This window comes from Actinomycetota bacterium (genome assembly GCA_004297305.1).
Lineage (GTDB): Bacteria > Actinomycetota > Actinomycetes > S36-B12 > FW305-bin1 > FW305-bin1.
Map to the genome: position 1 here is coordinate 399,601 of SCTR01000006.1, position 115,343 is coordinate 514,943.

Annotated in this window: 101 protein-coding genes, 2 tRNA genes and 1 pseudogene (2 of these 104 only partly in view); 59 read left to right on the plus strand and 45 right to left on the minus strand. The window is 71.5% G+C overall.

Annotation, left to right across the window (positions count from 1 at the left end):
• From EPO13_04750 to EPO13_04765, 4 genes are all read right to left on the minus strand, one after another.
• A protein-coding gene (locus EPO13_04750) for an ABC transporter ATP-binding protein (GenBank protein TAK70473.1) crosses the window boundary here: on the minus strand, nucleotides 1-735 show its 5' portion. The gene continues 324 nt to the left of window position 1, outside the view; only the first 735 of its 1,059 coding nucleotides appear in the window; the start codon lies at nucleotides 733-735; its stop codon lies beyond the left edge, outside the window.
• A gap of 66 nt (nucleotides 736-801) precedes the next feature.
• The gene (locus EPO13_04755) at nucleotides 802-1,719 is read right to left on the minus strand and encodes an ABC transporter permease (GenBank protein TAK70262.1); all 918 of its coding nucleotides are present in this window, start codon (nucleotides 1,717-1,719) and stop codon (nucleotides 802-804) included.
• A gap of 5 nt (nucleotides 1,720-1,724) precedes the next feature.
• The gene (locus EPO13_04760) at nucleotides 1,725-2,765 is read right to left on the minus strand and encodes an ABC transporter permease (protein ID TAK70263.1); all 1,041 of its coding nucleotides are present in this window, start codon (nucleotides 2,763-2,765) and stop codon (nucleotides 1,725-1,727) included.
• Between the two features lie 19 nt (nucleotides 2,766-2,784).
• Nucleotides 2,785-4,233: a hypothetical protein gene (locus EPO13_04765; protein ID TAK70264.1), complete on the minus strand. Its 1,449-nt coding sequence runs from the start codon at nucleotides 4,231-4,233 to the stop codon at nucleotides 2,785-2,787.
• A gap of 652 nt (nucleotides 4,234-4,885) precedes the next feature.
• Here EPO13_04765 and EPO13_04770 point away from each other — a divergent pair.
• The 4 genes from EPO13_04770 to EPO13_04785 are packed head-to-tail and all read left to right on the plus strand — an operon-like array spanning nucleotide 4,886 to nucleotide 11,436.
• Nucleotides 4,886-5,560, plus strand: coding sequence for a hypothetical protein (locus EPO13_04770; GenBank protein TAK70265.1), 675 nt, complete (start codon nucleotides 4,886-4,888; stop codon nucleotides 5,558-5,560).
• 37 nt (nucleotides 5,561-5,597) lie between these two features.
• Nucleotides 5,598-7,328: a DNA polymerase Y family protein gene (locus EPO13_04775; GenBank protein ID TAK70266.1), complete on the plus strand. Its 1,731-nt coding sequence runs from the start codon at nucleotides 5,598-5,600 to the stop codon at nucleotides 7,326-7,328.
• Complete coding sequence (locus EPO13_04780; GenBank protein TAK70474.1) at nucleotides 7,328-10,711, plus strand: error-prone DNA polymerase; 3,384 nt, start codon at nucleotides 7,328-7,330, stop codon at nucleotides 10,709-10,711. Before EPO13_04775 ends, EPO13_04780 begins: the two co-directional genes overlap by 1 nt.
• A complete protein-coding gene (locus tag EPO13_04785) occupies nucleotides 10,708-11,436 on the plus strand; it encodes a DUF1345 domain-containing protein (protein TAK70267.1) in 729 nt (242 codons plus the stop codon). Before EPO13_04780 ends, EPO13_04785 begins: the two co-directional genes overlap by 4 nt.
• Before the next feature lie 3 nt (nucleotides 11,437-11,439).
• Here EPO13_04785 and EPO13_04790 read toward each other — a convergent pair whose 3' ends face one another.
• Entirely contained in the window at nucleotides 11,440-12,813 is a 1,374-nt protein-coding gene (locus EPO13_04790; protein ID TAK70268.1) for an NADP-dependent succinic semialdehyde dehydrogenase, read from the minus strand.
• Nucleotides 12,814-13,197: 384 nt separating this feature from the next.
• Between EPO13_04790 and EPO13_04795 the strand changes: the two genes are divergently transcribed.
• Entirely contained in the window at nucleotides 13,198-14,100 is a 903-nt protein-coding gene (locus tag EPO13_04795) for an SDR family NAD(P)-dependent oxidoreductase (protein TAK70475.1), read from the plus strand.
• Nucleotides 14,101-14,981: 881 nt separating this feature from the next.
• Here EPO13_04795 and EPO13_04800 read toward each other — a convergent pair.
• From EPO13_04800 to EPO13_04810, 3 genes are all read right to left on the minus strand, one after another.
• A complete protein-coding gene (locus EPO13_04800) occupies nucleotides 14,982-16,142 on the minus strand; it encodes a Fic family protein (GenBank protein ID TAK70269.1) in 1,161 nt (386 codons plus the stop codon).
• A 178-nt stretch (nucleotides 16,143-16,320) separates the two neighbouring features.
• The gene (locus EPO13_04805; protein ID TAK70270.1) at nucleotides 16,321-16,887 is read right to left on the minus strand and encodes a plasmid pRiA4b ORF-3 family protein; all 567 of its coding nucleotides are present in this window, start codon (nucleotides 16,885-16,887) and stop codon (nucleotides 16,321-16,323) included.
• A gap of 97 nt (nucleotides 16,888-16,984) precedes the next feature.
• A complete protein-coding gene (locus EPO13_04810) occupies nucleotides 16,985-17,179 on the minus strand; it encodes a DNA-binding protein (protein ID TAK70476.1) in 195 nt (64 codons plus the stop codon).
• Between the two features lie 436 nt (nucleotides 17,180-17,615).
• Here EPO13_04810 and EPO13_04815 point away from each other — a divergent pair, with 436 nt between their 5' ends.
• Entirely contained in the window at nucleotides 17,616-20,462 is a 2,847-nt protein-coding gene (locus tag EPO13_04815; protein TAK70271.1) for a conjugative relaxase, read from the plus strand.
• A 92-nt stretch (nucleotides 20,463-20,554) separates the two neighbouring features.
• Nucleotides 20,555-21,814, plus strand: a complete 1,260-nt coding sequence (locus EPO13_04820; GenBank protein TAK70272.1) for a site-specific integrase — start codon at nucleotides 20,555-20,557, stop codon at nucleotides 21,812-21,814.
• A gap of 36 nt (nucleotides 21,815-21,850) precedes the next feature.
• On the opposite strand, the gene EPO13_04825 is transcribed toward EPO13_04820, so the two are convergent.
• From EPO13_04825 to EPO13_04840, 4 genes are all read right to left on the minus strand, one after another.
• A complete protein-coding gene (locus tag EPO13_04825; GenBank protein TAK70273.1) occupies nucleotides 21,851-22,978 on the minus strand; it encodes a HAMP domain-containing histidine kinase in 1,128 nt (375 codons plus the stop codon).
• Nucleotides 22,975-23,667: a response regulator transcription factor gene (locus EPO13_04830; protein ID TAK70477.1), complete on the minus strand. Its 693-nt coding sequence runs from the start codon at nucleotides 23,665-23,667 to the stop codon at nucleotides 22,975-22,977. Before EPO13_04830 ends, EPO13_04825 begins: the two co-directional genes overlap by 4 nt.
• Before the next feature lie 63 nt (nucleotides 23,668-23,730).
• The gene (locus EPO13_04835; protein TAK70478.1) at nucleotides 23,731-24,507 is read right to left on the minus strand and encodes a M15 family peptidase; all 777 of its coding nucleotides are present in this window, start codon (nucleotides 24,505-24,507) and stop codon (nucleotides 23,731-23,733) included.
• 62 nt (nucleotides 24,508-24,569) lie between these two features.
• A complete protein-coding gene (locus tag EPO13_04840; protein ID TAK70274.1) occupies nucleotides 24,570-25,274 on the minus strand; it encodes a GNAT family N-acetyltransferase in 705 nt (234 codons plus the stop codon).
• 242 nt (nucleotides 25,275-25,516) lie between these two features.
• Between EPO13_04840 and EPO13_04845 the strand changes: the two genes are divergently transcribed.
• Both EPO13_04845 and EPO13_04850 read left to right on the plus strand, forming a co-directional pair.
• Nucleotides 25,517-25,831, plus strand: coding sequence for a hypothetical protein (locus EPO13_04845; protein TAK70275.1), 315 nt, complete (start codon nucleotides 25,517-25,519; stop codon nucleotides 25,829-25,831).
• A gap of 101 nt (nucleotides 25,832-25,932) precedes the next feature.
• Nucleotides 25,933-28,476: a heavy metal translocating P-type ATPase gene (locus tag EPO13_04850; GenBank protein ID TAK70276.1), complete on the plus strand. Its 2,544-nt coding sequence runs from the start codon at nucleotides 25,933-25,935 to the stop codon at nucleotides 28,474-28,476.
• A 180-nt stretch (nucleotides 28,477-28,656) separates the two neighbouring features.
• Here EPO13_04850 and EPO13_04855 read toward each other — a convergent pair whose 3' ends face one another.
• The 3 genes from EPO13_04855 to EPO13_04865 all read right to left on the minus strand — a co-directional run bounded on the left by EPO13_04855 (nucleotide 28,657) and on the right by EPO13_04865 (nucleotide 31,753).
• Nucleotides 28,657-29,415 (minus strand): exo-alpha-sialidase, encoded by a 759-nt coding sequence (locus EPO13_04855; protein TAK70277.1) that lies wholly within the window; start codon nucleotides 29,413-29,415, stop codon nucleotides 28,657-28,659.
• 155 nt (nucleotides 29,416-29,570) lie between these two features.
• Complete coding sequence (locus EPO13_04860; GenBank protein ID TAK70278.1) at nucleotides 29,571-30,188, minus strand: DUF305 domain-containing protein; 618 nt, start codon at nucleotides 30,186-30,188, stop codon at nucleotides 29,571-29,573.
• An 89-nt stretch (nucleotides 30,189-30,277) separates the two neighbouring features.
• Nucleotides 30,278-31,753 carry a multicopper oxidase family protein gene (locus EPO13_04865; protein ID TAK70279.1) on the minus strand — a complete coding sequence of 492 codons (1,476 nt, stop codon included), beginning with the start codon at nucleotides 31,751-31,753 and terminating at the stop codon, nucleotides 30,278-30,280.
• A gap of 199 nt (nucleotides 31,754-31,952) precedes the next feature.
• Here EPO13_04865 and EPO13_04870 point away from each other — a divergent pair, with 199 nt between their 5' ends.
• The 6 genes from EPO13_04870 (at nucleotide 31,953) to EPO13_04895 (ending at nucleotide 36,186) form a co-directional block, all read left to right on the plus strand.
• A complete protein-coding gene (locus EPO13_04870; protein ID TAK70479.1) occupies nucleotides 31,953-32,228 on the plus strand; it encodes an SHOCT domain-containing protein in 276 nt (91 codons plus the stop codon).
• 43 nt (nucleotides 32,229-32,271) lie between these two features.
• Complete coding sequence (locus EPO13_04875; GenBank protein ID TAK70280.1) at nucleotides 32,272-32,961, plus strand: response regulator transcription factor; 690 nt, start codon at nucleotides 32,272-32,274, stop codon at nucleotides 32,959-32,961.
• Nucleotides 32,958-34,079 carry a HAMP domain-containing histidine kinase gene (locus tag EPO13_04880; protein TAK70281.1) on the plus strand — a complete coding sequence of 374 codons (1,122 nt, stop codon included), beginning with the start codon at nucleotides 32,958-32,960 and terminating at the stop codon, nucleotides 34,077-34,079. Before EPO13_04875 ends, EPO13_04880 begins: the two co-directional genes overlap by 4 nt.
• A gap of 90 nt (nucleotides 34,080-34,169) precedes the next feature.
• Nucleotides 34,170-34,571 carry an ArsR family transcriptional regulator gene (locus EPO13_04885; GenBank protein ID TAK70282.1) on the plus strand — a complete coding sequence of 134 codons (402 nt, stop codon included), beginning with the start codon at nucleotides 34,170-34,172 and terminating at the stop codon, nucleotides 34,569-34,571.
• Nucleotides 34,568-35,266 carry a hypothetical protein gene (locus tag EPO13_04890; GenBank protein ID TAK70283.1) on the plus strand — a complete coding sequence of 233 codons (699 nt, stop codon included), beginning with the start codon at nucleotides 34,568-34,570 and terminating at the stop codon, nucleotides 35,264-35,266. The genes EPO13_04885 and EPO13_04890 overlap by 4 nt, the downstream gene beginning before the upstream one ends.
• Entirely contained in the window at nucleotides 35,263-36,186 is a 924-nt protein-coding gene (locus EPO13_04895) for a cation transporter (protein TAK70284.1), read from the plus strand. Before EPO13_04890 ends, EPO13_04895 begins: the two co-directional genes overlap by 4 nt.
• A 541-nt stretch (nucleotides 36,187-36,727) precedes the next feature.
• Here the strand turns inward: EPO13_04895 and EPO13_04900 are convergent.
• Together EPO13_04900 and EPO13_04905 are read right to left on the minus strand one after the other, a co-directional pair.
• A tRNA-Arg gene (locus EPO13_04900) sits at nucleotides 36,728-36,800 on the minus strand.
• A gap of 245 nt (nucleotides 36,801-37,045) precedes the next feature.
• Nucleotides 37,046-37,139: transfer RNA gene (locus tag EPO13_04905), tRNA-Ser, on the minus strand.
• A 133-nt stretch (nucleotides 37,140-37,272) separates the two neighbouring features.
• On the opposite strand from EPO13_04905, the gene EPO13_04910 reads away from it, so the two are divergent.
• A complete protein-coding gene (locus tag EPO13_04910; GenBank protein TAK70285.1) occupies nucleotides 37,273-38,073 on the plus strand; it encodes a hypothetical protein in 801 nt (266 codons plus the stop codon).
• A 520-nt stretch (nucleotides 38,074-38,593) separates the two neighbouring features.
• The gene (locus EPO13_04915) at nucleotides 38,594-38,839 is read left to right on the plus strand and encodes a hypothetical protein (protein TAK70286.1); all 246 of its coding nucleotides are present in this window, start codon (nucleotides 38,594-38,596) and stop codon (nucleotides 38,837-38,839) included.
• Here the strand turns inward: EPO13_04915 and EPO13_04920 are convergent.
• The gene (locus tag EPO13_04920; protein TAK70287.1) at nucleotides 38,836-39,378 is read right to left on the minus strand and encodes a hypothetical protein; all 543 of its coding nucleotides are present in this window, start codon (nucleotides 39,376-39,378) and stop codon (nucleotides 38,836-38,838) included. The two genes, EPO13_04915 and EPO13_04920, sit on opposite strands and share 4 nt — an antisense overlap.
• A 95-nt stretch (nucleotides 39,379-39,473) precedes the next feature.
• On the opposite strand from EPO13_04920, the gene EPO13_04925 reads away from it, so the two are divergent.
• Nucleotides 39,474-39,686, plus strand: a complete 213-nt coding sequence (locus EPO13_04925) for a dodecin domain-containing protein (GenBank protein TAK70288.1) — start codon at nucleotides 39,474-39,476, stop codon at nucleotides 39,684-39,686.
• Nucleotides 39,687-39,755: 69 nt separating this feature from the next.
• On the opposite strand, the gene EPO13_04930 is transcribed toward EPO13_04925, so the two are convergent.
• The 3 genes from EPO13_04930 to EPO13_04940 form a co-directional block, all read right to left on the minus strand.
• The gene (locus tag EPO13_04930) at nucleotides 39,756-42,191 is read right to left on the minus strand and encodes an EAL domain-containing protein (protein ID TAK70289.1); all 2,436 of its coding nucleotides are present in this window, start codon (nucleotides 42,189-42,191) and stop codon (nucleotides 39,756-39,758) included.
• 158 nt (nucleotides 42,192-42,349) lie between these two features.
• Nucleotides 42,350-43,033 carry a hypothetical protein gene (locus EPO13_04935; GenBank protein ID TAK70290.1) on the minus strand — a complete coding sequence of 228 codons (684 nt, stop codon included), beginning with the start codon at nucleotides 43,031-43,033 and terminating at the stop codon, nucleotides 42,350-42,352.
• Between the two features lie 210 nt (nucleotides 43,034-43,243).
• Nucleotides 43,244-43,735 (minus strand): hypothetical protein, encoded by a 492-nt coding sequence (locus EPO13_04940; protein ID TAK70291.1) that lies wholly within the window; start codon nucleotides 43,733-43,735, stop codon nucleotides 43,244-43,246.
• A gap of 244 nt (nucleotides 43,736-43,979) precedes the next feature.
• Here EPO13_04940 and EPO13_04945 point away from each other — a divergent pair, with 244 nt between their 5' ends.
• Nucleotides 43,980-46,343: a hypothetical protein gene (locus EPO13_04945; GenBank protein ID TAK70292.1), complete on the plus strand. Its 2,364-nt coding sequence runs from the start codon at nucleotides 43,980-43,982 to the stop codon at nucleotides 46,341-46,343.
• On the opposite strand, the gene EPO13_04950 is transcribed toward EPO13_04945, so the two are convergent.
• On the minus strand, nucleotides 46,258-46,731 hold the full coding sequence (locus tag EPO13_04950; protein TAK70293.1) for a hypothetical protein: 474 nt from the start codon (nucleotides 46,729-46,731) through the stop codon (nucleotides 46,258-46,260). The two genes, EPO13_04945 and EPO13_04950, sit on opposite strands and share 86 nt — an antisense overlap.
• Before the next feature lie 114 nt (nucleotides 46,732-46,845).
• Here EPO13_04950 and EPO13_04955 point away from each other — a divergent pair, with 114 nt between their 5' ends.
• Nucleotides 46,846-48,669 carry an acyl-CoA dehydrogenase gene (locus EPO13_04955; GenBank protein TAK70294.1) on the plus strand — a complete coding sequence of 608 codons (1,824 nt, stop codon included), beginning with the start codon at nucleotides 46,846-46,848 and terminating at the stop codon, nucleotides 48,667-48,669.
• 847 nt (nucleotides 48,670-49,516) lie between these two features.
• Nucleotides 49,517-50,428, plus strand: coding sequence for a cell wall-binding protein (locus EPO13_04960; GenBank protein ID TAK70295.1), 912 nt, complete (start codon nucleotides 49,517-49,519; stop codon nucleotides 50,426-50,428).
• A gap of 72 nt (nucleotides 50,429-50,500) precedes the next feature.
• On the opposite strand, the gene EPO13_04965 is transcribed toward EPO13_04960, so the two are convergent.
• The 3 genes and pseudogenes from EPO13_04965 to hisC form a co-directional block, all read right to left on the minus strand.
• The gene (locus tag EPO13_04965; GenBank protein ID TAK70480.1) at nucleotides 50,501-51,277 is read right to left on the minus strand and encodes a carbon-nitrogen family hydrolase; all 777 of its coding nucleotides are present in this window, start codon (nucleotides 51,275-51,277) and stop codon (nucleotides 50,501-50,503) included.
• 109 nt (nucleotides 51,278-51,386) lie between these two features.
• Nucleotides 51,387-54,847: pseudogene (cydD, locus tag EPO13_04970) on the minus strand (thiol reductant ABC exporter subunit CydD).
• Between the two features lie 72 nt (nucleotides 54,848-54,919).
• Nucleotides 54,920-56,017, minus strand: a complete 1,098-nt coding sequence (gene hisC, locus EPO13_04975) for a histidinol-phosphate transaminase (GenBank protein TAK70481.1) — start codon at nucleotides 56,015-56,017, stop codon at nucleotides 54,920-54,922.
• Nucleotides 56,018-56,261: 244 nt separating this feature from the next.
• Between hisC and EPO13_04980 the strand changes: the two genes are divergently transcribed.
• Nucleotides 56,262-57,020, plus strand: a complete 759-nt coding sequence (locus EPO13_04980) for an SDR family oxidoreductase (GenBank protein ID TAK70296.1) — start codon at nucleotides 56,262-56,264, stop codon at nucleotides 57,018-57,020.
• A 42-nt stretch (nucleotides 57,021-57,062) separates the two neighbouring features.
• Here EPO13_04980 and EPO13_04985 read toward each other — a convergent pair whose 3' ends face one another.
• Together EPO13_04985 and EPO13_04990 are read right to left on the minus strand one after the other, a co-directional pair.
• Nucleotides 57,063-57,590, minus strand: a complete 528-nt coding sequence (locus tag EPO13_04985) for a flavodoxin (GenBank protein TAK70297.1) — start codon at nucleotides 57,588-57,590, stop codon at nucleotides 57,063-57,065.
• Between the two features lie 73 nt (nucleotides 57,591-57,663).
• Entirely contained in the window at nucleotides 57,664-58,614 is a 951-nt protein-coding gene (locus EPO13_04990) for a universal stress protein (protein ID TAK70298.1), read from the minus strand.
• Between the two features lie 81 nt (nucleotides 58,615-58,695).
• On the opposite strand from EPO13_04990, the gene EPO13_04995 reads away from it, so the two are divergent.
• Genes EPO13_04995 through EPO13_05015 form a run of 5 tightly spaced genes read left to right on the plus strand, consistent with a single transcriptional unit; the run spans nucleotide 58,696 to nucleotide 63,336 of the window.
• The gene (locus EPO13_04995; GenBank protein ID TAK70299.1) at nucleotides 58,696-59,682 is read left to right on the plus strand and encodes a nitroreductase; all 987 of its coding nucleotides are present in this window, start codon (nucleotides 58,696-58,698) and stop codon (nucleotides 59,680-59,682) included.
• A 39-nt stretch (nucleotides 59,683-59,721) separates the two neighbouring features.
• Nucleotides 59,722-61,449, plus strand: coding sequence for a GAF domain-containing protein (locus EPO13_05000; GenBank protein TAK70300.1), 1,728 nt, complete (start codon nucleotides 59,722-59,724; stop codon nucleotides 61,447-61,449).
• A complete protein-coding gene (locus EPO13_05005) occupies nucleotides 61,428-62,162 on the plus strand; it encodes a response regulator transcription factor (protein TAK70301.1) in 735 nt (244 codons plus the stop codon). The genes EPO13_05000 and EPO13_05005 overlap by 22 nt, the downstream gene beginning before the upstream one ends.
• A 9-nt stretch (nucleotides 62,163-62,171) precedes the next feature.
• Nucleotides 62,172-62,600, plus strand: a complete 429-nt coding sequence (locus tag EPO13_05010; protein TAK70302.1) for a pyridoxamine 5'-phosphate oxidase family protein — start codon at nucleotides 62,172-62,174, stop codon at nucleotides 62,598-62,600.
• Between the two features lie 52 nt (nucleotides 62,601-62,652).
• Nucleotides 62,653-63,336, plus strand: coding sequence for a BON domain-containing protein (locus EPO13_05015; GenBank protein TAK70303.1), 684 nt, complete (start codon nucleotides 62,653-62,655; stop codon nucleotides 63,334-63,336).
• Nucleotides 63,337-63,367: 31 nt separating this feature from the next.
• Here EPO13_05015 and aroQ read toward each other — a convergent pair whose 3' ends face one another.
• Together aroQ and EPO13_05025 are read right to left on the minus strand one after the other, a co-directional pair.
• Nucleotides 63,368-63,820 (minus strand): type II 3-dehydroquinate dehydratase, encoded by a 453-nt coding sequence (aroQ, locus tag EPO13_05020; protein ID TAK70304.1) that lies wholly within the window; start codon nucleotides 63,818-63,820, stop codon nucleotides 63,368-63,370.
• Nucleotides 63,821-63,831: 11 nt separating this feature from the next.
• Nucleotides 63,832-64,596: an SDR family oxidoreductase gene (locus EPO13_05025; protein TAK70305.1), complete on the minus strand. Its 765-nt coding sequence runs from the start codon at nucleotides 64,594-64,596 to the stop codon at nucleotides 63,832-63,834.
• Nucleotides 64,597-64,796: 200 nt separating this feature from the next.
• Between EPO13_05025 and EPO13_05030 the strand changes: the two genes are divergently transcribed.
• Nucleotides 64,797-65,408, plus strand: a complete 612-nt coding sequence (locus EPO13_05030) for an alpha-ketoglutarate-dependent dioxygenase AlkB (protein TAK70306.1) — start codon at nucleotides 64,797-64,799, stop codon at nucleotides 65,406-65,408.
• Here the strand turns inward: EPO13_05030 and dnaB are convergent.
• The 8 genes from dnaB to EPO13_05070 all read right to left on the minus strand — a co-directional run bounded on the left by dnaB (nucleotide 65,405) and on the right by EPO13_05070 (nucleotide 72,001).
• Entirely contained in the window at nucleotides 65,405-66,757 is a 1,353-nt protein-coding gene (gene dnaB, locus EPO13_05035; protein TAK70307.1) for a replicative DNA helicase, read from the minus strand. The genes EPO13_05030 and dnaB overlap by 4 nt on opposite strands.
• Nucleotides 66,758-67,093: 336 nt before the next feature.
• Nucleotides 67,094-67,843: a hypothetical protein gene (locus tag EPO13_05040; GenBank protein ID TAK70308.1), complete on the minus strand. Its 750-nt coding sequence runs from the start codon at nucleotides 67,841-67,843 to the stop codon at nucleotides 67,094-67,096.
• A 1-nt stretch (nucleotide 67,844) separates the two neighbouring features.
• The gene (locus EPO13_05045; GenBank protein ID TAK70309.1) at nucleotides 67,845-69,083 is read right to left on the minus strand and encodes a hypothetical protein; all 1,239 of its coding nucleotides are present in this window, start codon (nucleotides 69,081-69,083) and stop codon (nucleotides 67,845-67,847) included.
• Between the two features lie 415 nt (nucleotides 69,084-69,498).
• Complete coding sequence (locus EPO13_05050) at nucleotides 69,499-70,425, minus strand: DUF2817 domain-containing protein (protein ID TAK70310.1); 927 nt, start codon at nucleotides 70,423-70,425, stop codon at nucleotides 69,499-69,501.
• Between the two features lie 8 nt (nucleotides 70,426-70,433).
• Nucleotides 70,434-70,880: a 50S ribosomal protein L9 gene (locus EPO13_05055; protein ID TAK70311.1), complete on the minus strand. Its 447-nt coding sequence runs from the start codon at nucleotides 70,878-70,880 to the stop codon at nucleotides 70,434-70,436.
• Between the two features lie 14 nt (nucleotides 70,881-70,894).
• Nucleotides 70,895-71,134: a 30S ribosomal protein S18 gene (rpsR, locus tag EPO13_05060; protein ID TAK70312.1), complete on the minus strand. Its 240-nt coding sequence runs from the start codon at nucleotides 71,132-71,134 to the stop codon at nucleotides 70,895-70,897.
• A gap of 61 nt (nucleotides 71,135-71,195) precedes the next feature.
• A complete protein-coding gene (locus EPO13_05065) occupies nucleotides 71,196-71,687 on the minus strand; it encodes a single-stranded DNA-binding protein (GenBank protein ID TAK70313.1) in 492 nt (163 codons plus the stop codon).
• Between the two features lie 23 nt (nucleotides 71,688-71,710).
• Entirely contained in the window at nucleotides 71,711-72,001 is a 291-nt protein-coding gene (locus EPO13_05070; protein ID TAK70482.1) for a 30S ribosomal protein S6, read from the minus strand.
• A gap of 364 nt (nucleotides 72,002-72,365) precedes the next feature.
• Here EPO13_05070 and EPO13_05075 point away from each other — a divergent pair, with 364 nt between their 5' ends.
• The 6 genes from EPO13_05075 (at nucleotide 72,366) to EPO13_05100 (ending at nucleotide 77,933) form a co-directional block, all read left to right on the plus strand.
• The gene (locus tag EPO13_05075; GenBank protein TAK70314.1) at nucleotides 72,366-73,157 is read left to right on the plus strand and encodes an exodeoxyribonuclease III; all 792 of its coding nucleotides are present in this window, start codon (nucleotides 72,366-72,368) and stop codon (nucleotides 73,155-73,157) included.
• 2 nt (nucleotides 73,158-73,159) lie between these two features.
• A complete protein-coding gene (locus tag EPO13_05080; GenBank protein ID TAK70315.1) occupies nucleotides 73,160-74,296 on the plus strand; it encodes a peptidoglycan bridge formation glycyltransferase FemA/FemB family protein in 1,137 nt (378 codons plus the stop codon).
• Nucleotides 74,227-75,465, plus strand: coding sequence for an alanine racemase (locus tag EPO13_05085; GenBank protein ID TAK70316.1), 1,239 nt, complete (start codon nucleotides 74,227-74,229; stop codon nucleotides 75,463-75,465). The genes EPO13_05080 and EPO13_05085 overlap by 70 nt, the downstream gene beginning before the upstream one ends.
• A gap of 218 nt (nucleotides 75,466-75,683) precedes the next feature.
• Nucleotides 75,684-76,877 carry an acetyl-CoA C-acyltransferase gene (locus EPO13_05090; GenBank protein TAK70317.1) on the plus strand — a complete coding sequence of 398 codons (1,194 nt, stop codon included), beginning with the start codon at nucleotides 75,684-75,686 and terminating at the stop codon, nucleotides 76,875-76,877.
• A 478-nt stretch (nucleotides 76,878-77,355) separates the two neighbouring features.
• Nucleotides 77,356-77,595, plus strand: coding sequence for a hypothetical protein (locus EPO13_05095; protein ID TAK70318.1), 240 nt, complete (start codon nucleotides 77,356-77,358; stop codon nucleotides 77,593-77,595).
• Nucleotides 77,577-77,933 carry a type II toxin-antitoxin system RelE/ParE family toxin gene (locus EPO13_05100; GenBank protein TAK70319.1) on the plus strand — a complete coding sequence of 119 codons (357 nt, stop codon included), beginning with the start codon at nucleotides 77,577-77,579 and terminating at the stop codon, nucleotides 77,931-77,933. The genes EPO13_05095 and EPO13_05100 overlap by 19 nt, the downstream gene beginning before the upstream one ends.
• A 47-nt stretch (nucleotides 77,934-77,980) precedes the next feature.
• Here EPO13_05100 and EPO13_05105 read toward each other — a convergent pair whose 3' ends face one another.
• From EPO13_05105 to EPO13_05115, 3 genes are all read right to left on the minus strand, one after another.
• Entirely contained in the window at nucleotides 77,981-79,405 is a 1,425-nt protein-coding gene (locus tag EPO13_05105) for a DUF2029 domain-containing protein (protein TAK70320.1), read from the minus strand.
• A gap of 24 nt (nucleotides 79,406-79,429) precedes the next feature.
• Nucleotides 79,430-81,529 (minus strand): penicillin-binding protein, encoded by a 2,100-nt coding sequence (locus tag EPO13_05110; protein TAK70321.1) that lies wholly within the window; start codon nucleotides 81,527-81,529, stop codon nucleotides 79,430-79,432.
• A 62-nt stretch (nucleotides 81,530-81,591) separates the two neighbouring features.
• Nucleotides 81,592-81,975 carry a hypothetical protein gene (locus tag EPO13_05115; GenBank protein ID TAK70483.1) on the minus strand — a complete coding sequence of 128 codons (384 nt, stop codon included), beginning with the start codon at nucleotides 81,973-81,975 and terminating at the stop codon, nucleotides 81,592-81,594.
• 310 nt (nucleotides 81,976-82,285) lie between these two features.
• Between EPO13_05115 and EPO13_05120 the strand changes: the two genes are divergently transcribed.
• The 3 genes from EPO13_05120 (at nucleotide 82,286) to EPO13_05130 (ending at nucleotide 85,559) form a co-directional block, all read left to right on the plus strand.
• Nucleotides 82,286-82,849 (plus strand): PadR family transcriptional regulator, encoded by a 564-nt coding sequence (locus EPO13_05120; GenBank protein TAK70322.1) that lies wholly within the window; start codon nucleotides 82,286-82,288, stop codon nucleotides 82,847-82,849.
• 108 nt (nucleotides 82,850-82,957) lie between these two features.
• Nucleotides 82,958-84,037: an inositol-3-phosphate synthase gene (locus EPO13_05125; GenBank protein TAK70323.1), complete on the plus strand. Its 1,080-nt coding sequence runs from the start codon at nucleotides 82,958-82,960 to the stop codon at nucleotides 84,035-84,037.
• 127 nt (nucleotides 84,038-84,164) lie between these two features.
• Nucleotides 84,165-85,559 (plus strand): MFS transporter, encoded by a 1,395-nt coding sequence (locus tag EPO13_05130; GenBank protein ID TAK70324.1) that lies wholly within the window; start codon nucleotides 84,165-84,167, stop codon nucleotides 85,557-85,559.
• A gap of 143 nt (nucleotides 85,560-85,702) precedes the next feature.
• Here EPO13_05130 and EPO13_05135 read toward each other — a convergent pair whose 3' ends face one another.
• Entirely contained in the window at nucleotides 85,703-87,166 is a 1,464-nt protein-coding gene (locus EPO13_05135; protein TAK70325.1) for a CCA tRNA nucleotidyltransferase, read from the minus strand.
• 57 nt (nucleotides 87,167-87,223) lie between these two features.
• Between EPO13_05135 and EPO13_05140 the strand changes: the two genes are divergently transcribed.
• From EPO13_05140 to EPO13_05215, 16 genes are all read left to right on the plus strand, one after another.
• Nucleotides 87,224-87,706, plus strand: coding sequence for an NUDIX hydrolase (locus tag EPO13_05140; GenBank protein ID TAK70326.1), 483 nt, complete (start codon nucleotides 87,224-87,226; stop codon nucleotides 87,704-87,706).
• Nucleotides 87,707-87,795: 89 nt separating this feature from the next.
• Complete coding sequence (locus EPO13_05145) at nucleotides 87,796-89,916, plus strand: hypothetical protein (protein TAK70327.1); 2,121 nt, start codon at nucleotides 87,796-87,798, stop codon at nucleotides 89,914-89,916.
• A complete protein-coding gene (gene murJ, locus EPO13_05150; GenBank protein TAK70328.1) occupies nucleotides 89,913-91,550 on the plus strand; it encodes a murein biosynthesis integral membrane protein MurJ in 1,638 nt (545 codons plus the stop codon). The genes EPO13_05145 and murJ overlap by 4 nt, the downstream gene beginning before the upstream one ends.
• A 53-nt stretch (nucleotides 91,551-91,603) precedes the next feature.
• Nucleotides 91,604-92,038 (plus strand): hypothetical protein, encoded by a 435-nt coding sequence (locus EPO13_05155; GenBank protein TAK70329.1) that lies wholly within the window; start codon nucleotides 91,604-91,606, stop codon nucleotides 92,036-92,038.
• On the plus strand, nucleotides 92,035-93,327 hold the full coding sequence (locus EPO13_05160; protein TAK70330.1) for a hypothetical protein: 1,293 nt from the start codon (nucleotides 92,035-92,037) through the stop codon (nucleotides 93,325-93,327). Before EPO13_05155 ends, EPO13_05160 begins: the two co-directional genes overlap by 4 nt.
• A gap of 151 nt (nucleotides 93,328-93,478) precedes the next feature.
• Nucleotides 93,479-94,945 (plus strand): hypothetical protein, encoded by a 1,467-nt coding sequence (locus EPO13_05165; protein ID TAK70331.1) that lies wholly within the window; start codon nucleotides 93,479-93,481, stop codon nucleotides 94,943-94,945.
• Nucleotides 94,946-95,041: 96 nt separating this feature from the next.
• The gene (gene sigM, locus EPO13_05170; GenBank protein ID TAK70332.1) at nucleotides 95,042-95,671 is read left to right on the plus strand and encodes an RNA polymerase sigma factor SigM; all 630 of its coding nucleotides are present in this window, start codon (nucleotides 95,042-95,044) and stop codon (nucleotides 95,669-95,671) included.
• On the plus strand, nucleotides 95,668-96,768 hold the full coding sequence (locus EPO13_05175; protein ID TAK70333.1) for a hypothetical protein: 1,101 nt from the start codon (nucleotides 95,668-95,670) through the stop codon (nucleotides 96,766-96,768). The genes sigM and EPO13_05175 overlap by 4 nt, the downstream gene beginning before the upstream one ends.
• A 152-nt stretch (nucleotides 96,769-96,920) precedes the next feature.
• Complete coding sequence (gene trxB, locus EPO13_05180; GenBank protein TAK70334.1) at nucleotides 96,921-97,931, plus strand: thioredoxin-disulfide reductase; 1,011 nt, start codon at nucleotides 96,921-96,923, stop codon at nucleotides 97,929-97,931.
• 106 nt (nucleotides 97,932-98,037) lie between these two features.
• Nucleotides 98,038-98,361: a thioredoxin gene (trxA, locus tag EPO13_05185; protein ID TAK70335.1), complete on the plus strand. Its 324-nt coding sequence runs from the start codon at nucleotides 98,038-98,040 to the stop codon at nucleotides 98,359-98,361.
• Nucleotides 98,362-98,419: 58 nt separating this feature from the next.
• Nucleotides 98,420-99,526, plus strand: a complete 1,107-nt coding sequence (locus EPO13_05190) for an N-acetylmuramoyl-L-alanine amidase (GenBank protein ID TAK70484.1) — start codon at nucleotides 98,420-98,422, stop codon at nucleotides 99,524-99,526.
• Between the two features lie 275 nt (nucleotides 99,527-99,801).
• Nucleotides 99,802-101,139: a PLP-dependent aminotransferase family protein gene (locus tag EPO13_05195; GenBank protein ID TAK70336.1), complete on the plus strand. Its 1,338-nt coding sequence runs from the start codon at nucleotides 99,802-99,804 to the stop codon at nucleotides 101,137-101,139.
• A gap of 112 nt (nucleotides 101,140-101,251) precedes the next feature.
• Nucleotides 101,252-102,193 carry a D-alanine--D-alanine ligase gene (locus tag EPO13_05200; GenBank protein ID TAK70337.1) on the plus strand — a complete coding sequence of 314 codons (942 nt, stop codon included), beginning with the start codon at nucleotides 101,252-101,254 and terminating at the stop codon, nucleotides 102,191-102,193.
• Nucleotides 102,194-102,220: 27 nt separating this feature from the next.
• Nucleotides 102,221-103,525, plus strand: a complete 1,305-nt coding sequence (locus tag EPO13_05205) for a deoxyribodipyrimidine photo-lyase (protein TAK70338.1) — start codon at nucleotides 102,221-102,223, stop codon at nucleotides 103,523-103,525.
• The gene (locus tag EPO13_05210) at nucleotides 103,522-104,571 is read left to right on the plus strand and encodes a winged helix DNA-binding domain-containing protein (protein TAK70339.1); all 1,050 of its coding nucleotides are present in this window, start codon (nucleotides 103,522-103,524) and stop codon (nucleotides 104,569-104,571) included. Before EPO13_05205 ends, EPO13_05210 begins: the two co-directional genes overlap by 4 nt.
• Before the next feature lie 7 nt (nucleotides 104,572-104,578).
• Entirely contained in the window at nucleotides 104,579-105,214 is a 636-nt protein-coding gene (locus tag EPO13_05215) for a class I SAM-dependent methyltransferase (GenBank protein TAK70340.1), read from the plus strand.
• Between the two features lie 32 nt (nucleotides 105,215-105,246).
• Here EPO13_05215 and EPO13_05220 read toward each other — a convergent pair whose 3' ends face one another.
• Nucleotides 105,247-105,900 carry a dihydrofolate reductase gene (locus EPO13_05220; protein ID TAK70341.1) on the minus strand — a complete coding sequence of 218 codons (654 nt, stop codon included), beginning with the start codon at nucleotides 105,898-105,900 and terminating at the stop codon, nucleotides 105,247-105,249.
• Nucleotides 105,901-106,045: 145 nt separating this feature from the next.
• Between EPO13_05220 and EPO13_05225 the strand changes: the two genes are divergently transcribed.
• Together EPO13_05225 and EPO13_05230 are read left to right on the plus strand one after the other, a co-directional pair.
• Complete coding sequence (locus EPO13_05225; GenBank protein ID TAK70342.1) at nucleotides 106,046-106,429, plus strand: cupin domain-containing protein; 384 nt, start codon at nucleotides 106,046-106,048, stop codon at nucleotides 106,427-106,429.
• An 80-nt stretch (nucleotides 106,430-106,509) separates the two neighbouring features.
• Nucleotides 106,510-108,324: a hypothetical protein gene (locus EPO13_05230; GenBank protein TAK70343.1), complete on the plus strand. Its 1,815-nt coding sequence runs from the start codon at nucleotides 106,510-106,512 to the stop codon at nucleotides 108,322-108,324.
• Nucleotides 108,325-108,722: 398 nt separating this feature from the next.
• Here EPO13_05230 and EPO13_05235 read toward each other — a convergent pair whose 3' ends face one another.
• Complete coding sequence (locus EPO13_05235) at nucleotides 108,723-109,883, minus strand: Fic family protein (GenBank protein TAK70344.1); 1,161 nt, start codon at nucleotides 109,881-109,883, stop codon at nucleotides 108,723-108,725.
• A 195-nt stretch (nucleotides 109,884-110,078) separates the two neighbouring features.
• Between EPO13_05235 and EPO13_05240 the strand changes: the two genes are divergently transcribed.
• The 3 genes from EPO13_05240 (at nucleotide 110,079) to EPO13_05250 (ending at nucleotide 112,359) form a co-directional block, all read left to right on the plus strand.
• On the plus strand, nucleotides 110,079-110,498 hold the full coding sequence (locus EPO13_05240) for a transcription initiation protein (protein TAK70345.1): 420 nt from the start codon (nucleotides 110,079-110,081) through the stop codon (nucleotides 110,496-110,498).
• A gap of 49 nt (nucleotides 110,499-110,547) precedes the next feature.
• Nucleotides 110,548-111,753, plus strand: a complete 1,206-nt coding sequence (locus EPO13_05245; protein ID TAK70485.1) for an RNA polymerase subunit sigma-24 — start codon at nucleotides 110,548-110,550, stop codon at nucleotides 111,751-111,753.
• A 132-nt stretch (nucleotides 111,754-111,885) separates the two neighbouring features.
• Nucleotides 111,886-112,359, plus strand: coding sequence for a GNAT family N-acetyltransferase (locus EPO13_05250; protein TAK70346.1), 474 nt, complete (start codon nucleotides 111,886-111,888; stop codon nucleotides 112,357-112,359).
• A gap of 126 nt (nucleotides 112,360-112,485) precedes the next feature.
• On the opposite strand, the gene katG is transcribed toward EPO13_05250, so the two are convergent.
• On the minus strand, nucleotides 112,486-114,669 hold the full coding sequence (gene katG, locus EPO13_05255; protein TAK70347.1) for a catalase/peroxidase HPI: 2,184 nt from the start codon (nucleotides 114,667-114,669) through the stop codon (nucleotides 112,486-112,488).
• Complete coding sequence (locus tag EPO13_05260) at nucleotides 114,662-115,156, minus strand: transcriptional repressor (GenBank protein ID TAK70486.1); 495 nt, start codon at nucleotides 115,154-115,156, stop codon at nucleotides 114,662-114,664. Before EPO13_05260 ends, katG begins: the two co-directional genes overlap by 8 nt.
• 128 nt (nucleotides 115,157-115,284) lie before the next feature.
• On the opposite strand from EPO13_05260, the gene EPO13_05265 reads away from it, so the two are divergent.
• Nucleotides 115,285-115,343, plus strand: partial view of a pyridoxamine 5'-phosphate oxidase family protein gene (locus EPO13_05265; GenBank protein TAK70348.1) — the beginning only. 448 nt of this gene lie beyond the right edge of the window; only the first 59 of its 507 coding nucleotides appear in the window; the start codon lies at nucleotides 115,285-115,287; the stop codon falls past the right edge of the window.

A 115,343-nucleotide genomic window follows, 5' to 3' on the forward strand; every position in this document is an offset into this window, starting at 1 on the left:
CTCTCCGGCGTACATCACCGCAACCCGGTCGCACAGTTCCGAGACGACACCGAGGTCGTGGGTGATGAAGACCACCGACAGCCCCAGGTCCGCGCGCAACCGGTCCAGCAGCGCCAGGACGTTGCTCTGCACGGTGACGTCGAGCGCGGTCGTCGGTTCGTCGGCGAACAACAGCGCGGGCTCGCACACCAGGGCCATAGCCAGCATCACCCGCTGGCACATCCCGCCGCTGAGCATGTGCGGGTAGGCATCGATTCGCTCGGCGGCCCGGGGAATCTCGACGAGGTCGAGCATCTCCTTGGCGCGCGCCCGGGCAGCCGACCTGCTCAGTCCGAGGTGTTGCCGCGCCGGTTCGGCGATCTGGTCGCCGATGGTGAACGCCGGGTTCAGGCATCGCAACGCGTCCTGGAAGATCATCGCCAGCTGCCTGCCCCGCAGCGTCCTGAGTTCTTCGCCGGGCAACTGCAACAGGTCACGGCCGCGGAACTTGGCGCTGCCGGCGGCGACCCTGCCATTGGCCGGCAGCAGTCCCATGATCCCCAGGCTGGTCGTGGTCTTGCCCGAGCCGGATTCACCGACCAGGCCGAGCGCCTCACCACGGCCGACCTGGAAGCTCACGTTCTGGACGACCCGCGCGAGGCCCGCGGAAGTACGGAACTCGATGGACAGGCCCGAGACCTCCAGCAACGGGGCGTCCGGCTGGCCGGCAGGCCCCGCAGTTCCGTCGGCCGACAGCGTCCCGCCGGGCAACTCGGTCCCCCCCGGTGCCGCACTCCCGCCGGGCGTTCCTTCCACGCTCACCTAGATCCCTCCACCGGTGCGCAGCGAGTCCTGCATCTCGTCGCCGAGGGAGGCAACCAGGTAGATGACGATGCCGAGCAGGATGGACGGCGGGAAGATCGGCCACGCCGCCTGGCCGATACTGGTGAACGCGCTGGAGATCATGGTCCCCAGACTCGACGCGGGCGGTTGGGTCCCCAGGCCGAGGAAGCTGAGCCCCGCTTCGACCACGACGGCGAAGCCGAAGCCGAACGTCGCCTGGACCAGCAACGGCGGCATGCTGTTGGGAAGCGCGTGCCGGACCAGCATGCGCGGAGTCGAACACCCGGCGGCGCGGGCCGCCTCCATGTAGCTGCGTTCTCGCACACTCTGCGTCGTCGCGCGCGCGATCCGGAAGAAACGCGGCGACAGCAACAGGCCCACCGCGACCATGGCCTGCACCAGCCCCGGACCCAGGATGGCGATCACCGACAGCGCGAAGATGACTCCGGGGATGGACAGCAGGACGTCGGCGACGGTGTTGGCCACCGAGGCGAACCATCCCTTCCGCCAGCCGGCGAGCATCCCCGTCGGTACGCCGAGGACCACCGCGACACTGACGGCGACCGCGCCGGCGGCCAGGCTCAGCCGCAGCCCGTAGAGCAGCAGCGTCAGGATGTCCCGCCCGAAACGATCGGTACCGAGCAGGTGTTCGGCACTGGGTCCCTGCAGGCGGGCGAAGAGGTTCTGCTCGTTCTCGCCGTACGGCGCGATCCAGGGTGCCAGCAGAGCGAGGACGATCAGGACCACCAGCAGCAGGGCCAGGACCTTGCTGCGGCGCGAACGGAACAGCGCACGGAGGATGACGAAGCGTCGCGGCGCGCGTTGCCGGCTCTCGGCCGGCGACGTCGAGCCGCTCCCGCCCGCAGGCGCTGCCGGTTCGGCTGCGTAGGTAGCCATCGGTCTCACGCCCCTGCCGGCCGGCGAAGCCTGGGATCGAAGTACAGATACGACAGATCGACGATGAAATTGACCAACAGGACGACGAGCGCCGTCAGCAGGACGATCGCCTGGATCACCGGGAAGTCACTGCGAACAACGGCGTTGTACGCCAGATGCCCGAGACCGGGCAGGTTGAAGATCGACTCCACGATCACCGAGCCGCCGACGATCACCCCGAACTGCAGGCCGACCACCGTGATCACCGCGACGCCGGCGTTCTTCATCGCGTGCTTGCCGACGATCTTGCGCAGTTTCAGGCCTTTCGCCCGAGCCGTCCGGATATAGCTCTCCTGCAGTTCTCCCACGATCGCCGCTCGCACCTGGCGGGCGACCTCGGCCATGAGGTGGAACCCGAGCGCCAGGGCGGGTAGCAACAGGTGCGAGAGCCAGGGAACGAAACCGTCACTGAGCGGGACGAACCCCAGTGCCGGCAGCCAGCCGAGCCGCACCGCGAAGACGAGGACGAGGATCGGGCCCAGCACGAACGCCGGGACGGCCAGCGCGACCGTCGAGAATCCGGTCACGAACCGGTCGATCACGCTGCCCTGCCAGATCGCGGCGACCGCGCCAGCCGGAACTCCCACGAGGATGACGAGGAACATCGTCACCACCGCCAGCGAGAGCGTCACCGGCACCGCGTGCGCCACGATGCTGACGACCGACTCGCCCCGGAAGAGCGATACCGAACTTCCCAGATCGCCGTGCAAGAGCCCCTGCAGGTAGCCGACGTACCGGCTGGCGAAGGACTGGTCGAGTCCCATCGCCGTCCGGATCGCGTTCAACTGCTCGGCAGTGGCGTCCTCGCCCCCGGCGCGCTGGGCCGGGTCACCCGGCACCAGCGCGACCAGGACGAAGGCGACGAACGTCACCAACAGGGCGACGAACGCGATCCGGATGATCCGCCAGAGGATGTACTGCAGGAGAGGGTGCCGTCGCCGCCGGGTGACCTGAGCGGTCTCGACGGCCTCCTGCTCCTGTTCGGTGACAGCAGACGTCAGTGTCATCGGCTAGCCGAGATTGCCATCAACTGCCGACCTTGATCTGCAGATGGCTGGGGTCGGCGCCAGAGGTTTGGACGTTGGTGTAGCTCATGGAGGTGAGTCCGACGAGATTCTTGCTGCCGACGTAAGTGTGTTCAGGGGCACACACCGGAACCCAGACCGGCTTGTCCAGCAGGTACGTGGTCACCTTCCCGAACTCGGTGTCGCGAGCTGCACTGCCCAGGGGTTGGACACGGGCGGTGTTCACCAGGGCGAGCAGTTCGGGGTAGTTCTTGGTGCCCGGGTTCGCCGCGCCGAAGGCGAAGCCGTCCAGATACGCCGTCGGGTCCGGCGCGGTGGCCGTGGTCCCGATCAGGAAGGCGTGATATCCGCCCTCGGAGAAGGTACGGCGACCGAGGTTGGCCTCGATTTTGGTCTGGACGACGTTGAAACCGAGCGCGGTGAGCTGCGCCTGAAGGATGTCGGTGATCGTGGCATGCGGTTCGAGGTTGATCGACAGCAGCTTGATCGTCGCTCCGTTGGCCCCGGCTGTCGAGATCAGCCGCTTGGCCTCGGTCACGTTGTAGTTGATCGAGTCCTTGGTGTGCCCGGAGATTCCTTCAGGGAAGGGCTGCTGCAGCGGCTGGCAGTGACCGTTCAGGCCGGCGTTGACGGCATTCCGGTCGATACCGATGCTGATGGCCCGGCGTACGTCAGGGTTGTCCAGCGGCGCCAGCTTGTCGTTGAGCAGGAGCGCCAGCGGACTGATCGACTGAACCGTGGAGACCTGCAATCCGGAGTTCTTGGCCTGGTCGGCGGTGACCGCCGACAACGACGTCTGGTCGACCGCATTGGTCTGCAGCGCACTGAGCCTGGCCTGCTCGGACAGGATCAGCTGATTGCGAGCCTTGGCCGGGAACTGCTGCGAGGTGTCCCAGTATCCGGGATTGCGGGTGAAGTCGTAGGTCAACGCCGTGTCCGCACTGGTCAACGTGTACGGGCCGGTCCCGACCGGGGTCTTGGCCAGCTTCGCCGAATCGGCGAACGCGGCCGGGCTGATCATGAAGCCGGCGGTCGACGTGAGGGTGTAGATGAACGCCGGCTCCGCTTTGGTCAGCTTCAGGATCACCGTGGAATCGCCGGACGCCTCGATGCTGCTGAGCTTGGACAGCGCCGTCGCGGTGACCGTGCCGGTCTTCTGCGCCCGCTGGAGGTTGGCCACGACCGCGGCCGCGTTGAACGGCGTCCCGTCGGTGAACTTCACTCCGGTACGCAAGGTCAACGTCAACGTGGTCCCAGCCGCGTCGAACTTGTACTCCGTGGCGAGCATCGGTTGCACGGCATTCTTCACGTCCACCTGGAGCAACCGGTCATACACCATCGTGTGGAACTGGAAGTCGCCGTTGAATCCGGCGTCGTTCGGCGGATCGAAGTTCGCTGCGGCGTTATTCGAGTGGGCGATCCGCAGCGTGGCGTTCGTGTCGATCTGCACCGGTCCACTGGACTGGCTCGACCCGCTTCCCCCACCGCTGCAGGCACTCAGGACTATGGCGGACGCAGCAACGACACCGATCCACAACGGCTGACGCTTTGGCACAAGTCCTCCTGAGTACGCCCAGACAGTCAACGGCGCTTGATCCTCACAGCGGCCAAGAAGTCGTGTCAAGAGCACTTGATCACCGACTGGCCATCGCGACGGACGCGATGCTGAGAGGTTGTCGATTCGTTACCTATTTGCCTTTCGCCGGCAGCTGGTATGTGTGGCCTACTGCAGCGATCGTACGAATTCGTCACTTATGACGGCGACGGCATGAGCTGTTTCGGACATGACGTCGTCAGCCGTTACGGGCACGACGACAAATAGCCGGCAAACACTCAATGGACCCTCGGTCTGGCCCATGTCACGGCGGACCGAGGCGACTGAATGCCGGGTGAAGGTCGGCCGCTGGGGCAGCCGACTGTGGTGCGCTTGGGGTGCTCTGTCGGGATCTGGCTCCTGAGGCCGATCCTCAGGATCAGCAAAAGCTAGCCGCCCGCCGTCCCCGTGTCGATGGTCGAAGCCAAGATCTTTTCCGCCGCAGGTGCGCTTCGGAAGTCACCACCGCGCTTGCCTTGATTCGTACAAGTGTGCGAATGTCGGCACCATGGCCAGCTCCCCGGTGGCGGCTCCCGTCGAGCCTCCGGCACTCGCGACGCTCGCGACACGCCTCGGGGTCACCCGCGGCGATCCGCGAGGCGCCGCGTTGCTGCCGGTGCAGCCGCAATTAGCGGGGCTGCTGCCGGCCGGCGGACTGCGGCGCGGATCGATCGTGCGGGTGGAACGCTCCCTCGGGCTGGTGTTTGCGCTGCTCGACCGCGCATCGCAGACCGGTTCCTGGGTCGTGGCCGTGGGGATGGCGGACCTGGGAGTACTCGCCGCGATCGAGCAGGGAGTCGATCCAGCGCGGTTCGCGCTCGTCCCTTCACCGGGACCGCAGTGGCCGCTGGTCGTGGCCGCTCTGCTCGACGCCGCCGACATCGTCGTACTACGGCCGCCCGGGACCGTCAGCGCCGCAGACACGCGACGGCTGACCTCCCGAGTCCGGGACCGGGGCGCCGTCCTGCTCGTCCTCGGACCGTGGGCGGGTGCCGAGGTCGTGCTGCGCAGCGGTGAGTTCCATTGGTATGGCGTGGGTTCCGGCTACGGCCGACTGCGCGGTGCCCGGCTCGATGTCACGTCGACCGGCCGAGGGGCGGCGAGCCGCCCGCGGCACGCCGTGGTGCAGTTCGGCGACATCCCGGACCCGCCGGACCCTCGCGCCGAGGCAACGGCGGCGTAGTCGTGGGCCGCCATGCCACGGCAACGGCGGCGTAGCCATGGGCCGTCCGGACCCGGCACGCACCGTCGTCGTCGTCTGCCCCGACTGGCCGATCACCGCCGCCGGTATCAGCCCGGACACCCCCGCGGCGGTCCTACAGGCCAACCGGGTCGTCGCGGTGTCCGTGGCCGCCCGGGCTGACGGCGTACGCCACGGACACCGCCGCCGTGAGGCCCAGGCCCGCTGCCCGGAACTCCTCCTCCTTGCTCACGACCCGGACCGGGACGCGCGAGCGTTCGAGCCGGTCGTGACCGCGGTGGAGGAACTCGCTCCCGGCGTCGCCGTCGTCGGCCCGGGGATCCTCGCGGTCCGGGCCCAAGGCCCCGCCCGCTACTTCGGCGGCGAGGACCAGGTCGTCGAGCTCCTCGGCGCCGCGGTCGAGACCCAGCTCACCGGGACCACACCCGGGACCCGGGTCGGCGTGGCCGACGGGCTGTTCACCGCCCTGGTCGCCAGCACGGACTACCGCGTCGTCCCTCCGGGTGGCAGCGCGACCTTCCTCGCCCCGTACGACATCGCGACGTTGCGAGTCGCCGGCACCGCCGGCGCCGGTCCCGAACGGGACGACTTCGTCGCGGTGCTGCGGCGGCTGGGACTGCGGACCCTCGGCGCGTTCGCCGCACTGTCGGCAGCCGACGTCGCCTCCCGATTCGATACCGGTGCCGTCGTCGCCCATCGACTGGCCCGGGGACTCGATCCCTATCCCATCGTCGGCCGCGCGATCCCGATCGATCTGGCGGTCGGCGCGGAGTTCGACCCGCCCGCCGACCAGGTCGAGCCCGCCGCCTTCGCCGCCCGTGCCGTCGCCGGGCAACTGCAGGACAGGCTCGCCGCGCACGGCCTGGCGTGCACGCGCCTCCTGATCGAAATCGTCACGACCGCCGCAGAACACCACGCCCGGCACTGGCGTGGCGACGGCGCGCTCACCGCGACCGCGATCGCCGACCGGATCCGCTGGCAGCTCGACGGCTGGCTCAGCGGACGGGCCTCGGCCCGGCCGACCGGTGGGATCGCGCGGCTCCGCCTTATCGCCGAGGAAGTCGTGCAGTACAGCGGGTTCCAGCTTTCACTGTGGGGTGCCGAACGTGCCGAGGACGATGCCCGCGTCCATCGGGCACTGGCCCGCGTCCAGGGCATGGTCGGGGCGGAGGCGGTCGTAATCGCGGTGCCCGGTGGCGGTCGCGGACCGGCCGAGCGGATACGCCTGGTGGCCTGGCAGGACGAGCCGGCGCCGGCCTATCCGGCAGCCCCACCCTGGCCCGGGCGGCTACCCGGTCCGCATCCCACGACGCTGCCCGCCGTCGCCGAGCCGGTCGAGGTCCAGGACGCAGCGGGAAAACCGGTGACGGTGAGTTCCCGACAACAGCTCAGCGCTGCCCCGGCGATCGTCCGGCGCGGCGGGATCGACCGTGCGGTGCTCGCCTGGGCCGGGCCCTGGACGCTGGACGAACGCTGGTGGGACCCGGCGGCGGCCCGGCGAGTGGCCAGGCTGCAGGTCGTCCTCGGGCGCAGCGCTGCCGCCACCGATCCCGTTCCGACCGAGTCCGTTTCGGTTGATTCCGTTTCGGTTGATTCCGTGTCGGCCGATGCTGTTCCGACTGAGTCTGTTTCGGCCGATGCGTGCCACGGCGCGGCGGGATACGGCGCTGCGGGACATGGCGTCGAGGGCGCCGCGCTGCTGCTGGCGCGCGAATCCGGCCGATGGGTGATCGAGGGGTCGTACGACTGATGGGCTTCAACAATCCGGGAGTCTCGTGGGGGGAATTCGAACGGGTGTTGTCGGGACGACCTGCGCCCGGCGACGGCAACGATGCACCGGCGTGGACCCGGCACCGGCAGCCCTACGTCCCACCGTCGTTGCCGACCCGGCCGGCTGATCGCGTCCGGTACGCCGAACTGCACGTCCATTCCAATTTCAGTTTCCTCGACGGCGCGAGCCATCCGCACGAACTCGCCGAGGAAGCGGCACGGCTCGGCCTCGACGTGGTGGCCCTGACCGACCATGACGGGCTGTACGGCGTCGTCCAGTTCGCCGAGGCAGCCAAGACACTCGGAGTCGCGACCGCTTACGGCGCCGAGCTCAGTCTCGACCTGCCGGCGCCGCAGAACGGTGTCGCCGATCCGGTGGGCCGGCATCTGCTGGTCCTCGCGCGCGGGGCGCCCGGATACCACCGGCTCTCCCGGGCCATCAGCGACGGACATGCCCGAGGGGGACAGAAGGGACGCCCGACGTACGACCTGGATGAGCTGGGGGCGGCTGCCGGCGGCAGCTGGCTGATCCTCACCGGTTGCCGCAAAGGCGCTGTGCCGCAGGCACTAGTGACCGAGGGACGAGCGGCCGCGCGCCGCGAACTCGACCGCCTCGTCGGGCTCTTCGGGCGCGACAACGTCGCGGTGGAACTGAACCGCACCGGCGATCCGCTCGACGACGAACGCTGCGACGCCCTCGCGGCGCTGGCACACGACGCCCGGCTGCCCCTGGTGGCCAGCGGCAACGTCCACTACGCCACTCCGTCCCGAGCCAGACTCGCCGCGGCGTTGGCGGCTGTCCGGGCCCGGCGCAGTCTCGACGAACTCGACGGCTGGCTCCCGGGGGCGCCGGCGGCACACCTGCGCTCCGGGGAGGACATGGCCGCCCGTTTCGCCCGCTATCCGCAGGCAGTGCCCACGGCACTGCGGCTCGGGCTGGAGTGCGCCTTCGATCTCGCCCTCATCGCGCCGGGGCTGCCGCCGTTCCCGGTGCCGGCCGGGCACTCCGAGGCGACGTACCTGCGTGAACTGGTCGCGGCGGGCGAACAGGAGCGCTACGCAGCCAAGGATCCGGCGTTGCGTGCCCGGGCCCGTGCCCGGCTGGCCAAGGAACTCGACATGATCGAGGGACTGGGCTTCTGCGGGTACTTCCTCATCGTGTGGGAGATCGCACAGTTCTGCCACCGCAACGGCATCCTGGCCCAGGGCCGAGGTTCGGCGGTCACTTCCGCGGTCTGTTACACGTTGGGTATCACCACCGTCGACGCGGTCGACCACGATCTGCTCTTCGAGAGGTTCCTCTCCCCGGAGCGCGAAGAGGGCTATCCCGACATCGATCTCGACATCTCCTCGGCCCGGCGGGAGGAGGTGATCCAGTTCGTCTACGACCGCTACGGCCGGCAGTGCGCCGCCCAGGTGGCCAACGTCATCACCTACCGTCCACGCTCCGCGGTCCGGGACATGGCACGTGCGCTCGGGCATTCGCCGGGACAGCAGGACGCCTGGTCCAAGCAGATCGAACGCTGGGGATCGTTGTCCGATGCCTCGGACAACGACATCCCGCCCGCGGTGATGGAACTGGCAGAACAGGTCCGGAACTTCCCCCGGCATCTGGGTATCCATTCCGGCGGAATGGTGATCTGCGGTAGGCCGGTGGTCGAGGTCTGCCCGGTCGAATGGGGCCGCATGCCGGGCCGCAGCGTGCTGCAGTGGGACAAGGACGACTGCGCTGCGGTCGGCCTGGTCAAGTTCGATCTACTCGGCCTCGGCATGCTCACCGCGCTCCAGCACACTCGTGACCTCGTCGCCGACTACCACGGCGTCGCGGTGGAGCTGCATTCACTGCCGCACCATGATCCTCGGGTCTACGACATGCTCTGCCAGGGCGACTCGGTCGGTGTCTTCCAGGTGGAGAGCCGGGCCCAGATGGCCACCCTGCCCCGATTGCGGCCACGGACCTTCTACGATCTGGTCGTCGAGATCGCGCTCATCCGCCCGGGTCCCATCCAGGGTGGTTCGGTGCATCCCTACCTCCGGCGCCGCAGCGAAAAAGAGGCTCCCGACCCGCCTCATCCGTTGCTGCAGAAGACTTTGGAACGTACCCTCGGCGTACCGCTCTTCCAGGAACAACTGATGCAGATGGCCGTCGACCTCGCCGGCTTCTCCCCCGCGGAGGCAGACGGTCTGCGCCGTGCCATGAGTTCGAAACGTTCGGTCGAGCGGATGCGCAGCTTCGAGCAGCGGCTGTACGACGGGATGGCCGCCCGGGGTGTCACCGGTGAGGTGGCGCGCAGTCTGTTCGAGAAACTCATCGCCTTCGCCAGTTACGGCTTCCCGGAAAGTCATGCGATCAGCTTCGCCCAGCTCGTCTACTCCAGCTCGTGGTTCAAGCTGTACTACCCCGCGGCATTCTGCGCCGGCCTGCTGCGTTCCCAGCCGATGGGTTTCTACTCCCCGCAGTCGCTGGTCGCCGACGCCCGGCGACATCAGGTCACGGTACGCGGACCCGACGTCAACGCCTCGGGACCGACCGCCGGTCTGGAACCGGAAGAACTGACTGGGGAACGGGGCAATCGCGAACACGACAGTCGCGAGTCGGGCAATCGTGAACAACCCGGCCGCGAGCCGGGCGTGCCGGTACCGGCCGTGCGCCTCGGGTTGGACGCCGTACGCCACATCGGGAGCGATCTCGCCACGCAGCTCGCGGCCGAACGGGCGCGCGGGGGGCCGTACGCCGACCTCGCCGACCTCACCCACCGCGTCCCGCTCACCGTCGGGCAGGCCGAGGCGCTGGCGACCGCGGGGGCGTTCGACTGCTTCGGGCTGACCCGGCGCGAGGCGCTGTGGTCCGCCGGCGCGCTGGCCGGGACCCGGCCGTCGAACCTGCCCGGCACCGCCACCGGCGCGACCGCGCCGGTCCTCCCCGGGATGACCGAGGTCGAACAGACCATCGCGGATCTGTGGGCGACCGGCATCACCCCGGCGGGTCACCCGACCGAACTGCTGCGGTCACGGCTGACCGCGCTCGGCATCGCCTCGGCGCAGGGGCTGCGGCGGGCCGAAGCGGGTCGGCGGATCTGGGTGGGCGGCGTGGTGACCCACCGGCAGCGGCCGGCGACGGCCAGCGGCATCACCTTCGTCAACCTCGAGGACGAGACCGGGATGGCCAACATCATCTGCTCGCCGGGTGTCTGGGCCCGGTACCGCCGGGTGGCCCGTTCGGCCGCGGCGATGCTCGTCCGCGGCCGGGTGGAGCGCGGTCCCGCGGACGAAGGCGGAGTGACCAACCTGATCGCCGACCGCATCGAAGCGCTGCCGATGCCAGGGCCTGCCGGCCTCACCCGCTCCCGCGACTTCCGTTGATCGCCGACGGCCATCCGGCCGTGCCGTTCGGCGTACGGTTCGGACCGCGGCCCGCGGCCAGCGGCGGGGGCATCGAGGTGAACGAGATGGCGGTGGCGATGGCGGCCCGGCGGTTCCCGATGACCACGACCCTCTACGTCGTCATCGCCGTACTCCTGGGCCTGCTCGCCGGGGTGATCCTGCTCGTGGTCGACCTGCGTACCGCGATCCTCGGCGGCTGGACCACCACCTCGGTCGCCTTCCTCATCCTGACCTGGGCGACGCTGCTGCCCATGGGGCCGGCGGAGACGGCCGGGCACGCCCAGAACGAGGACCCGAGCCGGATCGTGCGCGACCTGGTCCTCATCACCGTCGCCATCGTCAGCATGATCACCGTCGCCTTGTTCATCGTGGCGCCGGAACCGAAGACCCCGCGCGTGCTGCTCGGCATCGCCAGCATCGCCGCGGCCTGGGCGGTGGTGCACACCGTCTTCACGCTGCGGTACGCCCGGCTGTACTTCTCCGAACCGATCGGCGGGATCGACTTCCCGGGCGATGAGGAACCGACGTTTCGCGATTTCGCCTACCTGTCGTTCACCGTCGGGATGACGTTCCAGGTCTCCGATACCGGGGTGTCGACCCGAACGCTGCGAGCCACGGTGCTGCGCCACGCGATGGTGTCGTTCCTCTTCGGCACGGTGATCATCGCCGTGACGATCAACCTGCTGGCCAGCCTGCGCTCCTGACGCTCAGCCGACCCATACCGCCTTGAGGTTGCAGAACTCGCGGATACCGTGGGCGGACAGTTCCCGGCCGTAGCCGGAACGCTTCGTGCCGCCGAAGGGCAGCTGCGGGTACGACGTCACCATGCCGTTGAGGAAGACCGCACCGGCGTCGAGTTCCGCCACGAACCGTTCCTGCTGCGCGGCATCGGTGGTCCAGGCGTTGGCGCCCAGGCCGAAGGACGTCGCATTCGCCAGGTCGACGGCCTCCGTCGCGGACGCGACGCGGTACAACGCCGCGACCGGGCCGAAGACCTCCTCGGCGTACATCGCCATCTGCGGTGTCACACCGGCGATCACCGTCGGCGGGTAGTACCAGCCGGGACCGGCGGGGACCACGCCGCCGCACAGCACCTCCGCCCCGCGCTCGCGTGCATCCGACACGAGACGTTCGACGTCCTGGCGACCGGTGGCCGTCGCCAGCGGCCCGACGTCGGTGGCCGGATCGGCCGGATCCCCGACGACCAGCGCCTGCATCCCGGCGACGAAGGCCGCGGTGAACTCGTCGTACACCTCGGCGTGGACGATGAACCGTTTCGCCGCGATACACGACTGGCCGTTGTTCTGGCAGCGCGCGGTGACCGCGACCGCGGCAGCCTTGGCCACGTCGGCTGACGGCATCACGAGGAAGGCGTCGGAACCGCCGAGTTCCAGCACGGTCTTCTTGACCTCGTCACCACACACCGCGGCGACGGCCCGGCCAGCCGATTCCGAACCGGTCACCGTGGCGGCTCGCACCCGCGGGTCGCGCAGTATCCGGTCCACCGCGCCGGAACCGACCAGCAGCGCGGTGAACGTCCCCGGCGGAAAGCCCGCGCGCCGGAAGAGGTCCTGCAGATACAGCGAGCACTGCGGCACGTTCGACGCATGCTTGAGCAAACCCACGTTGCCGGCCATCACGGCCGGGGCGGCGAAGCGAATCACCTGCCAGAGCGGGAAGTTCCACGGCATAACGGCGAGGACGACGCCCAGTGGCGCATAGCGGCCGAACGCCCGGGACGCCCCCACCTGTGCGCCGTCCACCGGCTCGTCGGCGAGGAAGGCTTCGGCGTGCTCGGCGTAGAACCGCATCGCCTGCGCGCACTTGGTCGCCTCGGCTCGGGCGGCCGTCACGGTCTTGCCCATCTCGAGGCTCATCAGTTCGGCGATGTCGCTGTTGTCGGCGTCGAGCAGATCGGCGGCGCGGGCCATCAGCGCGGCCCGGTCGGCGAAGGCCGTCGTACGCCACGACACGAACGCCGAGTGCGCGGCGGCGATCGCGGCGTCGATCTCGGTCGCCGACAGTGGATCGAACCGCCGCAGCGTCTCGCCCGTCGCCGGGTTCACCGTCGCGATCGCCATGAGTCCTCCCACTGTCGGCCGCCACCATCATCACCGGACAGCCGCGCCACAGCAGGGCGGCGACGGACGGACCGCCACGGCAGGGCGGGCCATCGGGGCGGATAGGCCGGGCCGAGCGGGGCGGGCGCGCCTACTGCGGCGGGACGGCCGGCCGGGCCGAGCGGGGCCGGGCGGATAGGCCGGGGCGAGCGGGGCCGGCGGACAGGCCGGGCCGAGCGGGGCCGGGCGGACAGGCCGGGGCGGACCGGGCCACGGAGGCGGCACTACGATCGCCGGGCGTCGCCGTCGAGTCCGGCCGTGACGCTGTCTGAGCGTGCCGCGCGACGTGACCGGCGATCTGCCGACGACGCGACCGCCCGACCACGAGGAGAGCGGATGGACCAGCTGCGGTTGGACGGCCAGGTTGCGGTGATAACCGGGGGCGCCCGGGGTCTGGGCAGGGCGTATGCGGTCCATCTCGCCAGTCGCGGCGCCGCCGTCGTCGTCAACGACCTCGGCACGGACCTGCAGGGCGAAGGCGCCACGTCCGGCCCGGCAGAGGAAGCCGCCGAACAGATCCGCAGCGAGGGCGGCAGGGCCGTCGCCAACGGCGACGACATCTCCGACCCCGCCGGCGCGCAGCGGCTGGTGGACCAGGCCATCGCCGAGTTCGGCCGGCTCGACATCGTGGTGAACAACGCCGGTATCGGCAACGAGCCACCGCTCGGCGAGATCCAGTTGAAGGATTTCGAACGGATCCTGCGCGTGCACGCCGGCGGGCACTTCAACGTCACCAACTCGGCCTGGCCGCATCTGGCGGAACAGAAGTACGGCCGGATCGTGATGACCACATCGGTGTCGCTGTTCGGCGCCGAGATCATCGCCTACCCCGCCGCCAAGGGTGCGATCCTCGGGATGACCAGGTCGTTCAGCCTGCTGGGTGCACCTCACGGCATCAAGGTCAACGCGATCAACCCCGGCGCGTTCACCCGCATGGCAGAAGCCGCCTTCCCGGTGGGGCACCCGAGGCGTGCAGCACAGGAAGCCTTCAGCGTCGAACTCGTCGCCCCGCTGGTCGGCTGGCTGTCACACGAGTCCTGCAGCGTCACCGGTGAAGCGTTCGACTGCCGCGGCGGCATCGTCGCCCGAATGTTCCTGGGTCTCAACGACGGTGTCCGCGACCCGCAGCTATCGATGGAATCGATCGACCGCAACATCGACCGGATCATGGACGTCACAAAGTTCCACATTCCGACGGACAATCTCGACGCCAAGGACTGGGTCGTCCAGGCGCCCGAGATCTCCTGACCGTCCAGTACCTCGGCGGGACGTCCCGGACCTGAGCCCCGCCACCGGACGTCCCGGACCTGAGCGCCGCCACCGGACGTCCCGGACCTGAGCCCCGCCTACCGCCGGACCCGGCCTCCGCCTACCGCCGGACCCGGCCTCTGCCTACCGCCGGACTTTCAGCGGCCGGCGGAGAGGTACCACGCCATGACGTCCCGATGTTGCGCGCCTTGTCGTCGTTAACGTGGCCACTATCGGCTGAGTTGGCGCCCACAAGGCGCGCAACGCTGTCCAACGGAGCGGCGCCGGGCCACGGGGACTACCTACCGAGGACGTACCAGCCGCTGACGTCCCGGCCACCCGTCCCGGTATTGCGCGCCTTGTCGTCGTTAACGTGGCCACTATCGGGTGACTTAGCACCCACAAGGCGCGCAACGCCGGCATGGACGTCGCCGGCAGGGATGTAGCTGTGCGCCCGAAGGGACTCGAACCCCTAACCTTCTGATCCGTAGAGGCATTTCGGGGGTTCGCTGCGGGCCGCGGGGGTGCGTTTCCGCAGGTCAGGGCGTTGCACGGAAGTCCATGAACAACGGCGAACGGACCGCACAGCTGACGCCATAGCTGACAAACGATCTTGGAACGTGGCCGACTCCTACCGAGCTGATCGGCTCGAGCGGGAGCGGGAGCATCATGCGGAGTCCTGAGTATGGTCGCGGAGAGCGAGGCGCTGAAGGTCGTACCAACTACCGGCCTGCTCAACAGCCAACGTCGCGAGCCACGTCCACGTGATCAACGAGTTCGACGTCGAGTAGAAGATCGTTCGGACTCCGCCGTACCCCCTTCCGCCAGCCATGCGTGTGGCGGCCTTGACCGCGGCTGGTGGGTGACGCCGACCCAGTTCGCTATGGCAGCAGGCTCGGCGCGGGTTGGGCGAGACGTGACTGCATCCACGGGTAAGGATCGACGAGGGCGGTCTTGGCGTCCTTCCGCGCCGCGACGACGGGGCCGAGTGCACCGCCGGCCACGTAATGACGTGCTCGGGTCTCCCCGATGGCAGCGAGTAGGTCGAGCTCGACCAGCGCCTTGAGGTCGCGGCTCGCCGTACGCTCCTCGACCTCGGCACGCTTGAGGTAGGTGGCCCGGCGGATGCGGTAGCCCAGGGCCGCCTCATAGAGGGCGAGCCCGGTCCGCTCGGGTAGGCCGTGAGCGGCGATCACCTCGTCGATCGCCGACCACATGTCGACCGCCTGACGGATGCGCCCGCGCAGGGTCTGAGCCTGCATGTGATGCGCGCGGAGGTTGAACGACACCCAGAGGCCGGCGTCGCGTTCGGGGTGCCACGCCCCGGCGCCAGTGTGAGCGAGCACTCGGTAGTAGTCGGGGGTGTTGGCGCCTAGCCATTCCTCGATGCTGGAGAAGGTCGGTTCGGCCAGGCCGCGACGGGCGAGGACGAGTGTCTGGAGCGCGCGGGCGAGGCGTCCGTTGCCGTCGCGGAACGGATGGATCATCACCAGGTTGAGGTGGGCCATCGCAGCCTGGACGAGCGCGTCGTCGCGGTCGTCGGCGAGGCTAGCGACGAGTTCGTCGACGAGTCCCGCCACGGTGCTGGCGTCGGGAGCGGCGTAGACCTGAGCGTCGGCTGCCTCGTCGTGGACGAAGATCGGCCCGGTGCGGTAGCTGCCCGGTGACTTGGTCAGGTCATGGCTCAGCAGCATGAAGTGCATGCCGCGAATCGCCGAGGCGTCGATAACGAAGTGCTCGTCGGCGGACATGGCCAGCACGTACCCCAGGGCCTGCCGGTAGCCGCGGATCTCGGCGAATGTCTGCTCGTCAGCGCTCAGCGGCTCCTCGCCGTCGACTGCCGCTGCGGCGTCGTCGACTTCGACGACGTACCCCTCGATGCTGTTGGACCCGCGGATCGCCGCCGCGAGGGCATGGCGTCGGAGCCCGCCGGTCCAGCGCTTGGGTGCGCGGAGGAAGTCGGCGAGTTCGGACCGGGTGGCGTGGATCTCGTCCAGCACCAGCCGGTCCTCGAGGGTGAGCTCGGAGGTCTGGAAGATCATGGGATGTCCTGATGTCTCAATTCTTAAGACACGGTACGCGTGTGCCGAGAATGTCGCAAGATTGAAGACATCGGGACAGGCTCACGAGCACTGGGAATGACGTCGGGGTTCGCCGCCGGGCGATCTACCTGTCCGCGGGCGGTCTGGCTGACCTCGGGCCAGCTCCGCCGCGGACGCCTCAGGTCGGGTCGGCCAGCGCAGCGAAGATGCCGTCGGTCTCGGCCGCGTCGAACGCCGACGCGTTGAAGCTGCCGCCGATCCATTCGAGCAACTCGTCGTGGCGGTCGTGCTGAGGGTCGCCGATAGCGTCGAGGAAGTCGCCGTAGCCCCACGGCCCGCCGACGTCCTCCGGCGGGCAGGCCCGGCGGCCGTCGAGGCAGACTGGGCGCTGCTTCCCCAGGGCGGGCACGACGTCCTCGACGACGACCTGATGCCGCCAGCCGTCGCCGAAGTCGTACTCGAAGGTGAACCGGTCGCCAGCGCCGACGAGGTCGCCGAGCCGGACGGTCGAGGGGTCGATCGCGTCATCGGGCCAGTCGTCGTCGTTGTCCATGTAGGTGGCGGAGCCGATGCGGAACAAGGCCAGGTGGTAGCCGGCCCACCCCATCGCCGTGAGCAGCGCCTCCTGCACCTGCGCGAGCGTGTAGTCGCTCGGCACGAGGACGCGCCGCCAGACCGGCGGCTTCACGTCCTTCAGGGTGATCTTGAGCTGGTGCGCCGTTGCCACCCGAACATCCTGGCGCAGTCGGGCGTCATCCGACTGCCACGTTCGGCGACGTATCGCAGATACCAGTGTGTGCCGAGATCCTGGAGGCCCGAGAAGGCGCTCGTGACAGTGACAGTCACGAGGCCGGTTCGTCGATCGCCAGCGTGGTGATGCGCTCGACGAATTCGACGAGGCTGGCGTAGGGGATGCGTCGCGATCGACCGAGGCGGACGGATCGGAGCTCGCCGTCGCGCATGAGGGCGTACACGGTTGTGCGACCGAGGCCGAGGACTCGGGCGGCCTGCTCCGGAGTGAGCAGGATCGGCGGCACGATGTCGGGTGATGGGCTGGGGTTCGCGGGCGTCCGCGCGGTGGCTGTCATGTACACAGATGCGCGATGTGAGCCCACGAGCGCTCACCGGCGTCTGCGGCGACGACGGATCCGCACAAGACTCGGGATGGCGTGTATGTGCAAGCAGGAACTGCAGCGAACGCACTGTCACCTGCGCTGACGCGCACGGCCGCTAGTGACGGACGCGGTGACGGACCCCGTGACGGTGCTGACGGACCCCGTGACGGTGGTGGCGGCTCCCGCGCAGGCGTCGTGACGGTGTCCATGACCGTGCTGACGGACTCCGTCACCGAAGTGACGGACTCAATGACCGTGACAGTCGCTGCAACGCGGCTGGCAGTTGCGGTGACGACGCAAGTGACGGACTCCGTGACGGAGTCCCTGAGGAAGGTGTCGGGCGTCGAAGGGATGTCTGATGCTGTCAATCGGTTTGGTCGCGTCCGCGAGTGCGGCGGCCACGTACTTCCTCGGGAACGCTGTCGGGTGCCAGGCGGACTACTACCTCCATCCGGACGGGCACTCGGGCCGTTGGATCGGCAGCGGCGCCGCAGCGCTGGGGTTGAGGGGCGGTCTGGCCGCCGCGGGTGAGTGGGCGTTCCGGCTCCTGCTCGACGGCCGTGACCCTCACGGCGAGCGACTGGTCGAGCCGGTGCTCCGAGCCGATCCGCGGTCGCTGCTGCCAGCGACTCCGTTGGTGAAAGCCGTTCGCTCCGCGGCGGCCGCTCTCGGCGTGCCCGTGCCGTTCCTTCTCGATGACCGGCGGCTCGCGGACCGCTTCACGGCTCTCGCCAGGCACGTGGGCGGTCGACGGGGCGTCAGGGTTGACCTGGCGGGGCGCCTGGCCGAGCCCACGGGTCGGGACCTGCACAGCATCTACGCGCGACCGGGCAGCACCAGGTCGGGCCTCGTCGACCGGGCGCTCCGGCACCTGGGCAAGCGCGTCGACACCCGCCGCGCCGGGTATGACCTCACCTTCTCGGCGCCAAAGTCCGTGTCGCTCCTTGCCGCATTCGGCGGACGCACCGTCACAGGTGCGGTGGTCGCCGCCCACGCTGCTGCAGTCGAGGAGGCTGTGGGGTGGCTCGAGCGCACGACGGCCACAGCGGCCCGCGGCCACCACGGCGACGGCCGGCGCGCCGACAGGGTGGAGACGTCAGGATTCGTCGCTGCCGCGTTCGAGCACGGCACGAGCCGCGCCGGCGACCCACAGGTGCACACCCATGTAGTCGTCGTCAATGTCCTTCGCGGCGTGGACGGCCGCTGGTCCGCGGTCGACAGCCGTGCCCTGTTCCGTCACGGCAAGACCGCCGGCTACCTCTACCAGGCAACGCTGCGCGCCCAACTCACCGAGCGGCTCGGCGTCGAATGGGAGCCGGTCCGCCGGGGAGTCGCGGAGATCCTCGGGGTTCCGAGCGTCGTACGTCGCGCCTTCGCGAAGCGGTCCGAGCAGGTCCGCACCGCGCTCCGCGCGGCGGGGGCGACAGGCTCGAAGGCCGCTCAGGCGGCGTGCCTCGACACCCGTCCCGACAAGGAGCGAGTCCCGTCCGAGGAGCTCGAGCTCCGCTGGGCTGCCGAGCTCCGGGAACTGGGCTTCATGCCGCACGAGATGGTCGACGCGTGCGTCGGCCGCGCCGGGGAGCCGCCCGATTTCGACGACCTTGTCCCCCGGCTGGTGGGGGCCGACGGTCTGACGCGCCATGACACGTCCTTCGACCTCGACGACGTACTGCAGGCGATCTCGGCCGGGCTCCCGTCCGGCGCAGACATCGCGATGATCGAGCGCCTGGCCGCAGACGTGGTCTCCCACCCGGAAGTGGTGGCGCTCGAATCCCCCGTCGAGGCCTCGACCTGGTCTCCTCGATGGACCACGACCGACCTGCTGCTCACCGAGCAGCGAGCCGTGGCCACCGCCGACCTGTTGCGCAGCCGGATTGATCCCGCAGCGCCGCCGCAGGTCGTCGACGGCGCGGTCCTGGCCCACACCCTGGGACCGGACCAGTTCGAGATGGTCCGCAGATTGACGTCGGGCCACGGCCGCCTGCACGTGGTGGTCGGGCCAGCCGGCTCCGGGAAGACGGCAGCGCTGGCGGCGGCATACGAGGTCTGGTCGCGGGAAGGCCGCCAGGTGGTCGGGGCTGCCCTGTCAGCGATGGCCGCTCGCCAGCTCGGGCAGGGGTCAGGCATCCCCAGCGGCACGATCGCGCAGGCCCTCAACGGCATCGACCGCGCCTACACGGTGCCCCGCGACTTCCGGCTCTCTCGTGGGAGCGTGCTCGTGATCGACGAGGCGGGCATGGTCGGCACCCGGGACCTCGATCGGCTGCTCAGTCACGTCGCAGATGTGGGAGCGACCGTCGTGCTCGTGGGGGACCCCGCCCAGCTGCCGGAGATCGAGGCTGGCGGCCTGTTCGCCGAACTGGCTTCGCGCGGCGCAATCGAGCTGGGAACCAACCGTCGCCAGGAAGCAGCTTGGGAGCGAGAGGCGCTTGCCCAGCTGCGTGACGGCGATCCCGGGCGCGCGCTGGACGCGTACGTCGCCCACGGTCGCGTTCACATCGACGCCGACCGGGACTCCCTGCACGCACGGGTGGTCGCCGACTACCTCGAGGCACGACGCAGCGGCGCCGACGTCGCGATACTCGCCGCGACGAGGGCCCAGGTTCGGTCGCTGAACGATCAGGCGCGTCAGGAGTTGGCAGCCGTCGGAGAGCTGGCGGGCCCAGAGCTCGTCATCGCGGCCGAGTATGGCGACCTCTCCCTGCGCGCGGGCGACCGGGTGATCGTCACGGCCAACGACTACTCGCGCAGCCTGCTCAACGGCACCCAGGCGACGGTCACAGCCGTCGACCTTGAGCACGCCGCCGCAACGATCGTGACAGCCGACGGTGGCGTGCACTCGTTCGACCACGAGCAACTGCGCCAGGGCCGACTCGACCACGCCTACGCCCTCACCTGCCACAAGGCACAGGGGCAGACGCTCGATCGCACGCTCGTCCTCGGCTCGGCAGCGCTGGGGCGCGAGACGGCGTACGCCGCTCTCTCCCGGGGGCGCGAGGAGAACCACCTCTACCTCGCACCGCAATCGTCGGCCACCGACCCCGGACCTGAGTGGCTGCTCGACGCCGTCATGGCGACGACGGACAGGCAATTCCGCCGCTCCGCACGGCACCTGCTCGCCACGTGCCAGTCGCCCGAGCCGGCCAAACGGCATGACCGAACCCGGGCGAGGTCGCCCGAGCCTGACCACGGTCTCAGCCGCTGACTTCGGCGCGTCGTCCACAGGCCAAAGGGTGCGGCACTCGACGGGTGGGTGCCGGCGCCCGGAGGCTGATCCGTTCGATCAAGGAGGTAGGGATGGGCAAGCGAGGCCACGGTGAAGGCACCGTCTACCGGAACCGGGGCAAGTGGGCCGGCGCTCTTACGGTCGGCTTCAACGCGGCCGGCGAGCAGCAGCGTCGGTACGTCTCCGGTGCGACCCGCAGAGACGTGCTGGACAAGCTCGACGAGCTACGTCGCCAGCGCGACGCCGGTCACCTGATCACCAGCACCCGCGGCATGACGGTGGAGGAGTACTTCGCGGACTGGGCGGTCGGGACGATTGCGCACCAGGTGGCGATCGGCGACCTGCGCGAGTCGACGGCAGACAACTACCTCGACATCGCGGACCGGCTGATCGTGCCCTACCTCGGTCGGCACAGGCTCGAGGAGTTGAAGCCCGTGCACCTACGCGAGTGGCTCGCCACCCTGCGCGGCACCACGAACAGCCGAGGCAGGCCGTTCGCGTCGCGCACCGTGCAGCTCGCGCACGCCATTCTTCGGCGGGCGTTGAACGACGCGCTGCGCGACGAGCTCGTGACGCGGAACGTCGCCCTCCTGGTGAAGTCGGGCCGCGTCACCTCGCCCACGATCGCGCCGCTCCGCCCCGAGGAGCTCAAGGCACTGCTCGCCGAAGCGCCCAACGACCGACTGCACGCGCTGTGGCTGCTGCTCGTCTCGCTCGGCCTACGGCGCGGAGAAGCGCTGGGCCTGCATTGGGACGACATCGATTTCGAGGCACGGACCCTGTCGGTCCGTCGATCGCTCCAGCGTCGCCGCACCCAGGAGCGCACCCCGAGCGGACGCCGGCGGGGGCACCTGGTCGAGGTCGAGACCAAGACGGCTGCGAGCGTGCGCAAGGTCGCGCTTCCGGACGTCCTCGTCGAGGTGCTCCTTCGTCACCGGGAGCAGCAGTCGGTGGAACGCGCGTCGGCGGACGTCTGGGTCGAGCCGCAGCTGGTGTTCACCACGCACCTCGGCACGTGGCTCGACCCACAGAACGTGTACGGCTTCTGGCACGACCTTTGCGACCGCGCCGGCGTCCGCAGGTGTCGTCCCCACGACCTGCGCCACACCGCAGCATCCGTCCTCCTCATGCAGGGCGCGGACATGCGCACCGTCATGGAAGTGCTCGGCCATTCGCGAATGGCTACGACGTCCGACCTCTACACCCACGTCCTCGACGAAGTGAAGGTCGACGCGGCGCACCGGATGGACGCATTCATCCGCGGACTGGCTGGAGAGCGGCGAACGGATGGTGGAGGGAGCAGGCCAGCCGGCCAGCGCTGGAGCCTTTGACGCCGCGGTGCAAGGCAGGGGAAGGCTCTCGTCCGCTTAGGTAGAAGGCGACCCTGCCGCCGTCGAGTGTCCGGGCAGGGTGAGGCTAAAGCTGGCGCCGGCACCTGCCCCGTGTGATCGTGCGTCGAGCGTTCCGCCGTGCGCCTCCGCGAGGGCACGAGCGATCGTGAGTCCGAGGCCAGTGCCGCCGGTGCCCGTGGTGCGGGAGGCGTCCGCGCGGTAGAACCGGTCGAAGATGAGCGGCAGGTGCTCGGCGCCGATGCCGGCGCCGTTGTCGGTCACCTCGACGATGACGTCGGCGCTCGCGCGGCCGAAGGAGACCACCACCTCGCCGCCGGCGGGCGTGTGGTGCAGCGCGTTGTCGAGCAGGTTCCCCAGGATCTGGGAGAGCCGGACTGCGTCCGCGTCGATGACGATGGGCCCGGCCTCGGTGCGCGGGGTGAGCGTGACGCCGGCCGCCGCGTAGGCGGGGGCGAAGGCGAGGCAGGACTCTGCGACCACGTCGGCCACATCGACGGGCGTCCGGTGCAGGGTGAGCGCGTGCTCCTGGACGAGGGTCAGGTCACGGAGGTCCTCCGCGAGGCGCTGCAGCCGCCCGATCTGCGCCTGGATCGTCGCCACGCTCTCCTGCCGGGGGACGACGTCGTCGGCGAGGGCCTCGGTGTAGAGCTCCAGCGTCGCCAACGGGGTGCGCATCTCGTGGGCGAGGTCTGCCAGCAGCTGGCTGCGAGCTCGTTCGGTGTCCGCGAGCCGGTCGCCCATCCGCTGGAGGCTAGATCCCAGGCGCGCCACCTCGTCGCTGAACGGGTCGGTGCGGAGCCCGACGGCGTACCTGCCGGCGGTGATCGTGTCGGCCGCGGTCGCCAGCTCCTCGATCGGTCTGGCGAGGCGACGCCCCAGCGGGCGGGACAGGACTGCGGCCGCCAGCACGGCTACCGCGAGGGCTGCCACGAGCGCGAGCGCCCCCGCGGTGCGGAAGGCCTCTTCCGCGTGGCCTTGCACGACGGGGTCGGTCTCGCCGGTGGCGGCCAGATGGTCTGCGAACACGCGGGGTGCGACAAGCGCGACAGCCAGCACCAGGGTGACCACGCTGACGAGTGCGACCTGCATCTGGGCGGCCAGGACCCGGCGGCCGAGCCTGGGCAGGCGTCGCCGGCCTGTCATCCCGTGCCCCGTCGGTAGCCGACTCCCCGCACGGTGAGAATGAAACGACGCTGCCGAGGGGTGTCCCCCAGCTTGGCGCGCAGCCGGGCGACGTGGGCATCGACGACCTGTGCATCCCCGAACCACTCGCCGCCGCGGACGGCCTCGATGATCTCCTCGCGGGTCACGACCCCCCCGTCAGCACGCAGCAGCAGCTCGAGGATGCCGTACTCGGTGCGCGTCAGGTCGACGGCCTCGCCGCCGAGGCTGACGCTGCGGGCGTGGGTACTCATCACCAGGTCTCCGAGGGTGAGATCCTCGCGCTGGACGGCGGAGGCGGGGATGTGGATCCGTGGCCGGCGAAGCATGGCGTGGCAGCGGGCGACCAGCTCGGTGGAGGAGAACGGCTTGACGAGGTAGTCGTCCGCTCCGGCCGAGAGCGCGGCGACCTTGTCCTGATCGCCGTCTCTCGCAGTGAGCATCAGGATGTAGGCGTCAGTGAACGTGCGAAGCTCCTGGCAGACCGTGATGCCGTCCGCGCCCGGGAGCATGACGTCGAGCACGACGAGGATGGGCATGTCCTGGCGCGCTGTGGTGACAGCCGAGGGCCCGTCGTGGGCCACCGAGACGTCGAACCCCTCACGCTCCAGGTAGCTGCCCACGATGCGCGCCAGAGGACGTTCGTCGTCCACCACGAGCACTCGGCCCAGACCCACGCGGCCTCCTTCGGTCCGTCACAGCATCCCGCAGGCGGCCGCCGTCGGCACCGCCGGTCAGCCGATGGCGGTCGGGGACGCCGACGAGCGCGGCCGGGAGGGGTAGCCGGTGTCGAAGTGCATGTAGTCGGGCACCTTGATGTTCTGCCACACCCAGCCCCGGTCCTCGAACAGCTGGACCGGCAGGCTGCCCTTGCGGATGATCCCAGGCCCGGACGTCGCCTCCGCGTAGGTGGCGCGGGGCATCCAGCACTCGCACCGCGGGTCCTTCCACGGGTTCTGCACGGGGTTGATGTCGATGGCTCGGCCGCTGGCGTGCGGAGAGTCGGAGACCGGTGCGTTGATCTGGCCGGGCTTGCGGCAGTTGTAAGCCGACGTGTTGTTCGCCCGCAGGCTGCGCACGACATCGCCGCCGTACCGCTCGACCGGCTCCATGCGCTCGATCGGGAAGCGGGCGTCGAACAACGCTGTGAAGATCTCCGCGAGGTCCCCGATGCTGTCGCGGTGAGCGACCAGCGAGCCGCGGCGTTGTTCGCCGTCGAAGTCCACGTACCCGATCTGCAGGCGCCGCAGGTCAGCCCGGCCCACCGGGCAGCCAGGACGCCACGTTCCGGTCGAGACCATCCGACGCCACTGCTCGTCGGAGATCGGACTGACCACCGGGCGAGCGTCAGGTGCCGCCGGCTGGGTTGGGGTCGGGCTCGGAGTCGGAGGCAGGCTGGGTGTGGGGACCCCGGCAGTCGGCGCGGGCGAGGTGCCTGGCGCCGAGGCGCCGGGCAGCGGCTGGGTCGACTGCCCGGACGCCGGCTCGTACCACAACAGACCGGCCAGCACGCCGCCCACAGCCGCCACGATCAGTGCCAGCACGACCAGCGTCGTCCTGCCCCGCGAGCGCGTCACCTCGGACTTCCGCTGAGTTCGCGCTCCATCCGCACCAGGGGGCGCCCGTCCAAGGCCTTGCGGGACCCGTCGGTGGTGGACCAGCCTCGCCGGTCGTAGAAGCGACGCGCGGTGGCGTTGTCCTCCTCGGTGACCAGGTGCAGGCGCTGCGTGCCGCTACGGCGGGCCTCCCCTACGAAGGCGTCCAGCAGCGCCGCGCCCCCGCCGCGCTGGCGGTACCGGCTCTCCACGCAGATGTAGATGAGCTCGCCCTCACCGGACTCGCCGCCTGCCGCCCGCCTGGCCTTCAGTGAACGCAGCGCCCGACCGGCGTAGCTGCGTGCCCTGACTCGGACGAAGTCCCCCCAGAGCCGCGGCCGCGCCAGGAGGGCGGCAGCTCCCCGGCTGGCGAGGTCGGCGGACAGCACGAGCGGCCCCGTGCCGTAGACCGCGTCGTCCGTCGTCCCGAGCAGGTACCCGACGAGGCAGTCGTCAGCGTCGTGCGCGACCAGCGAGACCGACGCCGGACGCAGCATGTGCGCGCGCATCCAGCGTCGCATGAAGCCTTCACCCAGCCGCGCGTAGAAGCCCGCGGGGAACGCCTGCAGGTGCCAACCGACAACTGCCGGGACGTCGTCGACCGTCATCGCACGGATCCGATGCCCGACAGCGGGGACGGTCCCCTGCTTGGCATCGACAGGGCGCTGCTCGAGTGCGGTCACAGGCGGATCCGTGTGGTTGGACTGGTTACCTGCCCATCGTCACCTCGGCAAGGTCGGCCACCCGCTGCGCTGTATGACGATCACATGACGCCACGCGAGCAGCACCCGAGCCGTTGCGCCCTCTCGGCGACGAGATTGGGCCGGAGCGATTCGGATCGGTGTGCTGAGGCAGCACGCCGTCATCGGGGGCCGGACCGGCACGTTGAGCATCCGGCCAGGGTGGCGCGGGTCATGCTGGTCTCGTGGACGTGACGTTGCTGGTCATCGAGGGCTGCCCTCATGCGGACGCCGCGGCTGCGAACCTGACTGCGGCCCTCGCCCAGGCCGGGGTCGGCGAGGCTGTCGTGGCCCAGGTGGTGATCGCTTCTGCCCGCGATGCGTCGACGTGGGAGTTCCGCGGGTCGCCGACGGTGCTGCTCGACGGTCGTGATCCGTTCGCGGGTGATGCGCCCAGGTCCTTCGAGGTCAGCTGCCGGATGTACCTCACCCAGGAGGGCCTGGCCGGCGTTCCCAGCGTGCAGCAACTCGTCGAAGCCCTTCGGGGACACACCAGCTGAAAGGTCACCCCCAGGACCTTCATCGCTTCTTCACCATCCGAGGGCATACCCTAGGGGGGTATCATGGTTCAGTAGTCATGGAGCTGGACGAGGAGGCTGTCATGACCGGATCGGTGTCCGTGGTGCTGAACGTCGGTGGCCTGCACTGGGCCACGTCGCAGGACGTCGTAGAGCGCGCCCTCGCGCGCCGGCCCGGAGTCGTCGACGTTGCGGCGAATGCGGTGTCGCAGACGGCGCTGGTGACCTACGACCCGTCGGTGACGTCGATGACGCAACTGGTTGGCTGGGTGCGCGACTGCGGCTACCACTGCTCGGGCCGTTCGGTCCCCGACCACGTCTGCGACCCGATGGCCGAGCCCGCGCCGGCCGGCACGACCGCCGCCCACCTCGAGCACACCGGGCACGCGGTGCACGTCGCCGAGGCTGAGCACACCGGGCACGGCGCCCCCGAAGTGGCGCAGCACGCGGCTGCGACGGCGGACCACGTCGGGCACGCGGGCCATGACGCCGCGGCCGCGCCGACGTCGAGCCCGCACGACGCGATGGGTCACGGCGGGCACGCGGGCATGTCGATGGCAGACATGGTCGCGGACATGCGCCGCCGGTTCCTGTTGGCACTGGTGCTGTCGATCCCGATCCTGTTGTGGTCCCCGATCGGGCGGGACGTCCTCGGGTTCGACGTGCCGGCACCGTTCGGGCTGCGCGACGACGTGGTCAGCCTGCTGCTGAGCATCCCGGTCGTGTTCTGGGCCGGGTGGATCTTCTTCGACGGAGCGGTCCGTGCGCTGCGGCAACGGACGCTGGACATGATGGTGCTGGTCGCGGTCGCGATCGGCGCCGGCTGGCTATACAGCCTCGCGATCACCCTGACCGGCGGCGGCGAGGTGTTCTACGAGGCGGCCGCCGTCCTGACGACGTTCGTGCTCCTCGGTCACTGGTTCGAGATGCGGGCCCGCGGCGGCGCGAACGACGCAATCCGCACCCTGCTCGAGCTCGCACCGCCGAAGGCGCTCGTGCAGCGCGGCTACGACTGGGTCGAGGTCGACACAGCCGACGTCGTCGTCGGGGACCTGCTGCTGGTGCGCCCGGGTGCGAAGATCCCGGTCGACGGCGTCGTGCAGGACGGCGTCTCGGAGATCGACGAGTCGATGGTCACCGGCGAGTCCGTCCCCGTGGCCGTCACGGCCGGGTCGCCGGTGATCGGTGCGTCGGTGAACACCACCGGGTCGCTGCGCGTTCGGGCGACCAAGGTGGGCCGCGACACTGCCCTGGCCCAGATCGTCGCGATGGTCCAGGAGGCCCAGAACTCCAAGGCACCCGGCCAGCGCCTCGCCGACCGGGCCGCGTTCTGGCTCGTCCTGGTCGCCCTCGTTGGCGGGCTGGCAACGTTCCTGGCGTGGATGGCGCTGGGTCGCCCGGCGAGCGAGGCGCTGCTGTTCGCGATCACCGTCGTCGTCGTCACCTGCCCGGACGCCCTCGGCCTGGCGACCCCGACAGCCGTCATGGTCGGCACCGGCCTCGGCGCCGGACGCGGCGTCCTGTTCAAGACCGCCTGCGCGCTGGAGACGTCCGCCGCGATCGACACCGTCGTGATGGACAAGACCGGCACCCTGACCCGCGGCGAGCCGTCAGTCACCGACCTCGTCGTCGCCGACGGCAACGACCCCGCTCGCGTGTTGGCGCTCGCCGCCGCCGTCGAGCGGGAGTCCGAGCACCCGCTGGCCGCCGCGATCGCCCGCCACGCCCTTGAGCAGGGAGCGGCGTCGCTGACCGCTACAGGGTTCGCGAACGTGCCCGGCCGGGGCGCCCACGCGCAGGTCGAGGGCGCCACTGTCGCCGTCGGGTCGCCGGGGTTGCTGCGCGGGCTGGGCCTGGCCGTCCCCGACGAGCTGGTCGCGGACCGCGACCGGCTGGCCGCGCTGGGACGCACCGCCGTCTTGATCGGCGTAGGTGACACCGCTGTGGCCGTCGTCGCACTCGCGGACCGCCCGCGCGACACAGCAGCCGCCGCCGTCACCGCGCTGCACGAGCTGGGCGTCGAGGTCGTCATGCTCACCGGTGACAACGAGGCGACCGCCCGGGCGATTGCCGCCGAGCTCGGAATCGACGCGGTCATCGCCGGGGTCTTGCCCGACGGGAAGGCCGCCCGCATCCAGGCTCTGCAGCAGGCAGGCAAGCGCGTGGCGATGGTCGGCGACGGCGTCAACGACGCCCCCGCACTGGCCCTGGCCGATCTCGGCATCGCGATCGGTGCCGGCACCGATGTCGCCATCGAGACCGCCGACGTCGTCCTCATGCGCTCCGACCCGCTCGACGTCGCAGTCGCGCTGCGCGTCGGTCGGGGCACGGTGCGCAAGATGCGGCAGAACCTGGCCTGGGCGGTCGGCTACAACGCGATCGCGCTGCCGATCGCGGCTGGGGTGTTCGAGCCGGCGTTCGGGCTGATGCTGCGCCCCGAGATCGCCGCTCTCACCATGTCCGGGTCCTCGGCGATCGTCGCGATCAACGCGGTGATGCTCAAGCGGCTGCGGCTTCCTTCACCGAACCTTCGCCAGACCGCCACCGCCCCGCCGGTGGACCGCGTCGACGCTGACCATGCCGGGCACGGACCGTCCGCGACCGGCACGCAGGGGCGACCGTCATGACGCGCAACCACGCCCACCACCTCGCCCACGCGTCGAGGCTGGCCACGTTGTGGGTGCGACTGGCGCTCATCGGCGCGCTCGCACCTCAGGCGATCATGCTGCCGGTGCCGGTGCATGAGCCTCGTTCCCGGCGACCTCTCCCGGGTCGCGGTCTCGAAACGGTGGACATCGCCGTTTCTGTCAATGGCCGCCGATGCCGGTCAGGCGCGGGCTGAACGTCGAACCGCCGTCGGTCGACTCCACCACGGTCCCGCCGACCAGCACCGCGATCCGGTCGCCGTCGGCGGCTGCTGCAGCGGGCTGAGCGCCGGTGCTGCCGCGCTGGCTCCAGGTGGTCCCGCCGTCGGTCGAGACGTGCACGGTGCCGTCCGGTGCGATCCCGTACAACCCGTCCGGGGTCCAGGCGAGGAAGGCGAGCAGTGGTGCGCCTGCGACCGGCTGCCAGCTGGCACCGGTGTCGCGGGAGGCCATCGGGCCGGTCTGCGTGGTGGCCAGCGCCTGGGTCGGGTCGCCCGGGTCGAGGGCGACGTCGTAGACGCCGGGGTTGTCCAGGCGGGTGAAGGTCGCGCCGGCGTCGGTGGCTCGAAGCAGGGCGTTGTCGTGGGCGGAGACGCCCAGGATGGTGGAGCCTGTCGCGGTGAGCCGGTGGAAGTCGACCTCTCCGAGCAGGCTCAGAGTGGTCCACGTCGTGCCGTCGTCGGATGCTCTGAGGCCGAGGTCGCTGGGTAGGTCCTCCCCGGCACCGGGGTGCCCGGAGGCGAGCCAGCGGGTGCCGTCGTTGGTGAGGCCCATGACGTCGAACGGGGTCTCGCTGAGCAGCTGGGGTGGTTGCCCGGGTTCCTGCCGGTAGAGGCCTTCATGTGTGCCGAGCAGGAGAGCAGGTCCGTCGTAGGCGAGGTTGTGCACGTGCGACCAGGCGTCGCCGGCGACCTTGACCACAGATGCGACAGGTGACGGGGACCCCGGGCCCGTTGCCGACGACGATGTACTCGGCGCGGGCGAGGTGGGGGACGTAGCTCCCGTGGTGCTGCTGGCTGCGCAGCCGGTCAGGGCGAGGGCGGCGGCGACTCCGGCCGCCGTCAGGGCTGGCCGCCTCATCCGGTGAGCAAGGCCCGCATGGTGGTGATCTCGGCGGCCTGCCCGGCGACGACGGCTTCGGCGAGCGCCTTCACGTCGGCGTCGGCGGTCGTGGTCAGGACCTGGTTGGCCATGGCGAGGGCGCCCTGGTGGTGGGCGATCATCATGCCCAGCCACATCCGGTCGAAGTCCTCGCCAGTGGCGTCGGTCAGGTTCGCCATGTCCTGCTCGCTCATCATCCCGGCCATGCTCATCCCGCCCATGTCGGACGAGCCGTGGTCCATCGAGCCGTCCGAGGCCATGCCGGCCATCTGGGTCGGTGCTCCCCAGCGACCCAGCCAGTCGGTCATCTGCGCGATCTCGGGGTCCTGCGCGGTCTTGATCTGCTCGGCCAGGGCCCGGACCTCGTCGCCGGTGGGCTTGGCCAGGGCGATGTCGGCCATCTCCACGGCCTGCTCATGGTGGGGGATCATCAACTGGGCGAACGCTACGTCGGCGTCGCGACCGTCGAGGCTGGCGATCGCGGATACCGCGTTCGTCGGGGCGGTGCTGTGGTCGCCTGTGCCGCAGGCGGCGAGGGTCAGGGCAAGGGCCAGGCCGGTGGCGGCCAGGGCGAGGGGGCGTCGGGCGCTCATCGCGTTCGGTGTCTCCTTGCGGTGTCCGCCGGGGCCTGCTGCCCCGACGAGGGCGGGTGTTCGCCGGGCTGGCCGGCGGGTCGGGTGGGTCAGGTCGTGTACTCGAGGCGGGTCATCATCCCGGCCTCCATGTGGAACCCGTTGTGGCAGTGCAGCATCCAGCGGCCGGGGTTGTCGGCAAACACGCTCACCTCGACGGCCCCCATCGAGGGGACCAGGACGGTGTCCTTGCGCGCGCCGGTGCCGCCGGCGTCGCCGAGCTGGAACGTGTGCCCGTGCAGGTGGATCGGGTGCGGCATCATCGAGTGGTTCATGATCCGCAGCCGACTGGTCTGCCCTCCGGTCACCGACAGCGGGTTGGTCTCGTCGTAGGTGCGGCCGTTGATCGTCCACACGTACGGCGCCATCGACCCGCCGAGCACGACGTCCTGGCTGCCAGCCGAGTCGGCGGCGGGCAGCGCGGCGCCGGGTGCGGCGGTGAGCGCGCCGACGGTCAGCGGGTAGCTGTCGAGCTCGCGCGGCCGGTACGTGACGGCCGGGACCGTCCCGGAGCCGGCGCGCACGAGAGCTCGGGCGAGCCCGGTCTTGCCGACCGGCTGTGCGACGAGCGGGAACACTCCGTCGGCGAGGGTGAGGGTGGCGTCGTACCGCTCGCCCATCCCGAGCCGGATCACCGACGCGGGCACCGGGTTCACCGGGTAGCCGTCGGTGTGGGTGACCGACATCGTGTGCCCGTCGAGGGCGACGTCGAAGATCGTGTCGGACGCCGCGTTGATGATGCGGAGTCGCACGCGTTGGCCGGGAGTGCCGGTCAGGACGTCGGGGTCCTGGGGCGCGTGCCCGTTGACGAGGTAGAGCGGGTAGTCGACGTCGCCGCCGTCCATCCCACTCATTCCGCCCATGCCCATCCCCATGTGGCCCATGCCGTTGCCGTCGCGTCCGGCCTCGACGAGGTCCGCGAGGAGCTGCTCGGGGGTCTTGCCGACCCCGTCGGTCCAGTCGTCGAGGGTCACGACCCACTCGAGGTCGTAGCGCCCGGGCTCATCGGGGGCGTCGATGATGAACGGCGCGTACAGGCCCCGGTCGAGCTGCATGCCGTGGTGCGGGTGGAACCAGTGCGTGCCGGCGTCGGGGACGACGAAGTCGTACTCGAACATCGCCCCGGCCGCGATCGCCGGGGTCGTCAGGCCGGGGACGCCGTCCATGTCGTTGCGCAGCGCGAGCCCGTGCCAGTGGACGCTGGTCTCCTCCGGCAGCCCGTTGCTGACCTCGACCTGGACCCGGTCGCCGGCGGTCGCGCGCAGCATCGGACCGGGGACGGTGTCGCCGTACGCCCACGTCGTCACCACCCGGCCAGCGAGATCAACCTGGACGGGCTGCGCGGTCAGACGCAGCCGTCGGGTCTGCCCGGTGGTCGGGCGCGCCGACTCCGCCTTGGCGACGAGCCCGGCGAGGGCGGAGGCGTTCGGGGCCGGGGCCCCGGCCCCGGAGCAGGCAGCGAGCGTCGCGACCGCACCGGCACCCGCGGCGCCGAGCAGCAGCGCGCGTCGGGTGAGCGTGGGCACAGCGACTCCAACCGTCGGGGGCGCCACGATGCGCGGCGCTATGAACAAGGTTCACCGGCAGCGGTCGAGGACCCGTTCAGGACCGATGAAGGAACAATGAAGATCGGGGCATTCACCGTTCCTTGACCCCCGTGCGCTGCGTTCCTCCATCTGCGGGACCGACACTCGTCGTGACTCGCACGGAAGGAGCACGGACATGATGAACTGGAGCACCGGCTGGAACGGTGGCGGCTGGGCCGCGATGAGCCTGATGACGCTGTTCTGGGCCGCGCTGATCGGCCTCGCCATCTGGGCCGCAGTTCGCCTGATGGCGCCCCGCGGCAGTGGGACGCACCCGGTCGCGACACCCCGGGCCACGCTCGATGCGCGACTGGCGTCGGGCGCGATCGACGCGGAGGAGTACGCGCGGCTGCGCCGGCTGCTCGAGGGCAGCGCCCCGGGCACCGTCGTCGGCGACACCCCAACGCGTTCGTGACCGCAGGTAGCGTGGCGGGGCGCACCGCCCGAGGAGGACCCCCATGGGGGAGCAGCTGACCGTCCTGGTCGTCGACGACGAGGTCGCGCTGGCGACCGTCGTCGCCGGCTACCTCGAGCATGAAGGGTTCACCGCGCTGCAGGCCCACGACGGCCCGACCGCCGTCGCTCTCGCCCAGAAGCACCGACCGGACCTGATCGTCCTGGACGTGATGCTGCCCGGCTTCGACGGCGTCGAGGCGTGCCGACGCATCCGAGGGTTCACCGACGCGTACATCATCATGCTCACTGCTCGCGACGAGGAGATCGACAAGATCGTCGGGCTGTCCGTCGGGGCGGACGACTACCTGGTCAAGCCGTTCTCCCCCCGCGAGCTCATCGCGCGGGTAAGGGCGATGCTGCGCCGACCCCGCGCCGTCCCCGTCAACCCGGCGGTGACCGTGCTGGGCGACCTGACGATCGACGCGGAGGCCCGCAAGGTCACCGTCGCCGGGACCCCGATCGACCTGACCCGAACCGAGTTCGACCTGCTCGCCGCGATGGCAGACCGGCCGCGCGCTGCGTTCTCCCGCCGCCAGCTCATCACCGAGGTGTGGGGTGCGGACTGGTACGGCGACGAGCACCTCGTCGACGTCCACATCGGGCACCTGCGCCGCAAGCTCGGCGACGACGCCACCGAGCCCCGCTACGTGCGCACCGTCCGCGGCGTCGGCTACGGCCTGGGCGACGGATGACCCGGCGGCTGCCGCGCCTGGCGACGCGGCTCATGACGGCACAGGCACTGGTCATCGCCGTGGGTGCGCTCACCCTGCTCGCAGCGACCGCGCTCATCGCACCGGGCCTGTTCCACGACCACCTCGCCATGACCGGGGAGGACTCCCCAGCCGTCGTCGATCACGCCGAGCAGGCGTTCGCCTCCGCGACCGCCGTGTCCATCACCCTGGCGACGCTCGCGTCGCTGCTGGCCGCGGGACTGGTGTCGTGGGTGATCGTGCGCCGGGTGTCCCGCCCCGTCGAGGACCTCGCAACCGCGGCCGCCGCGGTCGCCGCAGGCACGTACGCGATCGACGTGCCTGACGCGTCGTTCGCGACCGAGCTCGACGACCTCTCCACCGCGTTCTCGCACATGGCTTCCCGCCTGTCCGACACCGAGATCAGCCGCAGCCGCCTGCTTGCCGACCTCGCGCACGAGGTCCGCACCCCATTGGCAACCCTCGAGGCCTACATCGACGGTCTCGAGGACGGCGTCGTGGAAACCGGACCGGACGCCTACGCGACCATGCGCGACCAGGTGTCCCGGCTGCGGCGCCTCTCGATCGACCTGCGCGAAGCCGCCGCGGCCGGTGAGCACGCGCTGCACCTGGTCCTCGCCGACGTCGACGTTGCCGAAGTCGCCCAAGCCGCGGTCGCCGCGGCGGAACCCCGCTACCAGGCCAAGGGCGTCACCCTCACCTACAGCGGGCCAGACTCCGGGCTCGACGTGGACGCGGACCGCGGGCGCATCGCTCAGGTGCTGGCGAACCTGCTGGACAACGCCCTGCGCCACACACCGCCAGGGGAGAGCGTCGAGGTGGCCACCGCCATCTCTGGCAGCGGGCCCGGCAGGGCGGTCACGGTGCAGGTATCCGACACCGGGGAGGGCATCCCCACCGACCAGCTCGCGCTCGTGTTCGACCGGTTCCACCGTGTCGACACCTCTCGCTCGAGCAGCGACGGGTCCGGTAGCGGACTGGGACTGACGATCGCCCGAGCCATCGCCGTGGACCACGGCGGCCGCCTCGACGCCGCCAGCGCCGGACCCGGACGCGGCGCCACGTTCACCCTCACTCTGCCCACGACTTCCGGCCGCTGACCCGAACCGCAATCCGCGACGGGGATCCGATCTTCTCGCTCGCTCGGCGCAGAGTTACGCGCTGGCGGTGCAGAGGGATAGCATCGTTCTATGACGATGAAAGCGCCCTCAGTCGCTGTTTCGAACCAGTCCGCGCATGCGGCGGATCCCTGGGTGGCCGAGACGGGGTCGCTGGTTGCCGCGGCGAGCTTGTTCCGTGGTCTGGGCGATGTGTCGCGCCTCGCGATCCTGGGCCACCTGATGCTCGGTGAGCACAAGGTCGTGGAGCTGACGGATCATCTGGGGTTGGCGCAGTCGACGGTGTCGGCGCACCTGCGCTGTCTGTTGGACTGCGGGATGGTGCAGGTGCGGGCCGAGGGCCGTGCGTCTGTGTACTCCCTCACGGTTGAACCAGAGGTCCTCGGCGTGCTGACGGCGGCCGAGCGGCTGTTGGCCGCGACCGGCGACGCAGTGGTGCTGTGCCCGCGCTACGGGAAGGGCACTGCCCGATGAGTTCGGCGACGGACGTCACCCTCCCGGCACTCACACCGGAGCGGCGCACGGCGCTGGGCCGCCGTGCCCAGCTCCTGGCGGCAGCGTCAGTCGTCTACAACGCCGGTGAAGCCGTGGTCGCGATCGGGGCCGGGGTGGTCGTGTCGTCGGTCGCACTGGTCGGTTTCGGGCTCGACTCCATCGTGGAGATGTCCTCGGGGCTGATCATCCTGTGGCAGTTCCGGCGCCGGATGCCCGAGACACGCGAGCGCCAGGCTCTGCGGTTGATCGCCGTCTCGTTCTTCGCTCTGGCCGGCTACGTGACGTTCGAGTCGCTGAGGTCCCTCGCCGGCGGTGAGGCCGCTGCGCACTCGACGGTCGGCATCGTGCTCGCGGCGGTGTCCTTGATCGTGATGCCGTTCCTGTCCTGGGCGCAGCGTCGCACCGGCCGCCAACTCGGGTCGACGACCGTCGTCGCGGACTCCAAGCAGACCCTGCTCTGCACCTACCTGTCCGCCGTCCTCCTTCTCGGGTTGCTGCTGAACTCCGCACTGAGCTGGTGGTGGGCTGACCCGCTTGTCGGTTTGGTCGTGGCAGGACTCGCGATGAAGGAAGGCCGGGACGCGTGGCGCGGCGACGCCTGCGCCTGCGGTCCCCTGCCCGGTGTCACTGATGCCGAGACCTGCGACTGCGACGACGACGGATGCCAGTCATGAGCGGCCACGACCACAGCCACGGCCCGTCGATCAGCGCCGGTGGCATGCACCGCAAGCGGCTGCTGATCGTCCTGGGCATCACCTCGACCGTGTTGGTCGCCGAACTCATCGGCGCCCATGTCACCGGCAGCCTCGCGCTGCTCGCGGACGCCGGTCACATGTTCACCGACGTCGCCGGCATCCTGCTCGCGGTCCTGGCCGTCACGTTCGCGTCGCGGCCCCCGACGCCGGAGCGGACCTTCGGCTACTACCGGCTCGAGATCCTGGCCGCGGTCGTCAACGCCGTGCTGCTCTTCGGCGTCGCTGTCTACATCTTGTGGGAGGCGTGGCAGCGGTGGAACGCCCCGCCGGAGGTCGAGGGCGGGCTGATGCTCGCCTTCGCCGCCGTAGGACTGGTAGCCAACATCATCGGGCTGCTCGTCCTGCGCGACGGGGCGAAGGAGAGCCTGAACCTCAAGGGCGCCTACCTCGAGGTCCTCGGCGACATGCTCGGATCGGTCGCCGTCATCATTGCCGCCGTGGTCATTGCGACCACCGGGTGGCTGCGTGCCGATGTCGTCGCGTCGGTGGCTGTCGCGCTCATGATCCTGCCGCGCACCTGGACGCTGCTGCGCGAGGCCGTCGACGTCCTCCTGCAGGCGACGCCGAAGAACGTCGACATGGCCGCCGTCCGCGAGCACATCCTGGGCATCCCCGGTGTCAGCGGCGCCCACGACCTGCATGCCTGGACGCTCACCTCGGGCCTGCCCGTCCTGTCGGTTCACGTGGTCGTCGCCGACGACGTGCTCGCCGATGGTGGCGCCGCGCGCATCCTCGACGCCCTCGCCGACTGCTTGGACGAGCACTTCGACGTCGAGCACTGCACCTTCCAGCTCGAACCCGCCGGTCACGCCGACCACGAGTTCCGGACCCACGCCTGACGCGGAACCGACACACGGCCATGAGAGATCCGCTGCCCACAAACGAAACTCTGAAGTGACTCCAGCGGGCCGGACGCATTCAGACTTGGTTGTAGCCAGGGAACGAGGACGCTATGCCGGCGTTGAGCAAGTACCTGGAGGAGTTCGAGCGGCAGGCTGCGTCGCTTGTCGTTGATGGTGAACACGAGTAGCGCCTCCCGTCGGGCCCTGCCCACCAGCCCTCGGCACGCCGTAGCGAGCGCACATTGCAGTCGCTCGCATCCGGCCAGCCTGCGCACGTGTCGCAGTCTCCCGCCACCCGCTGACATGGCTCGGAGCGGCGACGTTGGCGCGCCCATAGCTGACGGCATAGCTGACATGGCTCAAAGTTGATCTTGGAGGCTTCCCGAAGCGTGCCGAGCGCAGACTGCTCGGTTGCGCGAGCCCGCCGTTTTGGCGGGCTCGTGTCGCGGCGCAGCGAGCCGCTGACCTGCGGAAACAACGAGGCCGGCCTGCACCCGTCGGTGCGGCCGGCCTAGTCGTGCTGCTGTCTCAAACAACGCGCGCCCGAGAGGACTCGAACCTCTAACCTTCTGATCCGTAGTCAGATGCTCTATCCGTTGAGCTACGGGCGCGTGGCACCTGCGAAGGGCCGGCGGGGAGCATATCGCAGCAGGCCGGAGGCCCTGCCGTCCGATGCACGTCGCAGACGGGCGGTCCCGGGCGGCCGGCCGAAGCCCCTCGGGCCACCAGCTCCCCGCCCTGCAGCTGGCGACCGCTCCAAGCGCCTCCGCCGCGAAGGTGCGGGGCGCGGCTACGACGCGGTACGGCGGCAGCCGTGGCGGCCCGGGTACCGGATCGGCCGGACCGCAGACGGGCATGGCGGAGGCGGCGGGATTTGAACCCGCGAGGAGCTTTGAGACCCCAACCCGCTTAGCAGGCGGGCGCCATAGACCGGACTAGGCGACGCCTCCGTGCGTCTTTGCGGCCGGTCGATCGACCGAGCCGCCGTCGGCGGGCACAGGGTACCGGAGCCCGCAGCCACTCCTCCCCACGCCGATCGTCGTCGACGGCCGTCGCCGCCCGGGCGCGGTTACGCTCACCGCCATGAGCGCCTGCGCCACGACCGCAGGATCCGCTCAGTCTCCCGACGTCCGAACGACACCGAGTCCCGGCGTCCGTACGACGCCGAATCCCGACGTCCGAACGGCACGGCCGCCGACCACCGGCCGGCTGGGGATCCGCGCGGTACGGGCCAGCGTGGTCGGCGCGCTGGTGGTCGGCCTGGCCGCAATCGCCCACGGCACCGCGGGCGGCGCACTGCCGGGCCCGGTCGGACTGATGCTGCTGGCCGGCATCGCCGCGGGACTCGCCGTACCGCTGTTGGGCCGGCCCGGCTCGGTGCCGCGCCTGGTGGGTCTGGTCGTCGGCGGCCAGACCTTGCTGCATGCCGTCTTCACCGCCACGGGCGGTCACGGCGAGGCGATCGTCCACGTCCACGCACCGGGGGCGGCGACCGGCGTCGCCGCGGTACCGGGCACTCTCGCCGACAGTTTCGACCTCGCCGGGCTGGCCGGAGCGCTCCCGGAACGCCGGCCGTTCGCCGACGCGGTAGCCCATCTGGCAGCCGACCTCACCCCGGCCGCGCTCCCCATGCTCGCCGCGCACCTGCTGGCCGCGGCGGCAGTCGGCCTCTGGCTTGCCCTCGGCGAACGCCGTACCGCTGCCGTCCTCCGGCTGCTGGCGACGCGGCTGCGGGTCCTGCCCGACTTCCGGCTCTGCGCTGCCGGTGAAACGAGCCGGTCTGCGGTACCGACGTCCGGCCCGCGTCCGCTCGCGCCGTGGGCCGGCCTCACGAATGTGCGGCGGCGGGGACCTCCGGCAGCGACGGCAACGTCGTACCCGTAGCCCTGCTGTTGAGGAGAAGTCCATCGTGATGCAACGCACGTCCCTGCCAACCCATGCGCCCACCTCCGGTACGCCGGCCCCGTCTCGGTCGACAGCCACCCCGTCCCGACCGGCCACCTCTCGACGGGCGACCACCCCGTCTCGGTCGACAGCCACCCCGTCCCGACCGGCCACCTCTCGACGGGCGACCACCCCGTCGCGACCGACAGCCGCCGCGTTCCAGCCCCCGACCCCACCGCGCCGGCGGGCAGCCCGGCGTACTGCCGCCCTTGCCCTCGGCGGCCTCGCGGCCGGGGTCCTCGTCCTGGCCGGCTGCTCCAGCGCTCCGACGGATCTCGCCAGCGCGCCCCCGGCGTCCTCCTTGCCCCCCAACGGAAGTCCGAGCGTCACCACCCCGAGCGCCAGCACCCCGAGCGGCTCGCCTTCCCGTGGTTCGACCGGATCGTCATCGAGCCGGCCATCGTCGAGCAGCCCGGCGCCCAGCACGTCGTCGACCGGCGCGTTCGGCCTGGACCTGTCCGTGACCGTCGCGAACGGGAAGGTGAACCCGGCACCGAAGCGGTACGACGTCCCGCTCGGCTCGACCGTACGGCTCACCGTGAACAGCGACGTCGTGGACGAGGTGCATCTGCACGGCTACGACGTGGAGGAAACGGTCCGGCCGGGGAATCCGGCCGTCATCACGTTCAAAGCCGACCAGCCTGGGCTGTTCGAGGTCGAGACGCACGAGTCGAAGCGAACCCTGTTCCAGCTGCAGGTCTCCTAGCCGCCGGCTCGCCTCGTCCGGCCGCCAGACCGCTGGCCCGAATGAGCGACAGGACCGGTCCGCCTGGCCTCGATCGAGGCCAGGCGGACCCGGTTACGACGGACGACGAGCCAGCAGGGGACGTTGGCCGCCGCCGCGACGAGGCCGACGACGAGGGCCGCGGACCGGCTCCGCCGTAGCTCGGCAGTGACCAACGGCACGGCTACCGCGGCGCACAGGACGTGGACCAGTTCGGCGCGCCTGGCCTCCACGGCGTATGCCGTCAGGGCCGCCGGCGAGCTGCCCGCAAGCCGCGTCTTCGACCGGCCACCGAACCAGGTGCCGGCGTCCGGCACGGTCCTGCCGAGCCAGGCCACCGGCAGGCGGCGGTAGTTCTGCGGTGTGTCCCAACGAGTCAGTCGCAGCACGGTGTGGTCGTGATCGACCATCGCCCGCGGCCACCGCGGGGCGGTGGCACCCACCACGACGCTCCAGCCGACCATCAGGGCCAGGTCGGTGGCCAACCGTGTCGCCACTGTCCGCACGTCGATCACCTCCACCCGCTGCAGCGGCAGCGCACCGTAGCGGGAGGATCGGGCCGAGGCACAGCAGTGCCGCCGCGGCCCGCGGGGCCGCCGGACAGAGAGGACCCGCCATGTCCAGTCGTACGTACGGCGTCACCGAGGTCGTCGGCACGTCCCCGAACGGTGTCGACGACGCGATCCGCAACGCTGTCAGCAGGGCCGCGAAGACGGTTCGGCACCTCGACTGGTTCACCGTGCAGGAGATCCGCGGCTACATCCGTGACGGCGGCGTCGATCACACCCAGGTCACCTTGAAACTGGGTTTCCGGCTCGAAGACGCCTAGCCGGCGTTACCGCCGGAGTTTCGGCGAACACCGGATCCTTCGGGACCGCTGAGGTTCTAGCAGTCCGGCTCAGTCGATCGGCCACCGCTCGTCGGCCTCGGGCCGGCCGAACAGGAAGCCCTGGCCCTGGTCCCAGCCGAGCAGGTGCAGCATCGAGGCTTGCTCCTCGGTCTCCACGCCCTCGGCCACCCCGACCAGACCGAGTCCGCGGGCCAGCCCCGCCAGGCCCTCCGCCAACCGGTTCGCCGGACTGTCCCCGTCGGTGAGGTCGGCGACGAAACTGCGGTCCAGTTTGATGCCGCGGACCGGCAGGTCCCGCAGCTGAGCGATCGACGAGAACCCGGTGCCGAAGTCGTCGATGAGCAGCCGGACGCCGTGGCTGGTCAGCATCTCCAGATCCGCACGAGCCGCTGGGGCGAGGTTGAGCACGGCGCTCTCGGTGACCTCGAGGACCAGCCGCTGCGGCGCGAGATCGTGGCGGGCCAGCGCGTTGGTGATCTTCGCTGCACAGTCCGGCCGGGACAGTTGCACGGCCGACACGTTCATCGTGACGTAGCCGGGCCAGTTCCGCCGGTGGGCCAGGAATCGGCAGACCTGCTCTAGCACGACTGTGCCGATCGGGACGACCAGGCCGCTGTCCTCAGCGACCGGCAGGAAGTCGGCCGGGGACAGCAGCCCGCGGTCTGGATGGTGCCAGCGCACCAGTGCTTCGTACGCGCGCACCTGCCGGGACTGCAGGTGCACGATCGGCTGGAAGTGCACGACCAGCTCGTCGCGGTCCAGCGCCCCCCGCAACTCGTCCTCGACGGTCAGCCGCGCGACGGCCTCGGCACGCATCTGGTCGTCGAAGACCTCCCACCTCGCCCGGCCGTTTCCCTTGGCGCGGTACAACGCGATGTCCGCGTCGCGCAACAGGTCTTCGGCGTCGCTACTGCAATCGCTGACCGCCACGCCGATGCTCGTGGTCGGCACGATGCGACGGCCCCGGACAACGACCTCCCGGGAAACCGCGTCGGTGACCTGGCTGGCGACCAGCTGCGCGTCGGCCGCAGCTCGCAACCCGCGCAGCACCACGACGAACTCGTCGCCGCCGATCCGGCCGACCGTGTCACCGTTGCGTACCGAGCCGCGGATGCGTTCGGCGACAGCGACAAGCACCTGGTCGCCGGCGGCGTGCCCGAGGGAATCGTTGACCACCTTGAAGTTGTCCAGGTCGCAGTACAGGACCCCGACCGTACCGCCGGAGACCCGGGCTTCGGCGACGGCCCGCTGCAGGTCGTCCTGCACTCGGGCGCGGTTGGCGAGACCAGTCAGGACATCGTGAAAGGCGCGGAACGCCAACGCTTCACGCGCGTGCTTGGTCGCGGTGATGTCCTCGGCCTGCCAGACGTAGAACATCGGGCGGTCGTCGGTGTCCCGCATCAGCGACAACGATCGGCGGATCCACAGCACAGCGCCGTCGGCGCGCATCAGGCGCTGCTCTCCGGTGTGGTGCATCTCGTCGCCGGCCAGCAGCTGGCCCATCGCCCAGCGATCTGCCTCGACGTCGTCGGCGTGCACGACGTCGCAGGTACGCCGCTCCTGCAGCCAGCTCTCCTGCCGGTCCAGCAGCACGCACAACGCGGGATTGGCCGACCGGAAGCGACCGTCGAGGTCCAGTACGGCGATCGCGTTGGGGGCGCCGTCCAAGGTCCGGCGGAACCGCTCCTCGGACGCCTCGAGCTGCTGGCGCGCGGTGACCTCGTCCTGCACGTCGCGCAGCGTGAGCAGCAGGTCGGCCTCCTGCTCAGGCCGGGCCAAGGCGGTCGCCCCCAACGACATCCACCGCATGTCACCGGTCGCGCTGAGCACCCGGATCTCGGTGCGGCCCAGCCCCACCTCGTGGGCACGATCGCGGGCGACGCTCAGCCGGACCCGGTCGTCACCGTGCACCAGGTCGTCCACGACCCGGCCCAGCAGGTCGACCGGATGCCATCCCAGCACCGCGATGACCGACGGGGAGATCCAGCCGATACCGCCGCGGGAGTCGGTCTGCACGAGCACATCACTGGCGTGCTCGACCAGCATGCGGAACCGCTCCTCGGAGGCTTCCAGCAACTGCCGGGCAGCGCGGCGGTCGGTGATGTCCTCGATCTGGCTGATGAAACTCACCGGCGTGCCGTGCTCGTCGCGCAGCAGCGCGACGTGCAGGTGCACCCAGACCACGGCACCGCCGCGGCGGAGGTACCGCTTCTCAAGGCTGTAGCGCGGGATCGTCCCGGCGACCAACTGGTGCACCAGCGCGACGTCGGCGGCCAGGTCGTCGGGGTGGGTGATGTCCTGGAACGTCAGGCCGAGCAGGTCCTGTTCGGGATATCGGGTGAGTTCACACAGCGCCCGATTGACCCGGGTGAATCGGCCGTCGAGGGCGACGATCGCCATGCCGATCGGCGCGCTGTCGAGCGCGACCTCGAAGACCCGAGTCGCCAGATCGATCGGAACCACGTCGGTGGTGAGGGCGCCCACTTCACCTCCCGGGGAACGTCGAGGGCCCCGACTCGTGCCCGGTGTCCCCCGGTCGTGCCGCACGGCGGGATTCGTCGGCACGCCCCCAACCCTGGCCCCGTCCGCAGCCGACGGCCGCGCGACGGCATCGTCCGGTCACCCGAACGGAGCAACCGCCCTCACGGCACCGCCGGCAGCGCCCGGTCCAGCAGTCGCAGCACGAGCCCCAACACGACGAACAGGACCGTGACGGCCAGACAGTTCACCGCGACCTGGCCGTAGCCGTGGGCGGTCACATCGATGAACGGGTACGGGTACCACTGCAGCTGCGCGCCGCGGATCAGCGTGTAGGCCAGCCACAGCAACGGATAGATCAGTGCCCACGGAATCGTCAGCCAGCTGATCCGCGGGCGCGGTCCCACCAGCAGCCAGCCGACCACGACCAGCGTCGGTGTCACGTAGTGCAGCCCGATGTTCGTCCAGTAGAAGCTGCCCTGCGGGTGGGAGTCGCCGCGCAACACCGTGACGTACACCAGCCCGGTCACAGCGATGCACAGCAACGAATCGAGCCGGATCACCCGCCAGATCCGACCGTCACGGGCCGGGTCGGCGACCAGCACCACACAGCAGACGACGACGATGATGTTGCTCTGCACCGTGAAGTACGAGAAGTAGTCCTGCAGGGGCCGGCCAGCGCCGTACAGCCGGGCGGTCTGCACCCCGTCAACGACCAGCGACACCGCACTGATCAGCCCGGTGACCGCGAAGATCACTCGCGCCAGCAGCCGCACCCCCGCCGAACTCGGCTGCGTCGGTCCGGGGACGCCGAGCGCGTCGCGCCCGGTGGTGGCTGGTCCGGTCATCCGCTCAGGGTAGGCGGGAGGTGCCGGGCCGGAGCACGGTGACGGTGCGTCAACCGATGTCACCCGATCGCCGGGTCAAGAACCTGCTGCCGGATCACGACACCAGAAGGGATGTCGCCCAACGGAAACCCCTCGCGACGCCGCCGGCTGTGGGCCGCGGTGCCGATCGCGCTGGCCGTGGCCGCGCTCGCCGCACCCATGGCGACCGCGTCATGGGGTCCGGCGTACGACGACGGTTCCGCCGTCGGGGCGAGCACCGCCGCCGGGATCCGGCCGGTGGCCGGCTCGATCCCGGGCACCCCAACGGACGGCGGCACGGCGAACGGCGGCACGGCGAACGGCGGCACGGCACCGGAGCCCGTCCCGACACCAACCGCGACCACGGCAGGACCGACCGCACCGAACTCGACCGCACCAGCCGCGACGCCGGCCGCGACGGCACCGGCCGCACCCAGCGCTGCCGGGTCGGCCAGCCCGGCACCGTCGCGCGCCACCACGGCGGCCGCCACTCGAACGCCGGCCACGCCGTCGGTCACCCGAAAGGCGAAGTCCGGCACGGTGACCGCCGCGACCACCGTGCCGCAGCCGGAGGTCCGGACCCGCGTCATCTCGTCGTACGTCGTCGCGCCCGGCTCGCAGGCGGCCATCGACGCCTGCCGGCTGGTGCTGTGGTGGAAGCGGCCGCTGTGGCTGGCCGGCCACGACTACTGCGGCTTCTCCTGGCTCGCCGCCGTCCCTGTCGGGCAACGGGTCCAGGTGACGAGCGGTCCGGCGAAGGGCACGTACGTCGTCACCGCACACCGCACCCTGAACCGTCGGTCCGGCGCGCTGCCGCACTTCGCCGCCGACCTGGTCCTGCAGACCTGCATCACCGGCGGCACCGGGTTCAGCCTGCTGAACCGCGTGAGCTGAGCCACCGGCGCGGCCGGACTGCCAGGATCGCCGCGTGCGCCTTCGGACTCCCCGGCTCCCATCACCGCACGTCGCGGACCCCGGCCGGACCGTGTTGCGCCGGGCGCTGCGGGTCGCCGTCGTCCTGACCGCGGCGTTCCTGCTGCTGCGCTACGGAGTGGGCTCGACCGCCGCGACGACGTTCGGTGCGTTCTCCGCGTTCGCCCTGCTGGTGTTCGCCGACTTCGGTGGCCCGCTGCGGCGGCGATTCCTCGCGTACGCGGTCGCCTCGGTGGTCGGTCTGGGCGTGGTCGCCTTCGGCCAGGTGGTCTCCGGGTCGCTCCCGGTCGCCGTGATCGCCGCGTTCGGAGTCGGCTTCGTGGTCTCGTACTCGGCGATGCTGCGCGGGTACGTCGCTGCGGCCGGCCCGGCGCTGCAACTGGGCTTCGTCATCCCCGTCACGCTGCAGCAACCGATCGCCGAGCTGCCGCAGTTCCTGCTGGGATGGGCGGTCGGATCGGCGATGGCCACCGTCGGTGCGGTCGTGCTGTGGCCGGTGAACCGACGCAGCCAACTACGCCGGCAGGCCGCCCGCGCGTGCCGGTCCCTCGCGACGGTGGTCCGCGCCCGGTGGGCCGCCGCGCCCGCGGGAACCGCGGACCGTGACGTGGTCGAGGAGGGTCTGACCGAGCTCGACGCGGCGGTCGCCGGGGTCGACCAGCAGTACGCCGGCAAGCCGTTCCGGCCAGCCGGTGCCACGGTCCACGAACGGGCCCTCATGCAGCTGGTCGACGAGCTGCATCGGCTGAAGACGTTCCTGCACTGGGCATTGCGCGGTCGCGCCGACACGCCTGCGGCCGCCGACCCGCCGTCGACCGCCGCCGACGCGGAGTTGGCCACCGACACCGCGGCCCTGCTGGAGCGCGCCGCGGCCTCGTTGGACGGCCGGCCGGAGCTGCCGGACGTCGCCGGACTGGCAGCCGCGCGAAGCCGCCACCGGGATCGCACCGAAGCCTGGGTCGCCGGTGCGATGGGGCCGCAGACGACGACGGCCCCGGGCGCGGTCGTCGACCGGCTCGCCGCGGCCTACCCGCTGCGGGTGACCTCGATGCTCAGCACCCTGGTCGCCGACCGGGTCGCGGTGTCGCTGGGGGGACGCCCGATGCTGGACGGCGCCGATTCACTGCCCGTCCCCGGCGCGGCGGAGATCCTGCGAGCGCAGCTGAGCCTCCGGTCGCCCTGGTTGCGCAACGCGCTACGAGCCGGCCTGGGTCTGGCCCTGGCGATGGCCGTCGCTCTGCTGAGCGGTGTGCAGCACGGCTTCTGGGTCGTCCTGGGCACCTTGTCGGTGTTGCGTTTCGACGTGCTGGGCACCGGACGGACTGCGGTGCAGGCGATCAGCGGAACGGCACTGGGATTCGGGCTCGGCACCCTCGGCATCCTGCTGGTCGGCGATCACGACGTCGCGTTGCTGATCGCGCTTCCGGTGACGGCCTTCGCCGCGGCGTACGCACCGGCCGCGATCTCGTTCACCATCGGGCAGGCCGGCTTCACGCTGTTCGTCATCGTGCTGTTCGGCCTCATGGACTATCCGCCGCAGCTGAACACCGGCGTGGTGCGCTTCGTCGACATCGTGCTGGGGGCCGCGGTCAGCCTGGTCGTCGGCATGTTGCTGTGGCCGCGCGGCGTGGCCGGTCAACTGCGCGCGTCGATGGCCCGCGGGCTCCGGGCGAGCGACAGCTACCTTCGGGCGGCCTTCGACGGCCTGCTCGGCCGGCAGCCGTCCCCGGACGACGACGTACGGCGGACCGCGACTGCCGCTGTCGCCCAGGCGACCGAGACGTTCGACCTGGCTCTCATGCAGCGGGGCCCGGGGCTGCAGCACGCCGACGACTGGGCCCGGATGGCCACGACGGCGAGCCACGTCGTCACCGCCGCCGACCTCATCACGGCCACCCGGCAACTGGGGTGGGCACCGGCCGGCGTCCCCGGAGCCGCGGCCGCGCTGGCTGCCGGTGCCGACGACGTCGACGGGTTGCTGCAGGAGGCGGCGGCGGTACTGGCCGGCGCCGCCCCGCCGGACCCCGTCGACGCGCCGGACCGGACGGCGCTACCGAACCGAGCCGCGCCGCCGGACCAGGGGGCGGTACCGGATGGCGCCTCGCGCACCATCCGCAGCGCCGTCGTCGCCGCGCTGCGCGACGACACCGGTGCCGGTACCGGCGACGAGCGGCGGCGAGCCCGAGCCGTGGTGGGCGCGATCTGGGCCCGCGACTGGCTGGCCCACCTGGCGTGGCTGGGCGAGCACTGCGTGGCGCGTGCCCGGCTGCTTGCTACCGAGGACGTGGGGGAGGATCGGCGTCCGACACCACCCGTGCCACAGCCGGCACCACCAGCAGGTAGGTCACCAGGTGCATGAGCGCCAGCCACAACCGGGTCGCGGCACTGACGTACGCCGGCTGCAACAGCGGTGAGGCCAGCGACACCCCGAAGACCACCGTGCCGACGACCAGCACGATGGTGCCGCCGCGGCGCTGGCCCAGCGCCAGGGCGCCGAGTGCCGCACCGAGCAGTGCGGCAGCCAGCGTCACGACCACGATGGTCACGGCGGTTACCGCACCCGGCCCGAACCCGCCCGGCGTCGCCACCTCGTAGTCGATGCCGATGAGCAGGCCGACGCCGTACAGCGCCAGGCAGAGCAGCGCCGCTGTCAGGCCGCTGACGACTCCCGCCCGCAGCACGTCTCGGAACCGGGCGACGGCGCTGGCCGGGGGCGGTACCGGGGTCGCCGAGGCACGCGAGCTCACGACGGCATTGTGGCCTGCCGGCGTAGTCCGCCGGCGGCTTGCGGTTGTTACCGACGAGTAGCATCATGGTGTTACCCGCTGGTAACTAGGCGGCCGGTTCGGTGGGAGGGCGAGATGGGGCACTACCGCAGCAACCTGCGCGACCTGCAGTTCAACCTCTTCGAGGTCTTCGGAGCGGGAGACCGGATGGGCCGCGGCCCGTTTGCGGAGATGGACGTGCAGACCGCCCGCACGATTCTTCGTGAGATCGAACGGCTCGCCAGCGGACCGCTGGCTGACTCCTTCGCCGAAGGCGACCGGACCCCGCCGGTGTTCGACCCCGCCACGCACACGGTGACGATGCCGCCCGGCTTCAAGGCGTCCTTCAAGGCCCTGATGGATGCGGAGTGGTGGCGCCTGGACCTGCCGGACGAACTCGGTGGGACCGGCGCTCCGCCCTCGTTGCGCTGGGCGGCGGCCGAACTGTTCCTCGGCGCCAACCCCGCCGCGTTCATGTACATGGCCGGCCCGGGCTTCGCCTCGATCCTCTACCAACTCGGCAACGCCGATCAGCGCCGTCTCGCCGAACTCATGGTCGAACACCGGTGGAGCGCCACCATGGTGCTCACCGAGCCGGACGCCGGATCCGACGTGGGCGCGGGCCGGACCCGTGCCGTCGAACAGCCGGACGGGTCGTGGCACATCGAGGGTGTGAAGCGATTCATCACCTCGGCCGAACACGACCTGGCCGACAACATCATCCATCTGGTCCTGGCCCGCCCGGTCGGCGCCGGGCCCGGCACAAAGGGACTGTCGCTGTTCGTCGTCCCGAAGTTCACCGTCGATCTGCAGACCGGCGAACTGGGCGAACGCAACGGCGTCTACGTCACCAACGTCGAGCACAAGATGGGCCTGAAGGCCTCGACCACCTGCGAGGTCACCTTCGGCGAGAACGCACCGGCGGTCGGCTGGCTGGTGGGTGACGTTCACGACGGGATCGCGCAGATGTTCAAGGTGATCGAGTACGCCCGGATGATGGTGGGCACCAAGGCGATCGCGACGCTATCGACCGGTTATCTGACGGCCGTGGACTACGCGCGGACCCGGGTGCAGGGCGCGGATCTGACCCGGCTGGCGGACAAGGATGCGCCGCGGGTGCCGATCATCCGGCATCCCGACGTACGCCGGCTGCTGATGCAGCAGAAGGCCTATGCCGAGGGGATGCGGGCCCTGGTGGCGTATGCCGCGCAGTGGCAGGACCGCATCGCGCTCGGTGAGGAAACGGCGACCGCGGAGCGGATGAACGACCTGCTCCTGCCCCTGGTCAAGGGCGTCGGTTCGGAACGGTCGTACGAGATGCTCGCCCTGTCGTTGCAGACGCTGGGCGGCTCGGGCTACCTGCAGGACTACCCGATCGAGCAGTACCTGCGCGACGCCAAGATCGACACCCTGTACGAGGGCACGACGGCGATCCAAGGGCAGGACTTCTTCTTCCGGAAGATGTTGCGGGACAACTTCCAGGCGGTGTTCCACCTTGCCGGTGAGATAGCGCTGACCGTCAAGGGGCCCGGTGGCGACGACCCCTTCGCCGCCGAGCGGCAGCTCTTGGGCCACGCGCTGGAGGACGTCCAGGGAATCATCTCGGTGATGGGCCAGTGGGCACTGGCCGCCCAGGCCGACCAGCCCACGGAGGTCTACAAGGTCGGCCTCAACACCACTCGGCTGCTGCTGGCCGCCGGCGACCTGGTCATCGGCTGGCTGCTGCTGCGACAGGCCGAGGTCGCCGAGCACGCGCTCGCCCGTGGTGACGTGTCCGATGGCGACCGGGCGTTCTATCGGGGCAAGCTCGCGACCGCACAGTGGTTCGCCCACAACAGGTTGCCGCTGCTCACCGCCGAGCGGCACATCGCGGCCGCGACGGATCTGGCGCTCATGGAGGTACCGGACGAGGCCCTGTAGCCCAGATCCCATGGCCGAGAACCATTGTCGCCGACAGCCTGGCGGCCATCGGCGGCAGGAAAACAGGACGGCGTCAGCCGAGGCCCCTCCACCCCGGCTGACGCCGTCGTCTGTCTGTGTGCCACGACGTCGCCGCCCTGACACTGGGTCGTTGCCGACCCGGGCCGTCGCGGCCCGTGAACGATGGTCAGCGCCCCCTCAGACGCACGAGCGACCACCGTCGAGGTCGACCGACCCCCTCAGCGCCTCGCGGCGACAGTCGACCGACGTCAGCACCGTACCGACGGTGCAACGCCGCCGGCAGTCGCCGGTTCGGTCCCTGTCCGAAGCGGATGGACCTGTCGCCATCAGCCGAACGGCGGAGGTCAGCCGCCGCTAACCCGCGAACTGGCGGCCCGGCCGGCCCGCGGTTGGACCCGGCGCCTGCTCGGGGTCGTCAGACCTCGTCGGCGTCGGACAGGTGCGGCTCGGACCACGCGAAGTCGTCCCACCGCGGCCGCGGTGTGGTCAGTGCCGAACTCGCAGCAACCGAGATGGTCGCCGACATCGTCGATACTACCTGTGCCACAGTCATTTTCTTGCTCGCTGGCATATCAGTACCCCTCACCCGCGCCCCACTTCGGATACGTCGCACCCCCCAGCGCAACGTCGCCGCGGACCCCCCTGGCCCGAGCCGAGACTAGGCCGACGATTGCGCTGTGCGCAGCCTGCACAGCACAAATTGCGCCGATCGGAGGACAGCGTCACCCACGGTGACGTGCGCCAGGCGGCCGGGCGGTCGATCGGCTGCCGACCTAGGATCGCCGCGCCATCGAACGACGCGGATTCGTCCCGAGGAAAGGACGCCATGCTCGACGCCCGGGCAGCTGGCCGCGCCGCCCTGGCCGGCGTGGCCGTCGCCGGCCTCGGTTTCGGTGTCGGTTCGGGAGCCCAGCCGGCAGAGCGACTCGGCACCGTCTCCGCGGCGTCGACATCAGCTTCGGCGGCAATGGTTCTCACGGCAGCAGCGCCGCCAGCCTCGATACCGACGACCGCCGTGTCGACCAGCTGGCTGCCGGCGCAGCGGCGTGGACCGACCAACCCCAGCCGGCTGCGCCACCTCGGCACGGCGACCCAGGTCATCGTCGTCAGCGCGCCCCGGTGGCGTTCGGCGCACGGCACGCTGCGGGCGTACGAACTGACCGCGGACGGCCACTGGCAGTTGGCGTTCGCGCCGGTCCGCGGCGCGCTCGGCCGGCACGGGCTGGTCTGGGCGGCGTCGCGCCGGCAGGGCAGCGGCATGACGCCAGCGGGAACCTTCGGTGTCACACAGGCTTTCGGACGGGTCGCCGACCCGGGGACGGCCCTGCCGTACACGGCGGTCGACGGCGACGACGCGTGGCCGTACGACCCACGGGATCCGGCGACGTACAACGTCCTGCAGACCACCCCGCCGGCCGGCCGGTGGCGCGCCGGCTACGTGGAACGGCTGCGGTCGTACGGCCGGCAGTACGACTACGCCGCGGTACTGGACTTCAACCTGCCTCGGCCGCCGTACCTGAAGTCCGGCTCCCTGTGGCGCGCGGCGGTGCCGGCCGACACCCGGGCCGGCGGGGGGATCTTCTTGCACGCCAACAAGAAGGTGCGTGGCGTCGTGCAGCCGACCGCGGGCTGTATCTCGGTGCCGCGGGCCACGATGCGAGCCCTGCTGCGCTGGCTGGACCCGGCCGCCTCCCCCGTCGTGGTGGTGGCGCCGACCGCGGCTCTCCCGCGCGCCTGAGGCGCTGTCGGGGCGACTCCGCCCCTCGTTAGCCGAGCTGTCGCCACCGCCCGTTGCCTGGGCGGCGGCCGATCACAGCCGTCGGTCGGCCAGCACCGGGAACGCCGAACGCCAGGCGGTCACCCGGTCGGGATCGAGGTCCACGAGCAGCACCTCCTGGTCGGTGCCGGCCTCCGCGACGACCTCACCCTGCGGATCGACGACGACGCTGTGGCCGCCCATCGGTACCCCCGCGTGTGTCCCGACCGCGTTGCACGCCACCACGAACGCCTGGTCCTCGATCGCCCGGGCCCGGGTCAGCACCCGCCAGTGCTCGATCCGCCGCGCCGGCCAGCCACTGGGTACGAGGAACGCCGTGGCACCCGCGGCGGTCAGCTGGCGGTACAACTCGGGGAACCGCAGGTCGTAGCAGGTCGACAACCCGGTGAGTCCCAACGGAGTCGGCGCCACCACGAGGTCGGTTCCGTGGGTCATCACCGTCGCCTCACCACCGTCGAAGCCGAACAGGTGCAGCTTGCGGTACGTCGCAGCGAGGCTCCCGTCGGGGCCGATCAGGACCGAGGTGTTGTAGTACGCGCCGGTGTCGGTGACCTCGGCGATGGAACCGGCGTGCAGCCAGCTGCCCGCTGCCCGGGCCGTCTCGCGCAACCGCGTGACGAGGTCGCCGGACACCGGTTCGGCATGCGCCCGTGCAGCCGGGATATCGAACGCGCCGACGTGCCACAACTCCGGGAGCACCACCACGTCGGCCTGTCGGGCAGTGTCGGCGACCAGGTCGAGGACCCGGTCCACCCGCGCAGCGACCGGCTCGCCCGCCGACACGTCCAGTTGCAGAACCGCGACCCGCACGCTGACCGGCACCGCGCCGTCGGCACGCACCGTGCCGTCGGGCGCGACACCGTCGGCAGCCTCACCAGAGCGAGTGGTGTCGGCAGGAGCGTCGGGCACGGCGACGACCCTACGGCTGCACCGGTGTCGGGCTCGCGCCGTCGGCTCCGGCATCCGGAGCCACCGCGCGGGCCCGGGCCCACATCGCGGCGTAGCTGCCGCCGGCGGCGAGCAGCTCGGCGTGGCTCCCCCGCTCGAGCACCCGCCCGGCGGCCAGCAGGACGATCTCGTCAACCTCGGGCAGCCCGGCGAGGTCGTGGGTGATCAGCAGGACGGCGCGGTCGGCCGTCAGGGCCCGTACGTCTGCCAGCAGCGCGGCGCCGGTGGCCTGGTCGAGGTGCTCCGACGGCTCGTCGAGAACCAGGACGGGGTGCCCGGCCAGCAGCAGCCGTGCCATCGCCAGCCGTTGCCGCTGCCCGCCGGACAGCGCCGCACCGTGCTCGCCGACCGGGGTGTCCAGTCCGGCGGGAAGGTCGTCCACCCACTCCAACAACCGGGCGGCGCCGAGCGCGGCACGCAGCTCGCCCGGGGAAGCCGCCGGCCGGCCGATCGCGACGTTGCGGCCCACGGTCGTGTCGAACACATGCGCGTCCTGCGACAGCAGGCCGACCCGGCGGCGTACCTCCGTTCCGGTCAGCCGTGCCAACTCGACGCCGGCCAGCGTGATCGACCCGTCGTACGGCGCGAACCGCAGCAAGGCCGCTCCGACCGTGGACTTCCCGGCCCCCGACGGCCCGACGAGCGCCACGGTCCGGCCGGGCCGCAGGTCCAGATCGATCCCGTCCACGACCCAGGGCCCGTCGGGCGCCCATCGCACCCGTAGCCCGCGTACGGCGACGATCGGCGCGGCATCAGTAGGCAGGGTCGCTGCCGGGACGGGGTCGGGGACGGGTACCGGGGTGTCGACGACGGCGAACACGCGCGCGGCCGCCGCGCGCACCCGGATCAGCGCGACCGCGGCTGCCGGCAGCGCGGCCACGGCTTCGTACGCCGCCAGCGGCAGCAGCACCACGATCGCCAGATCCACCCCGGGCAGCGAGCCGTCCCGGACCGCGGGCACGGCGACCAGCAGCGATCCGATGATCGCTGCCCCCTGCACCGCGATGCCGAGCCCGGCACCGACGCCGGCGGTACGAGCCTGCCGGCGGGCCAGGGTCGTCAGTTGCGCGTCGCTGGCCAGCACGGACTCGACCGCGGACCGGTGCGCCCCCGTGGCGACCAGGTCCGCGGCGCCGTCGAGCAACGCGACGACCCGCTCGGACAGCTCACCGCTGGCCGGCGCGAGCCGACGCGCGGACCGGGCGCCCAGGACTGTGCTCAGCCAGGGCACGAGCACGGCACCGGCGAGCAGGGCCAGCGCGAGCACCCCGGCGGCCGACGGCAGCAGCCACCCGACGTACACCACCGAGCCGACGCCGACGAGCAGCGCCGCAGCGCCTGGCAGCAGCACCCGCACCGGCAGGTCGACGGTCGCCTCGACGTCGGTGACGATGCGGGCGAGCAGGTCGCCCCGGCGTACGTCGTACACCCCGGCCGGCGCCAGCCGCGCCAGCCGGTCGTACACCGCGACGCGCAACTCGGTGAGGGCAGCGAAGGCGGCCGAGTGCCCGGCCAGGCGTTCGGCGTACCGGAACAGCCCCCGGCCGACACCGAAGAACCGCACCGCGGCGATTGACAGACCCAGCGCGGCCAGCGGCGGGTGCAGCGCGGCAGCGGAGATCAGCCAGGCGCTGGCGGCCAGCAGCCCGACCGAACTGCCGAGGGCCAGCGCGCCGAGCAGCGCCGCGAGCAGCAGCGTGCCGCCGACCGGGCGCAGCCCGGCCAGCAGCCGCAACACCGGCCGCCTGGTCACGCCTGCGCCAACGCGGCCGTCGGGAGGTCGACGGTGACCACGTGGTCGGCGAGCGCGACCAGCGCCGGCCGGTGCGCGACCAGCAGGATCGTGGTCCCGGTCGCCCGCAGCGCCGCCAGCGACTCCGCGACGTCGTCCTCGGCCGACCCGTCCAGCGACGCGGTGGGCTCGTCGAGCAGGACCAGATCGGCGTTGCGGCACAGGGCGCGGGCCACCGCGACGCGGCGGCGCTGTCCGACCGACAGGCCCGCGCCGCCTTCGCCCACGACGGTGTCCGCGCCGCCGGGCAGCAACGCATCGCCGGGCCGCAGCCCCGCCGCGCGCAGGGCGTCCTGCACCTGTGCCCGCGACGTCCCGGGACGACCGAGCGCGACGTTGTCCGCCACGGTCCCCGGGACGAGGTGCGGCGACTGCGGTACCCAGGCCAGCCGGGCCCGCCACGCTTCGGGATCCAGGTCGGCGACCTCGGTCCGGCTGCCGTCGCGGTCGATCAGCACGACTCGGCCGGCCTGCGGGACGACGAAGCCGAGCACGACCGACAGGACGGTGGACTTGCCGCTGCCGCTGGGACCGACCAGCGCGGTAACGCGCCCCGGGGCCACCTCGAGGTCCAGTCCGGTGACTGCCGCCGCGGCGCGTCCCGGGTAGCTGACGGTCACCGCCTCCAGCCGCAGCGTCACCCGGCGCAGGTCCGGTACGTCCGTCCGCCCGCCGACCGCCGGCAGCGGGGTCTCCAGCACCGCGAACACCCGTTCGGCTGCTGTGACGCCGTCCGCGGCCGCGTGGAAATGCACGCCCACCAGGCGAAGCGGCAGGTAGACCTCGGGCGCCAGCAGCAGGACGAGCAGGGCCGTGTGGAGATCCAGCTCACCGGCCAGCAGCCGTAGACCCACGCTGACGGCGACCACGGCGACCGACACCGTGGCCACGAGTTCCAGGGCCAGGCCGGACAGGAACGACACCCGCAGCACACCCATCGTGGTGCGCCGGTAGCGATCGCCGACCTCGCGGAGGGTCTGCGCCTGGGCAGCGGCGCGACCGAACACCTTGAGCGTGGGCAGCCCGGCGACGACGTAGAGGAAGTGACCGGACAGCAGCTGCAGGCTGTGCCACTGCCGGTCGGACCGTGCCTGCGTCCAGATCCCGATGACGATCATCAGGACGGGGATGAGCGGGACGGTGACCGCGATGATCAGGGCCGCCGGCAGGTCGTGGCCGGCGATGGTCAGCCCGACGGCCAGCGGAACGACGGCCGCCAGGGCGAGCTGGGGCAGGTAGCGGGCGAAGTAGGCGTCCAGGGCGTCGATCCCCCGGGTGGCCAGTGTGGCGAGGTCGGCCGAACGGGAGCCGGCCAGGTACGACGGACCGAGCGCGACGGTGTGTTCGACCAGCGCCCGCCGCAGTTCGCTCTTGGCCCGGGCGGCCGAACCGTGCGCGATGGCTTCGGCGCCGTACGCCGCGAGGGCCCGGGTGGCCAGGACGACCGCCAGCGCGATGATGCCCGGCCACAGTTCGGCCAGCGCAGCGCCGCCCAGGAATGCCCGGGTCAGCAGGTCGGCGAGCAGCACCGCCTGGGCGATGACGAGACCGGCAGTGAGGACTCCGAGGACGACGGAGGCGGCGAGGAACGCACGGGTCGCGCGCGCCCACCGCAACAGCCGGGGGTCCAGGGGTCGCATCGGGGCACATCCTCCCGCGCCTGGATTACTGCGGCGCCCGCCCCCGACCGCCGGGGCGGCCGCGCCGATGCGCTACTGCTCGCCGGCAGGACCGTTCGCCGTGACGAACTGCCGGGCCACCGCGACGACGCGGTCGTTGGCCTCCGGCTCGGCCACGGTGATCCGGACGCCCTCCCCCGCGTACGGCCGGATCGTCACGCCCGCCTCCTCGCAGGCGCGCGCGAACTCGGCGGCCCGGTCGGCCAGTCGCAGCCAGACGAAGTTCGCCTGCGTCGCCTCCAGGTGCAGCCCGGCGGCGCGCAGGCCGGCGACGAAACGGTCCCGCTCGGCCACGACCGAGGCCACCCGCCCGGCCAGTTCCTCGTGAGCGGCCAGCGAGGCGATCGCGGCCTCCTCGGCGATGACGGAAACGCCGAAAGGCGTCGACGTCAGCCGTGCCGCGGCGGCGACCTCCGGATGGGCCACGAGGTAGCCGACCCGCAACCCGGCCAGACCGTAGGCCTTGGAAAAGGTGCGCAGCACCGCCACATTCGGCCGGTCGCGGTACAGCCGGATGCCGTCGGGCACCTGCGGGTCGCGAACGAACTCGACGTACGCCTCGTCCATGACGACCAGGACATCCGGCGGGACGGCGTCGAGAAACTCCGCGAGTTCGGCGGCGTGGACCACCTGGCCGGTCGGGTTGTTGGGATTGCAGACGAACACCAGCCTCGTCCGCGGCCCGATCGCGGCGGCCATCCCCGGTAGGTCGTGCCGCTCGTCGGCCAGCAGCGGGACCGCCACGCTGGCCGCCCCGGCGACCTGGACGCAGATCGGGTAGGCCTCGAAGGACCGCCACGCGTAGAGGACCTCGTCACCGGGCCCGGCCAGGGCGCTGACCAGGTGGGAGCACAGCGCCACCGAGCCGGTGCCGACCGCGACGTGGTCGGCCGGCACGTCGTGGTGGGCGGCGATGGCCGCCACGAGCCGGGTCGACGCCGGATCGGGATAGCGGTTGGCCTGCGCGGCTGCCCGCGCTATCGCGTCGACGACACTCGGCAACGGCGGGTAGGGGTTCTCGTTCGACGACGCCTTGTACACCGTCAGGTCGGTGCGGACCCGGGGCCGCTGCCCGGCGTTGTACGTCGGGATCCCGGCCAGTGCAGCACGGGCCCGTGGCCCGGGGGCCAGCGGCGCCGCGGAATCGCTGCGCGCTGCCGGATCGTCCGCACCGGCCACAGTCACCGGCGCAGCCTAATGGCGCTCAAGTCCGACCGGCGCCGGCCGATACCTGCCCTACGAGGCGGGCGACCGATCGGTCCTGGAGGCCGGACGGCCGCCCGCTTCCATCGTCCCGGATCGCCCAATCCCCGGCGGGACCTAGGTCCCTGGCCGACGTCGGCCGCCGGCGGCAGCCTTCCCGCAGGGAGGCGACATGGACACCGAACGGCTGGCGGGACGCACGGCACTGGTCACCGGCGCGGCCAGCGGCATCGGCGCAGCGACGGCACGGCGACTCGCCGCCGAGGGGGCGCAGGTGGTCGTGTCCGACGTGAACAACGCTGCCGGCGAGGCTGTTGCCGCGGAACTCGACCACGATCGGCTGTCGGCGGCGTACGTCGCCCTCGACGTGCGCGACGAGACCCAGTGGCGCCACGCGATCGCGGCGACGGTGCGGTTGTACGGCGGCCTGGACATCCTGGTGAACAACGCCGGCGCGGGCGATCTCGCCACCATCGAGGACACCACAGTCGCGGACTGGGACAACACGATCGCCGTCGACCAGACCAGCGTCTTCCTCGGCATGCGTGAGGCGGCCGCCGAGCTGAAGCGGTCCGGCCACGCCTCGGTGGTCAACGTGAGTTCGATCTTCGCCGCCGGCGGTGGCTTCGGGACGTCGCCGGCCTACCACGCGGCCAAAGGTGCGATCCGGGTCCTGACGAAGAACGCCGCGCTGCACTGGGCTACCGCCGGAATCCGGGTCAATTCGGTCCACCCCGGTTTCATCGACACGCCGTTGCTGGACCAGGCCCGTGGCACGCCCGTCGAGGAGGCGATGATCTCGATGACTCCGATGGGCCGGTTGGGGAAACCGGCCGAGGTCGCCGCGGTGATCGCCTTCCTGGCCGGCGATGACGCCGCGTTCGTGACCGGCGCTGAGTTCTACGTCGACGGCGGATTCACCGCCGTCTGACGGTCCGGCCGCCGGTCACCCCTTCGGCGCGAATCACGTCGGTCATGCCGGTGCCGGACCGCCGATCTTTGCCTGGCCGGCGATAAGTTTCTCCGCCCACCGGCGCGCCCGCTCGAGTTCGGCGTCCCCGATCGGTTCGGCGCTGCCAGGCACCCAGAAGGTCTGCGGCGGACACACCCGGGTCACGCCCAGCCGCCGCAGCCGCCGATCGATCCGTCGCGCGGCTGATCCCGGCATACCGTGCACTCGGACCCGGGTATCGAACGCCGCACCCGGTGTGCCAACAGGGATCTGGAGTACGTCGAGCCATTCACGGACGCCCCGGTCCTGCGGTGAGACCCGCGTCGGCGCCTGCCCTGCCGCCGAGCGACGTGTGCTCGGCCGGCTCAGCCCGAACGCGTGGGTCGGTGCACCGACCACCAGGAGTCCGGTCTCGCCCAGCGAGTCCGGAGCCGCGGTGACGTCGACCAGGTCGACCTCGTACCGTCGCGCCAGAGCTGCAGCGACGACCTGCGCCACCCGTTCGGTGCTGCCGAACATCGACTCGTAGACGACCACTGCGGTATTCATGCCACCCTCCGTTCGCTGGGTCATCGCGTCCGGCTCGCCGCGGGTATGGCCGCTCGGAGGGTCGCCGCGCTTGCTAGATGAGGTCCTCGGCCACCCTGGGCCGCACGATCGCCGTGGTCACCGGCGCACGATGGGCGAGCGACGTACTCACCGAACCCAGCAGCATGCCGCGGAAGGCGCCCTTGCCATGCGAACCGACCACCAGCAAGGACGCCCCCTTCGCCCGGTTCGCCAAGGCCGCAGCAGCGTCGTCCTCGACCACATCGATCACGGTGCTGACCGCGGGATGCCTTCGGCGACAATCGCTCACGAGCGCGGCGGTGTCCTGCTCCACGGCCGTGTGGTAGTCACGGCGCTGGGTGGGCGTCACGCCGAGTACCGCGTTCGGCGGGATCGCGTTGAGGGCCACCAGCTCGACCCCGTGCGCCTCGGCGTAGTCGTACCCGAACTCGGCGGCGAGGCGAGCCGCTTCGCTGCCGTCGATCCCGACGACGACCGGCCCATCCACGACCGGCCCGCCGGTGCCGCCCACCGGCGGCCGGACGACAACGACGGGACAGGGCGCGTGAGCGGTCACATGCGTTGTCACCGAACCGAAGACGAGGCGGTCCAGCCGCGTCCGTTCCGACGACCCGATCACCAGCAACGCCGCCCCGCGGCCGCAGTCGAGCAAGGTCCGAGCCGCCGGGCCCTGGACGAGTTCGGCGGTGACCTGGACCGCCGGAAACGCCGCGGTGGCGGATGCGACCGCGGCGTCCAGGTGCTCGCGGGCGGAATCCCGGGATTCGTCGACGAACTCCGACACCGAATACAGCATCATGCTGCTGTCGCTGCCGGGCACCACATGCCACACGGCGACCAGCCGCAGCGGCACACCGCGACGCACCGCTTCACCGGCTGCCCAGACGGCGGCCTCGGTGGCCTCGGCCGAGCCGTCGATGCCGACCACGATCGGCCTGCCACTCGCAGTGCTGGGCATCGGGTCCTCCTTCCGGCTTCGCAGCAGCGTCTCCCGCCCGGCCATGCCGGCAACAGTGACCTTGGTCCCTGGCAGTGCTGGTGGACGACGAGCACGCTGACGCGGGAAACCTAGAAGGAGAGTCGCGTGTTCGATACGGCGATGTCCTACCTCGGGCCGCTAAGACGAGCGGCGGCTCGCGGACACCTGGCGCCCTCGGTGCACAACACCCAGCCCTGGCGGTTCGTGATCGCCGAGGACCATCTGGACGTCGTCGCCGACTGGGACCGCCAGCTTCACGTGCTGGACCCAGCCGGCCGGCAACTGATCCTCAGTTGCGGCTGCGCGGTGTTCAACGCCCGCGTTGCGCTGGCTGCCGAGGGATTCGTGGTTGCCGTGGCTGCCTTCCCCGAGCCACGGCTACCCGACCTGGTCGCCCGCATCGCGATTGCCGGCCTCGCGCAGGATCCGGATCCGATCGCCTCACTGGATCCGGTCGTGGAAGTCAGGCGAACCAATCGCCGACAGTTCGAGTCGGACCACGTCCCGCCGAGCGTGGTCGACCAGCTGGTGGCGGCCGCGCGGGCGGAGGGCGCCGAGCTGCTGGACGTCGTGGTGCCCGAACAGCGCGATTCGATCGCCCGATGGAGTCGAGCTGCCGACCTGCAACAGATCAGCGATCCGGCGTACCGCGCCGAGTTGCGCGCCTGGACCACCGACGACCCCACCCGGCGGGACGGCGTCGCAGCCTGGACCGTGCCCCATGTCGACGCCGGCACCGATAGCGAACTGCCGCTACGCGATTTCGACAGCAGCGGCCACGGCGGCCTCCCGGTGTCGACCGGGTCGGCGGCGGACGAGACGCTGCTGTTGCTGTGCACCAACGGCGACAACCCGTGGCCGTGGCTGCGAGCCGGGCAGGCGCTCGAGCGGGTCCTGCTCGAAGCCACCCGGCAGGGCTACGTCGCCAGCCCGGTCACGCAGGTCATCGAGGTTCGCCGTACCCGGGCGATGATCGTCGCCGAACTCGGCCTGCAGGTCGCTCCGCAGATCCTGCTGCGGGTCGGCCGCGCCTGGCCGACACCGGCCAGTCGCCGGCGGCGGCTCGCCGACGTCCTCACCGATCTGGGCTGAGATGGTCTGCCGGCCCGAGCACGCCGCTACGGTGTTGCGGTGTCCACCGCCGATTCCGGCGCGACGCCGGAACGACCGCCGCCGACCCCTGGCGCAGCTGCGCTTCCCGCCCTCGGCCTCGACGAGTTGCTCGACCGCCTCGTCTCAGCGGCGCACGCGGTCGGCACCGCCCAGGAGCGGCTGCGCGGACTGCTGCACGCCAATCAGCTGGTCGCCGCCGACCTCGAGCTTCCCACTCTGCTGCGGCACGTGGTCGAGGCGGCCTGTGAACTCGTCCACGCACGTTTCGGTGCGATCGGCGTCCTGCGGCCGGACCGCACCGGCCTGGAGCAGTTCATCTACGTCGGTGTCGACGAGGACACCGCGTCGATGATCGGTCGGCTTCCCGAGGGCAAGGGACTGCTCGGTGCCCTCATCGACGACCCCACGCCCATCCGGCTGCAGACCATGCACGAGGACCCCAGGTCTGTCGGGTTCCCGCCGCACCATCCGCCGATGCGAGGCTTCCTCGGTGTACCGATCCGGTTGGGCGACGAGGTCTTCGGCAATCTCTACCTGACCGAGCGCATCGACGGGGACTTCACCGCCGAAGACCAGGAACTCGTCCTGGCGCTGGCCGCCAGCGCCGCACGGGCCATTGAGAACGCCCGGCTGTACGACGAGGCCCGGCAACGCCAGGCGTGGCTCGCGGCCGCCACGGAGATCACCCGGCAACTGCTGGCCGAGGAAGCCGGCGATCCGCTGGCCACCATCGCGTCCCGGCTGCAGGAACTCGGCGACGCGGACGCGGTGGCGGTGGCGCTGCCGACGCCGGACCCGACGCAGTTTCGGATCGAGGCGTCCGTCGGTGCGATGACGAACGATCTGACAGCCGACGGGAACCCCGCCCTGACAGACCTGATGCAGGCGGCCCACCGCACCGGGAACGCATTGCGCGCCAATGCCGATATCGGCGACCCGACCGCCGGCAGCGGCCCGGGGCAAGGCGTCCTGCTCGGTCCCACTCTGGTGATTCCGTTCGCCGGACGCTATGGACCGCGGGGCATCCTGCTGGTCGCGCGCCGCGGCGGCCGCCGACCGTTCACGGCAGCCGAGCAGGCGATGGCGACGACCTTCGCCAACCAGGCCGCCATCGCGTTGGAACTGGCCGACAGCCGCGCCGACCAGCAGCGCATGACGTTGCTGGAGGACCGGGACCGCATCGCCCGCGATCTGCACGACCACGTGATCCAGCGGCTGTTCGCCGTGGGACTCACGGTGCAGCGCGCAGCCGCCGCCGTGGAGGACACGGCCAGCGCGCAGCGGCTGAGTCGGGTCGTGGACGATCTCGACGACACCATCCGGCAGATCCGCACGACGATCTTCGACCTGCGCGGTCCGCTCGTCGCCGAGCCGCTCGGCCTTCGCGACCGGGTACGGGAGATCGCCGACGCCGCCAGCCGCACCCTGGGCTACCCGGTCGGGCTCTCGTTCTCCGGCCCCGTCGACACCGTCGACGACGGCGCCTGTGACGACGTCCTGGCGGTCGTCCGCGAAGGGCTGAGCAACGTCATGCGCCACGCCCGCGCGTCACGGGTGGATGTCCACGTCGAACTGGCCGGACAGGACCTGACCGTCGAGGTCCTCGATGACGGCGTGGGCCTACCCGGTGAGGTGTACCGCAGCGGACTGCACAACCTGGATCGGCGAGCACGACGGCGAGGCGGCGCGCTGCTCACCCCGCACCACGACGGGACTCATCTGCGGTGGACGATTCCGTGGCAGTAGCGACCGGTGGCGCGAGTTCTCATCCTTCCGCGGTCGTGCGGGTGTTCCTGCTCGACGACCACGAACTGGTACGACGCGGTGTCGCTGACCTGCTCTCCGACGATCCCGGCCTGCTGGTCGTCGGCGAGGCGGCGACCGCCGCCGAAGCCTTGGCGCGCATTCCCGCGTGCCGACCGCAGGTCGCCGTACTCGACGCCCGCCTCCCCGACGGCAGCGGTATCGAAGTCTGTCGCGACATCCGGTCACGGATGCCGGAGGTCCGTTGCCTGATCCTCACGTCGTACGACGACGACGATGCCCTGCTCGCCGCGGTCGTGGCGGGCGCATCGGCCTATGTGCTGAAGGAAGTCCGCGGCAACTTCCTCATCGACACGATCCGGACCATCGCCGCCGGCGGCTCGTTGATCAGTGCCGCCGAGGTCCAGCGGGCGCGGGAGCGACTACGGGCGGCCGAGCGGGGCGACCCCCGGCTGGCGGGACTGACCGACCGCGAGCGAGAGGTGCTGTCACTCATCGCCGACGGCCTCACGAACCGGCAGATCGGCGACCGGCTGCAGCTGGCGGAGAAGACGGTGAAGAACTACGCCTCCAACCTCTTTGCCAAGCTCGGCCTGCAACGGCGTACCCAGGCGGCGGTCTACGGCGCCGGCGTCCGGCCGCCCGGCAGCGGCAGCGGCAGCGGGCCATCCGGACAACCAGGCATCGGGACGTGAGGAAGGTGGATCGTGACACGCCAACTCGACGAACGGGAATGCTGGAGTGCACTACGCCACGCCAGTGTCGGCCGGGTCGCGATCGTCGTCGACGGCAAGCCGGAGATCTTCCCGGTCAACCACGTGGTCGACGCCGCGACGGTGGTGTTCCGTACCGCGGCTGGCACCAAACTGCGGGCCGCAGCGGAACGCCAACCAGCGGCCTTCGAGGTCGACGGGTGGGAGGAGCACGAGGCCTACAGCGTCGTGGTCCACGGCCGGCTGAGCCAGATCACCCACCCGGAACAGCTGATCGAAACCCTCGGTCTGTCGCTGGCTCCCTGGGAAAGTTCGCCCAAGGGCAGTTTCGTCCGACTGGAACCGGACCGGATATCCGGCCGCCGGTTCGTCCGGGTCGGCCCGGGGCATTGGGCGCCCGACCCGTTCGACAAGTGGTGAGCCGTCCCGTCGGGACCTAGGGCCCTGGTGCGCTGCTCGGCGCCGGCCGAGGATGGCCACAGGCCCAGCCGCGGAGGACACGATGGACACCACACAGGAGCGGGACCAACGCCTACGTCGCACCGTGGAGCGCTCCCTGGCGACCACCTGTGGCGACGACGCCGTACGAATCGCCGTCGCGGTGACCGACGAGGCGATCACGCTGGCAGGCGAGGCCCTGACGTTCGCCGACAAACATCGCGCCGTCAGCGCCGCGTTGACAGCGCCCGGAGTGTCGACGGTCGTCGACACGGTGACGGTCGCCAACGGCTACGGTCCACTGCAGGACACCGAGATCGCGCGGCGCGTCGCCGCCGCGCTGGCCGAGGTGACCGGTGCCGGCGCAGTGCGGGCGATCGTCCGGGACCGCTGCGTGACGCTGTGCGGCAGCGCCGACGGCAGCGCCAGTCGCCGGCAGGCACACGAGGCGATCGTCGGACTCGGCATCGCCCACCAGGTCTTCGACTGCCTCGACTCGACCAGTCCACCGGACACCATCGCCGCCGCGGTACGGCAGGCGCTGCGGCATCACGACCAGTTGCGCGCCACCACGATCGAGGCCGGAGTCGATCAGCTGGGGGTGGTCACGCTGCACGGCAGGGTGTTGACCGAGGAGCAACGGCGGCTGGCCACCGACGCCGCATGGGCCGTCGACGGTGTCGTCGGTGTCCAGGACGAACTCGAGCTCGCGCTGTAGCACCGCCGGCCGGAGCGGGATAGCTGCCCGGTTAGCCGCGCCGGGCTCGGTCGACGACGGCCCGCAACCCGAGTTCGTATCCGACAGTGCCGCAACCGATGACCAGCCCGGTGACCACCGGGGCCGTCACCGATACGTGGCGGAATTCCTCCCGGGCGTGTACCTGCGAGATGTGCACTTCCACGACCGGGCACCGCACGGCGGCAAGGGCGTCGCGCAGGGCATAGCTGTAGTGCGCCAATGCGCCGGGGTTGATGACGATCCCGTCGCTGTGTCGCGCCGCCTGCACCAGATCGACCAGTTCCCCCTCGTGGTTGGTCTGAGCGAAGCTCAGTTCGACACGCAGCTGCTCAGCGAGCAACCGGAGCCGCTGTAGGACGTCGTCGAGTCGCTCGGCGCCGTAGATCTCCGGCTCCCGCTCCCCGAGCAGGTTGAGATTGGGCCCGTTCAGGACATGGACCTGCAGCGGCGCGACGTCGGTCATGGCCGGCGACGCTATCGCGTGGGAAGCAGGGCGCGGGCGCCTGCAGCCAGCCCGGTACCGGCGTCGAGCTGAACGCCGGTGAGCGCGGCGGCCTGCGGCTGGGCAAGGAACCACACCAGTTCGGTGACGTCGTACACCCCGCCCTCCTGCGCGGCGACCAGACCGGACCCAGCCGCCACAGAACAGACCCGAACCGCGCGAGGAGCGAGTTCGGCCGCCCAGGACCGGCACAGCGCCACGTTCGCCGCGTATACCGCTGCCCCGAGCGCGTCGCCCGCCTGCTGCAGCACCAGGACGACCGAGCCGAAGGTCTCCTCCAGATACGGCACCGCCGCCTGGGTCAGAAACGTCGGTCCGCAGATACCGGCGGCCACGACGGAGTTCACGGTCGCCGGCTCGAGGGTTTCCAGCGCACCGGCGGGCGCGGCCACGACGTGAACCAGGCAGTCCAGCCGGCCCATCGCGTCGAGGGTGCCGTCGACCACCCGCCGGCACCCGGCCGCGTCGGCTGGATCCCCGGCCAGCGCCAGCTCGAAGCCACCGGTGATGAAGCCGTCGCCCTCCTCGTCCAGCACCGCAGCGATCTTGACCGGGTCGGGATCGGTGAGAGCGACCCGCCAACCGCCGGCGGCGAACCGCCGCGCGACATCGGCTCCGGGGGCGTGCGCCGCGCCGCTGACCAGCACGACGGGCAGCCCGCCGTACGGCGGCGGACCCGGATCCTTCACCGCCGAACGCAGCCGCTCCGCCATCCGCGCGCCCACGAGCTCTCCCACCGCGCCAGCATGGCCTCGCCGAGCGGGGTGATGCGCGCTGGAGGCACCCGACAGGTCGACGCGGTACGCCCTGGTACTGCCCGGGTTTGCGCTGCCCGCCGGCCCTGCTCCGCAGCGCTTCCTTCGACGTCTGCCTTCGCCGCTTCTTCCAGGACCTGGGTACCCTTGCTTCGTACCTGTGTTCGATTACGATCGGAGCCATGGCCGGCCTGCAGGCGAACCTGTTCGCCCAAGGGGAGATCGCCGTCGACGTCACGGCGGAGGCGATTCGTACCGACCTCGGTCCACGGGCCTGGGTCGAGCTGGTCCCCGGGTGGCTCGGTGGCGCCGACGGGCTGTTCGTCGCACTGGCGACGACCGTGGACTGGCAGCAGCGGCGCCGGGTCATGTGGGACCGCGAGGTGGACGAGCCGCGATTGACCCGGTGGTACGCCGACGGCAGCGACTGCGATCCCGCGCTGTTGTTGGTACGGCGCGAACTGGAGCGGCGCTACCGCGTGCCGTTCGGCGCGATCGGCCTGAACTACTACCGGGACGGCCGCGACAGCGTCGCCTGGCACGGCGATCGGGAACTGCGGGACCTCGACGACACCATCGTCGCCATCGTGACCCTCGGAGCGGCCCGCACCTTCGCCATGCGGCCCCGCGACGGCGGCCGCGGGAGGGCCTGGCACCCGGCCTCCGGCGACCTGCTGGTCATGGGCGGCGACACCCAGGCGACCTGGGACCACGCCATCCCGAAGGTCGCCACCGCCGGTCCACGGATCAGCATCTCGGTGCGGTGGGCCCGTTCACCGGCGCGGACGTCCTAGCCCTGGGCCATGTCCATGAAACGGGAGTAGTGGCCCTGGAAGGCGACCACCACCGTCCCGGTCGGACCGTTGCGGTGCTTGGCCACGATGAGATCCGCCTCACCCGCGCGTGGTGACTCCCGCTCGTAGTAGTCCTCGCGGTGGACCAGCACGACCACGTCGGCATCCTGCTCCAGCCCACCGGATTCCCGGAGATCGGCCAGCTGCGGCCGCTTGTCCGTGCGCTGCTCGGCGCCACGGTTGAGCTGGCTGATCGCCACCACCGGAACCTCGAGTTCCTTGGCCAGCAACTTCATCGACCGCGAGAACTCGGCGACCTCCTGCTGCCGGCTCTCGACCCGCTTGCCGCTGGTCATCAGCTGCAGGTAGTCCACGACGACCAGCCGTAGGTCGTGCCGTTGCTTGAGCCGACGGCACTTCGCCCGGATCTCCATCATCGTCATGTTGGGACTGTCGTCGATGAATAGCGGCGCGTCGCTGACCGCGCCCATCTTCGTCGCGAGCTTGCGCCATTCCGCGTCGCCCATCGTGCCGGCGCGCATATGGTTCAGCGGCACCTGGGCCTCGGCCGACAGCAGCCGCATCACGATCTCGTTGCGGCTCATCTCCAGCGAGAACAGCACGCTGGTCAGGCCGTGCTTGATGCTGGCCGAGCGGGCGAAGTCCAGTCCCAGCGTCGACTTCCCCATCGCCGGACGGGCCGCGAGGATGATGAACTGCCCGGGATGCAGGCCGTGCATGAGTTCGTCCAGATCGAGGAAACCCGTTGGTACGCCGACCATCTCGCCGCCCCGGTGGGCGATCGCCTCGATCTCGTTGAGCGTGCCGTCCATGATGTCGCGTAGCGGCAGGTAGTCCTCGCTGGTCCGCCGCTCGGTGACCTCGTACACCTCGGCCTGCGCCCGGTCGACGACGTCGTCGACCTCGCCTTCCCCGGCGTATCCCATCTGAACGATGCGCGTGCCGGCGTCGACGAGCCGGCGCAGGATCGCCCGCTCCCGCACGATCCGCGCGTAGTACCCCCCGTTGGCGGCGGTCGGCACACCGGCGACGAGCGTGTGCAGGTACGCCGCGCCGCCGACCCGGCCGATCTCGCCAGCCCGTGTCAGCTCGGCCGCCACGGTGACCGCGTCGGCCGGCTCGCCGCGCGAGTACAGGTCGATGACGGTGCCGTAGACCGTCTGGTGCGCCGGCCGGTAGAAGTCGTCCTCCCGCACGACTTCGACGACATCGGCTATGGCGTCCTTGCTCAACAGCATGGCCCCGAGCACCGACTGCTCCGCGGCGATGTCCTGCGGGGGCGTGCGATCCGGCGTCTGCGGCGGAAGCGGCAGCTCGGACACGCTCACGGCTCAGCCACCTCCACCCCGCCCTGTCGAGACCGACCGGGCGCCCGCCCCGGTCACCCCCCGCACCCCTGCGTGCTCGCCCATGGTGACGGCGCGGACTGACAGCGTCGAATCCTCCTGTGGACGACCTTGCGGATCGATTGGGGATACCGCGGCGAGTCGTTATGCACCGACTGTGGAGGGCTTGGGGAAAGCAGCGCCCAAAACGGCCGCCGCGGTGGGCTGACCTGCGACGACGTCGTCCCGATGCTGTGTGCGACAAGAAGTCTGGCTCGGGGCTTCCAGGTGACCACCGGATGAACGGCGGAGCGAGCCGCACAGCGCTGGGCGCAGCGGTCAGCCCGTTGCCGCCAGCAGCCCGGCCACGTCGAGTACGGCGCCGCGAGAGGTGTTGGCCGACACCAGCAACACGGTGGCGTCGCGGCTGCGGACGACTTCGGTCCACTCCCGGTCCCCGGCGTCGGCCAGCGGATCGGTCCGCCGCGAGACGAACGCGGCGGCCGTGTCACGCAGCACGCGGACCAGCGGTTCCCGTCCGGTGCTGCAGTCCCGCAGCAGACCGGTGTAGGCCGCCCGGAAGGCGTCCGCGGCTGCGGCGTCGGCGAAGCTCAGCAGCAGCCCGACGCCCTGCGCCTGCCGCGCGGCCTGCCGGTAGCTGACCTCCAGGGCGTGCTGCGGTGCCGGCAGCCGCCTGGTCCGGCATCCCAGCGGCTGCAGACCGGTCACCACCTCGGCCGGCTCGCGCGCCAGCGCGGGTGTTCCGTTGCCGCCGTAGCCCTCTTCCGCGCCTCCGGGGTCGACTCGGTACGCCCAGCCCGGGCCGAGCGCGGCCGGCGATGGCAACGACGCCTGGGTCAGCGAACCGGCGGTACTCGGCGCCGGTGTCGGTCCCGGCGGTTCGGCTGCCGATTCCGACTGCGGCGGCGGTACCGGGGCGGACGGCGACTGCGGCGGCGGCGCGGCAGTACTGCCGGCTACTGCGGTCGCCGCCGGCTCGAGCGACGGCGGCGTACCGGCCGGGGCGCCGCTGCAGGCGCTGACGAGGGCGACCGCCGCGATCAGGGGTGCCGCTGGTCGCCGCCGCATCTCAGCCCCCGTTCGACGAGAAGTGCTGGTAATCCGGGTGGGACCAGCGGGCTCCCCACAGCCACCCGACCCGCGCCATCGCGGTGGTCACGACCCCGCCCTTGAGGATCATTCCCTGCCGGTACGGCGATCGTACGAGGTAGCCCTTGCTGCCGGCCGGATAGATCCGCGAGCTGGTGACGTACGGGTTCTGCGCGGTGTTGATGTCGACGGCGTTGCCGAAGGAATGCTGCGAGAGCCGGTACGGATTGCCGGTGACCTTGCGGCAGTTGAAGGCCGATGTCGCCCCCGCCTCCATCGCCTTCACATCCTTGCCCTTGAACGCATCGGCGGGGACGACGCGCTGCAACGGGAAGCGGTCGGCCAGCAGGCGGCCGAAGACGTACTTGAGGTCCTTGACCGCCGACGCCCGGACGACGAGGTCACCGCGGGTCAAGCGGCCGCTGAAGTCCCAGTACGTCAACGTCATCCGCCGCAGCTTGCCCGGCGTCACCGGGCAGCCGCGCCGGTAGGTGTAGCGGACGTCCTTCGCCTTCAGCCGGCCGGAGACCGCCAGCGCGAGGGTCACGTCGACGTGCTGACTGATCCCTGCGACGGTCTCGACCTTGCCGTCGCCCCATCGCGCCGACACCTGCAGCGGGACGTCGCCGCCCAGCGTCGGCTTCCACGCCACCGCGAAGCTTCCGTCCGCGGCAGCATCGGCACCGCCCACGGCGATCCACTCACCGTTGCCGACGTCCTGCGCGGCAAGGGTGACGCGAACCGGGCCGGGACCGGCGGCAGCCGGCGACACCGAGCCGGTGACGGTGGTCGTCGCCAGGGAGTGCGCCGCCGGTGGCGGGCTCACCGTCAACGTGCGGCGGGCCACCACAGACACCGTGACCTGGGCCGGGTCGCTCTGCCTCGTGCCGTCGCCGGCGCGGTAGTAGAAGGTGTCCGTGCCGGTGAAGCCCCGGTCCGGGGTGTACCGCACCGCCTGGCCGCCGTCGACGATCTCCACCCGCCCATGCGCGACGTCGCGGTCCGCGGATACGGCGATGACCCGCAACGGTCCGCCGGCATCGGCGGGTGCGTCGTTGGCGAGCACCGCGACAGTGACCGCAGCGTCCGGTGCGGTCTCGGCCGCGTCGGGGGTGGCCACGGGTTGCGGCGCGGCACCGGCCGGCGCGGTGAACGCCAGGGCGAGCGCGGCAGCGACTCCGACGACCGTTGAGCCCCGGCCGGCGGTACGACGCCTCACGCAACCTCCTGCTAGTCGTGCCCCCGCCTTGCCCGTGCACCCGCCCTTGCCATGACACTCGCCGTACGATCCCCCGCCGCGCCGTGACCCCGGTCAGGTCGTCAGGTCAACGGCCGATCCTGCTCATACCCAGCACAGCTGACCAAGAACCCCGACGCCTCACCGGACACGCCGGCAGCCGTGCGGTCTCGCGAGGTACTACGCCGAACGAGTGACGGGAGCTGCTGGGCCGGCTCATCCTCGTGCTGCCGAACCGCTGCCGGAGCACGACGCTCCCGGAGAACGGCGCGGGTCAACCGCTTCGCCGGCCCGGAGAGCGGCGCGAGCCGTCGCCTCGGACCAGGCAGCGACACGCGCCGGCGATCAGCCTGACCGGGGCCGGTGAGTCAGACGGTGGGACGGTGCGGGCGACGGGTCAGACGTCGGGGACGGTGCGAGAGATGTTGCGCACCGAGCGCGCCCAGCGGTCCACCTGGGCAGCACCGACGCGGGCCGGCAACTCGACGGTGATCGCGATGCCGCGGTGACTGCTGTTGAACCAGCCGGTCAACGTGCCGGTGCACTCCCCGGCACAGTCGAACGAGCGGACCGGGAGCCGCGTCAGTCGTGACAACCGGTCGACCACGGCGCGGTTCTTGGCACGGTACGAGTCGATCCCGTTGCCGGCCTGGTGGTAGATCAGCACGAGATCCGGATCGATCTGGTCGAGGAACGCGTACGTCGCCTGAGTCTCCGGCTCCGACATGGCCGCGGGGCCGGGCCAGTAGCGAGCCGCTCGGGCGACCGGCGACCACCGGTCGGAGCCGTTCCGGTTGAGGTCCACCCCGTGGGCGTTGCCGCGGGTGCGGGCCTTGAAGCCGTCCGGATTAGCGGTCGGGATGACCCACACGAACGTGCCCGCCCGGGCGCCGAGCGCCGCGAGCCGCTTGGCGACCGGGACCCCCGCGGTTTCACTGCCGTGCAGCTGGCCGATGACGACGACCACCCGGCTCGCGGCCGGATCGCCGTAGCCGTACGCCATGATCCGCCGGCCCTGCACCGAGGTGCCGACCTGCCGAACCTGGGCCGCACCGGCGAAGGCCGTACCGCGCTTGGTCACGACCAGGCCGGCCGTCGCCGGGGCGGCAGCTGTCGTCACCACAGAGGTAGTCACCACAGAGGTCGCCGCCACAGTGGTGGTCACCCCGGTGGTGGTCGGAGTGCCAGTGGCGGCCACAGCTGTGCTGGTCGTGACCGCGGCCCCCGCGGTTGGCAGGGCCAGGGTCAGCAGACCACCGAGCAGCGCTGTGGCCAGCGCCGCCCGACTCGGCAGGGCTCCACGCGGCGTGGCTCGACTCGACATGGCGCCGGTCAGGCGCCCACGACCTCGAGGGCGATAGTGGCCTGCACGTCCGGGTGCAGTCGGACGCCGACCCGGTGCGAGCCGACGGACTTGATCGGCGTACCGATCTCCACCCGGCGCTTGTCCAACGCCGGGCCACCGGCCTGCGCCACCGCGCCGACGACGTCGGCCACGGTCACCGAGCCGAACAGCCGGCCCTGCGCGCCCGCGCGGACCGGCAGCTTGACCGACAGGCCCTCCAGGGCGGCCTTGATCTCTTCGGCGTGGCCGAGATCGCGGATCTCCCGGACGGCACGCGCCCGCTTGATCTGCGCGATCTGCTTCTCCGCGCCCTTCGTCCAGGTCGTGGCGAAGCCACGCGGCACGAGGTAGTTGCGGCCGTAGCCGTTCTTCACCTCGACCACATCGCCCGGAGCGCCGAGGCCGGCGACCTCCTGCGTGAGGATGAGCTTCATGATCGGCCCCTTCGTCAGCGCGCGGTCGAGGTGTACGGCAGCAGCGCCATCTCACGGGCGTTCTTGACCGCCACGGCGATGTCGCGCTGATGCTGGGTGCAGTTCCCGGTCACCCGGCGCGCCCGGATCTTGCCGCGATCGGAAATGAACTTCCGCAGCAGCCCGGTGTCCTTGTAGTCGACCTGGACCGGGTTCTTGTCCTTGCAGAACGCGCAGACCTTCTTCTTGGGCTTGCGGATCGGGGGCTTGGCCATCGTGGTGCTCCGTGGGTCGGATGCCCGGCGCGATGCCGGGATGGTCGGGTGGATAGGGGATCTAGAACGGGGGCTCGTCGTACGCCGGTGCTCCGCCGGCTGGGGTGGACCAGGGGTCGTCGGCCGCCGCGGACGAGCCGCCACCGGACGCGGCCGGCCCGCTGTCGCCGAAGCCGCCACCGGAACGGGCCACGCGGTTCACCTTGGCGGTGGCATTGCGCAACGCCGGACCGACATCGTCGACCTCGAGTTCCATGACGGTGCGCTTCTCGCCCTCCCGGGTCTCGTACGACCGCTGCTTGAGCCGGCCGGTCACGATGACCCGGGTGCCTTTGGTCAGCGACTCCGCAACGTTCTCGGCGTACTGCCGCCACACGTTGCACCGCATGAAGACGGTGTCGCCGTCCTTCCACTCGTTGGTCTGACGGTCCATCAGACGGGTGGTGGACGCGACGGTGAAGTTGGCGACGGCCGCCCCACTCGGGGTGAACCGCAGCTCCGGATCGGCGGTCAGGTTGCCGACCATCGTCACGACGATGTCGCCCTGGGCCATGGCTGCTCCTTGTCGGACAGGTCCTAGTGGCGGTCCGTGCGCATGACCTTGGTGCGCAGCACGGCCTCGTTGAGGGAGAGCTGGCGGTCGAGCTCGAGCACGGAGGCGGGCTCGGCTGACAGGTCGAACAGGGCGTAGATGCCCTCGGTCTTCTTGTTGATCTCGTAGGCGAGCCGGCGACGGCCCCAGATGTCGACCTTCTCGACGGTCCCACCGTCGGCGCGGACGACGTTGAGGAACGTCTCCAGGCTCGGGGCGACGGTGCGCTCCTCGAGATCGGGGTCGAGGATCACCATGACCTCGTAACGACGCATGTGGACACCCACCTCCTCTGGACTAGGCGGCCACGGACGGTCCGTGGCAGGAGGGCTGCTGCATCGTGCGGCCGTGCAGACCGCGGCACCCCAGGGGCGCGCGGGTCGAGCAAGAGTGCGGGTCGAGCAGAAACAGGTCGGACGATCCCGGCGCCCGACGGACTATGTCCCGGTCGGCGGGCCCGCACAGGCTACCGGGCATCGGCGGCACGCCGAAATCGCCGATCCACACCCCGGTACGGCTCCGCCGCCCGGCGGCGCGGCGACCCCGGTCAGCACCGAACCCGGCAACGCCCCGCACGCCCTTGCCGGGGCCAGCGCACCGACGCCCGGGGCAGCAGCGCGAGCCGTAGGCTCACCGCTCGTGCGCGTCGCCACCTGGAACATCAACTCCGTGGCCGTCCGGGCCGACCGCCTGGTGGGCTGGCTCGAGACGACCGCGCCCGACGTGCTGTGCCTGCAGGAACTGAAGGTGCCGACCGCGGACATGCCCGTCGACCTCCTGGCGGCGCACGGCTACGAGGTCGCCGCGCACGGCAGCGGCCGGTGGAACGGCGTGGCGATCCTGTCCCGCGTCGGCCTGCGCGACGTCGTGGTCGATCTGCCCGGCCAACCGGCGTACGACGACGTGGTCGAGCCACGCGCCATAGCGGCGACCTGCGGCGGGATCCGGCTGTGGAGCGTGTACGTCCCCAACGGCCGGGAGCCAGGGCACGACCACTACGCCTACAAGCTCGCCTGGCTCGCCGCGCTGCGCGACGCCGTGGTCGCCGACCTCGCCGCGGCCGGTGAGGCGCCGTACGCAGTCCTCGGCGACTTCAACGTCGCCCCCACCGACGACGACCTGTGGGATCCGGCCGCGTTCGTGGGCGCCACGCACGTCACCGGCCCGGAACGCGCCGCGGTCGCGGCGCTGGTGGACGCCGGACTCACCGACATTCCCCCGCGGCCGCTGAAGTACGACAAGGCCTTCACGTTCTGGGACTACCGGCAGCTGAACTTCCCCAAGAACATCGGGATGCGGATCGACCTGGTGCTGGGCAATGCCGCGTTCACAAGCGCGGTGACCGACGCCTACGTCGACCGGGAGGCCCGCAAGGGGAAGTCCCCCTCCGACCACGCCCCGGTGGTCGTGGATCTCGCCCTGCCGGCCTGACCGTGTCGTTGACCGTACGCGCGATAACCGCTGCCGCGCACCGGGAATGGATCGCCACCCGGCCCCACGTCTCCTTCCTGCAGACCCCCGCGTGGGGTGAGGTGAAGTCGGGCTGGCAGGCGGAGTCCCTCGGCTGGTTCGCCGGCTCCCGGCTGGTCGGAGCCGGCCTGGCGCTGTACCGGCAGGTGCCGCGACTGCCCCGGTCGCTGGCCTACCTGCCCGGCGGACCCGATCTCGACTGGACCGGCGAACGGCTGCCCGGGACCGACCTGGACCAGTGGCTGCAACCGCTGTTGCGCCATGCCCGCGATCGCGGCGCCTTCACCGTGAAACTCGGTCCGGAGGTCGTGACGCGACGGTGGAGCGCGAGCACCGTCAAGTCCGCAATCGCCACGGGCATGGCGAGCGGCCTCACGCAACTGCCGGCCGACGAGGAGGACGCCGCGGGCCGGGCCGTACTCGACCGGCTCGTCGCCCTCGGCTGGACCCGGGGCGCCGGTTCCGGTGCCGGGTTCGGCGACGTACAGCCCCGCCACGTGTTCTGCGTCCCGCTGGCCGGCCGCACCCTGGACGACGTGTTCGCCGGGTTCAACCAGCAGTGGCGGCGCAACATCCGGCTGGCGACGAAGGCCGGCGTCACGGTGACGACCGGTTCGTACGACGACCTGCCGGCGTTCCACGAGGTGTACGTCGAAACTGCCGAACGGGACGGTTTCACCGCCCGCGGCCTGGCGTACTTCCAGCACATGTGGCGACAACTTCGCGCCGAGGACCCGAACCGCCTCACGCTGTATCTGGCCCACCGCGGTGACGAACTGCTCGCCGCCACCACGATGACCCGCGTCGGCGACCGCGCCTGGTACTCCTACGGCGCATCGACGACCGCCGGCCGAGACGCGCGGCCGTCCAACGCGATCCAGTGGGCGATGCTCCGCGACGCGCACGCCGCCGGCTGCAGCGTGTACGACCTGCGCGGCATCTCCGACACCCTCGATCCCACCGACCACCTGTTCGGTCTGGTGCAGTTCAAACTGGGCACCGGCGGCTACGTCCAGGAGTACGCCGGCGAGTGGGACTATCCGGTACGCCCGCTGTGGCACAAGGCGTTCCGGTCGTACCTGGCCAGGAGGCAGGCGTGACGCTGGCCCTGCACGTCGCTACCGAGCAGTGGCGCGCCCACGCCGCGGCCGTCGTCGCCGGGGTGGCCGCGACCGGGCCGGACGCCGCCGCTGTTGCCGTAGTGAAGGGAAACGGCTACGGCTTCGGCCAACTGCTGCTGGCGTCGCGGGCCCGGCAGCTGGCGCCGGGGCCGATCGCGGTCGGCACCGTGGCGGAGGCCGCCGAACTGCTGGCGGCCGAACCGGACATCGACGTCGTCATTCTGGAACCGGTTGACCACCAGGACATCACCGCGTTGCCGGCCGACCGCACCGTCTGCACCGTGGCGTCGGTGACCGGGCTGCTGGCAGCGGCCGAACGCGGCGGTCGCATTGTCGTGGAAGGGCTCACCTCGACTCACCGCTTCGGCATGGACGAAGCGGAACTGGCCGAAGGACTCGCGCGGCGGCCGGTGGCGGCCGCGCTCGCCGCGGGCCGGCTCACGATCGACGGTCTCGCCCTGCACCTGCCGATAGCTCAGCCGACCGGTCCGCGGCGGCCAACCGCGACGACCCGGCGCGAACTGGACCCCGACAGCTGGCAGGCCGCCACACCGCGGGCCAGGGAAGCCATGGCCTGGGGTTGGTGGTGGACCCAGGTGCTCGACCGCCTCGGGCTGCCCGAACCGGCGCGCCGGCGCGCCAACGTGGTCTGGCTGTCACACCTGGCCGACTCCGAACTGGCTGCGGTCGGCCAGGCACTGCCGGCCGCGGCCCTGCGGGCTCGGCTGGGCACCCGATTGTGGCTGCAGGACAAGGAATCACTGCGGGTGTCGGCCACCGTCGCCGCCGTACACCCGGTGGACAGCGTCGAGACCGTCGGCTATCGGCAGCGCCCGGGGCCGCGCGGCGCCACGCTCGTCGTGGTGAGCGGGGGTACCCGGCACGGCGTCGGCCTGGCCGCCCCGGCGGCGGCGCGATCGTGGCGGCAGCGAGCGACGGCTGCCGGTTCCGGCGCGTTGCAGGCCACCGGCCGAGCCATGTCGCCGTTCCGGTGGCAGGGACGGCGATTGTGGTACGCCGAACCGCCGCACCTGTCGGTATCGCTGCTGTGGGTACCACGCGGCGTGGTGGTGCCGGCCGTCGGCGACGAGCTGGACTGCACCGTCCGGTTCACCACCACCACGTTCGACGCCGTCGTCTGGGAATAGCGCCCGGCCGGGACGCGGCGGCGGCAAGGCCACCGGTGCTGGACCTGACGCCGTGGCCGGGAAGGCCGCCGGGGCTGAACGTCACGCCGCGGCCGAAACGGGCCGCAGTTCCACCGCCCGCTCGATCGGCAGACGACCGCGACCTGCGGCATGAGCACCAGTCGGCGGGTCGTACCCTGAGACACCCCCTACCGCAGCCCAAACCTGAGGAGCCGGCCATGCCCGAGGCATTCATCGTCGACGTCGCCCGTACTGCGTCGGGCAAGGGCAAGCCGGGGGGTGCGTTGTCCTCCGTCCACCCGGTCAACCTGCTCGCAGACGTGCTGTCCGCGCTGGTCGAGCGCAACGGCCTGGACCCGGCGGTGGTGGACGACGTGATCACCGGCTGCGTGTCGCAGGCCGGTGAGCAGGCCTTCAACACCGGTCGGTCGGCCGTCCTCGCCGCCGGTTTCCCGGAGTCGGTGCCCGCGACCACCGTCGACCGGCAGTGCGGATCGAGCCAGCAGGCCGCGCACTTCGCCGCGCAAGGCATCCTCGCGGGCGCCTACGACGTGGCCATCGCCTGCGGCATCGAGTCGATGAGCCGGGTTCCCATGTTCACCCCGGCGATGGGCCGCGACCCGTTCGGGTCGCGGGTGGCCGCCCGTTACCCCGAAGGCCTGATCCAGCAGGGGATCGCGGCCGAGCTCATCACCGCGAAGTGGGGCTTCAGCCGCGACGACCTGGACGCGTTCTCCGCCACCTCGCACCAGCGGGCGGCCGCCACGGCAGCCGCCGGCGGTTTCGACCGGGAGATCGTGCCGGTGACGATCACCGGCGAGGACGGCGCGACCCGGGTGCACACCGTCGACGAGACCGTCCGCGCGTCGACGACCGCCGAGGTCCTGGCGGGCCTGAAGCCGGCGTTCTACGACGAGCAGATGAGCGCGCGGTTCCCGCAGATCGAGTGGTCGATCACCCCGGGCAACTCCTCGCCGCTGACCGACGGCGCCTCGGCCGCTCTGATCATGAGCGGTGAGGCCGTCCAGCGACTCGGCCTGACCCCACGGGCCCGGTTCCACTCGTTCGCCGTGGTGGGCGACGACCCGATCATGATGCTCACCGGACCGATCCCGGCCACCGCCAAGGTGCTCGCCCGTGCCGGGCTGACCATCGACGACATCGACGCGTACGAGATTAACGAGGCGTTCGCCCCGGTCCCGCTGGCCTGGGCCCGGTCGGTCGGTGCCGACCTCGACCGGCTCAACCCCCGCGGCGGCGCGATCGCCCTCGGCCACGCGCTCGGCGCGTCGGGTACCCGGTTGCTGGCCACGCTGGTGAACCACCTGGAGCAGACCGGCGGCCGCTACGGCCTGCAGTCGATGTGTGAGGCCGGTGGCCTGGCGAACGCCACGATCATCGAGCGGGTCTGACCCGGTCCTGACGACACGACCGTCCCGAGCCCAAGGCGGCTCGGGACGGTCGTGGTCGGCTGCGGTGTCGGTGTCGTTCCCCTGGTATTGCTGATCCGAGGACGTTTACGCAGGTCAGACGCGCTTTGGGCTCCTCGAGATCCCCATGGTCCGCACCATGGTTTGCAGGCTCCGATGGCTGCCCGCCAGCCGTCGACGTGCCGAGCGTGGCGAATGCAGCAGGATCCTCTAATCCGATCGGGCGTTTGCAGCCCCCGTATGGGGGAGGGGTTTCAATCGCAGCGGTGTACTTAAACCAAGGCCTTCAAAGTCGGCTGAGATTGAAAGAGATTTGACGGTAGTCCTACATTCGTGGACTTAGAAGCGCTGCGGACAAGCCCGGTCGGCGGTCGGTTCCATCAGTGGGCACGACGACCGACTGCAGGAGTACAACTCAGAGATCCCCGTCGCAGGCGCGGCGTAGACTGGTCGCGTGTCCGTGAGCGAGTCTGAGGCGTACGAGGCGGGCATGTCGCTGTCCGCTGACGCGCGTCGGCGGCTGGCACTTCGGTTGCTCGAGTCAGTGAACCCTGACGAAGCCTTCGACCAAGCAGCGGAGGCATGGCTGCGCACAGAAGCGGCCGCGGCGTACGACGCCCTGAAGGCTGACCCGTCCCGAGCGGTTCCAGCTGAGGATGTTCGGGCTCGCATCGAGGCCAAGTGGGCCGCCCGTTCATGACGGGCCGGATCAACCTCACTCCCGAAGCCGAACGACAGCTCAACGAGATCGACGACTGGATCGCCAAGACTGCGACAGCCGACATCGCCCGACGCTTCGTCTCGGCGATCCTGGATCACATCGACGGAATCCTCCTCTTCCCGCTCGCCGGCAGAAGTCGTGAGGACATACGCCCAGGGATGCGGACGACCACCTACCGGAAGCGGACCCTCGTCGTCTACGGGGTCGACGACTCGTCGGGGGAGGTCGTGGTCAACGTCCTTGCGGTCTTTCATGGTGGCCAAGACTGGGAGGCCGCACTCAAGTCAGGGCAAGGCGTCTCGGACGCGGATGCATGAGCCATCCCCGGCGACGCCCTTCTGAAACGACCCGGGCCGCCTTCGCCTCAGGTGACGTTTCGGTGTGCGACGTCGGGCTGGACCGGCTCGGCCTGGCTGGGCCGTAACACAGCTCGGTCCTGCGCTCCGTCCAGACAGCCACCACCCGGGTCGTCGGCGTGCTCGGGAACACCGTCGGACCGGATCGGATCGTAGGCCGGCCGCAGGATGTCGCGGACCACGAGCGCGGCGAACCAGAGCGTCGCGATGACGTGCAGCCAGATCGCGGCGGCGTACCAGCCGGGCAGTAGCCCCTTGGCATCCTTTTCCAGCCCGACCAGGTACCACCAGATCGCGACCACGTAGCAGACCTCGGCCGCCTGCCAGATCAGGAAGTCCCGCCACCGCGGACGCGCGAGCACCGCCAGTGGCAGCAGCCACAGGACGTACTGCGGCGAATAGACCTTGTTGGTCAGGACGAAGGCCGCCACGATCAGGAACGCCGCCTGCGCCAGCCTCGGCCGCCGCGGCGCGAAGATGATCAACGCCGCGATCCCGGCCGCCGCCAGCAGCAAGCTGATCGCGACGTAGCTGTTCAGCGAGGTCGCCGAGACGCCGTGCCCGGCCGTCGTCAGGGCGAGCCAGACCGAGCCGAAGTCCTCGCCGCGCTCGCGGCTGAACGTATAGAAGTACGACCAGGAGTACGGGTTGGCCAGCGCCAGCGGGAGGTTGACCACCGACCAGGCGACGGCCGCACCGAGCACGAACCGGCCGAACTGCGGCATTCGGGCCGCGCGCCAGCACAGCAGGAGCAGGACGCCCAGCAGCACCACCGGATAGAGCTTGGCCGCCACGGCAAGTCCGAGTGCGACGCCGGCCCAGCCCTCACGCTGCCGGGACCACAGCAGCAGGCTCACCGACGTGAGGGCGAGCGCGAGCAGGTCCCAGTTGATCGTGGCGACGAAAAGCATGCACGGCGCGACCGCCACCATCGCGGCGTCCCACGGCCGCCGAACCACCGTCTTGGCCGTCGCGGCGACGGTGACGAGGAAGCACGCGGCCAGCATCACGACGTTGACCTGGTAGAAGGCGCTCCACGAGCCGACCCTGCCCAGCGCCCGGGTGAGCAGCGCCGCGACGTACATGAACCCGCCGGTCAGGACCGGGTACTCCAGCGGTTGCTGGCCGGCCAGCGGATCCTGCAGGTACGGGATGATCCCGTCGGCCAGCCCGCGCAGCGGGTACAGCACCGGAATGTCGCTGTAGCACAGGTGCTCGTAGCGGTCCGGCGACGCCCAGGAGTTGGCCACGCAGGGCGCCTTGAGCAGGGCACCGGCCAGATACGTCAGGCCGCCCAGCACGAGCAACACCCGGACCGGGGTCCACCAGGTCGCCCCGAACCGGGCCCGGCGGCCGATCGGTCCGCCGAATCCCTCGGTCGCCGCCTGCAGTTGCGGGTCGGCCCGGGTGGGCAGGACCGGGTCGGACCTCACGCGGTCATGGTGCCGCACACCCGGCTACGGTGCGGAGCCGGACGCGCTGGGACGTGGGGCAGTCGGGGATCCCGACGGGCTCGGCGGCGGTGTCGACGCCGGTGTCGAGGTCGGCGTGGCCGTGGGCGACGGCGGCGTGCTGCTGACCGACGGCGTCGGGGTCGGGGTGACCGACACCGACGGGGTGGACGTCGGAGAAGTGCTGACGCTGGGGCTCGGGGCGGTGGCCGACGGGCTGGGCCGGACCAGATCCGGTGGGGTGGTGAACTCCTCGACGTCGCTGCCCTGCAGCGCGGCGGACATGAAGGCGGTCCAGATGCGGGCCGGGAACGACCCGCCGGTCACGCTGGACAGACCGCCGGTGCCCGACAGCGTTTGCGGATTGCCCGCCTTGTCGTCCTTCACCATCATCACCGCGCCCGCCAGTTGCGGGGTGTAGCCCACGAACCAGGCCGACTTGTTGCCGTCCGTGGTGCCGGTCTTGCCGGCCGCCGGACGATCCAGTTGCGCGGCGGCGAAGCCGGTCCCGTCGGTGACGACCTTCGACAGGGCGTACGTCACGGTGTCGGCCACGTCCGCGCTGAAGGCCTGCACCGGACGCGGATCGGCCTGGACCAGCAGCCCGCCGTTGGCCTCCCGGACCTCGCGCAACACCGTCGTTGCCACGGCACGGCCGTGCGCGGCGAACGTGGCGTACGCCGACGCGAGGTCGATGGTGTGCGGCGAGGCGGTTCCCAGCACGAATGTAAGGTTGTCGGCCATACCGGCGGTGTCAGCAGGGATGCCGGCGCGGGTGGCCGCCGCCATCACCTTGCCGACACCGACCTGGTTGGTGAGGTCGACGTACGCGGTGTTGATCGAGTCCTCGGTCGCCCGCAGCAGCGACACCGTGCCGTACGACGTGTTCCCGTAGTTGCGCAGCGTGTATCCGGCGATCGTGCGCGGACTGGCACCGTTCCAGGTCGACGACAGCGGCACCCCGGTCTCGGTCGCCGCGGCCAGGGCGAACGGTTTGAACGTCGACCCGGCCTGCGCGATGGCCTGCGTGGCGTTGTTGAGCGGATCGGTCAGGTAGTCCGGGCCGCCGTACATCGCCACGACCGCACCGGTCCCAGGGGTCACCGCGGCCAGGCCGATCCGGAGCCGGTCGGTGCCGGTGGTCGGACCCTGCGCCTTGATCGCGGCGACCGCCGCGCGCTGGGCCTTGCGGTCGAACGTCGTGACGATGCGCAGCCCGCCACCGTCGATGTCGTCCTCGGTGAAACCCTGCCCCAGCAACTGGTCGCGGACCGCCGCCAGCAGGTAGCCGTCGGTGCCGGAGAAGCGATCGGCCGACTGGCGCTTGGTGAACCGGGGAAACACCGTCGCGTCGCGTTGCGCCTGCGAGATCCAGCCCTTGCTCACCATGCCATCCAGGACGTACGCCCAGCGGCCCTGCAGTTTCGCGAGGTTGTTCTCCGGCGAATAACCGCCCGGGGAACGAATGATCGCCGCCAGCGCCGCGGACTGGGCGAGGTCCAGCGAGGCGGCGGAGGTCCCGAAGTAGGCCTGCGCCGCAGTCTCGATGCCGTAGGCGCCGCGACCGAGATAGATCGTGTTGAGGTAGTCCGAGAGGATGTCGTCCTTCGACGAACTGGTTTCCAGTTTCACTGACAGCAGCAGTTCTCGCGCCTTGCGGGAGAAGGTGCGGTCCTGGGTGAGGAACGCGTTCTTCGCGTACTGCTGGGTGATGGTCGATCCGCCCTGGGTGGATCCGCCGGTCAGGTTGTTCCAGGCAGCACGGACGATACCGGCCGGCGAGAAGCCGCCGTGGTCGTAGAAGTCACGGTCCTCGGCGGCGAGTACGGCGTGCTGGGCGGTCACGCTCACCTGGTCCAGCGGCACGCTGATCCGGTTGGCGTCGCCGAGCCGGCCGAGTTCCGTCGTCCCGTCCGACCAGTACACGATCGTGGTCTGCGCCGTGGCGACCTCGTTCGGCTCCGGGATGGTGGTCAGCGCGACCGCGAGCAGGAAGCCGCCGACGACAGCGACCACGGTGGCACCGGCCAGCGCCAGCAGTTGCCGCCACGAGGGCAGCCAGTGACGGACGCCGGTGCGATTCCGGCGCGGATAGTCGATCCTCACAACAGTCGATCCTCACAGCGACGTCCCCGTGGGCTGGCCAGCCGGTCGAGCGATGCGGCCTGTCAGTCCGGCAGGTCCCGCGGTCGCGCCGGAGGGCGGCGCGGTACTCCGTCTCCCAGGACGTAGGACATCGTGAGGTGGTTCCACCGGCAGGCCTGGCAGACCTCGACGACGTACACCCGGAACTCGCCGAACCGCTGCGCCATCGCGTCCAGCTGCGGTCGCTGGACGACGCGGCCGGCGTACGGCCCGAGCTGGTCGCCGTACACGTAGCTCACGTGGGTCAAGTCACTGCGCCGGCAGACCGGGCAGGACCGCGTCGACGGCTCCCCGTGGTGGCGGGCAGCGCGCAGCAGGTAGGGGTCCGGGTCGCAGAAGTCCGAGCGCAACGCCCCGCCGGAGAACAGTTCCGTCAGTGCGGCACGCCGGGCCAGCGCGTAGTCGATGACGGCGCGCGGTGCCGTCGGGTCGGCAACCGGCTCGGCGGGCTTGAGCTCGGCGTCCGGGTGCCGCGAGGCACGCGTCCCTGACTCCCCGCGAACCCGGGAGCCGCGGGGAGCGCTCGACCGAGGCGCTGCCACCGGACGAGGGTACGCATCCAGCACCGGCCTCGCTCGGCGTGAGAGAGCTCCTGCCCCCCGGCTGACGCCGTTCGTGAGCCGGCTCACAGCCGGCGTCCGGAGCGTCGTTTGCCGTGCGTTCACCGCGTGTCCTATCGTCGCGATGTATCGGTTCGATACATCGCGAGGAGGACCCATGGCGCGGCGCGGGGAGGTCCTCGAGTTCGCGATCCTGGGTCTCCTGCAGGAGTCGCCGCTGCACGGCTACGAGCTGCGCAAGCGGGTCAACGTCGTGCTGGGACCGCTGCGCGCGATCTCGTACGGCTCGCTGTATCCGGCGCTGAAGGCGCTGACCGCGCGCGGTCTCATCGCCGAGGACACCGAAACCGGCGAGGGCGCGCCAGCGCTGTCGGGCAAGCGGGCCCGCATCGTGTACCTGCTGACCGCCGACGGCAAGGAACACCTGAGCGAGCTGCTGGACGACTCCGGGCCGCAAGCCTGGGAGGACGAGCACTTCGACGTCCATCTGGCGTTCTTCTCCCGCACCGCGGCGGACGTCCGGCTGCGGATCCTGCAGGGCCGTCGTACCCGGCTGGAGGAGCGCCTGGTGCCGTTGCGGCAGGCCCTCGGCCGCGGCCGCGAACGGCTGGACACCTACACGTTGCAGCTGCAACAGCACGGCCTGGAGGGGGTCGAGCGCGAGGTGCGCTGGCTCACCGAACTGATCGAGCACGAGCGGCGCGACGCCGAACGCCGCTGACCGACGCGGCAGCGGCTCGAGCCGCTGCCGCCCCACTGATGATCCCGACCCGCCTGTATGCACAACGCACCGCCGACCGGCACGGCCGCGGCAGAGAGTAGGACCACGATGGGTTCCGTACGCGTCGCGATCGTGGGCGTGGGCAACTGCGCCGCGTCCCTGGTCCAGGGAGTCGAGTACTACAAGGACGCCTCCGCCCACGAGCGGGTGCCGGGGCTCATGCACGTGCAGTTCGGCGACTACCACGTGCGCGACGTGCAGTTCGTCGCGGCGTTCGACGTCGACGCCAAGAAGGTCGGCCAGGACCTCGCGCACGCGATCGGGGCGAGCGAGAACAACACGATCCGGATCTGCGACGTGCCGCCGACCGGCGTGACGGTCGCCCGCGGCCACACCCTCGACGGGCTGGGCCTGTACTACCGGGAGACCATCGAGGAGAGCACCGAGCCGCCGGTCGACGTGGTCGCGGCGCTGCGGGAGGCGCAGGCCGACGTCCTGGTCTGCTACCTGCCCGTCGGGTCCGAGGACGCCGCCCGGTTCTACGCGCAGTGCGCCCTGGACGCCGGGGTCGCCTTCGTCAACGCGCTGCCCGTCTTCATCGCCGGTACTCCGGAGTGGGCGCAGAAGTTCACCGACGCCCGGCTGCCGATCGTCGGCGACGACATCAAGTCGCAGGTGGGCGCCACGATCACCCACCGCGTGCTCGCCCGCCTGTTCGAGGAGCGCGGCGTGGTCCTGGAGCGCACGATGCAGCTCAACGTCGGCGGCAACATGGACTTCAAGAACATGCTCGAGCGCGACCGGCTGGAGTCGAAGAAGATCTCCAAGACGCAGGCGGTCACGTCGCAGGTCGACCGCGACCTGGGCAAGCGCAACGTGCACATCGGACCCAGCGACTACGTCGCGTGGCTCGACGACCGCAAGTGGGCCTACGTCCGGCTGGAGGGCCGGGCGTTCGGCGACGTCCCGCTGAACCTCGAATACAAGCTCGAGGTGTGGGACTCGCCGAACTCCGCCGGCGTCATCATCGACGCGGTCCGGGCCGCCAAGATCGGCCTGGACCGTGGCATCGGCGGCCCCCTGCTGTCCGCTTCGTCGTACTTCATGAAGTCCCCGCCCGAGCAGTACAGCGACGAGGCGGCCCGGCAGGCCGTCGAGGCGTTCATCGCCGGAACGGTCGAGCGCTGAGCGAGCGGAGCGAGTGAAGCCTCGACCGTGGCTGAGCGAGCGGAGCGAGTGAAGCCTCGACCGTGACCCATGACCGGAACGGTCGAGCGCTGAGCGAGCGGAGCGAGTGAAGCCTCGACCGTGACCCATGACCGGAACGGTCGAGCGCGCAGCTAGCGGAGGTAGGCCCGAGCGCAGCGCGGGCATGCCGCCCCTGCCCCACCGCTACGGTTCGGCCGTGGCGATCGCGACCCCGCTGCGACAGGTGCTGTCCGGTCGCGACTTCCGGGCGCTGCTGTCGGTCCGGCTGCTCGGGCAGTTCTGCGACGGCGGGGTGCAGGCAGCGCTCGGCACGTTCGTGCTGTTCTCGCCGGAACGGCAGGCCACCGCCGCCCAGGTCGCCGTGGCGTTCGCCGTCCTGCTGTTGCCGTACAGCCTGATCGGTCCGTTCGCCGGGCTCGCGCTGGACCGGTGGCGGCGGCGGCAGGTGCTGTTGCGGGCCAACCTGGTGCGGGCCGCGCTGGTCCTCGTGCTGGCGTTGCAGGTCGGTGCCGCCCACGACGGACTCGACCTGGCCGTGGTCGTCCTGGTGACCCTCGGCGTCGGCCGGTTCGTGCTCGCCGGGCTGTCGGCGTCGTTGCCGCACGTCGTACGACCGGACCTGCTCGTGACCGCCAATGCCCTCTCCCCGACCGCCGGCACGATGGCCGTCGCCGCGGGCGCCCTGCTCGGGGTCGGCGTCCGGGCCGCCGCGGGTGGCGGCGACCGGGGTTCGCTGGTGCTGCTCGTGCTGACCGCCGTGGGGTACGCCGTGACGGGGCTGCTGGCGACCCGGCTCGCCGCCGACCAGCTCGGTCCGGCGCTGCCGCGCGCCGAGAGCGCCGGACGCAGCGGCGTCCGGGACGTGGTCGCCGAACTCGTCGACGGAGTCGGACGGCTACGAGTGCGGCCGGCGGCCGCCCGCGCCATCGGTGTCGTCGTGGCCCACCGGGTCGCCTTCGGCGCGGTGACGGTGGCGGCGCTCCTGCTGGTCCGCGGAGCGTTGGACCCGGGACAGGATGCCGACGCGGCCCTGTCGGACTTCGCCCTGGTCGCGGCGGGCGCCGCCGCCGGTGCGCTGCTGGGCGCCGTCGCGACCCCGCGAGCCAGCCGCCGGATCGGCCCGGTGGCCTGGTCGGCGGCGACGCTGCTGGTGGCCGGCGCGGTCGGGACGCCGTGCCTGGTCGCGGCGATGGTCCTGCCGAGTCTGCCCGCCCTCATCTGCGGCGGGGCCGCGCTGGGTTTCGCCGGTCAGTCGGTGAAGATCTGCGCCGACACCGCGGTGCAGCGCGAGATCGCCGACGACCACCTCGGCCGGGTGTTCGCCTTGTACGACATCGCCGTCAACGTCGGGCTGGTCGGCGGGATCACGCTCGTCGCGGTCGTGGCGCCGCCGGACGGCGTGGCGCCGGGGGTGGCGATCGCGGTGGGAGCACTGCTGCTGGCCACCGCCGCCTGGTACGCCGTGACGTCGCGGCGTCGCGCGACCAGCCGGACGCGGTGAGCCGGACCGTCGGCCGCAGTGCCGCCGCCTCAATACAGCCGCCAGGCCTCAATGCCGGCCGCCCCTGGACCCTCAGGATGCCGCTGTGCCTCAGTGCCGCCGCCGCCTCGATGCAGCCGCGGGCCACCACTGCCGCCGGGCCCTCAGCCCTGCCGCTGTGCCCACCACTGCCGCAGGGCGTCGGCCGCCGCCTCCTCGCCGAGCGGCCCCTGGTCCAGCCGTAGTTCGAGCAGGAACCGGTACGCCTCACCCACCTCGCGGCCGGGCGGGATGCCGAGCACGGCCATGATCGCGTTGCCGTCGAGATCCGGCCGGATCGCGGCGAGTTCCTCGGCCTCCCCGAGCGTCTCGATCCGCGCTTCGAGTTCGTCGTACGCCCGCTGCAGCGCCAACGCCTTCCGGCGGTTGCGAGTGGTGCAGTCCGCCCGGGTGAGCTGGTGGAGCCGGCCGAGCAGCGGACCGGCGTCGCGGACGTAGCGGCGTACGGCCGAATCCGTCCACGCTCCGGTGCCGTAGCCGTGGAAGCGCAGGTGCAGCTCGACCAGCGTCGACACCGCCTCGACGATGTCGTTGGGGTACCGCAGCGCCTGCAGCCGCTTGGTGGTCATGCGCGCCCCCACCACCTCGTGGTGGTGGAACGACACCCGGCCGTCGCCGGAGAACCGCCGGGTGCGTGGCTTGCCGATGTCGTGCAACAGGGCGGCCAGCCGCAGCACGAGGTCCGGCCCGGCGGTCTCCAGGTCCATGGCCTGTTCCAGGACGATGAGCGTGTGCTCGTAGACGTCCTTGTGGCGGTGGTGCTCGTCGATCTCCAGCCGCAGCCCGGCCAGCTCGGGGAGCACCTGCGCGGACAACCCGGTGTCGACCAGCAGGCCGAGGCCACGGCGCGGCTCGGCCGACAGCAGCAGCCGGGAGAACTCGTCCCGCACGCGCTCCGCCGACACGATGGCCAGCCGGTCCGCCATCGCCGTGATCGCGGTGACGGCTGCCGGGTCCAGGTCGAAGCCCAACTGGGCGGTGAACCGGGCCGCGCGCAGCATCCGCAACGGGTCGTCGCCGAAGGAGTCCTCCGGCGCGCCCGGTGTCCGCAGCACCCCCGCTGCCAGGTCGGCCAGCCCGCCGTGCAGGTCGACGAAGGCGAGATCGGGCAGCGTGACGGCCAGCGCGTTGACGGTGAAGTCGCGACGGGCCAGGTCCCCGGCGAGGGTGTCGCCGTACGCGACGGACGGTTTGCGCGAGTCCGGGTCGTACCGCTCGGTGCGGTACGTCGTGATCTCCAGCCGCCGGTCGCCTCGTCGTACGCCGACCGTCCCGAACCGGATCCCGGCTTCCCAGGTGGTGTCGGCCCAGTCGGCCAGCAATTCCAGCACCCGCTCCGGCGGAGCGTCGGTCGCGAGGTCCAGATCCGCCGAGGCGAGGTCGGCTCGGCCCAGCAGGGCGTCGCGGACCGATCCGCCGACCAGCGCCAGCTCGTGACCGGCGGCCGCGAACCGCTTCCCGAGGTCCGTCAGCAACGGCAGGACCGGGACCAGACCCGCCGCCGCCCGGCGCTGGGCAGCGGCAGCCGCCGAGGATGCGGACGGGGTGAGGGGGGGCTGAGCAGGCACGACAGGTCAGCGTATCGGCGCCCGAGGTTGGGGCCGGGCCGCGGTTATCCTCGCGGCATGCCCGATTCGTCCCGGTCCGCGCGCCGGCCGGCGCGGGGCAGGCGACTGATCCGGGTCGAGGAGACGTCGGCCGGCGGCCTCGTCGTCGACCGCAGCGGCGGGACGCCACGGGCGGCGCTCATCGCCCGGCACGACCGGCGCGGCCGGCTGGTCTGGTCGCTGCCGAAGGGCCACCTCGAGGCCGGCGAGACCGCCGAGGACGCCGCGGTCCGGGAGGTCGAGGAGGAGACCGGGATCCGCGGCCGGGTGTTGGCCCCGCTGGGAACCATCGACTTCTGGTTCGTCGTCGAAGACCGACGGGTGCACAAGACCGTGCACCACTACCTGCTCGAGGCCGCCGGCGGCGAGCTGTCCGATGCCGACGTCGAGGTGGTCGAAGTGGCGTGGGTCCCGCTCGACGAGCTGGCCGGCCGACTGGGGTACGACGACGAGCGCGAACTGGTGTCCCGCGCGCCCGGGCTGCTGGCCGACGCCGGATGAACCGGCCGGGCCCCACCGCGGTCGGGGTGGCCGACGGCGCGCTCCGGCTCCGGAGCGTTCCGGGAGCCCGGCGCCGGGCCGGCCGCGCCGTGGTATTCGTCGTCCTGCTGCTGGCCGCCCTCGCCGGTACGGCGATCGCCGATCCCCGGCTGCTGCCGGCGGCGGACGCCGCGCCGGTCCCTCTCGCCGCGGCGCCGGCCGCAGACACCCGGGCGGCCGATACGCCGGCGGACGACCCGGTCCAGGTCGTCGTCGACCAGCTCGACCCGATCGTGCCCGGGCCCGACCGGCCGCTGACGGTCGCGGGCCGGCTGGTGAACACGACCGACAGCCGGGTCACCGAGCTGGCCGTCGTCCTGCGGGTGTCCACCGACCCGCTGCAGGGCCGCAGCGACATCGCCGATGTGGTGGGCGGCAACGACTCCCACGACGGCCAGATCATCGGCAGGGCGACCGCGACGGCGGCCAAGACCTTGGCCCGCGGCGCCCAGACGGACTTCCGGGTCACCGTGCCGCTGGACGACCTCGACCTGCCCCGGGCCGGGGTCTACACGGTCACCGTCAGCGTCGTGGGCCGGCGCGACGGCGCCACCGACGTGCAGGGCACGACCCGGACGTTCCTGCCCTGGTTCCCGCAGCCGTCGCAGGTCAAGCCGACCCGGCTGGTGTGGCTGTGGCCGCTGGCGACCGCGCCGGATCGCGACGCCGAGGGGGTGCTGCGATCCGATCGCACCGCGACCGACCTGGACGCCGGCGGTCGGCTGCGCACCCTGCTCGACCTCGGCCGGAGCCATCCGCGAGCGGTCAGCTGGGCGGTGGATCCCGAACTGACCGAGACCGCCGCAGCGATGTCGGCCGGCTACCGCGTCGAGCAACCCGACGGACCCGAGCCCGGGGACGCGGCGGCGGCCGCCGGCAGCTGGCTGACGGACCTGCAGTCGGCGGTAGCCCCGCCGACGACGGCGCTGGTCGCGCTGCCGTACGCCGACCCCGACGCGACGGCGCTGCGCGGCGGCGGCCTGGAGCGCGACGTGGTCCGCGCGGTCACCCTCGCCCCGACACTGGCGGCCAGCACCTTGCAGCGCCCGGTGAGCGGCGGCGTGTTCTGGGCGCCCGGTGGTGACGTCGACGCCGCGACGCTGGACACCCTCGCCGCCGCGGGGGTCACCACGGTCGTGCTGTCGGACAAGGCGATGCCGCCGGCGGCGTCGGCGGCGTACACGCCGTCCGGATCGGCCAGCCTGGCCACCCAGTCCGGCACGGTCCGCGCCGTCCTGGCGGACTCCGGGCTGAGCGCCGCGCTGGCCATGCCGACCAGGACCCGCGGCCAGGAACTGCTGGCGCGGCAACGATTCCTCGCCGAGACCGCGATGATCACCGCCGAACTGCCCGGCACCCAGCGCACCGTCGTGGTGGCGCCGCCGCTGCGCTGGGCACCGAACGCGACGGTGGTCGGCGAGCTGCTGGACGCCGTCCAGGCAGCGCCCTGGGTGACCCCGGCAACGCTGAGCGACCTCACCGCCGCGGCGCCCAGCGACGTGCGGCGCAAGCGTGCCGATCCGCCGCCGCGCTCGGCCGCGCTGGGAGCGACGTACGTCAACACCATCGCCGCCCAGGAGGCACGGCTGGGGGCCTTCGGCGAGGTGGTGACCGATCCGGTCGGCCTCACCGATCCGTACGCCGCCGCGCTGCTGCGGACCGGGTCGGCGGCCTGGCGGGAGGAACCGCGCAACGGCCAGGCCCTGCTGCGCACGGTGTCCGACCAGCTGGCCGAACAGGTGGGCCGGGTCCGGGTGATCTCCAAGGGCCCGTACACGTTGTCCAGCGAGACCGGCGTCGTCCCGGTCACCATCGCCAACGACCTGGACCAGCCGGTCACCGTCGGGGTGACGATGACCGGTCAACCCGCGGCGCGGCTGTCGATCTCACCGGTGGAGCCGGTGACGATCGCGCCGGGCCGCGCCAGCACGCTCGAGGTCACCACGCACGTCGTGGGCAGCGGACCGGTCCCGGTCTCGGTCCGGCTGACCACCGCCGCCGGGGTCGCCTACTCCGAACCGGTCGAGATCGAGGTGCGGTCCACCGCGTACGCGCAGGCCGCGCGGTGGGTCGTGGGAGCCGCGGTGGCCGCGCTCGCGGTCCTCGTCGCGGTCAATCTGGTCCGCCGGGTCCGGGCCGGCCGCCGGACCGCAGCGGCGCCGCCCGCATGACGAACCTGTTGCGCTCCAGCGCCGTCATGGCGGCGGGCACCGTCGCGTCGCGGCTCACCGGCGTCGGGCGCAGCATCGTCATCGTCGCCGCCCTCGGCTTCTTCCCGGTCGCCGACGCGTTCGCGCTGGGCAACACGCTGCCGAACATCATCTACATCCTCGTGATCGGCGGGGCCCTCAACGCCGTCTTCGTGCCACAGCTGGTGCGCCACATGGCATCCGACGCCGACGACGGTGCCGGCTACGCCGACCGGCTGCTGACCGTCGTCGGGGTGGCGCTGTTAGCGCTGTCGGCCGCCGCGGTGCTGTTCGCGCCGTGGATAGTGGACCTCTACACCCCCAACGACTACGACGCGTCACAACTGGACCTGGCAACGGCGTTCGCCCGGTACTGCCTGCCGCAGATCTTCTTCTACGGCCTGTTCACGATGCTGTCGCAGGTCCTCAACGCCCGTGAACGATTCGCGATGCCGATGTTCGCTCCGATCGTGAACAACGCCGTCGCCATCGCCACGTTCGGGATCTTCCTGGTCGTGGTGGGGCCGGTCAGCAGCACCGACCAGGACCTGACCAGCGGCCAGGCAGCGCTGCTGGGCATCGGGACGACCCTGGGCGTCGCGGCCCAGGCCGCCGTCCTGGTCCCGGTGCTGTGGCGCGCGGGCTACCACTACCGTCCCCGATTCGACTGGCGCGGTGTGGGTTTGGGCAAGGCGGGCCGGCTCGCGGCCTGGACGGTCGGGCTGGTGCTGGTGAACCAGGCGGCGTACGTCGTGGTGACCCGGCTGGCTACCCAGGCAAACGTCGACGCCGCTGCGGCAGCGAACACCCCCGGCGGGCTGGCGACGTACCAGACCGCGCACCTGATCTTCATCCTGCCGCACAGCGTGATCACGGTGTCGGTGGTGACCGCGCTGCTGCCGGCGTTGTCGCGCAAGGCGCATGAGCGGCTGTACGCCGCGGTCTCGGTCGACCTCGGCTACGCGATGCGCCTGGTCGCCGCGTTCATCGTGCCGCTGGCCGCGGTCCTGGTCGTGACCGGACCGTGGGTGGCAGAACTGCTGTTCGGGTACGGCGCCGCGTCCGGGCCGCAGGCTGAGTTGCTCGGCACCGTGGTGTCGGTGTTCATGCTCGGGCTGATCCCGTTCACGTTGTTCTACGTCCTGCTGCGGGGTTTCTACGCCCTGGAGGACACCCGCACGCCGTTCTGGCTGACCGTGGTGCTCAACGCGGTCAACCTGGCGTTGGCCGTGCCGCTGTTCGCCGCGGTCGCCACCGGCCCGGCCAAGATCGAGTCGCTGGCGCTGGCCTACGTGCTGGCCTACTGGGTCGCACTCGTCGTCACGTGGGCGGTTCTCGCGCGCCGGCTCGGCGGCCTGCACACCGCCGCCACGGTCGCCGCCGTGGCACGGATGGCACTGGCTGCCGGCGTCGCCCTGGCGGTGATGGCCGGCACGCAGTGGGGGCTGCGGCACGCCGCTTGGTCGGGCAAGGTCGCGCTGCTCGTCGACCTCGTCGTGGTGGCAGCGGTCGGGGCCGCCAGCTACCTGGTAGCCGCGCGGGTGCTACGGATCACCGAGGTGGGTGCGGTGCTGCACATCGTCACCCGCCGGTTGCCCGGCCGCGCCCGCGGCTGACCAGTCGGGGTCCGCGGCTCAACCGGAGTACCGGACCCGCCGATGTGATCGGCATGGCCCCGCCGCAGCACGCGCGAGTGCCGCGGTCGGGGCACGACCGCGGCGAGATCGTGCTGGGCTGGCTGACGCGGGTGGTCGTCGTCCTCGGGCTGCTCGGCGTACTGGCCATCGACCTCGGCTCGATCGGCTGGAACCGGATGGCCGTCGCCGATGCCGCCTCGCAGGTCGCGCGGGCCGGTGCGCAGGCCATCGCCGGAAGCGCCCGGGTCGTGCCGACGGCGGTCTGGCGCCGCGCCTGGGACGCGGCCAGCGCGGAGGCGGTCCGGGTCGGGGTGGTCCTGGCGCCGGATCAGCTGACCGTCTCCGCCGACGCGAGCGTCACCGCGCACGTGACCGACACCGCCCCCACGATCGTGCTGGGCCGGCTGCCCTGGCTTCGCGATCTGCCGCAGGCCGAGGCGACCGCCACCGCACGGGACTCCGCGTGACCGATCCGTTCGGCCGCGCCCAGGAACCCCGACACAGTGCAGCGTCCCCTGGACGACGGCCCGGGGCGGCGATGCGGCGTACTGCTGCCCGCGCCACCCTCGGCCTGGCGCTGGCCGCTGCCGTCCTGGGGACGATTCCGCTCGCCCGGCCCGCTGCCGCGGATCCGGCCGGACCGACCGGCTCGGCCGACCTCGCCGCGGCGCGCGCGCAGGCCCGGGCGCTGCAGGCGGCCGTCGACCAGTTGCGGGACCGCCAGGAACTCGCGGTCGAGGAGTACGTCGAGGCCACCACGGCCCTGTCCGCCGCGGCGGACACGGAATTCGCTGGCGCACAACAGGTCGACGCGCTGACAGCCACGGTGGCCGCCGCCCGGTCCCGCACCGCCCGGACCGCACGCCAGCTGTACATGGCCGGTGGCGCACCGGCGTTGTACGCCACCGTCCTCGGCGGCGACTCGTTGGCCGACGTGGCATCCCGCGCCGCCGCGGTCCGCAGCGTGGTCGCCGGGACCGGCGGCGACATCGGTGCCGCGCAGGACGCCCTCGCCGCCGCGCAGCAGCTGCAGCAGCAGCGGTCGATGTCCACCGAGCAGCAGGCGGCGTACGCCGAACAGGCCCACGACGCCGCCGACCGCGCCGCGGTCCTGGCCGGCCAGGTCGACGCGCTGCTCCGCTCGGCCACCGCGGACATGCTGCGGCTGATGGCGGCCGAACAGGCGGAGGCGCAGGCTGCCGCCAGCCTGCCGACCGCGGGGCCAGTGGCGGCGCCGGCCGACGAGGTCGCCGCGATGGACCGGTCGATCGCCGAGGCGGCGGCCGCACCGGCGACGCCGTACGCCGCCGCAGCGCTGACCGAGGCGAAGCGGTGGCTCGGGACGCCGTACTCCGCCGGCGGCGGCGGAGTGAACGGCCCGTCGACCGGCTGGTGCTCGAGCTCGGCACCCGACGACGGCCGGACCGACAGCGGCGCCTGCGCCGCGGACACCACCGTGGGATTCGACTGCTCCAGCTTCATGCTGCGGGTCTTCAGCGTCGCCGGCTACTCCCTGCCACGGGTGTCGCGTCAGCAGTACTGGGCCGGCCAACGGATCCCGTTGGCGCAGATCGCCCCCGGCGATCTGCTGTTCTGGGCGTACGACCGGTCGAACCCGGCGACGATCCACCACGTCGCGCTCTACCTCGGGCACGGCCTGATGGTGCATTCGCCGCACACCGGGGACCGGGTGCGGGTCGCGGCGGTGTACACGTCCGGACTCATCGGCGCGATGCGGCCCGGCCGGGCCGCCTGACGGCCCACCCGTCGAGCCTGCGTCGCGTGGCTCTGCCACCCGGTTCGGCCGGCCGGCAGCGGCGTACGGCTCGGGCGTCGGTACCGAAGTGCAACGCGCCGACGGCTGTGCGCGTGTGCGCGCCGGCCGTGGCGCGGCTTAGCCTCGACCTGTGTCCGTCCCGCCTTCCCCGCCGCGGTCGGTCGACCGCTACCTGCTGGCCGACCTCGTGGCCGCCGGTCAGGGCTCGACGCTGTGGCGCGCGACGGACCCCGCGCTGGACCGCCCGGTCGGCATCCGGCTGATCCCGCTGCGGGACCCGCGGTCGGCGGATCTGAAGCGGGCGGCGTGCGCGGCGGCGACGGTCGCGGACAACCGGATCGTGCAGGTCCTCGACGTCCTGGAGACCGGCGACGACCTCGCCGTGGTCACCGAGTGGATCCCCGGCCGGCCGTGGCTGGACACCCTGCCGGACCAGCCGGACCCGATGGATGTCGCGCGCACCACCCTGGAAGTGGCTCGTGCGCTGCAGGCCGCGCACGCCGCGGGCGTCGCGCACGGGCGGTTGCGGCCGTCGTGCGTGCTCATCAGCGACAGCGGCGACGTACGGCTGCGGGGGCTGGGCGTGGACGCGGTGCTGTGGGGGGTGTCGCCGGTCGCCGACCCGCTGCGGGCGGACCTGCACGGGGTCGGCGCGCTGCTGTACGCCGGGCTGACCCGCCGCTGGCCCGGCGACCCCATCGACGTGCTGCCCCCGGCGCCGGTCCTCGGCCACCGGGTACTGCCGCCGTCGCGGGTCACCGCCGACCTGCCCGAGATGCTGGACGAGGTCACCGTACGGTCGCTGCTGCCCGACCAGAGCTGGCACGGCAAGACGCCGTACGCCGACATGCCGTCGCTGTCGGCCGGCCTGGCCCGGGCAGCCGAACGGGTCCACCGCCCCGCGGTCACCCGGAACCCCGCCACCGCGGTCCGCCGGTCGGCCGGTGTCCTGGTCGGCATCGTCGTCGCGGTCGGTATGGGTCTGCTCGGGTGGTCGATGGCGACCGCGAACGGGGCGTCGGCGCCGCCGGACGCGGCGCGCAAGGTCGACCCGGTGAGTGTGTTCGGGGAGGATCCGCGACCGTCGGCCACCGCGTCGACCGCCCCGCCGGCCGGCGGCGGCGAGACGTCACTGGCCGTCCTCACGGCAACGTCGTACGACCCGTACGGCAACCGCGCCACCCGGCCGCGACTGGCCCGCGACGCGATCGACAGCACCGCCGGCGTACCCGCCGCGGCCCAGACCGCCTGGCGCACAGCGATCTATCCGCAGCCCGCGCTGAGCGGCAAGCGCGGCGTCGGCCTGCTGCTGGACCTCGGTTCGCCGCGACCGGTGTCGAGCATCGTGGTGGGCCTGGTCGGCAACGGCAGCACGGTGCAGGTGCTGACGGCCGAGGACGACCGGATCGTCGCCAGTCCCCGCGCGCTGCCGGCGGGACTGACGCTGTTCGCCCGGGCGCGCGGTGCCGGTACCCAGGTGACGTTGCGGTCCTCCACCCCGGTCACCGCCCGCTACGTCCTGCTGTGGTTCAAGCGCCTGCCGCCGACCACCAACGGCTTCCAGGGCGGCGTGCGCACCGTCGCCCTCAGCGGCTGACCTGCCGACCGGGCGCTGGCGCGGCGAATCGCCGCACCGCACAACCCGAGGCGGCCTCCGCATCCGCGAGCGCTGCAGCACCTAGGCTGCCCGGCGATGTACCCCGACGCGGCCACCCCCGACGCCGCGCTGCTGGCCGCCCACGTGGCCGGCGACCCCGACGCCTTCGCCGAACTCGTCCGGCGGCATCGATCACGGCTGTGGGCGGTGTCGTTGCGGACCCTCGGCGATCCGGAGGAGGCGGCGGACGCGCTGCAGGACGCCCTGCTGTCGGCCTTCCGCCGCGCGGACAGCTACCGGGGCGACGCCCAGGTCACGACCTGGCTGCACCGGATCGTGGTGAACGCCTGCCTGGACCGGTTGCGCCGCCGCCGGGCCCGGCCGGCGGACCCGTTGCCGGACGACGACGGTGAGACGACCCGGCAACTGGTCGAGCCCCGCGACCAGGTGAGCGACAGCGAGTTGCAGTGGGAGATCGTGGCGGCGCTGGCGCAGTTGCCGCCCGAACAGCGCGGCGCGGTCGTCCTCATCGACGTCGAGGGGTACTCGGTGGAGGAGGCCGCGGCGATCCTGCAGTGCCCGACCGGGACGGTGAAGAGCCGCGCGTTCCGCGGCCGGGCCAAGCTCGCGACCGCGCTGGCGCACCTCCGGAACCCCGACGGGACCGCGGCCGTCACACGACCCGACCGTTCGGCGGATGTGCAGGGAGGTGACGTAGCGCTGTGACCCCCGACCGCCCCGACCGGCCGGCCGAGCCGCCGGTTCCCGACGACCCGGCTGCCGCGGTCCCCGAGGACCTCCTGCCGCTGCCCGCCCTGAGCGACGCCGACGACGCGTTCGTCCGTGACACGTTGGCCTCGTTGGGCACGCCCGAACTTCCTGCGGCCGTGGCGACCCGACTCGACGCCGCGCTGGCGGCCGCAGCCGCCGCCCGTACCGCGACGCCGGCCGGGCAGCCCGGGTCCGGGTCCGCAGGGGCAGCGTCCCCAGAGGCAGCGTCTCCAGGGGCCGAGTCCACAGACGCCGAGTCCACGGATCCAGCGTCCATAGAGGCCGAGTCCGCACGGGCAGCGCAGACCGGCGAGCGCGCCGCAGCACGGCCTGGCCGGCACGCCGGTCCGGTCACCGACCTCACTGCCCGCCGTCGCGGCCGGCTGCTGCCGATCCTGACCGCCGCCGCCGGTATCGCCGTCGTCGCCGGGGCCGGCGTCCTGCTGGCGCCGCGACTCGGCGATCCCGGCACGACCGCTGCGTCGGGCGACCCGACCGCGAGCCCGGGCGTGGACTCCGGCAGCCCCGCGGCGGTGGTCACCGGGACGTCGGGGACGGCGTACAGCCAGGAGAACGTCGTCGACCAGGTCAAGACGATGCTGGTCAGCCACCGTGTCCCGGTCTCGCCGCCCGCCCTGGCTGCGCTGCCCTCGTCGGGCAGTGCGGCGATGACGCCTGGCGGGACCCCGGCGGCCCCGTCCGCCTCCGGGACCGGCGTAGCGCCGACCGGTCCGGCCGCCAGCGGCCCCGCCCCGATGGCCACCACGACCCCGCCGCGGCCTGACCCGACCGGCCCGCCCGTGGGCACCGGAGCGCGGCTGCAACACGATCTGCCCACCGACTCCACGGCGCTGCGCGACTGTGTGACCGGCCTGACCGGCGACCCGGTGCAGCGTGCGCTGCTGGTCGACCGGGGGACGTACGGCGGCTCGGCCGCCGTCGTCGTCGTCCTGGCGATGCCGGACCCGGCCAAGGTGGACGTCTGGGTGGTCGGCCTGGCGTGCTCACGCGGCGACCAGGACGTGCGCTACTTCGTCCGGGTGGCTCGCTAGCGAGGTCCGCTCGGCAGGTCGCAGCCCACCTCATCGTGCGGTACGGCGGATCCGGCGTACGACGCGCGCCCGGGCGGCCCCGGCCGCGGAATGACCCACGACCTGGGATCGTTGTTCGCGCAGCACGCCCGCCAGCAGATCAGGAGCATCCCGTGTCAGAGGTCGGCACCGACCAGGTCCGCAGCCTGGTCATCATCGGATCCGGCCCGGCGGGCTACACCGCGGCGATCTACGCCGCCCGCGCCAACCTGCACCCACTCGTGCTCGAGGGGTCCGTGACCGCCGGCGGGGCGCTGATGAACACCACCGAGGTCGAGAACTTCCCCGGCTTCCCCGACGGCATCACCGGCCCGGTGCTGATGGAGAACCTGCGGGCGCAGGCCGAGCGTTTCGGCGCCGAACTGATCACCGACGACGCCGTACGGGTCGACCTGACCGGTCCGGTCAAGCTCGTCGTCGACGGCACCGGGCGCGAGCATCGCGCTCACGCGGTGATCCTCGCGATGGGGTCGGGCTACCGCGAACTCGGGCTGCCCAACGAGAAGCGGCTGGCCGGCCACGGGGTGTCGTGGTGTGCCACGTGTGACGGCTTCTTCTTCCGCGGCCAGCACATCGCGGTGATCGGCGGCGGCGACTCCGCCGTGGAGGAGGCCACGTTCCTCACCCGGTTCGGTGACACCGTGACGCTGGTGCACCGCCGCGACCAGCTGCGCGCCAGCAAGATCATGCAGGACCGCGCGTTCGCCAACGACAAGGTCGACGTGGCGTGGAACAGCGAGGTCGTCGACGTCCTCGGCGACGAGAAGGTCACCGGCCTCGTGCTGCGGGACACCGTCACCGGGGCGACCCGTGACCTCGCGGTGACCGGGGTCTTCGTGGCGATCGGTCACGACCCGCGATCGGAGCTGGTGCGCGGCCAGGTCGACACCGACGACGAGGGCTACGTGCTGGTCGAGGGTCGCTCGACGCGGACCAACCTCAGCGGCGTTTTCGCCTGTGGCGACCTCGTCGACCACACCTACCGCCAGGCGGTGACCGCGGCTGGCAGCGGCTGCGCGGCGGCGCTGGACGCCGAACGGTTCCTGGCGGCGCTCGACGGAGTGGCTGGCCTTGTCCCCGTCGGTGGACTCGCGCCCGTCGAGGGCGTGGGTGCGTCCGCCTGACGCCGTACCCTGGGACCGCCCGCAGGCCGTCCCAATCCGAACTCCCCGGACGATCCCGGGGTGGGACCGGCGGGGATACCCGTCGGCACGACTGAAGGAGGCCCCGGTGGGCACAGCGAAGGCCGTCACCGACGAGACGTTCGACCTCGACGTCCTCAAGAGCGACAAGCCCGTGCTCGTCGACTTCTGGGCGGAGTGGTGCGGTCCTTGCAAGATGGTCGCCCCCGTCCTGGAGGAGATCGCCGCGGAGAACGCCGACAAGCTCACGATCGTGAAGCTCAACGTCGACGAGAACCCGCAGACCGCAGCTGCGTACGGCATCACCTCGATCCCGACGATGATCGTCTACTCGGGCGGTCAGCGGGTGAAGCAGATCGTCGGGGCCAAGCCCAAGGCTGCCCTGCTCAACGACCTGTCGTCCTTCCTGTAGGCCGCGTGCCGGCCGGGTCCTGTCCCGCTGCCTGTCGAACCGCCGGGTGAGCGGGACGGTGGCCGGCACCGTCGTACGCCGGGGCCAGCGCGGGCCCGCCGTCGCCGAAGTGCGCGACCGGCTCTCGCGGCTCGGGCTGGTGGCAGCCGATCCGGCGCCGCTGCGTGATCCGGACCAGGCGCTGTTCGACGACACCGTGGACGCCGCGGTCCGCCACTTCCAGCAGCAGCGCGGCATCACCGTCGACGGGATCGTCGGTCCGCAGACGTTCCGCCGCCTCGAAGAGGCGCGCTGGCGGCTGGGCGACCGGATCCTGTCGTACGCGCCGGGGCATCTGGTCTCCGGCGACGACGTGGCCGGCCTGCAGCGGCGGCTGGCCGATCTCGGTTTCGACTGCGGCCGAGTCGACGGCGTGTTCGGGCCGCTGACGGATGCGTCGCTGCGGGAGTTCCAGCGCGGCGTCGGGGTGGACCCCGACGGGACGTGCGGCCCCGCGACGTTCAAGGCGCTGGACCGGCTGAGCCGCACCGTCGTCGGCGGTGAGCCGGATGCGCTGCGGCAGGCCGTCGCGCTGCAGGACCTGCGCACCGGGGTCCGTGACAAGGTCGTCGTGCTGGACCCCGGTCACGGCGGCGAGGACCCGGGTCACCACGGCCACGGCCTCATCGAGGCCGTGGTGGTGGACGAGATCGCCGCTCGGGTGGAGGGCCGGCTGCAGGCCATCGGTACCCAGGTGCTGCTCACGCGGGCCCGGACCGGCGAGGTCGACGCCGTCATGGACGAGGCGGCGCGCGCCCACTTCGCCAACGACACCGGCGCCGACCTGGTGCTGAGCCTGCACGTGGACGCCGCCCCGAACCCCGCCGCGCACGGCGTGGCGACCTTCTACTTCGGCGACGGCCTCGGCCGGGCGTACTCGGTGCTCGGCCGTACGGCGGCCGAACTGGTCCAGGACGAACTGGTCGGCCGGACCGACCTGCTGGACTGCCGCAGTCACGCCAAGTCGTGGGACCTGCTGCGGCTCACCCGGATGCCGGCGGTACGCCTGGAGTGCGGGTACGTGTCCCATCCCGGGGACGCCCAGCGGTTGGCCGATCCCGGCTTCGTCGACGCGGTGGCCGAGGGCGTCGCGGCCGCCGTCGTCCGCTTCTTCGCCCCCCAGTAGTCCCGGCTCACCGGTTGGCCCGGCTCCCATTCCCGCGGTCGGGGTGGTCAGGGCGGGCCGGGCGGTCAGTCCTCGGCGTCGGCACCGGTGGCAGGAGCGCTGGCGTCACGGGCCGGGCGCCGCTTCGGGGCCTGCGGCCGCAGCAGCGCCGCGACGAAGCCCGCGATCAGGCCGAGTACGGCCAGACCGGTCGCCACGAGGATCCAGCGAAGCACCCGCACACGCACCTCCGCGCCTCGATGAGGCATGGTAGTCACCCACAGGAGGTGACATCGATGGCCGGCGGCATGCCGGAGCCCGCGGGCTCCCGGCTCGACCCCTGGGTGCACGCGTACGCCGCGCGGACCCGGGGGATGACCGCGTCGGCGATCCGTGCCCTCTTCTCGGTCGCCAACCGGCCCGAGGTGGTCTCGCTGGCCGGCGGCATGCCGTACGTGCAGGCTCTCCCGCTGGATGCCCTGGCCGACATGATGTCCCGGCTGCTGCGCGAGCGGGGCCCGGTCGCGCTGCAGTACTGCGCCGGCCAGGGTGACGAGCACCTGCGCGAGCAGATCACCGAGTACGTCCGGGAGGTCGGTGTCGCCACCCATCCCGACGACGTCATCGTGACCGTGGGGTCGCAGATGGCGCTCGATCTGGTGGTCCGGGTGTTCTGCGACCCGGGCGACGTGGTGCTCGTCGAGGCGCCGTCGTACGTCGGCGCGCTGGGCGTCTTCGCCTCGTACCAGTGCGACGTCGTCCACGTCCCGATGGACGACGAGGGCCTGGAACCGGCTGCGCTGCAGGCGGCGATCGCTGCGACTGCCGCCGCCGGCAAACGGGTCAAACTGCTCTACACGATCCCGTCGTACCACAATCCCGCGGGCGTGACGCAAGGACCGCAGCGACGCCGCGACATCCTGCAGATCGCCCGTGCCGCAGGTCTTCTGGTGGTCGAGGACGATCCGTACGGCATGCTCGGATTCGACGGCGGCGTCGGGGACAGCTGGGACGGCCGGGTTCCGCGAGCGCTACGGGCCGACGACGCCGAGGGTGTGATCTATCTCGGCTCCTTCTCCAAGACGATCGCGTCGGGCCTGCGGGTGGGCTGGGCGGTTGCACCGCACGGGGTCCGCGAGAAGCTCGTGCTGGCAGCCGAGGCCGCGGTGCTGTGCCCGTCGAACTTCTCCCAACTGGCGGTGTCGGAGTTCTTGGCGACCCAGCCGTGGCGGGAACAGATCAAGGCGTATCGCGAGCTCTACCGCGAGCGCCGCGACGCGCTGCTGGAATCCCTTGCCGCGCAGATGCCGGCCGGGACGACGTGGACGGTGCCCGGCGGCGGGTTCTATTCGTGGGTCACGTTGCCCGAGGGTCTCGACGCGACGGCCATGCTGCCGCGCGCGGTGGCCAACCTCGTCGCGTACGTCCCGGGCACCGGCTTCTACGCCGACGGGCAGGGCCGGCAGTCACTGCGGTTGTCCTACTGCTACCCGGACCCGGACCGGATCCGCGAAGGCGTACGGCGGCTGGCGACGGTCGTCGAGGCCGAACTGGTCCTCGCGCACACGTTCGGCACCGGCCGGGGTCCGGCCCCGGGCCCCGGCCCGGCCTCGCCTGCTCCCGACCTCGCCTAGCCGTGGGGCATCCCTCCGGCCGGGCGAATCCGTTGCACCGCAGTTCTTCCCATCTGCGCCCAGTCCGCCTGACCACCGTGCCTCCGACGGGGCCGACACCCGGGGAGCCGGTATGACCATCCTTGTCCTGGCCGGCGGGCTGTCGCCGGAACGCGACGTGTCGATCCGGTCCGGACGGCGGGTGGCCGACGCGCTGCGCGCGGCCGGAGTCGACACCGTCGAACGTGACGTCGACGCCTCGTTGCTGGCCGAACTGGTCGCGTTCCGTCCCCGCGCCGTGATCCCCCTGCTGCACGGTGCCGCCGGCGAGGACGGCGCGCTGCGCGACGTCCTGGAGTCCCTCGACCTGGCCTACGTCGGCTCCCGGGCGCAGGCCTGCCGGCTGGCGTTCGACAAGCCGGTGGCCAAGACGCTGATCCGGCGCGCCGGCGGCCGCACCCCCGACGCGGTCGCCTTGCCGCACGCGACGTTTCGTGACCTCGGGGCGCCTGCCCTGTTGGAGGCCCTGGTACGCCGGATCGGCCTGCCGCTGGTGGTGAAGCCGACCAAGGGCGGCTCGGCCCTGGGAGCCGCGGTGGTCCGGACCGCCGCGGAACTGCCGGCGGCCATGGTCGGGGCGTTCGCGTACGGCGACGTCGCGTTGGTCGAACAGTTCATCGCCGGCACGGAACTGGCGGTGTCGGTGCTCGACAACGGCTCCGGGCCGGTCGCGCTCGCACCGGTGGAGGTCGTGCCCGACGGCGGCTTCTACGACTACGCCGCCCGCTACACCGCCGGCACCACGGAGTTCTTCGTGCCCGGTCGGTTGCCGGAAGCCGTTCTGGCACAGGCGGCCGAGGTCGCCGTGCTGGCCCACACCACGCTCGGCCTGCGGGACTGGTCGCGCAGCGACGTGGTCGTCGACGCCGCCGGTGACGTCTGGTTCCTCGAGGTGAACGTGGCACCGGGCATGACCGAGACCTCGACCTATCCGCTCGCGCTCGGCGGCTCAGGCCGCGACGTCGGCGCCGTCATGGCCGCCCTGGTCGAGCGCGCTGTCGCCCGGCTGCCCTGAGTCCATCGTCGACCGAAGGGAGCGCCGGTGACGGTCGACATCGTGCTGTTGACCCGCGATCTGCGGTTGCACGACAACCCGTCGCTGGCCGCTGCGGCGACCGATCAGGTCGTCCCGCTGTACGTGCTGGATCCGGCAGCGCAGCGCAGCGAGTTCCGCAGCCGTTTCCTGGCCGACTGCCTGCACGATCTCGACGACGCGCTGCGCAAGCGGGGCAGCCGGCTGGTGATCCGCCGCGGCGACACCGTCGACCAGGTCGGCCGGGTTGCCGAACAGGTCGGCGCGGCCACGGTGCACCTGGCGGCCGACGCGAGTTCCTTCGCCCGGCGGCGGGAACGGCGCCTGGCCGCCGAGTTGGGCGGGCAACGGCGGGAACTTCGGCTGCATCCGGGTGTCCATACCGTGGTCGAGCCGGGCGCCGTCGTGCCCTCGGGATCGGACCACTACGCGGTCTACACGCCGTACTGGCGCCGCTGGTCCGAGCAGCCGTACCGACCGCAAGCGGCGGTGCCGCACCGCCTCAGCACCCCCGAGGTGGTCTCCGAAGCCCTGCCGGAGCGTGACCCGCTCGACGGATTCGCCGGCGGGGAGACCGCGGGCCGCGCCCGGCTCACCCGATGGCTGTCGCACGGCCTGGCCGAGTACGGCGAGCAGCGCGACATCCTCGCGGCGAACGGGACGTCGCGGTTGTCGGCGTACCTGCACTTCGGCTGCCTGTCGGCGACCGAGGTGACGACCCGGGCCGCCGAGCGCGGCGCGGCGGCCGAGGACTTCCTGCGGCAGCTGGCCTGGCGCGACTTCCACTACCAGCTGCTGGCCCGGGACCCCCGGCTCGCCTGGCGCGACTACCGGCCGCGCCCGGCCGGCCTGCCCTCGCCCGGGCCAGCCGGAGGCGACGCCGTACCGGCCTGGCGGGATGGGCTGACCGGATACCCGTTGGTGGACGCCGGGATGCGGCAGCTGCTAGGCGAGGGCTGGATGCACAACCGGGCCCGGATGGTCACCGCCAGCTTCCTGACCAAGACGTTGGGCGTGCCGTGGCAGGGGGGCGCCGCGCACTTCTTCCGGTACCTCCTCGACGGCGACATCGCGAACAACGCACTGAACTGGCAGTGGGTCGCCGGTACCGGGACGGACTCGCGCCCGAACCGGCGACTGAGCGCCGTACGGCAAGGCGAACGTTTCGATGCCGACGGCGAGTACGTCCGGCGGTGGGTTCCCGAACTGTCCGACGTCCCGGCCCGGTACGTCCACCAGCCGTGGCGACTGCCGGATGCCGACCGCCCCGGCGACTACCCGCCGCCGATCGTCGAACCACCGTCGAGTCGATGACGAGATCCCTGCTCGCGCAACGGCTCACCGCGCAGTTGCTCGCCGGGCGGCCGGCACGGCGGGTGACCGACGTCGTACGGCGGCTGCTGGCGGTCCAGGCGCAGGATCCCCGCGGTATGCGACTGGCCGTCCGCGCCCGTAGTTCCGGGCTCACCGCGGCGGACGTGGACCGGGCACTGACCGAGGACCGGTCGGTGGTCGTCACGACACTGAACCGCGGCACGCTGCACCTCGTCCTCGCCGAGGACTACTGGTGGCTGCACCCGTTGACGACGCCGCAGTTGTCGGTGGGCAATCTGCGGCGGCTGGCTCAGGAACAGGTCGGTCCGGACGAGGCCGACCGCGGGGTCGAGGTCGTCGAGCAGACGCTCGCCGCCAACGGCCCGATGACGCGGGCGCAGCTCCGGGAAGCTCTTGCCGCAGCGGGGATCCGGGTGGTCGGCCAGGCGTTGCCGCACCTGCTGCTGCTGGCCACGATCCGCGGGTTGGTCGTCCGCGGTCCGCTGCTTGGCACCGAGCACGCGTTCGTGCTGGTACGCGACTGGCTGGGCCGGCCACCGGCGCCGGTCGAGCCGGAGGTGGCGCTGGCCGAGCTGGCGCGGCGCTACCTGGCCGGTCACGGGCCCGCCGACGCCGCCGACCTCGCGCGGTGGGCCGGGATCACGCTGGGAAACGCTCGCCGCGGCCTGGCCGCGGTCCGCACGACACCGTGGGAAGGCAGCGGCCTGCTCCGGCTGCCGGGGCATCCAGGCGCGGCGGAGCTGCCGCCGCCCCGGCTGCTCGGTTCCTTCGACCCGTCCCTGCTCGGCTGGGTGTCACGGGAGACGATCGTCGGTGCGCACCAAGGAATCGTGACCGACAACGGGCTCTTCCGGCCGTTCGCGATGGTGGACGGCCGGGCGGTCGCGGTCTGGTCCCTCACCGGTTCGCGGCTCGCCGTACGACCGCTGGAGCCGATCGACCCCGAGGTGAACGCGGCGCTGGACGCCGACGGTCGCGAGGTACTGCGGTTCCTCGGCCGCGACGTGGACCTACCGGCAGACTGAGGCGACGATGGCGACAGACGACACTGATCCGGCCGCCCACTGGGACAACCGGTACGCCGAACGCGACCGCATCTGGTCCGGCCGGCCGAACGCCGCGCTGGTCGCGACGATCACGGGGATTCCGCCGGGACGGGCACTGGATCTGGGCTGCGGCGAGGGCGGCGACGGCATCTGGCTGGCCGAACAGGGCTGGCGGGTCATCGGCGTCGACGTGTCCGGTACGGCGATCAGCCGGGCGGCCGCGGCCGCCGCGGCCCGCGGCATCGGCGACGACCGGATCACCTGGGTGACAACGGATCTGAGCACGTGGGATCCGCCGGAGAGCTACGACCTGGTGTCCGCCTGCTTCTTCCACTCCACCATCGACCTGCCGCGCACAGCGATCCTGCGGCGCGCGGCGGCCGCGGTGAGACCGGGCGGACTGCTGCTCGTCGTCGGCCACGCCGAGGTCCCGCCGTGGTCGCGGCACCGCGACCACGGGCACGAGACGCTGCTGGGACCTGCGGCCGAACTCGCGGCGCTCGACCTGACACCCGGGGGCTGGGAGACGGTGGTGAACGAAGTCCGCAGCCGGGAGGCGACCGCGCCCGATGGCGAGCGGGCCGTCCTGAGCGATGCGGTCACGCTCGTGCGGCGTCGCTGAGGCGCTGCCCTCGCGGTGCGTCGAAGCGTGTGTCAGCGGTGGCGGGTCAACGTCAGATGCACGACGCCCTGCGGCGCGGCCACGCTCTCCACGTCGTAGTCCACCTCGAGTCCCTCCAGATCGTCCCAGAGCCGGACGCCGCGGCCCAGGACGAGCGGAGCGATCGCGACGTGCAGGACGTCGATCAGCCTGGCGGACAGGAACTGTCGGACGGTCGTCGGGCCACCGCCGATCCGCACGTCCAGTCCGCCGGCGGCCTCGGTCGCCACCGCCAGCGCGTCCTCGGGCGTGGCGTCGAGGAAGTGGAACGTCGTACCGCCGGCCATCGGCAGCGGATCGCGTCGATGGTGGGTGAGGACGAACACCGGGGAGTGGAACGGTGGGTTCTCCCCCCACCAGCCGCGCCATTCCGGGTCCTGGTGCCAGCCCGGCGGTCCGAACTTGTGCGAGCCCATGATCTCCGCACCGATCCCCCGGAACTGGCGGGCGACGAAGGCATCGTTCACTCCCCGCGTCCCGGCGGTGGCGGCCGGATCCTGGCCGAGGACGTGGACGCCGAAGGTCGCCGTACCCACCATCCACTCCATCAGGCGGGTGCCGGCGTGCCCAAAGGGCGCGTCCCGAGCCTGGCCCTCCCCCGTGGCGAAGCCGTCCCACGAGATTCCCATGTCAGCGCGTACGACCATCGCTCCTCCAGACAGATCCGGTGACGAGCGTAGTGACGGCCACCGACCGTCAAGGCGGCCCGGCACCGTCCGGCGCGCGGCACGATGTGACGCCGGACCTCACGCCTTCGGGGTGACAGCACCCACTCACCCCCAGGAGGCTCCGATGCCCAGCGCATCCCGCTCCACCACCCCCGTCGGCATCGACCTGGACGTCGTCGAGGGCCGCTACGCCGAGCTCGGCGACTACACGGTGGCGTTCGAGACGTTCAAGCAGGACCTCGACGTCGCGCCGTACTTCCGCGGCCTGCCCGGCGACGCCTGCACCTGCTCACACGTCGGGTACGTGACGTCGGGCCAGCTCACGTTCCGGTGGCCTGACCGGGAGGAGACGTACGTCGAGGGCGATGCGTACGTCGCGCCTCCCGGGCACCGCCCGCTCATCGCGGCCGGCACGTCCCTGGTGGAGTTCAGCCGGTCCGCGGATCTGCAACCGGTGATGGCCGTCATCGGCCGCAACATCGAGGCCCTGGCGCAGGCAGGCACGTGACGGTTGCTCACTGACGGGGGTTTCGTCGGCGGCACGGCAAACAGATTCACCTGCTGCGGCCCGGACCGTAATCTCACGGAATGGCGAACGACGCGGCGGCCGTGCCGTCGTTGCTGGCCACGGCCGAGCAGGCGTGGTCCCGCGGCGACGGCCGGACCGCCCTGTCGCTGTTCGATCAGGCAGCCGTCCTCGCGTCCCGGCAGGGAGACCTCGCAAGCCACGCGGCCGCCGTGCTCGGGCTCGCACGCGGCCAGCAGTACAACGTGACGCCGGGCGTCCTGCCGATCCGGCTGCACGCGGCCTACCAAGCGGTCGATGACCCGGCGCTGCGATGCCGGCTCGCGGCGGCGCTGGCCCGCTGCTGGGCGTACGCCAACGAGTCTCGCCGGGCGCAGCCGTTCGCCGTCGAGGCGTTACAGCTGGCCGAACGGGATGAGGACCCGGCGCTCCTGGCCGACGCCTTGGATGCGGCGCTCGCGTCGCATTGGGGCCCCGACGATCTCGCCGTACGACGGGAATGGGCGGTCCGGTTGGGCGACGTCGTGGCCCACCTGAGCGATCCGGACGCACGGCTGCAGGCGCACGTCTGGTCGCTCACGGTGGCGTGGGAGGTGCTGGACCTGCCGCGGATGCACCGGTCGATGCGGGCGATCGAGCTGGTGGCCGAGGAATCGCCGCGGGCGGAGTTCTTCGCGGCCAGCCGCCGCCTGCCGCTGGAACTGCTGCGGCAGAACGTCTCGGTCGCTCCGCTTCTCGTGCAGCGGGCGGAGGTGGCAGCGGGTACGGCGGTGATCCCGGACGCGGACGCGGTGCTGCACGCGATGCGCGGCTACGCGGCACTCTTCGCCGGCGACGCCGCCGGCTGTGCCGCCGAAGCCGCTGCGTACGAGGCGTATGCGGTCCAGTTCGGTGTCGCCGGTGTCCGGGCCGAGGCCGCGGTGGTGTGGTCGGGCGCCGGCCGCCTCGACAAGGTCGCGGAGATGGTCGGCGCGTTCACGCCGCCGGTGCTGGCCGGACTGCCGCGCGACAGCGACTGGCTGCTGACCGTCCAATGCGTTCTGGAAGGCGCACTGGCCGTCGGTGACGTCGAGATCGTCCAGGCCGCAGCCGCGTTGCTGGCGCCGTACGCCGGTCGTTCGGTGGTCAACGCCGGTGCGGTCATGTGGCACGGGGTCACCGACGACGTCCTGGCGCGGGCGTATGCCGTTCTCGGAGAGGCAAAGACGTCGGCCCGCCACCAGGCGGCGGCGCTGGCGACGTACGAACGGATCGGGGCGCGTTGGTGGCGGGACCGGCTGGACGACGCACTGCGGACATCGGCTACGTCCGCCGACGGCGCCGTGTCTGACCGCGTCGTGTCGGATCGTGTCGTGGTGCACCTGTGCCAACAGCCGGGCGGGCTGTGGTTGGTCGGACGGGAGGGGGCGACGTTCGTGCTGCCGCGGCTGCGCGGGCTGGCACATCTGCATGTGTTACTGAGCAACCCGGACACCGACGTGTCGGCGCTGATGCTGACCAGCGGTGCCGTGGTGGAGCAGGACGGGCTCGATGTGCTCGACGAGAGGTCGCGACGGATCCTGGCGGCCAAGGTGGCGGAGCTCGACGCCGAACTCGCCCGGACAGAGCGACCGGCGCTGCGCGAGGAGCGGGACGCGATCGCGTCGTATCTGGCGGGTGGGACGGGGCTGGGCGGGCGCCCTCGGGCGACGGGCTCGAACGCCGAGCGGGCGCGGGTCGCGGTGCGCAAGGCGATCGTGGCCGCGTTGGCGGCCATTGCCGAGGCCGATCCCTGGCTCGGCCGCCAGCTGCGAGACCGGATCCGGACGGGTTTCGAGTGCCGCTACGAGTCCGACGTGGATCGCCCACTCGGGTGGGTGTTGTCGACGGCGAAGTAAGCCCAGCCAGACGGCCCAAGCGATGGTGATCATCGAGCGGTGCCGCTGGCACGCGGCCACGAGCCAGCCACCACCACGCTCAAGCAGCTTCAGTCCCGATGCCGACGACGCCGTACTCGACATGTCCTTGGAGAGGATGACGACGGCGAAGGCCCAGACGGCCTGCACCGCTACAAGTTGCGTCGCGACCAACTCCAAGGGTTTACCGCGTCCGGACTTCCGGGATGCGGCTGAGGCTCCGAACGTCGCAGTGAGGTCGATCAGGCAGGCAGTCGATCGGTGTCGTGGTTGCGGCGCTCCACCAGGCCCGTCGCTCAAGGTGGTCGACCGCATTGGGCTGTCGAACTGGCCCGATGGGGCCACGCGATAGCGCCCGCCGCACGTGAGGCCGTGGAGACTCAGCCCTGCTCGGCCGGAGTGGGCTGGGCAAGTCGCGCCGGGAGCCACGGGTACGGATCTCGGATCGGCGTCCGCGCTGCCTGGCGCGCCTCTTGCACGCGCGTCAGGGCGGGTCCCGGCACGTAGTGGCGACCCTTGGTCGCGCCGACCGGTCGGAGTAGCTCGAGCTCGACGAGCTGCTTCAGGTCGCGGCTGCCCGTGCGTTCCTCCACCTCGGCGCGTTTCACATACGTCGGACGGCGCACCCGGTAGCCGAGCGCCGCCTCGTAGAGCGCGAGTCCGGCCCGTTCGGGCAGTCGATGGTCAGCCGACAGTTCGTCGATCGCCGTCCACATAGCCACGGCTTGGTCGATACGGCGCTGCAGTGTCTGGGCCTGGATGTGATGGGCGCGCAAGTTGAAGCAGACCCACAGGGCTGTGTCCCGGTCGGGATGCCATGCCCCCGCGCCGGTGTGGGCCAGGACGCGGTAGTAGTCGGCCGTGTTGGCGCCGAGCCACTCCTCGATGCTGGAAAAGGTCGGATCTGCCAGCCCGCGCCGGGCCAGGACCAGGGTCTGCAATGCCCGAGCCAGTCGGCCGTTGCCGTCACGGAACGGGTGGATCATGACGAGGTTGAGATGCGCCATGGCTGCTTGGACGAGGGCGTCATTCGCGGTGCTGGTCAGTGATTCGACCAACTCGTCGACCAAGCTGGGCACCAGGGCGGCATCCGGCCCCTCGTACACCGCGTCGCCGCTCGCGTCGTCACGCACATAGATTGTCCCGGTGCGGTAGCGGCCCGGGGACTTGGACAGGTCGTGTCCCAGCAGCATGAAGTGCATGCTGCGTATCGCGGAAGCGTCGAGCGCGAAGTGCTCGTCGGGAGCCATGGCCAGGACGTAGCCGAGTGCCTGCCGGTAGCCACGGATCTCGGCAAATGTCTGATCGTCGGCACTGAGCGGCTCCTCGTCGTCGACGGCGGCGGCCGCGTCATCCACCTCCACGACGTAGCCCTCGATGCTGTTGGAACCGCGGATTGCCTGGGCCAGGGCATGGCGCCGTAGGCCTCCTGACCACCGGCGCGGTGTTCGCAGGTGCTCGGTCAGGCCGGCCCGCATCGTGTGGATTTCCTGCAGGACCCGCTGGTCCTCCGGGCTGATCGACGGCGACTCGAAGATCATCAAATGTCCCTATGTCTCTATTCTTAGGACACAGTAAGGAAGGCCGGGCGATGTCGCAAGAATAGAGACATTGGGACAAGCAGACCGCGGCCAGGCAGTTCCCGTCCCGGCCGCTTCGTGTCGATCCACGCGCGTCCCGTTCGACCTATCGGTGAGAAGGTCGGCAGGCGACCTTCCGGACCCGAGGGGTACGACATGGCCAAGTACATGCTCATCTGGCGCGCGACCGACGAGACCCTCGCCGCGCTGGGCGAGGCCGACTTCACCGAGATGATCGAGCGGGTCGGTCGGTTCAACGAGGAACTGATCCGTGCCGGCGTCCTGCTGGCCGCCGAAGGACTCGACGATCCCGCCGAAGGAGTCGTGGTGGACTTCTCCGGCGAGACCCCCGTCGTCACCGACGGACCGTACGGGGAGACCAAGGAACTGTTCCTCGGCTTCTACATCCTGCAGGTCGCGTCCCAGCAGGAAGCCATCGAGTGGGCCAAGCGCGCTCCGGTGACGCCGGGCAGCAAGACCGAGATCCGCCGCATTCCCACCATCGACGAGTTCCCACAGGACAACCACTGGGTCCAGCTCGAGCGCACCTGGCGGGAACGGACCGGACAGCTGTAGGACCGTGGCAACCACCGAGGCGCAGGGCGCCCTCGACGCGGTGTGGCGCATGGAATCCGCCCGCATCGTCGGCGCCCTCGCCCGGTACACCGGCGACGTTGCTCTCGCCGAAGACCTTGCGCAAGAGGCGGTCGCTGAGGCGTTGGTGTCCTGGTCGGTCGACGGCGTACCAGCCCAGCCGGCAGGGTGGCTGCTCACCGTCGGCCGCCGCCGCGCCATCGACGCGTTCCGGCGGCGGGCTGCCCTCGACACTCGCTACGCCGCCCTCGCCCACGACCTCGACGACCAGGTGCCCGGCGCCGACGCGCTGTTCGACCCGGACGCGATCGACGACGACGTCCTGGCGCTCATGTTCATCGCGTGCCACCCGGTGCTGCCCAAGGAGTCCCGGATCGCCCTCACCCTGCGCGTGGTCGGCGGACTGGGGACCGACGAGATCGCCTCGGCCTTCCTCGTCCCGGTGGCGACCGTGCAGGCCCGCATCACCCGGGCGAAGAAGGCGCTGACGGCCTCCGGCGTCGCGTTCGCCGTACCCGAACCGCACGAGCGCCGCGACCGTCTCGGCTCGGTCCTGCAGGTCGTGTACCTGATCTTCACCGAAGGCTCCTTCGCCACCCGCGGCGACGCCTGGATCCGCACCGACCTCGCCGGCGAAGCGGTGCGGTTGGCCCGGATCCTGACCCGGCTGGCGCCCGAACCCGAGGCGTACGGCCTGCTCGCCCTGCTGGAACTCACCGCCGCCCGGTTCCCCGCCCGCCTCGACGCTGCCGGCGAACCGGTCCTCCTCGACGACCAGGACCGCCGTCGCTGGGACTCCGCCGCGATCCGCCGCGGTCGCGCCGCCTTGGCGCATGCCGACGCCGGCCGCGGGCTGGGCCCGTACGGGCTGCAGGCCGCCATCGCGGAGTGTCACGCGGTCGCCCCGTCGGTCGCCGACACCGACTGGGCGCGCATCGTCGCGCACTACGCGGCGCTCGCCCGGCTGACCCCGTCGCCGGTGGTCGATCTCAATCACGCCGTCGCGGTCGCCATGGCTTCCGGTCCCGCCGACGGACTGGCGCTACTGGACGCCATCGCGGCCCGCGGCGACCTGGCCGGCTCCCATCACCTACCCGCGGTTCGTGGCGAACTGCTCACCCGACTCGGCCGGTACGACGACGCCCGGTCCGCGCTGGGTACGGCGCTGGACCGGTGCAGCAACACCACCGAACGGGGCGTCCTGGCACGCAAACTCCGGGAACTCGGCGAGCCCTAGCTCGCGTGGCAAACCGAATCACGCCGGCCGGGCATGTAGCCGGCCTCGTGGCCGTGCAGACGGCGGAGCCGGCCCTTGGCCGGCCTTGCTGGACGTGCGGGCGACGAGCCGGTCGGCCTAGCATCTTTGGCGATGAGTTCCGCGTACCCGCCGCGGCTGGCCACAGCCGGCGACGCCGTCGTCGTCGCCACGCTGCTGCACGACTTCAATACCGAGTTCGATACGGCGTCCCCCGGCGTCGACGTGCTCGCCGGGCGTCTCGCCGTCCTGCTCGCCGCTGAACGGACGTTCGCCATTCTCGCCGGCGAGCCGGCCATCGCCGTCGCGCTGGTCACCCTGCGCAGCAACGTCTGGTACGACGGGCCGGTCGCGCTCCTCGACGAGCTGTACGTCGTACCCGCGCTGCGCGGCAACGGAATCGGCACGGCCGTTGTCGAGCTGCTGCTGTCGACGGCCCGTGACCGCGGCGCGGAACTAGTCGAGATCAACGTCGACGACAGCGACGTGGCCGCCCAGCGGTTCTACCGCCGGCACGGCTTCCTCGACATCGAACCGGCGACCGGCGAACGCGCCCGCTATTTCTGGCAGGAACTCGAACCGAGCTAGGACCACACCCGAGGACCACAGGAATCGTCGAGCGCGCGGCGGTCGACGTGACGGCCATGCGACGCGGCTCGCGACAGCGCGGCGCGGGCCGGCTCGGAATCCCCAGGCCGGCCCGCGCTGGGCAACTCACCGCAGGTCGAAGCGGTCCAGGTTCATCACCTTGTCCCAGGCGGCCACGAAGTCCTGGGCGAACTTCTGCTGGCCGTCCGAGGCGCCGTACACCTCGCTGATCGCGCGCAACTGCGAGTGCGAGCCGAACACCAGGTCGACGGCAGTGGCCGTCCAGCGGACCTCCCCGGTACCGCGATCGCGACCCTCGTACACGTTCTCCGTCTCCGCCGACGCCTTCCACTGGGTGCCCGCGTCCAGCAGGTTGGTGAAGAAGTCGTTGGTCAGCACTCCGGGCCGGTCGGTGAAGACGCCGAGGTCGCTGTTGCCGGCATTGGCCTGCAACACCCGCAGTCCACCGACCAGCACCGTCATCTCCGGCGCGGTCAACGTCAGCAGGTTGGCGCGGTCGAGCAGCAACGTCTCCGGCGGCAGCTTCTCGCCGTCCCGCAGGTAGTTGCGGAAGCCGTCGGCCCTCGGTTCCAGCACCGCGAACGCCTCGGTATCGGTCTGCTCGGCCGACGCGTCGGTCCGACCCGGGGCGAACGGCACCGTGATGTCGTGCCCGGCGGCGCGGGCGGCCTGCTCGACGGCCGCGCAGCCGCCCAGGACGATCAGGTCGGCCAGCGAGATCCGCGTCCGGCCGGACTGCCCGTCGTTGAACTCCGCCTGGATTCCGCTCAGCGTGGCCAGCACGTCGGCCAACTCCGCCGGGTCGTTGACCGCCCAGTCCCGCTGCGGTGCCAGCCGGATCCGCGCCCCGTTGGCCCCGCCGCGCTTGTCCGTGCCGCGGAAACTGGCCGCCGACGCCCAGGCAGTCCGGATCAAGGCCGCTGCCGATACACCGGAGCCGACGAGCTTCGCCTTGAGGGCTGCGACGTCGGCGTCGCTGACCAGGTCGTGGTCGACGGCCGGCACGGGGTCCTGCCACAACTGCGGCTCGGGCACCCACGGCCCCAGGTAGCGCGATCGTGGTCCCATGTCCCGGTGCAGCAGCTTGAACCAGGCGCGGGCGAAGGCGTCGGCCAGCTGGTCGGGATTCTCGCGGAAGCGTTGTGCGATCGGGCCGTACGCCGGGTCCAGCCGCATCGCGAGGTCCGTCGTCAGCATCATCGGTGCGTGCCGCTTCGCCGGGTCATGCGCGTCCGGCACCGTGTCTTGGGCAGCCGGATCGGTCGGCGTCCACTGCTTCGCGCCCGCCGGGCTGGTCGTCAACTCCCATTCGTAGCCGTACAGGTTCTCCAGGAAGCCGTTGTCCCAGGTCGTCGGGTGGTTCGTCCAGGCGCCTTCCAGGCCGCTGGTGATGGTGTCCACGCCGCGGCCGCTGCCGTGGCTGTTGTGCCAACCGAGGCCCTGCCCCTCGACCGGGCACGCCTCCGGCTCAGGGCCGACGTACTGCGCATCGACCGCACCGTGGGCCTTGCCGAATGTGTGGCCGCCCACGATGAGCGCCAAGGTCTCCTCGTCGTCCATTGCCATGCGGCGGAACGTCTCCCGGATGTCCCGGGCAGCGGCCAGCGGGTCAGGGTTGCCGTTGGGGCCCTCCGGGTTCACGTAGATCAGACCCATCTGGACCGCGCCGAGCGGACCGGACAGCTCGCGGTCGCCGCTGTAGCGCTCGTCGCCGAGCCAGGTGTCCTCCGGACCCCAGAACACCTCGTCGGGCTCCCAGACGTCCGGCCGACCGAAACCGAACCCGAAGGTGGTGAAGCCCATCGACTCCAGCGCGCAGTTGCCGGCGAACACCAACAGATCCGCCCAGGAGATCTTGCGGCCGTACTTCTGCTTGACCGGCCACAACAGCCGCCGTGCCTTGTCCAGGTTGGCGTTGTCCGGCCAGCTGTTCAACGGCGCGAAACGCTGCGCACCGCTGCCGCCACCGCCGCGGCCGTCTTCGATGCGGTACGTCCCGGCGGCGTGCCAACTCATCCGGATGAACAACGGCCCGTAGTGGCCGTAGTCGGCCGGCCACCAGTCCTGCGAGTCGGTCATCACCGCGATCACGTCGCGTTTGAGCGCGTCGACATCGAGCGTCGCGAATTCTGCGGCGTAGTCGAAACCCGGATCCATCGGATTCGCCCGCGGTGAATGCTGGTGGAGCACTTGCAGGTTCAGCTGGTTGGGCCACCAGTCCTGGTTCGTGCGGGGTCGCGCCGGCGCCGGGCTCGGGGACGGGATTACCGGGTTTTCGCTCTCAGACACGTCGGTCCATCTCCTGTCTGGGTGGCTGGGCTGATGACTGTTCGCCTTGACCTGTCAGGACGTTCTCTGCCTGGACACACTCCGGGCACCGGCCCCAGTAGATGACCTCCGCCTCGGTGATGTCGAAGGACGAATCGCCGGCCGGCGACAGGCAGGGTGCGTACCCGGCCGCACAATCCACGTCGGCGATGACACCGCACGAGCGGCACACCACGTGGTGATGGTTGTCGCCCACCCGGGCTTCGTACCGGGCGACGAAACCCATCGGCTGGAACCGGCGGATCAGGCCCGCGCCGGCGAGCGCCCGCAGGATGTCGTAGACGGCCTGGTGCGAGATCTCGGCGAGCTCTCCGCGGACCACGGCGATGATCGACTCGGTGTCGGCGTGCGGATGGGCATGCACTGCGGCCAGCACGGCGAGCCGGGGCCGGGTCACCCGCAGGGCCGCTCCCCGCAACGCGTGCTCATGCTCCGCAGTCGCCAGCACCTTGCCCAGGGTGGCCCACACACTTGAATGAATCAAGAACTTCCGCCGAACGAGCCTTGGCAGGCTCGCGTCAGCTGGGCGAATCAGCGCGGCGAACAAGGCGGCGAGCAAGCGTGGTGAAATCGGCCATGGACGAAACCGCGGCAGAGCGTGCCGAGCTGCAACGCCTGCTGGACCGCAGCATGGC

Coding starts and splice junctions, on each gene's coding strand:
- EPO13_04755 (TAK70262.1), bottom strand. CDS start 1,719: ATGGCTACCTACGCAGCCGAACCGGCAGCGCCTGCGGGCGGGAGCGGC.
- EPO13_04760 (TAK70263.1), bottom strand. CDS start 2,765: ATGACACTGACGTCTGCTGTCACCGAACAGGAGCAGGAGGCCGTCGAG.
- EPO13_04770 (TAK70265.1), top strand. CDS start 4,886: ATGGCCAGCTCCCCGGTGGCGGCTCCCGTCGAGCCTCCGGCACTCGCG.
- EPO13_04775 (TAK70266.1), top strand. CDS start 5,598: ATGGGCCGTCCGGACCCGGCACGCACCGTCGTCGTCGTCTGCCCCGAC.
- EPO13_04780 (TAK70474.1), top strand. CDS start 7,328: ATGGGCTTCAACAATCCGGGAGTCTCGTGGGGGGAATTCGAACGGGTG.
- EPO13_04790 (TAK70268.1), bottom strand. CDS start 12,813: ATGGCGATCGCGACGGTGAACCCGGCGACGGGCGAGACGCTGCGGCGG.
- EPO13_04800 (TAK70269.1), bottom strand. CDS start 16,142: ATGATCTTCCAGACCTCCGAGCTCACCCTCGAGGACCGGCTGGTGCTG.
- EPO13_04815 (TAK70271.1), top strand. CDS start 17,616: ATGCTGTCAATCGGTTTGGTCGCGTCCGCGAGTGCGGCGGCCACGTAC.
- EPO13_04820 (TAK70272.1), top strand. CDS start 20,555: ATGGGCAAGCGAGGCCACGGTGAAGGCACCGTCTACCGGAACCGGGGC.
- EPO13_04825 (TAK70273.1), bottom strand. CDS start 22,978: ATGACAGGCCGGCGACGCCTGCCCAGGCTCGGCCGCCGGGTCCTGGCC.
- EPO13_04850 (TAK70276.1), top strand. CDS start 25,933: ATGACCGGATCGGTGTCCGTGGTGCTGAACGTCGGTGGCCTGCACTGG.
- EPO13_04860 (TAK70278.1), bottom strand. CDS start 30,188: ATGAGCGCCCGACGCCCCCTCGCCCTGGCCGCCACCGGCCTGGCCCTT.
- EPO13_04870 (TAK70479.1), top strand. CDS start 31,953: ATGAACTGGAGCACCGGCTGGAACGGTGGCGGCTGGGCCGCGATGAGC.
- EPO13_04875 (TAK70280.1), top strand. CDS start 32,272: ATGGGGGAGCAGCTGACCGTCCTGGTCGTCGACGACGAGGTCGCGCTG.
- EPO13_04880 (TAK70281.1), top strand. CDS start 32,958: ATGACCCGGCGGCTGCCGCGCCTGGCGACGCGGCTCATGACGGCACAG.
- EPO13_04885 (TAK70282.1), top strand. CDS start 34,170: ATGACGATGAAAGCGCCCTCAGTCGCTGTTTCGAACCAGTCCGCGCAT.
- EPO13_04890 (TAK70283.1), top strand. CDS start 34,568: ATGAGTTCGGCGACGGACGTCACCCTCCCGGCACTCACACCGGAGCGG.
- EPO13_04895 (TAK70284.1), top strand. CDS start 35,263: ATGAGCGGCCACGACCACAGCCACGGCCCGTCGATCAGCGCCGGTGGC.
- EPO13_04910 (TAK70285.1), top strand. CDS start 37,273: ATGAGCGCCTGCGCCACGACCGCAGGATCCGCTCAGTCTCCCGACGTC.
- EPO13_04925 (TAK70288.1), top strand. CDS start 39,474: ATGTCCAGTCGTACGTACGGCGTCACCGAGGTCGTCGGCACGTCCCCG.
- EPO13_04935 (TAK70290.1), bottom strand. CDS start 43,033: ATGACCGGACCAGCCACCACCGGGCGCGACGCGCTCGGCGTCCCCGGA.
- EPO13_04955 (TAK70294.1), top strand. CDS start 46,846: ATGGGGCACTACCGCAGCAACCTGCGCGACCTGCAGTTCAACCTCTTC.
- EPO13_04960 (TAK70295.1), top strand. CDS start 49,517: ATGCTCGACGCCCGGGCAGCTGGCCGCGCCGCCCTGGCCGGCGTGGCC.
- EPO13_04980 (TAK70296.1), top strand. CDS start 56,262: ATGGACACCGAACGGCTGGCGGGACGCACGGCACTGGTCACCGGCGCG.
- EPO13_04985 (TAK70297.1), bottom strand. CDS start 57,590: ATGAATACCGCAGTGGTCGTCTACGAGTCGATGTTCGGCAGCACCGAA.
- EPO13_04990 (TAK70298.1), bottom strand. CDS start 58,614: ATGGCCGGGCGGGAGACGCTGCTGCGAAGCCGGAAGGAGGACCCGATG.
- EPO13_05015 (TAK70303.1), top strand. CDS start 62,653: ATGGCCACAGGCCCAGCCGCGGAGGACACGATGGACACCACACAGGAG.
- aroQ (TAK70304.1), bottom strand. CDS start 63,820: ATGACCGACGTCGCGCCGCTGCAGGTCCATGTCCTGAACGGGCCCAAT.
- EPO13_05030 (TAK70306.1), top strand. CDS start 64,797: ATGGCCGGCCTGCAGGCGAACCTGTTCGCCCAAGGGGAGATCGCCGTC.
- EPO13_05040 (TAK70308.1), bottom strand. CDS start 67,843: ATGCGGCGGCGACCAGCGGCACCCCTGATCGCGGCGGTCGCCCTCGTC.
- EPO13_05050 (TAK70310.1), bottom strand. CDS start 70,425: ATGTCGAGTCGAGCCACGCCGCGTGGAGCCCTGCCGAGTCGGGCGGCG.
- EPO13_05055 (TAK70311.1), bottom strand. CDS start 70,880: ATGAAGCTCATCCTCACGCAGGAGGTCGCCGGCCTCGGCGCTCCGGGC.
- rpsR (TAK70312.1), bottom strand. CDS start 71,134: ATGGCCAAGCCCCCGATCCGCAAGCCCAAGAAGAAGGTCTGCGCGTTC.
- EPO13_05065 (TAK70313.1), bottom strand. CDS start 71,687: ATGGCCCAGGGCGACATCGTCGTGACGATGGTCGGCAACCTGACCGCC.
- EPO13_05070 (TAK70482.1), bottom strand. CDS start 72,001: ATGCGTCGTTACGAGGTCATGGTGATCCTCGACCCCGATCTCGAGGAG.
- EPO13_05090 (TAK70317.1), top strand. CDS start 75,684: ATGCCCGAGGCATTCATCGTCGACGTCGCCCGTACTGCGTCGGGCAAG.
- EPO13_05120 (TAK70322.1), top strand. CDS start 82,286: ATGGCGCGGCGCGGGGAGGTCCTCGAGTTCGCGATCCTGGGTCTCCTG.
- EPO13_05125 (TAK70323.1), top strand. CDS start 82,958: ATGGGTTCCGTACGCGTCGCGATCGTGGGCGTGGGCAACTGCGCCGCG.
- EPO13_05130 (TAK70324.1), top strand. CDS start 84,165: ATGACCGGAACGGTCGAGCGCGCAGCTAGCGGAGGTAGGCCCGAGCGC.
- EPO13_05140 (TAK70326.1), top strand. CDS start 87,224: ATGCCCGATTCGTCCCGGTCCGCGCGCCGGCCGGCGCGGGGCAGGCGA.
- murJ (TAK70328.1), top strand. CDS start 89,913: ATGACGAACCTGTTGCGCTCCAGCGCCGTCATGGCGGCGGGCACCGTC.
- EPO13_05155 (TAK70329.1), top strand. CDS start 91,604: ATGGCCCCGCCGCAGCACGCGCGAGTGCCGCGGTCGGGGCACGACCGC.
- sigM (TAK70332.1), top strand. CDS start 95,042: ATGTACCCCGACGCGGCCACCCCCGACGCCGCGCTGCTGGCCGCCCAC.
- EPO13_05195 (TAK70336.1), top strand. CDS start 99,802: ATGGCCGGCGGCATGCCGGAGCCCGCGGGCTCCCGGCTCGACCCCTGG.
- EPO13_05200 (TAK70337.1), top strand. CDS start 101,252: ATGACCATCCTTGTCCTGGCCGGCGGGCTGTCGCCGGAACGCGACGTG.
- EPO13_05210 (TAK70339.1), top strand. CDS start 103,522: ATGACGAGATCCCTGCTCGCGCAACGGCTCACCGCGCAGTTGCTCGCC.
- EPO13_05215 (TAK70340.1), top strand. CDS start 104,579: ATGGCGACAGACGACACTGATCCGGCCGCCCACTGGGACAACCGGTAC.
- EPO13_05220 (TAK70341.1), bottom strand. CDS start 105,900: ATGGTCGTACGCGCTGACATGGGAATCTCGTGGGACGGCTTCGCCACG.
- EPO13_05225 (TAK70342.1), top strand. CDS start 106,046: ATGCCCAGCGCATCCCGCTCCACCACCCCCGTCGGCATCGACCTGGAC.
- EPO13_05230 (TAK70343.1), top strand. CDS start 106,510: ATGGCGAACGACGCGGCGGCCGTGCCGTCGTTGCTGGCCACGGCCGAG.
- EPO13_05235 (TAK70344.1), bottom strand. CDS start 109,883: ATGATCTTCGAGTCGCCGTCGATCAGCCCGGAGGACCAGCGGGTCCTG.
- EPO13_05240 (TAK70345.1), top strand. CDS start 110,079: ATGGCCAAGTACATGCTCATCTGGCGCGCGACCGACGAGACCCTCGCC.
- EPO13_05245 (TAK70485.1), top strand. CDS start 110,548: ATGGAATCCGCCCGCATCGTCGGCGCCCTCGCCCGGTACACCGGCGAC.
- EPO13_05250 (TAK70346.1), top strand. CDS start 111,886: ATGAGTTCCGCGTACCCGCCGCGGCTGGCCACAGCCGGCGACGCCGTC.